The sequence below is a fragment of the Micromonospora sp. NPDC049301 genome (assembly GCF_040678715.1).
Lineage (GTDB): Bacteria > Actinomycetota > Actinomycetes > Mycobacteriales > Micromonosporaceae > Micromonospora.
Map to the genome: position 1 here is coordinate 115344 of NZ_JBFAQO010000005.1, position 113624 is coordinate 228967.

General features: G+C 74.0%; 108 protein-coding genes (2 of these 108 cut by a window edge). 37 read left to right on the plus strand and 71 right to left on the minus strand.

Annotated features, from left to right (window positions below):
- A protein-coding gene (locus AB0K07_RS16340; protein ID WP_363755793.1) for a long-chain fatty acid--CoA ligase crosses the window boundary here: on the plus strand, window positions 1-1248 show its 3' portion. 579 nt of this gene lie to the left of the window's left edge; 1248 of the gene's 1827 nt are visible here — the last part of the coding sequence; the start codon falls outside the window, past its left edge; it ends in the stop codon at window positions 1246-1248.
- Window positions 1249-1868: 620 nt separating this feature from the next.
- Here AB0K07_RS16340 and AB0K07_RS16345 read toward each other — a convergent pair.
- Window positions 1869-3326, minus strand: coding sequence for a PLP-dependent aminotransferase family protein (locus AB0K07_RS16345; RefSeq protein WP_363755795.1), 1458 nt, complete (start codon window positions 3324-3326; stop codon window positions 1869-1871).
- Window positions 3327-3385: 59 nt separating this feature from the next.
- Between AB0K07_RS16345 and AB0K07_RS16350 the strand changes: the two genes are divergently transcribed.
- Together AB0K07_RS16350 and AB0K07_RS16355 are read left to right on the plus strand one after the other, a co-directional pair.
- On the plus strand, window positions 3386-4069 hold the full coding sequence (locus tag AB0K07_RS16350; RefSeq protein ID WP_363755797.1) for a hypothetical protein: 684 nt from the start codon (window positions 3386-3388) through the stop codon (window positions 4067-4069).
- Window positions 4070-4171: 102 nt separating this feature from the next.
- Window positions 4172-4633: a hypothetical protein gene (locus AB0K07_RS16355; RefSeq protein ID WP_363755799.1), complete on the plus strand. Its 462-nt coding sequence runs from the start codon at window positions 4172-4174 to the stop codon at window positions 4631-4633.
- Between the two features lie 6 nt (window positions 4634-4639).
- On the opposite strand, the gene hisF is transcribed toward AB0K07_RS16355, so the two are convergent.
- The 12 genes from hisF to hisD form a co-directional block, all read right to left on the minus strand.
- A complete protein-coding gene (gene hisF, locus AB0K07_RS16360; protein ID WP_363755801.1) occupies window positions 4640-5407 on the minus strand; it encodes an imidazole glycerol phosphate synthase subunit HisF in 768 nt (255 codons plus the stop codon).
- A gap of 77 nt (window positions 5408-5484) precedes the next feature.
- Complete coding sequence (locus AB0K07_RS16365; RefSeq protein ID WP_363755803.1) at window positions 5485-6483, minus strand: NADP-dependent oxidoreductase; 999 nt, start codon at window positions 6481-6483, stop codon at window positions 5485-5487.
- A gap of 48 nt (window positions 6484-6531) precedes the next feature.
- A complete protein-coding gene (locus AB0K07_RS16370; RefSeq protein WP_363756614.1) occupies window positions 6532-6963 on the minus strand; it encodes an organic hydroperoxide resistance protein in 432 nt (143 codons plus the stop codon).
- Between the two features lie 5 nt (window positions 6964-6968).
- The gene (locus AB0K07_RS16375) at window positions 6969-7415 is read right to left on the minus strand and encodes a MarR family transcriptional regulator (protein WP_363755805.1); all 447 of its coding nucleotides are present in this window, start codon (window positions 7413-7415) and stop codon (window positions 6969-6971) included.
- 93 nt (window positions 7416-7508) lie between these two features.
- The gene (locus AB0K07_RS16380) at window positions 7509-7898 is read right to left on the minus strand and encodes a RidA family protein (protein ID WP_363755807.1); all 390 of its coding nucleotides are present in this window, start codon (window positions 7896-7898) and stop codon (window positions 7509-7511) included.
- Complete coding sequence (gene priA, locus AB0K07_RS16385; RefSeq protein ID WP_363755809.1) at window positions 7895-8620, minus strand: bifunctional 1-(5-phosphoribosyl)-5-((5-phosphoribosylamino)methylideneamino)imidazole-4-carboxamide isomerase/phosphoribosylanthranilate isomerase PriA; 726 nt, start codon at window positions 8618-8620, stop codon at window positions 7895-7897. Before priA ends, AB0K07_RS16380 begins: the two co-directional genes overlap by 4 nt.
- 13 nt (window positions 8621-8633) lie before the next feature.
- On the minus strand, window positions 8634-8957 hold the full coding sequence (locus tag AB0K07_RS16390; RefSeq protein ID WP_363755811.1) for a hypothetical protein: 324 nt from the start codon (window positions 8955-8957) through the stop codon (window positions 8634-8636).
- A 39-nt stretch (window positions 8958-8996) separates the two neighbouring features.
- Window positions 8997-9629, minus strand: a complete 633-nt coding sequence (hisH, locus tag AB0K07_RS16395) for an imidazole glycerol phosphate synthase subunit HisH (protein WP_363755813.1) — start codon at window positions 9627-9629, stop codon at window positions 8997-8999.
- Window positions 9626-9796, minus strand: coding sequence for a hypothetical protein (locus AB0K07_RS16400; RefSeq protein WP_363755815.1), 171 nt, complete (start codon window positions 9794-9796; stop codon window positions 9626-9628). The genes hisH and AB0K07_RS16400 overlap by 4 nt, the downstream gene beginning before the upstream one ends.
- Window positions 9797-9913: 117 nt before the next feature.
- Entirely contained in the window at window positions 9914-10525 is a 612-nt protein-coding gene (hisB, locus tag AB0K07_RS16405) for an imidazoleglycerol-phosphate dehydratase HisB (protein ID WP_363755817.1), read from the minus strand.
- Window positions 10525-11595: a histidinol-phosphate transaminase gene (locus AB0K07_RS16410; RefSeq protein ID WP_363755819.1), complete on the minus strand. Its 1071-nt coding sequence runs from the start codon at window positions 11593-11595 to the stop codon at window positions 10525-10527. The genes hisB and AB0K07_RS16410 overlap by 1 nt, the downstream gene beginning before the upstream one ends.
- Before the next feature lie 22 nt (window positions 11596-11617).
- The gene (hisD, locus tag AB0K07_RS16415) at window positions 11618-12940 is read right to left on the minus strand and encodes a histidinol dehydrogenase (RefSeq protein ID WP_363755821.1); all 1323 of its coding nucleotides are present in this window, start codon (window positions 12938-12940) and stop codon (window positions 11618-11620) included.
- Between the two features lie 105 nt (window positions 12941-13045).
- Between hisD and AB0K07_RS16420 the strand changes: the two genes are divergently transcribed.
- A complete protein-coding gene (locus tag AB0K07_RS16420) occupies window positions 13046-13756 on the plus strand; it encodes an LON peptidase substrate-binding domain-containing protein (RefSeq protein WP_363755823.1) in 711 nt (236 codons plus the stop codon).
- Here AB0K07_RS16420 and AB0K07_RS16425 read toward each other — a convergent pair.
- The 25 genes from AB0K07_RS16425 to mraZ form a co-directional block, all read right to left on the minus strand.
- A complete protein-coding gene (locus AB0K07_RS16425) occupies window positions 13671-14471 on the minus strand; it encodes a DUF2567 domain-containing protein (protein ID WP_363755825.1) in 801 nt (266 codons plus the stop codon). The two genes, AB0K07_RS16420 and AB0K07_RS16425, sit on opposite strands and share 86 nt — an antisense overlap.
- 82 nt (window positions 14472-14553) lie before the next feature.
- Window positions 14554-16143 carry an AAA family ATPase gene (locus tag AB0K07_RS16430; protein ID WP_363755827.1) on the minus strand — a complete coding sequence of 530 codons (1590 nt, stop codon included), beginning with the start codon at window positions 16141-16143 and terminating at the stop codon, window positions 14554-14556.
- A 74-nt stretch (window positions 16144-16217) separates the two neighbouring features.
- Complete coding sequence (locus AB0K07_RS16435) at window positions 16218-17246, minus strand: hypothetical protein (protein ID WP_363755829.1); 1029 nt, start codon at window positions 17244-17246, stop codon at window positions 16218-16220.
- 42 nt (window positions 17247-17288) lie between these two features.
- Window positions 17289-18233, minus strand: coding sequence for an RluA family pseudouridine synthase (locus AB0K07_RS16440; RefSeq protein WP_124770805.1), 945 nt, complete (start codon window positions 18231-18233; stop codon window positions 17289-17291).
- Window positions 18230-18844: a signal peptidase II gene (gene lspA, locus AB0K07_RS16445; RefSeq protein ID WP_363755832.1), complete on the minus strand. Its 615-nt coding sequence runs from the start codon at window positions 18842-18844 to the stop codon at window positions 18230-18232. The genes AB0K07_RS16440 and lspA overlap by 4 nt, the downstream gene beginning before the upstream one ends.
- Before the next feature lie 64 nt (window positions 18845-18908).
- On the minus strand, window positions 18909-19328 hold the full coding sequence (locus AB0K07_RS16450) for a TraR/DksA C4-type zinc finger protein (protein WP_007463005.1): 420 nt from the start codon (window positions 19326-19328) through the stop codon (window positions 18909-18911).
- Window positions 19329-19552: 224 nt separating this feature from the next.
- Entirely contained in the window at window positions 19553-21052 is a 1500-nt protein-coding gene (locus AB0K07_RS16455) for a potassium/proton antiporter (RefSeq protein WP_363755834.1), read from the minus strand.
- A gap of 187 nt (window positions 21053-21239) precedes the next feature.
- Window positions 21240-21545, minus strand: coding sequence for a DUF167 domain-containing protein (locus tag AB0K07_RS16460; protein ID WP_363755836.1), 306 nt, complete (start codon window positions 21543-21545; stop codon window positions 21240-21242).
- Between the two features lie 11 nt (window positions 21546-21556).
- Complete coding sequence (locus tag AB0K07_RS16465) at window positions 21557-22264, minus strand: hypothetical protein (RefSeq protein ID WP_363755838.1); 708 nt, start codon at window positions 22262-22264, stop codon at window positions 21557-21559.
- 116 nt (window positions 22265-22380) lie between these two features.
- Entirely contained in the window at window positions 22381-23184 is an 804-nt protein-coding gene (locus AB0K07_RS16470; protein ID WP_363755840.1) for a DivIVA domain-containing protein, read from the minus strand.
- 44 nt (window positions 23185-23228) lie between these two features.
- On the minus strand, window positions 23229-23534 hold the full coding sequence (locus tag AB0K07_RS16475; protein ID WP_030334503.1) for a YggT family protein: 306 nt from the start codon (window positions 23532-23534) through the stop codon (window positions 23229-23231).
- 30 nt (window positions 23535-23564) lie between these two features.
- Entirely contained in the window at window positions 23565-24257 is a 693-nt protein-coding gene (gene sepF / locus AB0K07_RS16480) for a cell division protein SepF (protein WP_363755842.1), read from the minus strand.
- Between the two features lie 191 nt (window positions 24258-24448).
- On the minus strand, window positions 24449-25192 hold the full coding sequence (locus AB0K07_RS16485) for a YggS family pyridoxal phosphate-dependent enzyme (protein ID WP_363755844.1): 744 nt from the start codon (window positions 25190-25192) through the stop codon (window positions 24449-24451).
- Between the two features lie 9 nt (window positions 25193-25201).
- Window positions 25202-26317 carry a cell division protein FtsZ gene (ftsZ, locus tag AB0K07_RS16490; RefSeq protein ID WP_089019751.1) on the minus strand — a complete coding sequence of 372 codons (1116 nt, stop codon included), beginning with the start codon at window positions 26315-26317 and terminating at the stop codon, window positions 25202-25204.
- 254 nt (window positions 26318-26571) lie between these two features.
- On the minus strand, window positions 26572-27390 hold the full coding sequence (locus AB0K07_RS16495) for an FtsQ-type POTRA domain-containing protein (RefSeq protein WP_363755847.1): 819 nt from the start codon (window positions 27388-27390) through the stop codon (window positions 26572-26574).
- Window positions 27387-28949, minus strand: coding sequence for a UDP-N-acetylmuramate--L-alanine ligase (gene murC / locus AB0K07_RS16500; protein ID WP_363755849.1), 1563 nt, complete (start codon window positions 28947-28949; stop codon window positions 27387-27389). The genes AB0K07_RS16495 and murC overlap by 4 nt, the downstream gene beginning before the upstream one ends.
- Window positions 28946-30052, minus strand: a complete 1107-nt coding sequence (murG, locus tag AB0K07_RS16505; RefSeq protein WP_363755851.1) for an undecaprenyldiphospho-muramoylpentapeptide beta-N-acetylglucosaminyltransferase — start codon at window positions 30050-30052, stop codon at window positions 28946-28948. The genes murC and murG overlap by 4 nt, the downstream gene beginning before the upstream one ends.
- On the minus strand, window positions 30052-31530 hold the full coding sequence (locus AB0K07_RS16510) for a putative peptidoglycan glycosyltransferase FtsW (RefSeq protein ID WP_363755853.1): 1479 nt from the start codon (window positions 31528-31530) through the stop codon (window positions 30052-30054). The genes murG and AB0K07_RS16510 overlap by 1 nt, the downstream gene beginning before the upstream one ends.
- A 447-nt stretch (window positions 31531-31977) precedes the next feature.
- Entirely contained in the window at window positions 31978-33102 is a 1125-nt protein-coding gene (mraY, locus tag AB0K07_RS16515) for a phospho-N-acetylmuramoyl-pentapeptide-transferase (RefSeq protein WP_363755855.1), read from the minus strand.
- Complete coding sequence (gene murF, locus AB0K07_RS16520; protein WP_363755857.1) at window positions 33099-34493, minus strand: UDP-N-acetylmuramoyl-tripeptide--D-alanyl-D-alanine ligase; 1395 nt, start codon at window positions 34491-34493, stop codon at window positions 33099-33101. The genes mraY and murF overlap by 4 nt, the downstream gene beginning before the upstream one ends.
- Complete coding sequence (locus AB0K07_RS16525) at window positions 34490-36052, minus strand: UDP-N-acetylmuramoyl-L-alanyl-D-glutamate--2,6-diaminopimelate ligase (protein ID WP_363755859.1); 1563 nt, start codon at window positions 36050-36052, stop codon at window positions 34490-34492. Before AB0K07_RS16525 ends, murF begins: the two co-directional genes overlap by 4 nt.
- Before the next feature lie 52 nt (window positions 36053-36104).
- Window positions 36105-38315, minus strand: a complete 2211-nt coding sequence (locus AB0K07_RS16530; protein WP_363755861.1) for a penicillin-binding protein 2 — start codon at window positions 38313-38315, stop codon at window positions 36105-36107.
- 3 nt (window positions 38316-38318) lie between these two features.
- Window positions 38319-38927: a hypothetical protein gene (locus AB0K07_RS16535; RefSeq protein ID WP_363755863.1), complete on the minus strand. Its 609-nt coding sequence runs from the start codon at window positions 38925-38927 to the stop codon at window positions 38319-38321.
- Window positions 38917-40029: a 16S rRNA (cytosine(1402)-N(4))-methyltransferase RsmH gene (rsmH, locus tag AB0K07_RS16540; protein WP_363756616.1), complete on the minus strand. Its 1113-nt coding sequence runs from the start codon at window positions 40027-40029 to the stop codon at window positions 38917-38919. Before rsmH ends, AB0K07_RS16535 begins: the two co-directional genes overlap by 11 nt.
- Before the next feature lie 203 nt (window positions 40030-40232).
- The gene (mraZ, locus tag AB0K07_RS16545; protein WP_252418470.1) at window positions 40233-40664 is read right to left on the minus strand and encodes a division/cell wall cluster transcriptional repressor MraZ; all 432 of its coding nucleotides are present in this window, start codon (window positions 40662-40664) and stop codon (window positions 40233-40235) included.
- 355 nt (window positions 40665-41019) lie between these two features.
- Between mraZ and AB0K07_RS16550 the strand changes: the two genes are divergently transcribed.
- From AB0K07_RS16550 to AB0K07_RS16565, 4 genes are read left to right on the plus strand one after another with little or no spacing between them, the layout of a single operon-like run.
- A complete protein-coding gene (locus tag AB0K07_RS16550) occupies window positions 41020-42267 on the plus strand; it encodes a MurT ligase domain-containing protein (protein ID WP_363756618.1) in 1248 nt (415 codons plus the stop codon).
- Window positions 42257-42976, plus strand: coding sequence for a glutamine amidotransferase (locus AB0K07_RS16555; protein WP_363755866.1), 720 nt, complete (start codon window positions 42257-42259; stop codon window positions 42974-42976). Before AB0K07_RS16550 ends, AB0K07_RS16555 begins: the two co-directional genes overlap by 11 nt.
- Complete coding sequence (locus AB0K07_RS16560) at window positions 42973-43662, plus strand: VTT domain-containing protein (RefSeq protein ID WP_363755868.1); 690 nt, start codon at window positions 42973-42975, stop codon at window positions 43660-43662. The genes AB0K07_RS16555 and AB0K07_RS16560 overlap by 4 nt, the downstream gene beginning before the upstream one ends.
- Window positions 43659-44441 (plus strand): phosphotransferase, encoded by a 783-nt coding sequence (locus tag AB0K07_RS16565; RefSeq protein ID WP_363755870.1) that lies wholly within the window; start codon window positions 43659-43661, stop codon window positions 44439-44441. The genes AB0K07_RS16560 and AB0K07_RS16565 overlap by 4 nt, the downstream gene beginning before the upstream one ends.
- A 207-nt stretch (window positions 44442-44648) precedes the next feature.
- Here the strand turns inward: AB0K07_RS16565 and leuS are convergent, their stop codons facing one another.
- Window positions 44649-47489 carry a leucine--tRNA ligase gene (gene leuS / locus AB0K07_RS16570; protein ID WP_363755872.1) on the minus strand — a complete coding sequence of 947 codons (2841 nt, stop codon included), beginning with the start codon at window positions 47487-47489 and terminating at the stop codon, window positions 44649-44651.
- A 402-nt stretch (window positions 47490-47891) separates the two neighbouring features.
- Here leuS and AB0K07_RS16575 point away from each other — a divergent pair, with 402 nt between their 5' ends.
- The 3 genes from AB0K07_RS16575 to AB0K07_RS16585 are packed head-to-tail and all read left to right on the plus strand — an operon-like array spanning window position 47892 to window position 52738.
- Complete coding sequence (locus AB0K07_RS16575; RefSeq protein WP_363755874.1) at window positions 47892-48944, plus strand: MoxR family ATPase; 1053 nt, start codon at window positions 47892-47894, stop codon at window positions 48942-48944.
- A gap of 1 nt (window position 48945) precedes the next feature.
- Window positions 48946-50244 carry a DUF58 domain-containing protein gene (locus tag AB0K07_RS16580; RefSeq protein ID WP_363755876.1) on the plus strand — a complete coding sequence of 433 codons (1299 nt, stop codon included), beginning with the start codon at window positions 48946-48948 and terminating at the stop codon, window positions 50242-50244.
- 16 nt (window positions 50245-50260) lie between these two features.
- Complete coding sequence (locus AB0K07_RS16585) at window positions 50261-52738, plus strand: DUF3488 and transglutaminase-like domain-containing protein (protein ID WP_363755878.1); 2478 nt, start codon at window positions 50261-50263, stop codon at window positions 52736-52738.
- Between the two features lie 232 nt (window positions 52739-52970).
- Here the strand turns inward: AB0K07_RS16585 and AB0K07_RS16590 are convergent, their stop codons facing one another.
- The 9 genes from AB0K07_RS16590 to AB0K07_RS16630 form a co-directional block, all read right to left on the minus strand.
- The gene (locus AB0K07_RS16590; RefSeq protein WP_109819242.1) at window positions 52971-53372 is read right to left on the minus strand and encodes a DUF3040 domain-containing protein; all 402 of its coding nucleotides are present in this window, start codon (window positions 53370-53372) and stop codon (window positions 52971-52973) included.
- A 116-nt stretch (window positions 53373-53488) separates the two neighbouring features.
- Entirely contained in the window at window positions 53489-54748 is a 1260-nt protein-coding gene (locus tag AB0K07_RS16595) for a DNA polymerase IV (protein ID WP_363755881.1), read from the minus strand.
- A 62-nt stretch (window positions 54749-54810) separates the two neighbouring features.
- A complete protein-coding gene (locus AB0K07_RS16600; protein ID WP_363755883.1) occupies window positions 54811-56025 on the minus strand; it encodes a nucleotide pyrophosphatase/phosphodiesterase family protein in 1215 nt (404 codons plus the stop codon).
- The gene (locus AB0K07_RS16605; protein ID WP_363755885.1) at window positions 56022-56798 is read right to left on the minus strand and encodes a methyltransferase domain-containing protein; all 777 of its coding nucleotides are present in this window, start codon (window positions 56796-56798) and stop codon (window positions 56022-56024) included. The genes AB0K07_RS16600 and AB0K07_RS16605 overlap by 4 nt, the downstream gene beginning before the upstream one ends.
- Before the next feature lie 29 nt (window positions 56799-56827).
- Window positions 56828-57001 carry a hypothetical protein gene (locus tag AB0K07_RS16610; protein WP_363756661.1) on the minus strand — a complete coding sequence of 58 codons (174 nt, stop codon included), beginning with the start codon at window positions 56999-57001 and terminating at the stop codon, window positions 56828-56830.
- 97 nt (window positions 57002-57098) lie between these two features.
- Window positions 57099-60467, minus strand: coding sequence for an error-prone DNA polymerase (locus AB0K07_RS16615; protein ID WP_363755887.1), 3369 nt, complete (start codon window positions 60465-60467; stop codon window positions 57099-57101).
- 132 nt (window positions 60468-60599) lie between these two features.
- Entirely contained in the window at window positions 60600-62162 is a 1563-nt protein-coding gene (locus AB0K07_RS16620; RefSeq protein ID WP_363755889.1) for a DNA polymerase Y family protein, read from the minus strand.
- On the minus strand, window positions 62159-62878 hold the full coding sequence (locus tag AB0K07_RS16625) for a hypothetical protein (protein ID WP_363755891.1): 720 nt from the start codon (window positions 62876-62878) through the stop codon (window positions 62159-62161). The genes AB0K07_RS16620 and AB0K07_RS16625 overlap by 4 nt, the downstream gene beginning before the upstream one ends.
- Window positions 62879-62979: 101 nt before the next feature.
- A complete protein-coding gene (locus AB0K07_RS16630; RefSeq protein WP_363755893.1) occupies window positions 62980-63429 on the minus strand; it encodes an SAV_6107 family HEPN domain-containing protein in 450 nt (149 codons plus the stop codon).
- A gap of 578 nt (window positions 63430-64007) precedes the next feature.
- Here AB0K07_RS16630 and AB0K07_RS16635 point away from each other — a divergent pair.
- From AB0K07_RS16635 to crtI, 6 genes are read left to right on the plus strand one after another with little or no spacing between them, the layout of a single operon-like run.
- The gene (locus tag AB0K07_RS16635; RefSeq protein ID WP_363755895.1) at window positions 64008-64496 is read left to right on the plus strand and encodes a YbaK/EbsC family protein; all 489 of its coding nucleotides are present in this window, start codon (window positions 64008-64010) and stop codon (window positions 64494-64496) included.
- The gene (locus AB0K07_RS16640) at window positions 64493-65278 is read left to right on the plus strand and encodes a monooxygenase (protein ID WP_363755897.1); all 786 of its coding nucleotides are present in this window, start codon (window positions 64493-64495) and stop codon (window positions 65276-65278) included. Before AB0K07_RS16635 ends, AB0K07_RS16640 begins: the two co-directional genes overlap by 4 nt.
- Window positions 65275-65826: a GNAT family N-acetyltransferase gene (locus tag AB0K07_RS16645; RefSeq protein WP_363755899.1), complete on the plus strand. Its 552-nt coding sequence runs from the start codon at window positions 65275-65277 to the stop codon at window positions 65824-65826. Before AB0K07_RS16640 ends, AB0K07_RS16645 begins: the two co-directional genes overlap by 4 nt.
- On the plus strand, window positions 65823-66665 hold the full coding sequence (locus tag AB0K07_RS16650; RefSeq protein ID WP_363755901.1) for a carotenoid biosynthesis protein: 843 nt from the start codon (window positions 65823-65825) through the stop codon (window positions 66663-66665). Before AB0K07_RS16645 ends, AB0K07_RS16650 begins: the two co-directional genes overlap by 4 nt.
- Window positions 66662-67789 carry a glycosyltransferase family 2 protein gene (locus tag AB0K07_RS16655; RefSeq protein ID WP_363755903.1) on the plus strand — a complete coding sequence of 376 codons (1128 nt, stop codon included), beginning with the start codon at window positions 66662-66664 and terminating at the stop codon, window positions 67787-67789. Before AB0K07_RS16650 ends, AB0K07_RS16655 begins: the two co-directional genes overlap by 4 nt.
- Before the next feature lie 11 nt (window positions 67790-67800).
- The gene (gene crtI / locus AB0K07_RS16660) at window positions 67801-69288 is read left to right on the plus strand and encodes a phytoene desaturase family protein (protein WP_363755905.1); all 1488 of its coding nucleotides are present in this window, start codon (window positions 67801-67803) and stop codon (window positions 69286-69288) included.
- Between the two features lie 9 nt (window positions 69289-69297).
- On the opposite strand, the gene AB0K07_RS16665 is transcribed toward crtI, so the two are convergent.
- On the minus strand, window positions 69298-69987 hold the full coding sequence (locus AB0K07_RS16665) for a CDP-alcohol phosphatidyltransferase family protein (protein ID WP_363755907.1): 690 nt from the start codon (window positions 69985-69987) through the stop codon (window positions 69298-69300).
- Window positions 69988-70030: 43 nt separating this feature from the next.
- Window positions 70031-70948 carry a methylenetetrahydrofolate reductase [NAD(P)H] gene (gene metF, locus AB0K07_RS16670; RefSeq protein ID WP_363755909.1) on the minus strand — a complete coding sequence of 306 codons (918 nt, stop codon included), beginning with the start codon at window positions 70946-70948 and terminating at the stop codon, window positions 70031-70033.
- 282 nt (window positions 70949-71230) lie between these two features.
- Here metF and AB0K07_RS16675 point away from each other — a divergent pair, with 282 nt between their 5' ends.
- Both AB0K07_RS16675 and AB0K07_RS16680 read left to right on the plus strand, forming a co-directional pair.
- Window positions 71231-71629 (plus strand): helix-turn-helix domain-containing protein, encoded by a 399-nt coding sequence (locus AB0K07_RS16675; protein WP_363755911.1) that lies wholly within the window; start codon window positions 71231-71233, stop codon window positions 71627-71629.
- A 9-nt stretch (window positions 71630-71638) separates the two neighbouring features.
- Window positions 71639-72721, plus strand: a complete 1083-nt coding sequence (locus AB0K07_RS16680; protein ID WP_363755913.1) for a polyprenyl synthetase family protein — start codon at window positions 71639-71641, stop codon at window positions 72719-72721.
- Between the two features lie 140 nt (window positions 72722-72861).
- Here the strand turns inward: AB0K07_RS16680 and AB0K07_RS16685 are convergent, their stop codons facing one another.
- Window positions 72862-73251: an Rv2175c family DNA-binding protein gene (locus AB0K07_RS16685; protein ID WP_074318803.1), complete on the minus strand. Its 390-nt coding sequence runs from the start codon at window positions 73249-73251 to the stop codon at window positions 72862-72864.
- A gap of 199 nt (window positions 73252-73450) precedes the next feature.
- On the opposite strand from AB0K07_RS16685, the gene pknB reads away from it, so the two are divergent.
- Window positions 73451-75436, plus strand: a complete 1986-nt coding sequence (gene pknB, locus AB0K07_RS16690) for a Stk1 family PASTA domain-containing Ser/Thr kinase (protein ID WP_363755915.1) — start codon at window positions 73451-73453, stop codon at window positions 75434-75436.
- A gap of 1 nt (window position 75437) precedes the next feature.
- Window positions 75438-76304: a deoxyribonuclease IV gene (locus AB0K07_RS16695; protein WP_363755917.1), complete on the plus strand. Its 867-nt coding sequence runs from the start codon at window positions 75438-75440 to the stop codon at window positions 76302-76304.
- 107 nt (window positions 76305-76411) lie between these two features.
- Here AB0K07_RS16695 and AB0K07_RS16700 read toward each other — a convergent pair whose 3' ends face one another.
- The 4 genes from AB0K07_RS16700 to AB0K07_RS16715 form a co-directional block, all read right to left on the minus strand.
- The gene (locus AB0K07_RS16700) at window positions 76412-77443 is read right to left on the minus strand and encodes a GntG family PLP-dependent aldolase (RefSeq protein ID WP_363755919.1); all 1032 of its coding nucleotides are present in this window, start codon (window positions 77441-77443) and stop codon (window positions 76412-76414) included.
- A 49-nt stretch (window positions 77444-77492) separates the two neighbouring features.
- Window positions 77493-78899 carry a class II 3-deoxy-7-phosphoheptulonate synthase gene (locus AB0K07_RS16705; protein WP_363755921.1) on the minus strand — a complete coding sequence of 469 codons (1407 nt, stop codon included), beginning with the start codon at window positions 78897-78899 and terminating at the stop codon, window positions 77493-77495.
- A gap of 88 nt (window positions 78900-78987) precedes the next feature.
- On the minus strand, window positions 78988-79497 hold the full coding sequence (locus tag AB0K07_RS16710) for a hypothetical protein (RefSeq protein ID WP_363755923.1): 510 nt from the start codon (window positions 79495-79497) through the stop codon (window positions 78988-78990).
- Between the two features lie 180 nt (window positions 79498-79677).
- A complete protein-coding gene (locus AB0K07_RS16715) occupies window positions 79678-81285 on the minus strand; it encodes a glycosyl hydrolase family 18 protein (protein WP_363755925.1) in 1608 nt (535 codons plus the stop codon).
- Window positions 81286-81451: 166 nt separating this feature from the next.
- Between AB0K07_RS16715 and AB0K07_RS16720 the strand changes: the two genes are divergently transcribed.
- Complete coding sequence (locus tag AB0K07_RS16720) at window positions 81452-81946, plus strand: glutathione peroxidase (RefSeq protein WP_363755927.1); 495 nt, start codon at window positions 81452-81454, stop codon at window positions 81944-81946.
- 22 nt (window positions 81947-81968) lie between these two features.
- Here the strand turns inward: AB0K07_RS16720 and AB0K07_RS16725 are convergent, their stop codons facing one another.
- Complete coding sequence (locus AB0K07_RS16725) at window positions 81969-82814, minus strand: GNAT family N-acetyltransferase (protein WP_363755929.1); 846 nt, start codon at window positions 82812-82814, stop codon at window positions 81969-81971.
- 97 nt (window positions 82815-82911) lie between these two features.
- On the opposite strand from AB0K07_RS16725, the gene AB0K07_RS16730 reads away from it, so the two are divergent.
- Entirely contained in the window at window positions 82912-83586 is a 675-nt protein-coding gene (locus tag AB0K07_RS16730) for an NADPH-dependent F420 reductase (protein WP_363755931.1), read from the plus strand.
- A 27-nt stretch (window positions 83587-83613) separates the two neighbouring features.
- On the opposite strand, the gene AB0K07_RS16735 is transcribed toward AB0K07_RS16730, so the two are convergent.
- A complete protein-coding gene (locus AB0K07_RS16735) occupies window positions 83614-84144 on the minus strand; it encodes a hypothetical protein (RefSeq protein ID WP_363755933.1) in 531 nt (176 codons plus the stop codon).
- 130 nt (window positions 84145-84274) lie between these two features.
- On the opposite strand from AB0K07_RS16735, the gene AB0K07_RS16740 reads away from it, so the two are divergent.
- From AB0K07_RS16740 to AB0K07_RS16750, 3 genes are all read left to right on the plus strand, one after another.
- The gene (locus AB0K07_RS16740; RefSeq protein WP_363755935.1) at window positions 84275-84943 is read left to right on the plus strand and encodes a methyltransferase domain-containing protein; all 669 of its coding nucleotides are present in this window, start codon (window positions 84275-84277) and stop codon (window positions 84941-84943) included.
- Window positions 84944-85075: 132 nt separating this feature from the next.
- Window positions 85076-85936: a DUF4397 domain-containing protein gene (locus AB0K07_RS16745; protein WP_363755937.1), complete on the plus strand. Its 861-nt coding sequence runs from the start codon at window positions 85076-85078 to the stop codon at window positions 85934-85936.
- Window positions 85906-86613 carry a class F sortase gene (locus AB0K07_RS16750; protein ID WP_363755939.1) on the plus strand — a complete coding sequence of 236 codons (708 nt, stop codon included), beginning with the start codon at window positions 85906-85908 and terminating at the stop codon, window positions 86611-86613. The genes AB0K07_RS16745 and AB0K07_RS16750 overlap by 31 nt, the downstream gene beginning before the upstream one ends.
- A 49-nt stretch (window positions 86614-86662) precedes the next feature.
- Here AB0K07_RS16750 and AB0K07_RS16755 read toward each other — a convergent pair whose 3' ends face one another.
- The 5 genes from AB0K07_RS16755 to AB0K07_RS16775 form a co-directional block, all read right to left on the minus strand.
- Window positions 86663-87013, minus strand: a complete 351-nt coding sequence (locus AB0K07_RS16755) for a DUF2203 domain-containing protein (RefSeq protein WP_363755941.1) — start codon at window positions 87011-87013, stop codon at window positions 86663-86665.
- A gap of 54 nt (window positions 87014-87067) precedes the next feature.
- On the minus strand, window positions 87068-87886 hold the full coding sequence (gene proC / locus AB0K07_RS16760; protein WP_363755943.1) for a pyrroline-5-carboxylate reductase: 819 nt from the start codon (window positions 87884-87886) through the stop codon (window positions 87068-87070).
- 71 nt (window positions 87887-87957) lie between these two features.
- Window positions 87958-88986 carry a 6-phosphofructokinase gene (locus AB0K07_RS16765; protein ID WP_363756620.1) on the minus strand — a complete coding sequence of 343 codons (1029 nt, stop codon included), beginning with the start codon at window positions 88984-88986 and terminating at the stop codon, window positions 87958-87960.
- A gap of 174 nt (window positions 88987-89160) precedes the next feature.
- Window positions 89161-89664 (minus strand): pyridoxamine 5'-phosphate oxidase family protein, encoded by a 504-nt coding sequence (locus tag AB0K07_RS16770; RefSeq protein ID WP_363755945.1) that lies wholly within the window; start codon window positions 89662-89664, stop codon window positions 89161-89163.
- Window positions 89665-89754: 90 nt separating this feature from the next.
- Entirely contained in the window at window positions 89755-90252 is a 498-nt protein-coding gene (locus AB0K07_RS16775; RefSeq protein ID WP_363756622.1) for a polyadenylate-specific 3'-exoribonuclease AS, read from the minus strand.
- A gap of 295 nt (window positions 90253-90547) precedes the next feature.
- Between AB0K07_RS16775 and AB0K07_RS16780 the strand changes: the two genes are divergently transcribed.
- A complete protein-coding gene (locus AB0K07_RS16780) occupies window positions 90548-91240 on the plus strand; it encodes a Crp/Fnr family transcriptional regulator (protein ID WP_030337710.1) in 693 nt (230 codons plus the stop codon).
- Between the two features lie 93 nt (window positions 91241-91333).
- Here AB0K07_RS16780 and AB0K07_RS16785 read toward each other — a convergent pair whose 3' ends face one another.
- The gene (locus AB0K07_RS16785; protein ID WP_363755947.1) at window positions 91334-91531 is read right to left on the minus strand and encodes a hypothetical protein; all 198 of its coding nucleotides are present in this window, start codon (window positions 91529-91531) and stop codon (window positions 91334-91336) included.
- A gap of 161 nt (window positions 91532-91692) precedes the next feature.
- On the opposite strand from AB0K07_RS16785, the gene AB0K07_RS16790 reads away from it, so the two are divergent.
- Window positions 91693-95217: an adenylate/guanylate cyclase domain-containing protein gene (locus AB0K07_RS16790; RefSeq protein WP_363755949.1), complete on the plus strand. Its 3525-nt coding sequence runs from the start codon at window positions 91693-91695 to the stop codon at window positions 95215-95217.
- A 34-nt stretch (window positions 95218-95251) separates the two neighbouring features.
- Here the strand turns inward: AB0K07_RS16790 and AB0K07_RS16795 are convergent, their stop codons facing one another.
- Window positions 95252-95950, minus strand: a complete 699-nt coding sequence (locus tag AB0K07_RS16795) for a lysophospholipid acyltransferase family protein (RefSeq protein WP_363755951.1) — start codon at window positions 95948-95950, stop codon at window positions 95252-95254.
- A gap of 360 nt (window positions 95951-96310) precedes the next feature.
- Between AB0K07_RS16795 and AB0K07_RS16800 the strand changes: the two genes are divergently transcribed.
- Window positions 96311-97153 (plus strand): DUF308 domain-containing protein, encoded by an 843-nt coding sequence (locus AB0K07_RS16800; protein WP_363755953.1) that lies wholly within the window; start codon window positions 96311-96313, stop codon window positions 97151-97153.
- 172 nt (window positions 97154-97325) lie between these two features.
- Window positions 97326-98831: a trehalose-6-phosphate synthase gene (locus AB0K07_RS16805; protein ID WP_363755955.1), complete on the plus strand. Its 1506-nt coding sequence runs from the start codon at window positions 97326-97328 to the stop codon at window positions 98829-98831.
- A gap of 17 nt (window positions 98832-98848) precedes the next feature.
- On the opposite strand, the gene AB0K07_RS16810 is transcribed toward AB0K07_RS16805, so the two are convergent.
- The 6 genes from AB0K07_RS16810 to AB0K07_RS16835 form a co-directional block, all read right to left on the minus strand.
- Window positions 98849-99643, minus strand: a complete 795-nt coding sequence (locus AB0K07_RS16810; protein ID WP_363756624.1) for an alpha/beta fold hydrolase — start codon at window positions 99641-99643, stop codon at window positions 98849-98851.
- Between the two features lie 14 nt (window positions 99644-99657).
- Window positions 99658-101064, minus strand: coding sequence for an NAD(P)-binding domain-containing protein (locus AB0K07_RS16815; protein WP_363755957.1), 1407 nt, complete (start codon window positions 101062-101064; stop codon window positions 99658-99660).
- Window positions 101065-101177: 113 nt separating this feature from the next.
- Entirely contained in the window at window positions 101178-101882 is a 705-nt protein-coding gene (locus AB0K07_RS16820; RefSeq protein WP_363755959.1) for an endonuclease/exonuclease/phosphatase family protein, read from the minus strand.
- 11 nt (window positions 101883-101893) lie between these two features.
- Window positions 101894-102841, minus strand: a complete 948-nt coding sequence (locus tag AB0K07_RS16825) for an ROK family glucokinase (RefSeq protein ID WP_363755961.1) — start codon at window positions 102839-102841, stop codon at window positions 101894-101896.
- Window positions 102842-102917: 76 nt separating this feature from the next.
- Window positions 102918-103610, minus strand: a complete 693-nt coding sequence (locus AB0K07_RS16830; protein ID WP_363755963.1) for a hypothetical protein — start codon at window positions 103608-103610, stop codon at window positions 102918-102920.
- 31 nt (window positions 103611-103641) lie between these two features.
- Window positions 103642-104097, minus strand: a complete 456-nt coding sequence (locus tag AB0K07_RS16835; RefSeq protein ID WP_363755965.1) for an SRPBCC family protein — start codon at window positions 104095-104097, stop codon at window positions 103642-103644.
- A 210-nt stretch (window positions 104098-104307) separates the two neighbouring features.
- Between AB0K07_RS16835 and AB0K07_RS16840 the strand changes: the two genes are divergently transcribed.
- The 7 genes from AB0K07_RS16840 (at window position 104308) to AB0K07_RS16870 (ending at window position 112648) form a co-directional block, all read left to right on the plus strand.
- Window positions 104308-106122, plus strand: coding sequence for a long-chain fatty acid--CoA ligase (locus AB0K07_RS16840; protein ID WP_363755967.1), 1815 nt, complete (start codon window positions 104308-104310; stop codon window positions 106120-106122).
- Between the two features lie 14 nt (window positions 106123-106136).
- On the plus strand, window positions 106137-107828 hold the full coding sequence (locus AB0K07_RS16845) for a GAF domain-containing sensor histidine kinase (protein WP_363755969.1): 1692 nt from the start codon (window positions 106137-106139) through the stop codon (window positions 107826-107828).
- Window positions 107829-107835: 7 nt separating this feature from the next.
- The gene (locus AB0K07_RS16850) at window positions 107836-108504 is read left to right on the plus strand and encodes a response regulator transcription factor (protein WP_007072219.1); all 669 of its coding nucleotides are present in this window, start codon (window positions 107836-107838) and stop codon (window positions 108502-108504) included.
- Window positions 108505-108693: 189 nt separating this feature from the next.
- On the plus strand, window positions 108694-109503 hold the full coding sequence (locus AB0K07_RS16855) for an SAM-dependent methyltransferase (protein ID WP_363755971.1): 810 nt from the start codon (window positions 108694-108696) through the stop codon (window positions 109501-109503).
- Between the two features lie 79 nt (window positions 109504-109582).
- Window positions 109583-111241, plus strand: coding sequence for a bifunctional diguanylate cyclase/phosphodiesterase (locus AB0K07_RS16860; protein WP_363756626.1), 1659 nt, complete (start codon window positions 109583-109585; stop codon window positions 111239-111241).
- 133 nt (window positions 111242-111374) lie between these two features.
- The gene (locus tag AB0K07_RS16865; RefSeq protein WP_363755973.1) at window positions 111375-111959 is read left to right on the plus strand and encodes a TetR/AcrR family transcriptional regulator; all 585 of its coding nucleotides are present in this window, start codon (window positions 111375-111377) and stop codon (window positions 111957-111959) included.
- A gap of 20 nt (window positions 111960-111979) precedes the next feature.
- A complete protein-coding gene (locus AB0K07_RS16870) occupies window positions 111980-112648 on the plus strand; it encodes a lysophospholipid acyltransferase family protein (RefSeq protein WP_363755975.1) in 669 nt (222 codons plus the stop codon).
- Window positions 112649-112661: 13 nt separating this feature from the next.
- Here the strand turns inward: AB0K07_RS16870 and AB0K07_RS16875 are convergent, their stop codons facing one another.
- Window positions 112662-113624, minus strand: the 3' portion of a protein-coding gene (locus AB0K07_RS16875; RefSeq protein ID WP_363755977.1) for a glycosyltransferase family 4 protein. The gene runs 162 nt beyond the window's last position; only the last 963 of its 1125 coding nucleotides appear in the window; its start codon lies beyond the right edge, outside the window; it ends in the stop codon at window positions 112662-112664.

Consider the following 113624-nt stretch of genomic DNA (forward strand, 5'->3'; position numbering starts at 1 on the left):
ACCACCGGCCGGCCGAAGGGCGTCGAGTTGCTGCACGGCGGCTGGTGCTGGGAGGCGGTGGCGCAGGCCGAGGTCGGGCTGCTCCGCGACGACGACCTGCAGTACCTGTGGCTGCCGCTGTCCCACTCGTTCGGCAAGACGCTGCTCTGCGGCGCCATCCACGTGGGCCTGCCCACGTACGTCGACGGGCGGGTGGACAAGCTGGTCGACCTGCTCGCGGTGATCCGTCCGACGCTGATGTGCGGCGCTCCCCGCGTGTTCGAGAAGGTCTACAACAAGGCGGTCACCACCGCGCAGGGCGCTGGCGGCGCGAAGGCGAAGATCTTCGCCTGGGGCGTCCGGGTCGGCAAGGAGAAGGTGGCCCTGGAGCAGGCCGGCAAGCCGGTGCCGGCCGGTCTGAAGCTGCGCTACGGGGTGGCCGAGAAGCTGGTGTTCAGCAAGCTCCAGGCCCGCCTGGGCGGCCGGATGCGCGTGCTGGTCTCCGGCGCCGCCCCGCTCAGCCCGGAGATCGCCACCTTCTTCGCCGCCGCCAACCTGCCGATCTCCGAGGGCTACGGCCTGACCGAGACGAGCGCCGGCAACTTCGTCAACCCGCCCTCCGGGCTGCGGATCGGCACGGTGGGCCGGGCGATGGGCGACCTGGAGTGCCGGATCGACACCGACGGGGAGATCCTGCTCCGCGGCCGACCGGTGATGCGCGGGTACCACAACCTGCCGGAGGAGACCGCCGCCGCGTTCACCGAGGACGGCTTCTTCCGCACCGGTGACATCGGCAGCCTCGACGAGCAGGGCTACCTGCAAATCACCGACCGGAAGAAGGACCTGGTCAAGACCTCGGGCGGCAAGTACATCGCGCCCTCGCACATCGAGGGGATGTTCAAGGCGATCTGCCCGTACACCTCGCAGGCGGTCGTCGTCGGGCAGGCCCGCAACTTCTGCACGATGCTGGTCACGTTGGACCCGGACGCGATCCGCGGCTGGGTGGCCGGCGGCCCGCTGGAGGGCCGCGACTACTCGGCCATCGTCGTCTCACCGGAGGCCCAGGCGATGGTCGAGGAGTACGTCGCCCAGCTCAACGCCAAGCTCAACCGCTGGGAGACGATCAAGAAGGTGACGATCCTGCCGCGCGACCTGACCATCGAGGACGGTGAGATCACCCCGTCCATGAAGATCAAGCGGCGCGGTGTGGAGAGCAACTTCGCCGCCGAGATCGACAAGATGTACGCCGGCACGCTCGCCGAGCTCTGAGTCCGCCGCCGGTGGTCCCGCTCCCCGTGGGGTGCGGGACCGCCGGCGTCACAGGTGCTCCCCCGCCAGTGCGTCTGGTCGGTCTCGGCGGCGAACTGCTCGGTCAGCGCCACCTCGCGCACCTGCCGGCGCAGCGGCGCGTCGACCAACGTCTGCACCACCGTCAACGCCAACACGACCAGGCCGAGCAGGGCGAGCGCGATCAGTTCCGGCAGCCGGGCCGTCACCGGCACCAGCACCACGAGCAGCCCCACCGCCACAGCCGACGGCAGCCGCCACATGCCGAGCCCGCCACCAGCACCACCAGGCAACGGGTCAGCCCCGCCGCGTTCGATGTTGCCGCAGGTCAGCGTGGTGACATTGAGGAAGGCGAAGGCGAAGACGAGGTCGTAGAAGAGTTCCAGCCGGGTGGTACGGGAGCCGGGGGCGCTCGGCCGGATGCTCCGCGACCATCGGACACCGCCGGCACTGCCCACCTCGGCAGTCTGTCAGCCGGGCACGGACCGGCAGGCCCGATCGGCGGACGAACAGCCGCACCTCGGCGACCACCAGTCCGACGCAGACGGCTCCAGCGGGGTCACCGTGGAGCCCTCGGTCATCACCCGCATCCGCGGTGGGTTTCAGGCGATGACGGCGGGCTCCCGCCACCGCTGCCGGCCGCTGCGGTCCAGGTCGTAGCGGACCGCGGCGATCCGCCCGACGGCCTCGACCAGATCGGCGGCGGGCAGGGTGAACGGCAGCCGCAGGAAGCGCTCCAGGGTGCCGTCCAGGCCGAACCGGGGGCCGGGCGCCAGCCGGACGCCGACGTCCTCGGCCGCCCGGGCCAGCGCGCTGGAGACCGGGCCGTCCAGCTCGGCCCAGAGCGTCACGCCGCCGCGCGGCACGGTGACCCGCCAGTCCGGCAGCCGCTGCGCCAGCGCGCCGAGCAGCGCGTCGCGCTGGGCGGCGAGCTGGGCACGGCGGTCCGCGACGATGGCGGGCGCGTCGGCGAGCAGGTGCACGGCGACGAGTTGGTCCAGCACCGGGCTGGCCATGTCCACGCCGACCCGGACGGCGGCCAGCCGCTGCACCTGCGGCGCGGAGGCACGCACCCAGCCGATCCGCAGACCACCCCAGTACGGCTTGCTCATCCCGCCGATGCTGACCACCCGGCTGTGCCGGTCGAAGGTGGCCGTCGGCGGGGGCAGTTCGGTCCCGTCCAGCGGCAGGTCCACGAAGGACTCGTCGACGACCAGGTCGGTGCCGACGGCGTGGGCGGCGGCCACCACCCGCTCGCGCAGTGCCGCCGGCATCAGGTGCCCGGTCGGGTTCTGGAACTCCGGGATCAGGTAGGCCAGCTTGGGCCGGGTCTGCCGCAGGCTGCCCAGGAGCAGGTCCGATTCCCAGCCGCCGGCGTCGGCGGCCAGGCCGTGGGTGGTGATGCGGGCGCGCCGGCCGGCCAGCGCGGCGAGCGCGTTGGGGTAGGTCGGTGACTCGACCAGCACGCTGCCGCCGGGCGCCAGGGCGAGTCGCAGCACCAGGTCCAGCGCGTGCTGGGTGCCGCTGGTGACCATGATCTGGTCGGCCGAGGTGGGCAGACCCCGGGCGGTGTACCCGTCGGCCACCGCCTCGCGCAGCTCGATGATGCCGGTCGGGTGGTACCCGGCCCCGCCCAGGTAGCGGGGCAGGTCCTCGGCGGCGGCCCGGGCCGCCGCCAGCAGCTGCGGCGGGGCGGCCGGCGCGGCCGCACCGAGGTCGATCATCTCCCGGTCGTCCAGCGGGGTCCACAGCCCGGTGCTGGCCACCCGGTGGTTGCCGGGCAGCATGGTCCAGCTCCCGGCGCCCCGGCGGCTGGCCAGGTGCCCGGTCTCGCGCAGCTGCCGGTACGCGGCGGTGACCGTGGTGCGGCTGATCCGCAGCGCCTCGGCCAGCTCCCGTTCCGCCGGCAGGCGGACGCCCAGCGGCAGCCGGCCGTCGGCGAGCAGCCCGCGCACCGCGCCGGCCAGGGCGGCGTAGTCGGGACTGCGGCGACGGCCCGGCAGGGCGTGCCACTGCCCGAGCAGACGCGCCAATTGGACGCCGCGCACCTGACCCGTCATAGCCACTCCTCGGATATTGGCTTCTTCCTCCGGGAGGATTGGCACCTAGGGTGGCATGCATGGCACTGATTGGCAATCTGCGGCACCGGCCGGTGCGACGGCTGACCCAGCTTTACGCCGGGCTGGCCCTCTACGGGATCAGCATGGCTCTGCTGGTCCGCTCCGACCTGGGCCTCGACCCGTGGGACGTGTTCCACCAGGGGCTGTCCGAGCTGACCGGGCTCTCCTTCGGCACGGTCACCATCGGGGTCGGCGCGCTGGTGCTGCTGCTCTGGATCCCGCTGCGGCAACGCCCGGGCCTCGGCACGGTCAGCAACGTCGTGGTCATCGGCCTGGTGGTGGACGCCACGCTGGCCCTGCTGCCGGCCGGCGGCCCGCTCGGCGTCCGGATCGCGCTGCTGATCACCGGGATCATCGCGAACGGCGCCGCCACCGGTCTCTACCTCGGCGCCCGGCTAGGTCCCGGCCCGCGCGACGGGCTGATGACCGGCCTGGTGGCCCGCCGACCCCGCTGGTCGATCCGGCTGGTGCGCACGGTCATCGAGGTCACCGTGCTGGCGCTGGGCTGGCTGCTCGGCGGCACGGTCGGCCTGGGCACCGTCGCGTACGCGCTGGCCATCGGCCCGCTGGCGCAGCTCTTCATCCCGCTGTTCGCGGTGCCCGACGCGGACACCGCCACACCCGCCCCGCCAGCCACCGCGCCCACGGCGGGTGCCCCCGCCCCGGTGCCCCCGGCCGGCTGATCGTTCACCCACGGTTCGCACGCCGGCACGCGGCGGTGGTGGACACGGGCCGGATGGTGGGTGGGTGTTCCCTTCCGCGACGCTCGCCGTCATCATCTCTGCATGGGGGAGAACGGTTGGCGCTGGACCGACGCCTGGATCTTCGTGTCGCTGGTGATCGCGAGCGGGGCCGGGCGGCACCGTCGGTCCGCGACCAGCCGCCGCCCGGAGGGCGTCCGTCTGACCGACGTGCTCTCCACCGCCGACCACCTCAACCACGCGATCCCGCAGCGGCAGGAGGTGGAGGCCGCGGTCCGGCGGCTGGTCGGCGCCGGGTTGGTCAGCGTCTCCGACGGCTGGTTCCGCATCACCGCCGAGGGCGAGCAGCTCTGGCGCACCCGGCCGCGCGCCGGGGTGGCGACCATGGTGGACACCGTGCAGGGCGTGCTGAGCCGCCGGCACGCGCCGGGCAGCGCCGAGTGGAGCCTGGACGAGGCCGACCACGCGGCGGCCGTCCAGGAGTACGTGGTCCGCTCGATCCCCACGCCCCGGCGTTCACCGGAGGGTCACTCCGGCGGGCACTGATCGGGCTCAGCGCACCGGGTGACCGCTGCGGCGCAGCGCGTCCTTGACCTCGGCCACGGTCAGCTCACCGAAGTGGAAGACGCTGGCGGCGAGCACCGCGTCCGCGCCCGCCCCGATCGCGGGCGCGAAGTGGGCCACCTCGCCGGCGCCACCGCTGGCCACCACCGGCACGTCCACCACCGCCCGCACCGCACCGATCAGCTCCAGGTCGAAGCCCGCCTTGGTGCCGTCGGCGTCCATCGAGTTGAGCAGAATCTCCCCCGCGCCCAGCTCGGCGCCCCGCCGTGCCCAGTGCACCGCGTCGATCCCGGTGCCGCGCCGGCCGCCGTGGGTGGTGACCTCGAAGCCGCTGGGGGTGCCGCCGGCCGGTGCGCGGCGCACGTCCAGGGAGAGCACCAGCACCTGCCGGCCGAAGCGGTCGGCGATCTCGGCGATCAGCTCCGGACGGGCGATGGCGGCGGTGTTCACGCCGACCTTGTCCGCGCCGGCGCGCAGCAGCGTGTCCACGTCGGCGACCTGCCGCACCCCGCCGCCCACGGTCAGTGGGATGAACACCGACTCGGCGGTGCGGCGCACCACGTCGAGCATGGTGCCGCGGTCGCTGGAGGACGCGGTGACGTCGAGGAAGGTCAGCTCGTCCGCGCCGGCCCGGTCGTAGGCGGCGGCCAGCTCCACCGGATCGCCGGCGTCACGCAGGTCGAGGAAGTTGACCCCCTTGACCACCCGCCCGGCGTCCACGTCCAGACAGGGGATCACCCGCACCGCCACCGTCATGCCGCGAGCCTATCCTCCGCACGCGCGGCGGCGACCGACCTGTGAGACCGGCCACCGCCCCGCGTCGGGATCGGGAGTCACACCCGGACGAGCATCTTGCCGAGGTTGTCGCCGCGCAGCAGGCCGAGGAACGCCGCCGGGGCGTTCTCGATGCCGTCCACGACCGTCTCGTCGTAGGAGAGCCGACCCTCGCGCAGCCAGCCGGCGACGTCGCGGACGAACGCCTCGCGCACGTTGCCGTGGTCGCCGACCAGGAAGCCGCGCAGGGTGAGCCGCTTGCCGATGACCAGCGCGAGGTTGCGCGGCGCGGCCGGGGGCTCGGTGTCGTTGTACTGCGCGATCATGCCGCAGATGGCGGCCCGGCCGTGCAGGTTCATGGCCGAGATCGCCGCCTCCAGGTGGTCGCCGCCGACGTTGTCGAAGTAGACGTCGACACCGTCCGGGGCCGCCGCCTTCAGCGAGTCGCGGACCGGCCCGTCGTGGTAGTCGAAGGCGGCGTCGAAGCCCAGCGCCCGCAACCGCTGCACCTTCGCCGGCGAGCCGGCGCTGCCGATGACCCGGCCGGCGCCCTTGAGCTTGGCGATCTGGCCGACCAGGCTGCCGACCGCGCCGGCCGCGGCCGAGACGAAGACCGTCTCGCCGGGCTTCATCGCGGCGACCTCGAGCAGCCCGGCGTACGCGGTCAGACCGACCATCCCCAGCACGCCGAGGTACGCGCTGACCGGGGCGAGGCTCGGGTCGACCGGGCGGGCGGCGGTGGCGTCGAGCAGCGCGTACTCGCGCCAGCCCAGCCCGTGCAGCACGGTGTCGCCGACGGCGATGCCGGACGCCTCACTGGCGATCACCTCGCCGACCGCGCCACCGTCGAGCGGCGCGCCGAGCGCGAACGGCGGCACGTACGACTTGACGTCGTTCATCCGGCCCCGCATGTACGGGTCGACCGACAGGTACTGGTTGCGGACCACGATCTGGCCCGGGCCGGGCGTCGGGACGTCGGTCTCGACGAGCCGGAAGTTCTCCTCCGTGGGCCAGCCCTGGGGGCGGCTGGCCAGGTGGATCTCACGGTTGCTGGTCATGGGGAGTTTGTCCTCTCGTCCGCGGTCGGGGGGCGTGGGTCCGCGAGGTCACGCGGCCAGGGACTCGCGGACGGTCAGCGCGACGTCGATGTTGCCGCGGGTGGCGTTCGAGTACGGGCACACCTGGTGGGCCTGCTCGACGAGCTGTTCGGCGGCCTCGCGGGGCACGGAGGGCAGGTCGACGACGAGGCGTACGGTGAGCCCGAACCCGCCGCTGCCGTTCGGGCCGATGCCCACCTCGGCGGCGACGACCGAGCCGGTGACGTCGGCCTTGGCCCGGCGGGCGACCAGCCGCAGCGCGCCGTGGAAGCAGGCCGCGTAGCCGGCGGCGAAGAGCTGCTCCGGGTTTGCGGCACCACCGGCGCCACCCATCTCCTTCGGCACGGCCAGGTCGAGCGTGAACGTGCCGTCGGAGGTCTCGACGTGGCCGTCCCGGCCGTCGCCGCTGGCGGTGGCGGATGCGGTGTAGAGCACCTGCATGATGGTCACTGCTCCTTCTGTCGGTGGATGGTGTCGGTGACCCGGCTGAGGGTGTCGCGCAGCGCGACGAGCTCGCTGACGTCGAGCCCGGTGGCCCTGGCGATCCGCAGTGGGATCTCGTCCACCTGCTGCCGCAGCGCCCGGCCCTGCTCGGTCAGGCCCACCTCGACCCGTCGCTCGTCGCGCGCCGACCGCCGCCGCACCACCAGGCCCGCCCCCTCCAGCCGCTTGAGCAGCGGGGAGAGCGTGCCGGAGTCCAGTCGCAGCTCGGCGCCGAGCTCGGAGACCGTGGGGGCGTCGTCGGGGCGCTCCCAGAGCACCAGCAGCACCAGGTACTGCGGGTAGGTCAGCCCGAACCGGTCGAGGATCGGCCGGTAGACGTCGGTCAGGGCGCGCGACGCGGCGTAGAGCGCGAAGCACACCTGCCGGCGCAGCACCAGGTCATCGGTCACCGGTGAACCGTAGCCCACAATTCAGTTGTGCACAACCGATCGGGTCGCAGTGCGGTCATGACCGCGATCACCACCGGGACCGCCGGCACCGCCTCAGCGGTCCGGGAGGTACGCCTCCAGCTCCACCTCGACCAGGTGCTCCGGGTCCAGCAGGCCGGCCACCACCACCAGCGTCGCCGCCGGCCGGACCGCGCCGAAGACCGCGTTGTGCGCCCGGCCGACCTCGTCGGCGTGCAGCCGATCGATCACGTACATCCGGGTGCGGACCACGTCACCCGGCTGCGCGCCCACCTCGGCGAGCGCGGCCAGCCCGATCCGCAGCGCCTGCGCGGTCTGCGCGGCGGCGTCCCCGACGTGCACCACCCGGCCGTCCACGGTGGCCGTGCAGCCGGCCGTCCAGGCCCGGTCGCCGGCCCGGACCACCCGGGAGTAGCCGTACCGCTGCTCCCACGGACCGCCCGAGCCGAGCCGCGTGGCCGTCACGCCTCGGCCAGCGTCCGCAGCGCCTCGGCCACCGTGAAGGCGCCCGCGTAGAGCGCCTTGCCGGCGATCACACCCTCCACCCCGAGCGGCTCCAGCGTTGCCAGAGCCCGCAGGTCGTCCAGCGTGGACACCCCACCCGAGGCGATCACCGGGCGGTCGGTCCGCGCGCACACCTCGCGCAGCAGGTCCAGGTTCGGCCCGCGCATGGTGCCGTCCTTCGTGATGTCGGTGACCACATACCGGCTGGCGCCCGCCTTGTCCAGCCGCTCCAGCACCTCGTACAGGTCACCGCCGTCCCGCGTCCAGCCACGCGCCGAGAGGGTACGGCCGCGCACGTCCAGCCCGATGGCGACCCGGTCGCCGTACTCCCCGACCACCCGGTCGCACCAGACCGGGTCCTCCAGGGCCGCGGTGCCGATGTTCACCCGGGCCGCCCCGGTGCCCAGCGCCGCCCGCAGCGACTCGTCGTCGCGGATGCCGCCGGAGAGCTCCACCTGCACGTCGAGCTGGCGCACCACCTCGGCGAGCAGGTGCGCGTTGCTGCCCCGGCCGAACGCCGCGTCCAGGTCGACCAGGTGGATCCACTCCGCGCCGTCGCGCTGCCAGGCCAGTGCGGCGTCCAGCGGGTCGCCGTAGATGCTCTCGCTACCGACGGCGCCCTGCACGAGCCGAACGGCCCGGCCGTCGGCGACATCCACGGCGGGTAACAGGGTGAGGCTCACGTCTTCTCCTCGATCACGTGCGACGGTCCAGGGCGATCACCACGATCGCCGGCAGTACGAGCAGCAACAGCACGATCAGCGCGATACGCAGCGCCAGATCGTCGACGAACGTCCAGATCAGGATCAGCGCCGCCACGGTGAGCAGCACGATCGCGGCGCGTTCGCCCCGACTGTGCCGGGCCAGCCGACCCGAGCGGCCCCGCCGCAGCTGCGGCGTCAACCGGCGGACCACCGCCCGGCGACGCTGCCGGCGGGCCACCCGACGCTGCCGGACCGCCCGCTCCCGGGCCTGCTCCGCCTCGCGCACCGCCCGGCGGCGCGCCCGCTCCCGGCTCACCGCGACCCCCGCCGGTCGGGCGCCGGGCGGCGACGACGCTCAGCCACCGCTGGACAGCGTGGCAAGCCAGTTGCGCAGCAGCGCGGCACCGGTGTCGGCGGACTTCTCCGGATGGAACTGGGCCGCCGAGAGCGGACCACGCTCCACCGCGGCGACGAAGTCCGTGTCGTGGTGGGCCGTGGTCACCGTGGCCCCGGTGGCGGCCAGCGCCGTCGGATCGCCCATCGCGTACGAGTGGACGAAGTAGAACCTGCTCTGCGCCGGCATGCCGGCGAAGAGCACCGAGCCCCGGGGCGCCCGGACGGTGTTCCAGCCCATGTGCGGCAGCCGGGTGGCGGCCAGCCGGGTCACCCCGCCGGGCAGCAGACCCAGCCCCTTCGTCACCACACCGTGCTCGTCACCGTGCTCGAACAGCACCTGCATGCCCACACAGATGCCGAGCACCGGTCGGCCGGCGGCCACCCGCTCGGCGATCACCGGGCCGGCGCCGAGCGCCTCGATCCCGGCCATGCACGCCGCGAAGGCACCCACCCCCGGCACCACCAGGCCGTCGGCGGCGGCCGCCGCGTCCAGGTCGTCGGTCACCCGTACGTCCGCGCCGGCGGCGGCCAGCGCCCGCTCCGCGGAGCGCAGGTTGCCCGAGCCGTAGTCGAGCACCACGACGCCGCTCACGCGCCCGACTCCGGAAGCAACCAGAGCACCCCGCCGGCGGTGGCCAGCAGCGCCAACAGCGCGGTGACCACCACGGCGCTCCTCGGCGCGCCCTGCCGGTACAGCGACCAGACCCCGCCGACCAGCACCCCGGCCAGGATCAGCAACAGCGTCGGCAACACCCTCATCAGAGCCACCTTCCATTCACGACTGCGGGGCTCCGCTGCGCTGCACTCCTCGCGCTCATCAGAGCCACCTTCCATTCACGACTGCGGGGCTCCGCTGCGCTGCACTCCTCGCGCTCATCAGAGCGCCCCCTTCGTGCTCGGGATCGCGCCCGCCGCCCGCGGGTCGATCGCGGTGGCATCGCGCAACGCCCGGGAGACCGCCTTGAACTGCGCCTCCACCACGTGGTGCGCGTCCGGGTTACCGCCCGGCCGGGCCGCCCGCAGCACGTCGACGTGCAGGGTGATCCGGGCCGCCTGGCCGAAGGACTCCCAGATGTGCCGGGTCATGCTGGTCGGGTACACCGGGCCGATGTACGGCGCCAGCGCCGGCTCGTCGTGCACCACGTACGGTCGGCCGGACAGGTCCACGGCGGCGCGGACCAGCACCTCGTCCATCGGGACGGTCGCCGAGCCGTACCGCCGGATGCCGGCCTTGTCGCCCAGCGCCTGGTCGAACGCGGCGCCCAGGGCGAGCGCGGTGTCCTCCATGGTGTGGTGCGCGTCGATCTCCAGGTCGCCGACGGTGCGCACGGTCAGGTCGTAGCCGCCGTGCCGGGCGATCTGGTGCAGCATGTGGTCGTAGAAGCCGACCCCGGTGCTGATCTCGGCGGTGCCGGTGCCGTCGAGGTCGATCTCGACGAGGACCTTGGTCTCCTTGGTGATCCGCTCCACCCGGGCGGTCCGGCTCATCACAGTGTCTCCATCGCAGAAAGGAAGGCGTCGGTCTCGGCGGGGGTGCCGGCGGTGACCCGCAGCCAGCCGGGAAGGCCGACGTCGCGGACCAGCACCCCGCGCTCCAGCAGGGCGCGCCAGGCGGTGGCCTGGTCCCCGCCCACCTCGAAGAGCACGAAGTTGGCGTCGCTGTCGGCAACGCGCAACCCGCGGCCCCGCAGCGTCGCCACGATCCGGTCCCGCTGCGCCATGATCGCGCTCACCGTACCGAGCAGGGCGTCGCGGTGGGCCAGCGCCGCGCGGGCGGCGGCCTGGGTCAGCGCCGAGAGGTGGTACGGCAGCCGGACCAGTTGCACCGCCTGCACCACCGCCGCGTCGGCGGCCAGGTAGCCCAGCCGCCCGCCGGCGAAGCCGAACGCCTTGCTCATCGTCCGGGTGACCACCAGGCGCGGGTGCCCGGGCAGCACCGCGAGGGCGCTGACCGTGCCGGGCCGGGCGAACTCGGCGTACGCCTCGTCGACCACCACCATGCCGGGCGCGACGTCGAGGACCGCGGCGACCACCGCCGGGTCCAGGGCGGTGCCGGTGGGGTTGTTCGGCGAGCAGAGGAAGACCACGTCGGGCCGGTGCTCGCGGACCTGGGCGACCGCCTCGTCGGCGGTCAACCCGAAGTCGACACCGCGCCGCGCCGGCACCCACCGGGTGCCGGTGCCGAGCGCCAGCAGCGGGTGCATCGAGTACGCCGGCACGAAACCGAGCGCGCTGCGGCCCGGACCACCGAACGCCTGGAGCAGCTGCTGCTGGATCTCGTTGGAACCGTTCGCCGCCCACACCTGGTCGACGGTGAGCCCGTGACCGAGGTACCCGGCCAGGTCGGCGCGGAGCGCCACCGCGTCCCGGTCCGGATAGCGGTTGAGGTCGCGCAGCTCGGCCGCGAGCGCCTTGCCGATCGCCTCCACCACCGGCTCGGGCACCGGGTAGGAGTTCTCGTTCGTGTTCAGCCGCACCGCCACGTCCAGCTGCGGCGCCCCGTACGGCGACAGCCCGCGCAGGTCGTCGCGGATCGGCAGGTCGCCCAGCGCGCTCATGCCGCCTCCCCGCTGCGCTCGCTCACGCCGCCCCTCCGGGGAAGCGGGCCCGGACCGCCTGGCCGTGCGCGGGCAGATCCTCCACGGTGGCCAGGGTGACCACGTGCGGGGCCACCTCGCGCAGCGCGGCCTCGGTGTACTCGATCAGGTGCACGCCACGCAGGAAGGACTGCACGGAGAGCCCCGAGGAGTGCCGGGCGCAGCCGCCGGTGGGCAGCACGTGGTTGGAGCCGGCGCAGTAGTCGCCGAGCGACACCGGCGACCAGGCGCCCACGAAGATCGCCCCGGCGTTGCGCACCCGCAGCGCCCACTCCCGGGCGTCGACCGTCTGGATCTCCAGGTGCTCGGCCGCGTACGCGTCGACCACCCGCAGCCCGGCCTCGAGGTCGTCGACCAGGACCACGCCGCTCTGCTCCCCGGTAAGCGCGGTGGTCACCCGCTCCGCGTGCTTGGTCGCCGGCACCTGCCGGGCCAGCTCCCGCTCGACCGCCTCGACCAGCGCCACCGACGGGGTGACCAGCACGCTCGCGGCGAGCGGGTCGTGCTCAGCCTGGCTGATCAGGTCGGCGGCCACGTGCGCCGGGTCGGCGGTGTCGTCGGCCAGGATGGCTATCTCGGTCGGCCCCGCCTCGGCGTCGATGCCCACGACGCCCCGCAGCAGCCGCTTGGCGGCCGTCACCCAGATGTTGCCGGGGCCGGTAACCAGGTCCACAGGCTCGCAGCGCGCGTCGCCCGCCGGGTCCACCGCAGCCCCGTACGCCAGCATCGCCACCGCCTGGGCGCCGCCCACGGCGTAGACCTCGTCGACGCCGAGCAGCGCGCACGCGGCGAGCACCCGCGGGTCGGGCAGGCCGCCGTTGTCCTTCTGCGGCGGGCTCACCACCACCAGCGAGCGCACCCCGGCCGCCTGGGCGGGCACCACGTTCATCACCACGGTCGACGGGTACATGGCCAGCCCACCGGGGACGTAGAGGCCGACCCGGTCGACCGGCAGCCACCGTTCGGTGACCGTGCCGCCCGGCACCACCTGGGTGGTGTGCTCGGTACGCCGCTGGTCGTCGTGCACCCGGCGGGCGCGGGCGATCGACTCCAGCAGCGCGGCGCGCACCTCCGGGTCGAGCACCCCCTCGGCCTCGGCGATCGCCTCGACCGGCACCCGCAGCACCTCCGGGGAGACGCCGTCGAACCGCTCGCTGGCCTCCCGGATCGCCGGGTAACCATGCTCCCGGACCGCCTCCACGAGCGGCCGGATCCGCTCGACGGCCACCGACACGTCGAGCTGGGCACGGGGCAGCAGGCGGCGCGGGTCACCGAGACCGTCGCGCAGGTCGATCCGATTCAGCACCCTTGCGAGTCTAGGCGGCCGGGCCGGGGCGCACCCGGGCCGCCCGACCGCCGGGACGGTGAGCCGGGCCACGCCGACCTGGGCGAGATTGGCTAGGCTCCACCTGTGACCGCACGGCTGCCGGTGTTCCCGCTCGCAACGGTGCTCTTTCCAGGGTTGGTGCTGCCGCTGCACATCTTCGAGGAGCGCTACCGGGCCCTGGTCCGGCACCTGGTCGACCTGCCCGAGGGTGCCTCGCGCGAGTTCGGGGTGGTCGCGATCCAGGCCGGCTGGGAGGTCGCGCCGGCCGGTCCCGCCAACCGACCCACGCCCGCCGCCAGCGTCGGCGACGTCACCCTGCACGAGGTGGGCTGCACCGCCGAGCTGCGACAGGTGACCGAGCTGGCCGACGGGGGCTTCGACATCGTCACGGTCGGTCGCCGCCGGTTCCGGATCGACGAGGTCGACGACAGCTCCACGCCGTACCTGACCGCCGAGGTCGAGTGGCTGCCCGAGCCGGCCGGGCCGGACGAGGTGGCCGACCTGCTGGCCGCCCGGGTGATCGCGGTGTTCCGGCAGTACCTCGGCCTGATCCGGTCCGACCCGGAGGAGATCTCCGAGCAGCTGCCGGAGGACCCGACCGTGCTCTCCCACCTGGTGGCGGCGACCGCGGCGCTGACCATCGACGATCGGCAGCGGCTGCTGGCGATCGACGACACCGCCGCCCGGCTCCGCGCCGAGCTGCGGCTACTCAACCGCGAGGCGGCTCTGCTGCGCCAGGTGCGGGCGGTTCCGGTGCCGCTGGCGGAGCTGGCGTCCCCGCCGACGCCCAACTGAACGCGGCCGGGTCGGGCATCGGCTCCGGGCGCAGCGACGGCCAGCGCGACCACCCGGCGAGCAGGGTGTACGTGACCGCGGCGCCGAACGCCGGCAGAAGCAGGTTGCCGTGCGGCACCGGCAGCACGCCGAGCACCCAGTCGACGCCACCGGCCCGCAGGTCGGCGGGTTTGGTGAAGGCCTGGCCGGCCGGGGCGGTGTCCAGCAGCCGGTCGAAGGTGCCGAGGCCGACCCGCCGCCCCACCTGCCAGGCCACCGGCGCGGCGGCCAGCGCGCCCAACACCCCGGCGAGGAGCCCGACGGGGCCGCGCCGCCGGCGCAGCACGAACCACAGGGTCAGCGCCGCGAGCACACCGAAGGCGAGCCCCAGCAGGCTGAACCAGCCGTCCGCGGCGATCGGCTGCTCCGGCTGCGGGTCGGCGTAGATGGCGCCCTGGTCGGTCTTGAGCACCGGGGTGTCGGGCGCGAGCGCGGCCCAGAGCAGCCCGAGCGGCGCACCCAGCACGGCCAGCGCGAGCGCCACGCCGACCACCGTCGCCGCGGTCCGCGCCGGCCTACGCGGCTCGTCGGCCGGGAGCGGGCCGGGGTCGGCCACAGCATCCGGCGGCGCCCCGCCCGGACGCTGCTCGCTGACCGGGTCCGCCGGCGCCGGTGGTGCGGACGGCTCGTCGCCGCGCGGCGCGGGCCGGTCGGATTCGGGGCTGTCGGGGTTCACCCGATGATCCTCTCAGCTCGCCGCCCGGGCCGTGCACGGTCATCCGCGCTCCCGCCCGATGACGTGATCGCGCCGGGCCGGGTCACCGGGCGAACGGCTCCACCATGACCGCGGCGGCGCGCAGCCACGCCTGACGGGTCTCCGGCTGGAGCTGGTGATACTCGATCGACGCCCCGGTCTCCAACGCCGGGTCGTAGGGCACCACGGCCACCGCGCGGGTACGGGTGGCGAAGTGCCGCTCCAGGTCGTCCTGCAACGCGGAGCGGCCCGGCGTGGGGCAGGAGATGAGGGTGATCGCGTTGTCGGCAAGCTCCCCCATGCCCTCCTCGTGCAGCAGGTCGAGCATCCAGTCCGCGCTGAACGCCGCGTCCTCGCGCGGCACGGTGGTCACCACCAGCTGGTCGGCGGCCTGCATCACGGTGCGCCAGTTGGGGCTCTCCACGTTGTTGCCGGTGTCCACGCAGACCACGTCGTGGGTACGCCGCAGCAGCTCCAGCACCCGCCGGACGGTGAACTGGTCCAGCCGCTGCGCGAAGCGGGGGCTCTCCTCACCGGCCAGCACGTCGTACGAGCCGTCGGAGGCGTGCCGCAGGTAGTCGTCGAGCCGCTCCAGCAGGGTCGCGCCCTCCAGGATCTCGATCTGGGCCAGCTCGGTGATCAGGTGGCGGATGGTCCGGGCGTGCCGGGCACTGCCGGCGCGCAGCCCGAGGGTGCCGCGCAGCTCGTTGTCGTCCCAGGCCAGCACGCCCCGCCCGCGCACGCTGCCGACGGTGGCCGCGGCGAGCACGGTGGCGGTGGTCTTGTGCACCCCGCCCTTGGGGTTGGCGAACGCGAACACCCGCGGGGTGCCGAGGTCGCGGCGGAGCACAGCGGTGGCCCGCTCCACCTCCGGGTCGACGCCCTGCGGACGCCACTCGATGCGCGGCGGGTAGCCGCGCTCGGCGATCGCCGAGCTGACCGGCGCGGCGGGCGGCGGGGCGACCGGTGCGACCGGCGGCGGGGCGACCGGTGGGGTGGGCGGCGGCGCGACCGGCGGGGCCGGCGGCGGGGGCGGGGGCGCCGGGTAGCCGGTCTCCGGCTGGTAGCCGGTCTCCAGCAGCGCGTACCGGGACTCCACCGGCGGGCTGCCGTGCCGGTAGCCGTTGTCCAGCAGCGCGTAGCGCGACTCGACCGGCTCGGCCCGGCGGGAGGGCGGCTCCGGCTCGGGCTCGGCCCGGTACGCCGGGTCCGCCCGGTAGTCCGGCGCGGCCCGGTACGCCGGCTCGGCGCGGTAGTCCGGCTCCGCTCGATACGCGGGCTCGGCCCGGTACGCGGGCTCCGCCCGGTAACCCGGCTCGCCCCGGTAGTCCGGCTCCGGCCGGTACGCCGGCTCGGCCCGGTAGGCGGGATCGACCCGGTAGGTCGCCTCGGCCCGGTAACCCGGGTCCGCGCCGTACGACAGCTCCGCCGGATGCCCGATGGCCGGCGCCCGCCCGGAGTAGCCGCTGGGGGCCGCGCGTCGGGGCAGCGGATCCGGTGGTGGTTCGTCGGCTCGCCGGTCGGGCTCGGCCTGCTCGGGGGCGCGTGCGCCGTGCCGGGCGCGGTCCAGCAGCGCCCGCCACCTCGGCGCTGGTTCGGCCGGCCGGCCCCAGCCGGTCTCACTGCCCTCCACGGCCCGCCCTCCCAGCGCCATCGATCTCCGTCTGACAGGCTACGAAGGAAACACTATTCGGACCACACCACCGCACGCACACCACCCGGCGCAGATCACGACGGGGACGGCGTCAGCGGCCCGGCGCCGGTGGCGTCCGGCGAGGTGGTGACACTCGGCGCCACCGACTCGGCGGGCCCGGCCGCCGACGGCTCAGGTGACGGAGTCGTCACGATGGGTGCGGGTTCCGACGATTCGACCATCGACGCCGACGGCGCCGGCGCGACGGGCGTCGACCCGACCGGCGCCTCCGGGGTCGGCACCGCGCTCGGTCCGGTGTCGGCCGGCGGGCGGACCACGTCGCGCTGCTCGGGCAGTGGCGGCGTGAAGACCGCGCGGTCCAGCCGGTACACCTCGGGCGCGGGGTCGACCGCCCGCACGTCCGGCCGGGCCGCCACGCCGCGCAGCACCCCCGGCGTCGCCCGCACCACCGCCGCGTACACGCAGGCGCAGCCGGTGCGGTAGGCGGAGGCCTCGGCCGCCGCGACGTCCGCTCCGCTGGCGTACTGCTCGCGCAACTCCCGCTCCTCGGGGCCGTCGCCGCTCACCGTGGCCGCTCTCGCCCGGTAGTCCGCGGCCTCGGCGTCCTTGCGGACGGCCACCTGCGCCATCCCGGCGACCACGTCGTCGGGGACCCGCAGCGCGGGAATCCGGACGATCTCGGTCTGCCGGCCGGGCAGCGGCACCCGCCCGAACACCGTCGAGACCGGCACGTCGCCGAGCACCGACGCCAGTCGCTGCGGCGGCAGGTACGCGTCCAGCGTGACCAGCGCGTAGGTGCCGTCCCCGGTGGCCGGCGCCGCGGTGGGCAGCGCGGCCAGGTCAGCCGCGGCGGATCGCAGGTAGCCGGGGACGGAGTCGCCGTCGACCACCCCGACCCGGGTCACCTCCCCCACCGTCCGGTCGCCGACCGGAGCGTCGTCGGCGGCCCAGACCGCGGTGCCCAGCACCGCCGCCGAGGACAGCACCGCGGCCCAGGTGAGCACCCCGGACCGCGCCGACCGGTCGCCCAGCCGGGTCACGGCCCGGGTCAGCGGCGGCAGCAGCCGTTGGTCCAGCTGCCGCAGCAGGTCGCCGGCGCGCACGGGCGGGATCCCCTCGTCGGATCGGTGTCGGGCGGTCGCCGCTCAGTCACGCAGGATCTGGAGCGCGCGGTCCAGGTCGTCAGGGTAGTCGCTGACGAACCGGACCTCGTCCCCCGTTCGGGGGTGCAGGAAGCTCAACTCGCGGGCGTGCAGCCACTGTCGGGCCAGGCCGAGCCGGGCCGAGAGGGTGGGGTCGGCACCGTACGTGAGGTCGCCCACACAGGGATGCCGCAGGGTCGAGAAGTGCACCCGGATCTGGTGGGTCCGGCCCGTCTCCAGTCGCACGTCGACCAGGCTGGCCGCCGGGAACGCCTCGAGGGTGTCGTAGTGCGTGATGCTCGGCTTGCCGCCGGACACCACGGCCCAGCGGTAGTCGTGGGTGGGGTGCCGGTCGATCGGCGCGTCGACGGTGCCCCGCAGCGGGTCCAGGTGCCCCTGCACCACCGCGTGGTAGCCCTTGTCCACCTCGCGGTACTTGAAGGCCCGCTTCAACGCCGTGTACGCCTGCTCGCTCTTGGCCACCACCATGATCCCGGTGGTGCCCACGTCGAGCCGGTGCACGACGCCCTGCCGCTCGGCGGCGCCGCTGGTGGAGATGCGGTGCCCGATCGCGGCGAGGGCACCGATCACCGTCGGGCCGGTCCAGCCCGGGCTGGGGTGCGCGGCCACGCCGACCGGCTTGTCCACCACCACGATGTCGTCGTCGGCGTACACGACTCGCAGGCCGGGCACCGCCTGCGGCACCACGGTCGGCGGGGCGACCGGGGCGGGAAGCGTGACCTCCAGCCAGGAGCCGGCCTTGACCTTGTGCGAGTTGGGCCGGGCGGCGCCGTCGACCAGCGCGTCCCCGGCGTCGACCAGGGCCGCGGCGGCGGTGCGGGAGAGCCCGAACAGCCGGGAGACCGCCTGGTCCAGTCGCATCCCGTCGAGCCCGTCCGGCACGGGCAGTGAGCGGTGGTCGCCGCCGGCGGCGAAGGCGGAGGTCACGCCCGCTCCCGCTGGTCGGCGCCCTGGGCGGGGGTAACGTCGGCCGGGTCGCCGTCGCGGCCGACCCGCCGGCCGTCACGCTGGCGGCCGGTCAACTCCAGCAGCACGGCCAGCAGCACGCCGCAGACCAGCGAGCTGTCGGCCAGGTTGAACACCGGCCAGACCTGGCCGTACGGGTCGAAGAGGCTGATCATGTCGACCACGTGCCCGTGGAAGGGGGCGGGTGCCCGGAAGATCCGGTCGACGAGGTTGCCCAGCGCACCACCGAGCACCAGACCGAGCGAGACCGCCCACGGCAGTGAGCGCAGCCGCAGCGCCATCCAGACGATCCAGCCGACCACACCGATGGTGATCAGCGGGAAGACCCAGGTGTGGTCCGCGCCGATGCTCCACGCCGCGCCGCTGTTGCGGGTGAGGCTGAAGTAGACCAGCCCGCCGAGCAGCTGGACCGGCTCCCGATCGGTCAGTGTGGCCAGCGCGAGGTGCTTGGTGGCCAGGTCGGCCAGCAGGGCCACCAGGGCGACTCCGGTGAGGATCGCGACGGCCCTCGGCCGGGGTTTGTCGCCACCCGGATCGGTGCGGCCGGGTTCGGCGGACGGTACTGCGGTCATGCGCTCCCCATCGACAGTCTCGGCGGTGATCGCTCACCGTCTCATCGCCGCCGGGGAGCGGACCTCAGCGCCGCTCCTCCAGCTGCTTGCACGTCACGCACAGGGTGGCCGACGGGAAGGCGGCGAGGCGCTCGACCGGGATCGGGTTGCCGCACCGCTCGCACCAGCCGTAACCACCCTCGTCGAGGCGCTCCAGGGCGCGCTCGACCTGCGTGATCCGTTCCAGAATGCTGTTGGCGAGAGAGATCTCCTGCTCCCGCTCGAACGTCTTGGTGCCGGTATCGGCCTGGTCGTCCCCGGCCGAGTCGGTCAGCCGATCGCGCTGCAGCTCGGTGATCTCGCTCAGCGTCTGATCGTACTCGGCGCGAAGCTCGTCCCGCCGCGCCGCCAGCGCCGCCCGGATCTTCTCGGTCTCCGCCGCGCTGCGGGTGGCCTTGGCCACCGGCTTGCGGCCGGCGGTCCTGGTGTCGGCTGGCTTCGCCATGGGTCGCTCCCTCGGCCGCGGAACCGCGTGGTCGCGGCACCTGGTCAGGGGGCGCCGACCAAGGCGTCCCCTATGTACGAAAAGGGGCGCACGGCGACGGTGGCCGCGCACTCCGGAGGTTGGCAAGAATACGGAACGTACAGGCGTCCGACAACGTGCCGCACCGTCGCACCGCTTAACAGCCCCGAGCCCTGCCTAACTGGGGCAAAAGGAACGCTAGCAGATCAACCGTCGGCCTCATCCCCGTACTCACCAAACCACCGGGCCAGCCGACCCCGCCGGCTGACCGCCCGCAGCCGGCGCTCGGCGGCGTCGCGCACCCCGCCGGTGGCCACGATCAACAGGCTGTCGCCGGTCTTCAGCCGGGTGTCCGGCCCGGGTACGAACCCGACACCGTCCCGCAGCACCAGGGTGACCGAGGCGCCCAGCGGCAGCCGCAGCTCGTCGACGTGCACGCCGGCCAACCGTGAGCCGGGCGGCACCTCCAGTTGGAGCAGGTCGGCCCGCATCCGCTCCAGCGGGGCGGTCTCCACGTGGATCTCGGTGGCCTCGGCCGGCGCGGTGATCCCCAACCGGCGGGAGAGCGGCCCGAGCGTCCCGGTCTGCACCAGCGTGAAGATCACCACCAGTACGAAGACCGCGTCGAAGAGGCGCTCCGCGCCGGGCACGTGCTCGGAGAGCGGAATGGTGGCCAGCACGATCGGCACGGCTCCGCGCAGCCCGGCCCAGGACAGGAACGCCTGCTCGCGCAGACCGACCCGGAACGGCAGCGCCGACACGACCACCGACAGAGGCCGGGCCAGCAGCACCAACGCCAGCCCGGCGACCACCGCCGGCAGCACCGCCGCGTCCAGCCGGCCCGGCGAGGCCAGCAGCCCGAGCAGCACGAACAGGCCGATCTGGGCCAGCCAGGCCAGCCCGTCGGCGAAGCCGAGGATCGCCTGCCGGTGCGGCAGCCGGGCGTTGCCGAGCAGCACCCCGGCGACGTAGACGGCGAGGAACCCCGAGGCGTGGAGCACCGCCCCGGCGGCGTACGCCAGCACGGTGATGCCCACCGCGGCGATCGGGTACAGCCCGGCCGAGGGCAGCGCCGCCCGGCGCAGCGCCCAGGTGCCGGCGACGCCGGCACCCACCCCCACCGCGGCCCCGACACCCAGCTCGTAGACGACCAGAGCGGTCTCGTACCACCACGGGTGCGACCAGCCGTGGTGGGACAGGAGCACCACCAGCAGCACCACCGGGGCGTCGTTCATGCCCGACTCGGCCTCGAGCGTGGCCACCAGCCGAGGCGGCAGGCGCAGCCGGCGCAGGGTCGCGAAGACCGCGGCCGCGTCGGTGGAGGAGAGCACCGCCCCGTAGAGCAGCGCCAGCCGCCAGTCCAGCCCGAGCAGCAGGTGCAGGGCGACGCCGACCAGCACGATGCTGACCACCACGCCCACCGTGGACAGCGCGGCGGCCAGCCCGAGCACCGGCCGCAACGTGCTCCACCGGGCGGTCAGACCGCCCTCCGCGATGATCACGATCAGCGCGCAGAAGCCGAGGGTCCGGGTCAGCTCGACGTCGTCGAAGCGGATGCCCAGCCCGGACTCGCCGATCGCCACGCCCAGCGCCAGGTAGACGAGCAGGCTGGGCACCCCGAGCCGGGTGGAGAGCCGTACCGCACCGACCGCCACCAGCAGCACCGCCGCGCCGAGCAGCAGCGCGATATCCAGCCCGGGCGTCACGGTTGCCGAGGGCCTGTGTCGAAGTCCTCGGTCGAGCCGAGGCGGAGTCCCGGCGGCGTCCGGCAAGGCGGAGATCGGTCCGGATACCGGTGTTGTATCCGGACCGATCTCCAACGCAGCCGGTCGTTGCCGGGGCCCGCCGCAGGCCGGCCAGGGACTTCGACACAGGCCCTGACCCGGGCGTTCCTCACCCGGCGGATCCGTCGCGCAGCTGGCGCAGCACCTCGGACAGCTCCGGGCCGGGCCGGTCGACGAGGAAGAGCTTGTCCCGGCTGGCCGCGCCGGTACGCAGCGACACCGCGGCCGGCCGGACGCCCAACGCGCCGGCCAACGCCCGGCGGGCGGCCTCGGTGGCCCGACCGTCCACGGCCGGGGCGTGCACCGCGATCACCAGGGCCGGGCCGTGCGGGCCGTCGAACCGACCACCGACCCGATCGCGGGAGGCGCCGGGCTTGACCCGTACCGCCACGGTGAGCGTGTCCTGTGCGGGCACCGGATGCCGCTTCAGATCGGACGGACGTCGGCGAGCAGGGCGGTGGCCGGCGCACAGTGCGCGCACGGGCTGAAGCCGAGCTCGACGGCCTCGGCGACCGGCAGCGTCTCGGACGCCCGGCCGACGAGATGGGGGCAACTGGCGAGGTGGTAGCGGGGGTGACCGTCCACCACCTCGACCGGGTCGGGCAGCCGGGCCACCCGGGCCGCCTCGGCGGGGGTGACCGGCTGCGCGGCCGGCTCACCGGCCGCCGGCTCCGCGGCCGCTGGCGCACCCACCCGGGACGCCTCGTCGGCCGACGCCGCAAAGGGCGACGCCGGACTGGCGGACGAGGCGGAGGGGGACGAGTGATCGGCCGGGCTCGCGAACGGCGGCCCCTGGTCGACCGGCGCGTCGAACGGCGACGCCTGGTCGGCCGGCGGCTCGGGTGGTTGCCGCCACCCGGTGCCACCGGTACCGACCGTCGTGGGCATGTGCTGGACCGGTACGTCCGGCTCGGCCAGCGGCGGCCCGTACGCGGCACCCGGTCCGGCCTGGCTGGCCGTGCGGGGCGGTCCCGGACTCCGCCGGCCGGTCCAGCCGGGCTCCGCCGTGGCGCGGTTGGCGGCTGCCTGGCGGGCGCCCACCACCAACGCCACGGCGGCCAGCAGACTGGCCGCGATGGAGATGATCAACATGATGCTGGAGCCACCGGCCAGGCCGAGCACCAGTAGCACCACAGCGACGAGGATGAGCAGGAGACTCGCGACTATCACGGCTCACCCCCGCCGCGTCGTACCGTCCGTGCGGGGCCGGCGACCGTCACCATCTGCGGACAGCGATCGCCGGCCGGTGCTCAGCGTCCGGCTTCGAGGGCGCCGGAGCGCCCGCCGCCGTACGAACCGGCGAGACCCGCGGCGGCCAGCCCGTTGCCACCGGCGGCCCGGCCTGCCTCGGAGCGGGTCATCTCGGCTTCGAGGCCCTGGCCGCGACCGTCGAGGTCACGCAGCTGGCTCTCCAGGTAGGCCTTGAGCCGGGTGCGGTACTCGCGCTCGAACTGCTTGAGCTCCTCGATGTGCTTCTGCAGCGCGGTGCGCTTGGCGTCCAGGCCGCCCATGGCCTCCTGGTGCCGCTGGCGGGCGTCCCGCTCCAGGGCGTCGGCCTTCGCGCGAGCCTCGCGGGTCACCTCCTCGGCCTTGCTGCGGGCCTCGGACAGGAGCTGGTCGGCCTCGCGGCGCGCGTCGGACACGTGGTCGTCGGCGGTGCGCTGGGCCATCATCAGCACCCGGAGGGCCTGCTGCTCGCCGTCGCCGGTGACCGCTCCCGGGCCGCCGGTCGCGCGGACCTGCTCCAGCTCGGACTGCATGGCGCGGGCGGCCTGCTCGGCCGCCGCCTTGTCGCGCTGCACCCGGTCCAGCTGGGCCTTGACGTCGTTGAGCTCCGCCGCGAGTCGGGCGTCGCCGCCGGGGCCGGCGGGGGCACCGCCACGGCCGCCGCGCTCCACCTGGGCGCGCAGCTCGTTGTTCTCCTCGATGAGACGGGCGAGCTCGCGCTCAACCTCGTCCAGGAAGGCGTCGACCTCCTCCTCGTCATACCCCCGCTTGCCGATCGGCGGCTTTTTGAAGGCGACGTTGTGTACGTCGGCCGGGGTCAGCGGCATCGAAACTCCTCGGGTCAGTTGCGGCCGCGAAAGCGCGTCGGTCATCAGGCAGATGCCCTGATCGACGGCCCTAACACGAACTCCATCAGCACGAACAGGATAACCAGGAGCACAAGGGAGGCCAGGTCGATGCTCACGGTACCAATTCGCAGCGGAGGGATCACACGCCTCAACGCGTTGAGAGGGGGATCAGTGACGCTCCACACGGATTCCAGTCCCGCCGATGCTCCACGCCCCGGCTGCCACCGGCGGCCGTACTGCAGAACGGCGCTCAGCACAAACCGGGACAGAAGAAGGAGCAGGAAGACATAAAGGATCAGGTACAACACTTGCAGCAAGATCGACAGCACGGTCAGCGACGTCCCTCGGGTCGGGCAGGATCAACTCAGACTGAAAAAGCCGCCCTCAGCGATCTTGGCCTTGTCCTCCGCGGTGACCTGGACATTGGCCGGTGAGAGCAGGAACACCCGATTGGTCACGCGCTCGATCGTACCGCGCAGCCCGAACGCCAGACCGGCGGCGAAGTCAACCAGACGGCGGGCGTCGGCCTCATCCATCTCGGTGAGGTTGATGATCACCGGGACCCCGTCGCGGAAGTGCTCACCAATGGTGCGCGCCTCCCGGTAGGTGGTGGGGTGCAGCGTGGTGATCTGGTAGCGCTGCTCCTCCTCGGGCACGGCCCGCTCGCGGGCCGTGACCTGCGGCGCGAGGGCCAGGTTGTCCCGGGTGTGGTAGGTCAGCGCGCCGGAGGTCTCGCCGGCGGAGGACCGGGTGATCGACCGGACGCTGGACCGCTCGGCCCGCTCCGGACGCTCGACGTCACCCCGGTCGGACTCGCCGACCCGCCCGTTCGACCGCTCGGAGAGCCGACTCCGCTCACCGGCCCGCGGCCGGGGAGCCGGCGGCTCCTCGGCGTCCTCGTCGTCCTCGTCGGCGAACTCCTCGGCGTACCGGCTCTGCCGGTAACGCGAGTCGCGGTAGCCACCCTTGTCGTAGCCACCGTCGTCGTAGGCCCGCTCATCGTCCTCTTCGACCAGACCGAGCCAGACCCCCGCCTTGCGCAGTGCACCCATCCCGCGCCCTTCCGTCCGCCGTGCGGCACGCGCCCCCGTGCCATGTCGCCCGTCGCGAGTGGACAACCCATGCCCATCGGACCGGAACGGCAATCCCCTGGCGCGCGATTCGCGTCGCGCGCCACGACCCCCGACTAGGAGACGCCGTTCCTGAAACAACACTGATGTAATTTGCTTGTCTCGCGGTCAGGCTACCGCAGCGTGGGGCGCATTCCGAGCAACGCGCTACCGACGCGGACATGTGTCGCGCCGTATTGGATCGCGATTTCCAGGTCGCCGCTCATTCCGGCGGACAACGCGGTCGCTCCCGGATGGACCAAGCGAAACGCCTCGGCCACCTCGGCCAGCCGGGCGAAGGCACGCTCGGGCGCCCAACCCAGCGGCGCCACCGCCATCAGACCGGCCAGCCGCAGCGTCGGCGAGCCGGCCAGCTCCTCGGCCACCGCCTCCAACCCGACACCCGGGTCGGCCGAGTCGGGCAGGGCACCACCGCGGGCCGGGTCACCGTCGATGCTCACCTGCACCAGGGCGGCCAGTGGTCGCTCGCGGTCGGCCGAGGCGGTGGCCAGCGCCCGGGCCAGCCGGACGCTGTCGACGGAGTGCACCACGTCGGCGTACCGGACCACCGAGCGGGCCTTGTTGCGCTGCAACTGGCCGATGAAGTGCCAGCGCGGGCTCACCCCGGCCGCGGCGACCTCGGCGGCCTTGCCGGCCGCCTCCTGGTCGCGGTTCTCCCCCACGTCGGTCACCCCGAGCCCGGCCAGCGCCAGCACGTCACTGGCCGGGTAGGTCTTGGTCACCGCGATCATCGTGACGTCGGCACGGTCCCGGCCGGCGTCCGCGCAGGCGTCGGCAATCCGGGCCCGTACCTGGGCCAGGCCGGCCGCGAGTTCGGCGCGCCGGTCCGGTCGTGCCGTGGCTGAGCTGTCGGTCATCGGCGGTGTTCAGGACCCGTTCTTGAGGAAGTCGGGCACGTCCACGTCGTCGAAGAGCACCCGGCGCGGCGACTGGGTCGGCGCCGGCATGGTGGCCGGCGCCGGGACCGGCGCGCTCTGCGCCGCCGGCTGGTTGGTGTTGGTCTTGCGGGCCGGCTCGGCCGCCTTGTACGCCGGCGCTCCCCCGTCGAAGCCCGCCGCGATGACCGTCACCCGCACCTCGTCGCCGAGCGCGTCGTCGATCACCGCGCCGAAGATGATGTTGGCGTCCGGGTGGGCCGCGTCGGTGACCAGCTGGGCCGCGTCGTTGATCTCGAACAGGCCCAGGTCGGAGCCGCCGGCGATGGAGAGCAGCACGCCGCGCGCGCCGTCCATGCTCTGCTCCAGCAGCGGGCTGGAGATGGCCGCCTCGGCCGCCTCGACCGCGCGGTTCTCGCCGCGGGCGCTGCCGATGCCCATCAACGCGCTGCCGGCGCCGCTCATCACGCTCTTGACGTCGGCGAAGTCCAGGTTGATCAGACCCGGGGTGGTGATCAGGTCGGTGATGCCCTGCACACCGGAGAGCAGCACCTGGTCGGCGGTGCGGAACGCGTCCATCATGCTGATGCCGCGGTCGCCCAGCGCGAGCAGCCGGTCGTTCGGGATGACGATCAGGGTGTCGCACTGGTTGCGCAGTTCGTCTATTCCGGACTCGGCCTGCACCTGGCGGCGCTTGCCCTCGAAGGAGAACGGCCGGGTCACCACGCCGATGGTCAGCGCGCCGAGCTTGCGGGCGATGTTCGCCACCACGGGCGCGCCACCGGTGCCGGTGCCGCCACCCTCACCGCAGGTCACGAAGACCATGTCGGCGCCCTTGAGCACCTCCTCGATCTCGTCGCGGTGGTCCTCGGCGGCGTTCTTGCCGACGTCCGGGTTGGCGCCGGCGCCCAGCCCACGGGTCAGCTCCCGGCCGACGTCGAGCTTGACGTCGGCGTCACTCATCAGCAGCGCCTGGGCATCCGTGTTGATCGCGATGAACTCGACGCCCTTGAGCCCAACCTCGATCATCCGGTTGACGGCGTTGACGCCGCCGCCCCCGATGCCGACGACCTTGATGACCGCCAGGTAGTTGTGCGGAGGTGTCATCTCCGGTCCTTCCCTTCGAGATTGGCTTCGGCCGACCGGGTACGGCGTGGCCAGACCAACGGCCGACGACAGCTGTCACCAGCGAGGATCAGAGCTGAACCCTCACCCTCTACTAGAGGCTTACAGTTATGTCAACCACTGATCCTCTTCGGGGCAACGTAAGCGCCGCCGCGCGATGAGCCAAGGACCCGACCGGCGTGTCGCCGCCCGGAGCGCGACGAGTCACCTCCGCGCACCTCGCGGCACGCCCCCGATCAGCGGAAGGTCACCACGTCCGGCGCGCTCACGTCGATCCGGTCGGTGTCCTCGCCGAGCAGCGCGGTGGCGACCCGGGCCTTGTCCGTGCCCCTGGTCGCGTCGCCCCAGACCACCGTCCGGTCCCCGCGCAACCGCAGGCTGATCCGCGCCAGTCCCTCCACGTTCACGTCCACCAGTTCGTCGCGCAGTTGCGGGGTCAACGCGACGAGCACCTCGAGCCCGGCGCGGGTACCCGGGTCATCGGCGGCCGGCCGGACGACCTTCACCACCGGCAGCCCGGCGGGGCGCTCGGCGACCGTCCGGAACGCCACCCCGGTCCGGTCGATCAGGGCGAACGCCTCCCCCTGCGGCACCGCCGCCACCGGAGTCCGCTCGGTCACCCGGATCACCAGCGCGTCGGGCCAGTCCCGGGACACCGTGGCCCGCTCCACCGGCGGCAACGCGCCGACCCGCCGGGCGGCGGCGTCCAGATCCACCCGGGCCAGCGGCACGCCGTCGGCCACCCCCGCCGCGTCGTGCACCTGCACCGGGGTGACCAGGTCGGCGCCGTCCACCCGCACCTCACGGACCCCGAACAGCCCGGTGCCGAGCACCGTCCAGGCGACCAGCCCGACCACCGCGAGCACCCCGGCGGCCACCGCCCACGGCAGCGCCGCGCGCATCCGGCGCTGCCGGGCCCGGGCCATGAACCGGCGGGTCGACGGCGGCACCGCGTCGCGGCCGGCCCGGACCAGCTGCCAGCGCCGGACCGGACCGCGTCGCGGTGCGCCGCCGTCGGCGGCGCTGGTCCGCCCGCGGGCCGGGCCGGGGCTCATCCGGCGGTGGGCGCCGCGCCGTCCGGTGCGGCGGTGCCACCCAGGGCGGCCCCGTCGCCACCGGCGGTGGCCCCGCCGGGCACCGGATCACCGACCGCCGGGGCGGTGGCCACCGGGTCGACCGTCGCGGTCGGCGCGGAGCCGGCGCGCGCGAGCAGGCCGGCCAGCAGCTCGTCACCCATCAGCGAGATCGGCGGGGCGCCCATGGTCACCACCACGTCTCCCGGGCGGGCCCGCCGGACCACCTCGACCGGCGCCTCCTCCCAGGAGTCGACGAAGACCTTCCGGTCGGCGGGCAGCGCCACCGCCTCGATCAGCGCCGCCGAGCCCTCACCGGGCTGGCGCAGCTCACCCGGCCCGAAGACCTCCAGCAGCACCAGTTCGTCGGCGATGGCCAGCGCCTCGGCGATCTCCGCCTGCGAGTCGCGGGTGCGGTACAGCCGGTACGGCTGGAAGACCACGATCAGCCGCCCCTCCCCGGCCACCTCGCGTAGCGTCTGCAACGCCAGCGTCATCGAGGTCGGGTGGTAGGCGTACTCGTCGTAGACCAGCACGCCGTCCGCGACGCCCTTGCGCTCGAAGCGCCGCCGCACACCGGGGAAGACCGCCAGCGCGGCCTCCGCCGCCGGCAGCGGCAGGTCCAGCAGGTACGCGGCCAGCACCGCCGAGGCGCTGTTGAGCCCCATGTGCCGCCCCGGCACCGGCAGCCGGAACTCGCCCAGCGACCGGCCGTCGATCGCGGCCAGGTAGCGCACCCCGCGTGCCGACGAGACGATCTCGGTCAGCCGCAGGTCGGCGTCGGCCGCCTCGCCATAGGTGAACACCCGCCGTCCCTCGGCCCGCAGGCTCTCGGCAAGCCGCCGCCCACCCGGGTCGTCGGCGCAGGTGATGATGAACCCGTCCGGGTCGGTGAGCCGGGCGAACTCGACGAACGCCCTCTCCAGCGTCGCGTAGTCGCCGTAGGTGTTCAGGTGGTCCGCCTCGACGTTCGTAATGATCGAGACGTACGGGCGGTAGATGAGGAACGAGCGGTCGCTCTCGTCCGCCTCCACCACGAAGTACTCGCCGGTGCCGTGGTGGGCGCCCGAGCCGACCTCGGAGATCTCCCCACCGATCACGAAGGACGGGTCCACCCCGGCCTGCTGGAGCACCATGGTCACCATCGACGTGGTGGTGGTCTTGCCGTGGGTGCCCGCGACCGCCACCGCCCGGCGACCGGTCATCGCCGCGGCGAGCGCCTCGGAGCGGTGCAGCACCCGCAGGCCGCGCCGGCGCGCCTCGACCATCTCCAGGTGGTCCTGCGGAATGGCCGACGAGTAGACGACGGTGTCCACGCCGTCGAGGTTGGTCGCCTCGTGGCTCATGTGGATCGTCCCGCCCAGCGCCCGCAGCCCGGCCAGCGACGGCCACTCGCGCAGCTCGCTGCCGGAGACCGGGATGCCCCGGGTGAGGAAGAGCCGGGCCAGGCCGCTCATGCCGACCCCACCCACCCCGATCAGGTGGATGGTGCCCAGGTCCTCTGCGGTGAGCGTGCCGGCCGGGGTGAACTGCGCGGTCATCGGGCCACCGCCTCGATGACGAACGAGCGCAGCGCCTCGTCGCCGTCGCGCCGCCCGTACGCGGCCGCCGCGGCGCCCATCGCGTACAGCCGCTGCGGGTCACGGATCAGCGGGATCACGGTGCGCTCCAGCCAGGCCGGGGTCAGCTCCGCGTCGTCGACCAGCACCCCACCGCCGGCCTCCACCACGGGCAGCGCATTGCGCTTCTGCTCCTGGTTGCTGTGCGGGTACGGCACGTAGATCGTGGGCAGCCCGATCGCGGCCACCTCGGCGCAGGTCATCGCCCCGCCCCGGCCCAGCAGCAGGTCGGCGGCGGCGTAACCCAGCTCCATCTCCGACAGGTAGGGCAGCGTCACGTACGGCACCGGCAGGTCGGTGGGGATCGGCACCGGCTCGTTGCGCGCGCCCATCACGTGCAGCACCTGCACGCCGTTGCGGGCCAGCTCCTTGGCCGCCCCGGAGACCGCCAGGTTGATCGAGCGGGCGCCCGACGAGCCGCCGGCGACGAAGAGCACCGGCAGGTCCGGGCGGAGCCCGAAGTGGGCGCGGGCGGCGTTGCGCAGCGCGTACCGGTCCAGCGTGGCGATGCTGCGGCGCAGCGGCACCCCGACCACGGTGGCGTCGCGCAGCGACTCGGCCTGGCTCGGCTGGTGCGGGAAGCCGACCGCGATGTTCTTGGTGAACTTCATGCCCAGCCGGTTGGCCACGCCCGGCGGCACGTTCACCTCGTGGATCACCATGGGCAGCTCGCGGCGCCAGGCGGCGAGGTAGGCCGGCACCGAGACGTACCCACCGAAGCCGACCACCGCGTCGGCCTGCACCTCGTCGATGACCTTGCCCGCCGCGCGGGCCGCGGTCCACATCCGGCCCGGGGTGCGGACCAGGTTCATGTTGACCGACCGGGGCAGCTGGTACGCCGGGATCTGCCGCAGGTCGTAACCCTGCGGCGGGATCAGCTCGTTCTCCATGCCCTTGGGTGTGCCGAGGCAGGTGATCCGGACGCCGGGGTCGTGTCGGCGCAGGCAGTCGGCGAAGGCGAGCAACGGGTAGATGTGCCCCCCGGTGCCACCTCCCGCGAGCACCACCGAACGCAGCGGACCCATCAGCGTCTCCTCTCGCTCGCCGAACCCGCGCGACTCCGGCCCTGCCGGACGCCGCGGGGTGCGGCCTGGTCGTCCTGCCGCCGCTCGCGGGACCGGGGCACGGACCCTCGGCCAGCCGGCGGCGTCGCCGGCCGGCGACGCCGGCCGGGAAGCGGCGGCAACGGGGCCCAGAGTAGTCGGACCCACCGGGCCGGTGGACGGGCATGCAGTGCTCTGGCCGCATCGGGTTCGGCGCGCGCGAAGGACGCCAGCATCCCGATCGCGGCCAACGTCACGACCAGGGCACTTCCGCCGTCGGAGATGAACGGCAGCGGCAGGCCGGTGATCGGCAGCAGCCCGACCACCCCGCCGATGTTGATCACGGCCTGGCTGACCAGCCAGGTGGTCACCGCGGCGGCGGCGAGCCGGCGGAACGGATCGTCGACCCGCCGGGCGATCCGAAACCCGGTGTACGCGAGGACCGCGAACAGGCTGAGCACCACGGCACACCCGATCACGCCCAACTCCTCGGCGACGATCGCGAAAATGAAGTCGTTGTGCGCCTCGGGCAGCCAGTCCCACTTCAGGCTGCTCTTGCCCAGCCCGACACCGAACCAGCCGCCGTGCTCGATGGCCAGTCGCCCCTGGTAGAACTGAAGGCAGCCGTCGAGTTTGCAGGTCTCCGGGTCCGGCGGGTTGAAGAACATGGTCAGCCGGGCGAAGCGGTAGTTGTCCTCGCCGCTCTCGCCGGAGCCGGCGCCGAGCGAGGCCACCGCGACGAGCAGGCCGATCCCGACCAGACCGGCCGCCGCCAGGGCGCCGAAGACCCGCATCCGCACCCCGGCGGCCCAGAGCAGGCCGACCACCAGGGCCAGCAGGCAGAGCATCGTGCCGGTGTCGTTGTAGCCGACCAGGACGAAGAGCAGGCCCATCACCGGAAAGAGCGGGGTGGCCAGCTCGCGCCACCAGCCCAGCGCGGCGCCCTTGCGGGCGATCAGGTGGGCGCCCCACAACACCAGCGCGAACTTGGCCAGCTCGGAGGGCTGCACCTGGATCCCGCCGATGAACAGCCAGTTCAGCCGGGCCTCGATCGGGCCGATCTGCCCTGATTTCTGGTTGGTCAGCCGGGCGTAGGCGAGCAGCAGGTTGAGCACCAGCAGCAGCACCACCGACACGCCCAGCGCCGGCCGGCCGACCGCGCGGTAGGTCCGCGCCGGCAGCCGCTGGCAGGCCCAGAACGCCACGATGCCGATCACCGCGAAGATGGCCTGCTTGGTGACCGAGGCCGAGGCGTTGCCGTCCTCGGCGTAGTCGCGGACGCTGGTCGCCGAGAAGACCATGGTCAGCCCGATCAGCAGCAGCAGGCCGGCGCTGGACAGCAGCAGGTAGTACGAGGCCAGCGGCCGGTCCAGCAGGCCGCGCAGCGCCCCCAGGCCGCCCGCCGCGTCCAGCCCCCGCAGCGGTGCGGGGGCGACGCCCTCCGGTCCGCGTGGTGCCACGCCCGGCTCCGGGCCACGCGCGTCGTCCGGCGGCCCTGCGGCCTCCGCGGTACGCGTCGCACTTGGTGACCGTCGCGGCCGACCGGCTGTCCTGTCCTCGGTGCCTGGTTCCTCCCCCACCCGCACATCATCACCGCTCGGCGCGCCCGACAGGACCACAAGGCCGCACCGGGCGTGTCGCGCGTCGCCCCGGTGCCCATTGATCACATCATGGAGCCGATCAACACCGTTGCGTCAGGGCGGGGTCGTTGGCGGCACGCCCGGCCCGAACGCCCACAGGGGCGGCACCTACACATCGCCGCCTTTGCTCTGCTTCAACCCACGCAACACGTAGGGGCTACGAGCGTTGCCTGGGTTGAAGCAGAGCAAAGGGAGACCCGAACATCCCGGCATCGGAGGGGGCGCGCAGTGATCGGGTGGACGGCGGCCCGCTCGCACGGCGTACGGTCAGGTCATGTTGGCGAGGAACTCGCTGTAGAACAGGCCCAGCGCGATGGCCACCCCGATGCCGGCGATGATCCAGAACCGGACCACGATGTTGACCTCGCTCCAACCGGCGAGCTCGAAGTGGTGCTGCAACGGCGACATCCGGAACACACGCTTGCCGGTGGTCCGGAAGGAGATGATCTGGATCACCACGGACATCGTGATGATCACGAAGAGCCCGCCGATGATCGGCAGCAGCAGGATGGTCCGGGTGGACATGGCCATGCCGGCGATCAGGCCGCCCAGGCCCAGCGCGCCGGTGTCACCCATGAAGATCCGCGCGGGGGACGTGTTCCACCACAGGAAGCCCACACAGGCCCCGGCCGCCGCACCGGCGATCAGCGCGATCTCCAGCGGGTCGCGGACGGAGTAGCAGTACGCCTGGGTGTAGCTCGGGTCGGCGCACCAGTGCCGGTACTGCCAGAACGCGATCAGCGCGTACGCGGCGAGCACCATCACCGAGGCGCCGGTGGCCAGACCGTCCAGGCCGTCGGTGAGGTTCACCCCGTTCGTCGCGGCCATCACCACGAAGATGAAGATGATCACCGCGCCGATCTTGCTGACCTCCAGGGCGTCGATGTCCCGGATGAAGCTCAGCGTGGTGCTGCCCACGGTCTCGGTGTTGGTCACCGCGCCCGTCGCGTCCGTCATCGTGCTCGGGAAGTACAGAGCGACCACGCCGAAGACCGCGCCGACCAGGATCTGGCCGAGCAGCTTGCCGCGCTTGTTCAGCCCGGCGCTGTTGCGCTTGCGCACCTTGAGGAAGTCGTCGATGAAGCCGACCGCGCCGGAGAACACCATCAGCCCCAGCAGCACCAGGGCGGTGATGGTCGGCTCCACCTGGGCGATCTGCAGGTCCGGAAGGGTGGTCAGGGCCAGGTGTCCGGCCACGTACGCGATCACCGTGGCCAGGATGAAGACCACGCCGCCCATCGTGGGCGTGCCCTTCTTGCCCTGGTGCATGGCCGGGCCCTCGGCCCGGATCGGCTGGCCGGCCTTCAGCCGGGTGAACACCTTGATCGCGATCGGGGTGCAGAAGAGCGAGACGATGAAGGCCACCCCGACGGCGACGATGACCGCCCTCACGCCGTGCCACCCTCGGCGGCGGCGCGCAGGGCGTCCACCACCTCCCAGGTGCGGTACCGGGAACCCTTGACCAGGACCACGTCCCCTGGCCGTAGTTCGTCCCGCAGCACCTCGATGGCCGCCGCCTGATCGGTGAGCAGCACCGACTCTCCTCCCCAGTCACCTACCGATGTCGCGCCCTCATGGATCGGCGCCGCCGGCTCGCCCACCACGAGCAGCCGGTCCACGCCCAGCTCGGCCGTGAGTTGGCCGACCTCCGCGTGGCCGTCCCGCTCGTACGGGCCCAGCTCGGCCATGTAACCCAGCACCGCGACGGTACGCCGCCCCCGGCCGAGGCCGGCCAGCGCCCGCAGCGCGACCGCCATCGAGGCCGGGTTGGCGTTGTACGAGTCGTCGATCACGGTCACCCCGTCGGGGCGGTCGAAGACGTCCATCCGGCGGCTGGAGACCGTCCGCAGCTCGCTCAGGGCCGTGGCCAGCTCGGCCAGCGGCATGCCCAGCTCCCGGGCCACCGCCGCCGCGGCGAGGGTGTTCGAGACCTGGTGCCGCCCGGTCAGCCCGAGCCGCACCGGCGCGGTCCCCTCCGGGGTGACCAGGGTGTACGCGGCCCGGTCCCGCTCGTCGAGGCGCACGTCGGCCGCCCGCACGTCGGCGTGCGCCGACTCGCCGTAGCGGACCACCCGGGCGACGGTCCGCGTGGCCATCGCGTCGACCAGCGGGTCGTCGGCGTTGAGCACCGCGAGCCCGTCCAGCGGCAGCGCCTCGACCAGCTCGCCCTTGGCCAGCGCGATCGTCTCCGCCGAGCCGAACTCGCCGATGTGCGCCGTGCCCACGTTCAGCACCACGGAGATCCGCGGCGGCACCACGTCGCACAGGTAGCGCACGTGCCCCACCCCCCGCGCGCCCTTCTCCATCACCAGGTAGCGGGTGTCCGGCCCGGCCTGCAACGCGGTGTACGGGTGCCCCAGCTCGTTGTTGAACGAGCCGGGCGGAGCCACCGTGGGCCCGAGCCGGGCGGTGAGCTGGCCGATCAGGTCCTTGGTGGTGGTCTTGCCGGAGGAGCCGGTCAGGCCGATCACGGTCAGCCCCGGCAGCCGGTCCACCACCGCGCGGGCCAGCCGACCCATCGCGGCCAGCGCGTCGGTGACCAGCACCATCGGCACCCCGGGCACCTCGCGGGTGCCGAGCACCGCCACCGCGCCGGCCGACACCGCCGCCGCCGCGTAGTCGTGCCCGTCGACCTTCTCCCCCGGGAAGGCCACGAACAGGGCTCCCGGTCCCACCTTGCGCGAGTCGAACTCGACCGACCCGGTGACGGTGGCGGCCGGGTCGGCGGCGACCAGCCGCCCGTCGACCGCCGTGGCCACCTCGGCCAGGCTGAGCGCGATCACCGCTGACCCTCCAGGTCCCCGAAGCGGGCCCGCAGCGCGTCGGCCAGCTCGGTGCTGTCGTCGAACGGGAACACCTCGCCCGCCACCTCCTGGCCCCGCTCGTGCCCCTTGCCGAGCACCGCGACCACGTCGCCGGGCGCCGACAGCCGGACCGCCTCGTCGATCGCGGCCCGCCGGCCGGCCACCTCGATGATCCGGGCGGCCGTGCCGGCCCGGTACGCCCCGGCGAGCACCTCGGCGCGGATCTCCGCCGGGTCCTCGGTGCGCGGGTTGTCGTCGGTCACCACCACCACGTCGGCCCCCTCGGCCGCGGCGGCGCCCATCACCGGCCGCTTGCCCCGGTCCCGGTCCCCGCCCGCACCGATCACGCAGATCAACCGGCCGGCGCTCAGCTCCCGCAACGCGGCCAGCGCGGCCACGATCGCGTCCGCCTTGTGCGCGTAGTCGACGACCCCGCGCACCGGCCCGGCGACGTCCACCAGCTCCAGCCGGCCGGGCACCCCGCCGCAGGCGGCCACGCCGGCCGCCGCGGTCGCCGGGTCCACCCCGGCGCCCACCAGCGCGGCGATGGCCAGTAGCGCGTTGGCGACGTTGTGCCGCCCGGGCAGCGCCACCCCCGCGGGCAGGACCACACCGTCGGGGCCGTGCGCGGTGAACCGCTGCGCGTACCCCTCGCCGCCCACGCCGTCTGCCCACCAGGTCGCGGCCGGGTCGCCGGCCGCGGAGTAGCTGACCGTCGCCGGCTTGTAGAGCGGCTTGAGCGCCGGGTCGTCGTGGTTGAGCACCTCGACCGCGCACCGGCCGTCGAAGAGCTGCGCCTTGGCGGCGAAGTAGTCGGCGCTGTCGGCGTGGAAGTCCAGGTGGTCGGAGCCGAAGTTGGTGTAACCGCCGACGGCGAACCGGACGCCGCCCACCCGGCCCATGGCCAGCGCGTGGCTGGAGACCTCCATGACGACCGCGGTGACCCCGCGCTCACGGGCGGTGGCCAGCATGGCGTGCAGGTCGGTCGCCTCGGGGGTGGTGCGCACACTGTCGATCACCAGGTCACCCAGGCGGGTCTCCACGGTGCCGATCAGACCGGTGGTGTGCCCGGCGGCGCGCAGCCCCGACTCGATCAGGTAGGCCGTGGACGTCTTGCCGGCGGTGCCGGTCACGCCGATCACGGTCAGCTCGGCGGTCGGATCGCCGTAGACGGCCGAGGCCAGCTCGCCGAGCACCGCGCGGGGGTCGGGCACCACCAGGGCGGGCAGGCCGGTCTCCGCGGCCAGCTCGGCGCCGGCCGGGTCGGTCAGCAGGGCCACCGCGCCCGCGGCGGCAGCGCCGGCGGCGAACTCCGCGCCGTGCCGGCGGGCGCCGGGCAGCGCCGCGTACAGGTCGCCGGGGCGGACCTCCTGGCTGGCGTGGGTCGCCCCGGTGACGACCACTCCGGTGGCGTCCGCCGGGAGATCGACGGCGAGCCGGACGGCGAGGTCACCGAGCCGGACTCCGGTCACGGTACGTGGACGTGGATTGCCGGGCACGGCGTCAGACCCTACCCGGTCGTCCGGTTCCGGCCGCACAGCCGCCCCGGTGGTTCTTCGGCACTCACCGATGATGTCTCGCCGTCGCTGCTCAGCGCGGATAGACCACGAACTTGGGCGCCGAACCGCCGGTGGACGGCGGTACGCGGTAGTGACGCAGCGTGAACTGCATCATGTCCCGGAACGCCGGCACGGCGACCGCCGCACCCCCGCCGCCCGGCGCGTAGACGAAGACCGCGATCACGTACCGGGGCTTCTCCGCGGGGGCCATGCCGATGAAGGAGGACACCTCGCCCGGCTGCTTCTTGCCATCCACCAGCCGCCAGCCGGTGCCGGTCTTGCCGGCGACCCGATAGCCGGGGACCGCGGCGGCCAGGCCGGTCGCGTTGTCGACCGTGGTGACCGCCTCCAGCATGGTGCGCAGCGCCGCCGCGTTCTGCGGGCTGAGCACCGACCGGGTCACCGGCGGCGGCGCGGGAGTGCGTTTGCCGTCCGGGCCGATGGTCTCCTTGACCAGGTGCGGCTGGACGTACGTGCCGTCGTTGGCGATGGCGGCGTACGCGGCGGCCATCTGCAGCGGCGTGGCGTCGACGCTGTGCCCGATCGGCACCGACCCGGCCGACGATCCGCTCCACTCGTCGGCCGGCAGCAGCCGGCCGCTGGCCTCCCCCGGTAGCCCCTCACCGGTGGGCTGCCCGAGCCCGAACCGCTTCTGGTAGTCGATCAACCGGTCCCGGCCGAGCCGGTCGGCGATGGTGATCGTGCCGACGTTCGACGAGTAGGCGAGCATCCCGGGCACGCTCATCCGCCGGCCGTTGGCGTAGTGGGTGTCGGAGAACCAGGTGTCGCCCATCTTGATGCTGTTCGCGATGGGCAGCGTGGTGTCCGGGGTGATCACCCCCTCCTGCAACGCCGCGCCGAACGTGATGGCCTTGTGCACCGACCCGGGGTCGACCACGAAACTCGTCGCGGCGTCCTCCCGGGCGACCGGGTCGCTGTCCGCCGGCTTCGCCGCGTTGTAGGTGGGGTCGCTGGCCTGGGCCAGCACCTCACCGGTGGGGATGTCGATGATGACCGCCGCGCCGGTGCCGCCCCGCTGCCGGGCCATCGCCGCGCTGAGGATCTGCTGGGTGCGGAACTGCAGGTCACCCTCGATGGTGAGGGTCATCGAGCTGCCCGGCTTGGCCGGGGTCGTCTTGCTGTAGCCGCCCGGGATGGGCGCGGCGAGGTCACCGAGGCCGGCCTCGTACACCCGCTTGCCGTCCTGCCCGGCGAGCTGCTCGTCGAAGCGGGCCTCCAGCCCCTCCAGCCCGACCATGTCCTGGCTGGTGAACCCGATCAGGTTGGCCGCGAGATCGCCGCCGGGCACCTCGCGGCGCTCGTCGCGGTGCACCCCGATGCCGGGCAGCTCGAGCGCCAGCACCTGCTTGGCGGTCGGGATCTCCACACCCCGGGCCAGGTACTCGAACCGGGACGGGTTGCCGTTCTCCAGCTTGCGGGGCTTCATCAGCTCGGTCAGCTTCGACACCGGGATGCCGAGCAGCGGGGAGAGCGCCTTCGCGGTGGCGGCCTGGTCCTCGACCTCGGTGGGGTCGGCGAACACGTACCGCGCCTCGACGCTGTGCGCGAGTGGTTCGCCGGTACGGTCGTAGATCGCGCCGCGCGGGGCGGGCAGCTCGACCGTGCGGGTCCGGTCGGCGACGCCGCCGCCGGCGTACGCCGGGGTGTCCACCGCCTGGAGGAAGATCAGCCGGATCCCGATGGCGGCGAAGAGCGCCAGGGTGAGGGCGGTGCCCAGCCGCAGCCGCAGCCGCGGGTCGGCCAGCTTCGGCGGTCGCGGTGGCTTGCGGGACGGCCGGCGGGCCGCCGGGCGGTCGGCGCGACGGGGCGCGCGGGGCGTGGTCCGCCGGCGCGGCGGCGGCTCGTCGCCGGCCGGGCCGCGCGGGGAACGCGGCGCGACGGTGCGCACCACACCGCCACGGCCGGCCGCCGGGGCGTCCCGCCGGCCGGACCGGGCAGCGGCGGCCCGGCCACCGTCGAGCACCTGCAACGCCGGCCGGAACGGGTCGCCGGACCGGGTGCTGCGCGGCGTACGCCGCTGCTCGGCGCCCCCGCTGCGCGGTGGTGTGCCGCGCTCCTCGCGGATCGTCCGGCCCCGAGGGGTGTACGCACGGGCGCCGGAGATGCCGCCCATGCCCGGCTCACCGGAGCGCGGCTCCCCGTCCATGGCGCCGGTGTCACGTGAAGAGCCGCGCCGGGACCCCTTCGGATCCCGGCGCGGCTCGTCCGACCTCGATGGCACCGGTCAGCCTCCAGTACCCTGCTGGCTGGTCACCGACGGCTCGCCGGTCGCCGGCTTGGGCACGCCGATGGTCCGGCCGTCCGGCAGCCGGATGTACGCCGGCTCGCCGGCGTCCACCAGGCCCAGCCGCCGCGCCTCGGCGGTCAGGTTGCCCGGCGCCTTGTGCTCGGCGATCTCCTTGTCCAGCTGCTGCTTCTCCAGGTCCAGCCGAGCCTGCTGCTGCTGCAGCTTCTCCAGCCGGAACGCGTTCTCGTTGATCTTGGTGTTGACCGCCAGGATGCCCAGCACCCCGCCGACCACCAGCACCACGATCAGCGCCGCGAACGGCGCGCGCGGCACCGACACCGGCGGCGGCGGCGCCACCCGCAGCCGAGGCGGGCGGGCGGTGGCGGCGACGCCGGCCCGCTCGGCCGGCCGAAGCGCGGCGCTGCCCTGGGTCGGGAACTCGCGCGCCCCCCGGGCGCGAGCCTCCCCCTGCCGGTTCACTCGATCGATACGTGGCGTACTGTTTCCCCCGCGCGGAGCCCGCTCCGCCGCGGTCCGGCCCCCCGACCGCGGTGTGCGCTGCCCGCCGCCGGTGACGCCCCGGCGATCGCGCTCGTCAATGTTCATGTCCCTCCCCCTCTACATCCGTCCCTCTGTCGTCCCCCGGCGTCCCCGGATCCCCCACGGATCCCGCGGACCCCGTCCCCGGTTGGTGCATCGCCTTCACCCGTCGGCGGGACCGTTCGCGGTCGGTCCGCCCCTGCTGCGTCGCGTTCGGGTCGAGTCGCTCCGCGGCCCGCAGCCGCACGGAGGCGGCTCGCGGGTTCGCGGCGACCTCCACCTCCCCGGGCAGTTCGGCGCCCCGGCTGAGCAGCCGGAACGTCGGACCGGACCCGGGCAGCTCGACCGGGAGGTCGACCGGGCCCTTACTGCGGACCCGGTCCGCGAGCGCCGCCTTGGTGAGCCGGTCCTCCAGCGAGTGGTAGGACAGGACCACCATGCGACCGCCCACGGTCAGTGCGTCTAGCGCGGATGGCAGCGCTGACTCCAGCGCTGCCAGCTCCTTGTTTACCTCGATCCGTAAAGCCTGAAACGTTCTCTTTGCCGGGTGTCCACCCGTTCGTCGGGCTGGCGCCGGAATCGAGTCCCGGACCAGCTCCGCCAGCCGCGCCGACGAGGTGATCCGGGCGCGTTCCCGCTCCCGGATGATCGCCGAGGCGATCCGCCCGGCGAACTTCTCCTCGCCGTAGACCCGCAGCACCCGGGCCAGGTCCGGATGCGCATAGGTGTTGACCACCTCCTCGGCGGTCACCCCCCGGGTCTGGTCCATCCGCATGTCCAGCGGCGCGTCCTGGGCGTACGCGAACCCGCGGTCGGGCGCGTCCAGTTGCAACGACGAGACACCCAGATCGAACAGGATCCCGTCGATGGCCGGATAACCCAGCCGGTCCAGCACCTCGGGCAGCTCGTCGTAGACGGCGTGCTCCAGGTGCACCCGATCGGCGAAACGGGCCAGCCGGACCCGTGCGTGGGCGAGGGCCTCGGTGTCCCGGTCGAGCCCGATCAGGACCGTCTCCGGGTGCGCCTCCAGCACCGCCTCCGCATGCCCGGCCAGGCCCAGCGTCGCGTCGACGTGCACCGTCCGGCCGCCTCGACCCAGCGCGGGGGCCAGCAGCTCGAGACACCGCTCGAGCAGCACCGGCACATGCGTGCCGCGCAGCTCCCCCATGTTGACCCCCACTGGTTGAAACGTCCGTTCGTTCCTGCGCCTGTCGTCGGACGGCGCCGCCGTCGTACCGCCAGATCCCCATCCGCTCCCGCCCGGCACCGGACTCCGCCCGATGACTGGATCGTGCGCCTGGCACCGGGGAAGGGATGCCAGGAACTCGAAAGCGGCTGGAGATCTCGCAGTACGTCGGGCGCCGTTCCGCCCTACAGACCGCCGGGCAGCACCCCCTCCTCGATGTCGGCGAAGTCGTCTTCGCTCTCGGCGAGGTAGGTCTCCCAGGCGACCTTGTCCCAGATTTCCACCCGCGTGCTCGCGCCGATCACGACGAGGTCGCGGTCCAGCGCGGCATACTCCCGCAGGTGGGCCGGGATGGTCACCCGGCCCTGCTTGTCCGGCACCTCGTCGTGCGCGCTGGCGAAAAAGACCCGGCTGTAGGCCCGGGCCGCCTTGTGCGTCATCGGCTGCGCGCGCAACTGCTCCGCGATCCGCTGGAACTCGGGTGTCGGGAAGACGTAGAGACAGCGATCCTGCCCTTTGGTGACCACGACACCCCCCGCCAGCTCGTCCCGGAACTTGGCCGGAAGGATCAGCCGGCCCTTGTCGTCCAGGCGCGGAGTGTGGGTGCCGAGAAACACCGGCCCTACCCCCTCGCCCTCGAGCGGCGTTCGCGGCGCCGCTGACCCCCCGGGCCGGTGAGCCCTCCCGGCCTCACCATTGGGCCCCACTCTACTCCACTTCCCTCCACCTGCAACCAGAAACGACCGCGTGGCGCGCCCCAGCCGTCGACAAAAGCGCACGTCACAAGGGGTGGGGCGGAGTGGAGGGCCTCTGCGCCCGCCCGGCGTGGTCCGCTTTCCGACATAGATCCACTCCGTCCGGTGGAAGCCGACCCCGCCACCCGCGGCGGCGCCACAACCGAACGGTTCGCCGTCGGCGGCGATCTGGTGGGGTGGGCGGTCCGGTAACCTCGCTCGCGTGACGGACGCGAAAATGCCCCTACGGGCCAAGGTGGCCAGCTCCGTGTCACGGACCGCCGCGGCGCTCTCCCGGGCCGCCGGCCGTGGCGACGGTTCGGTGATCGGCGGATGGATCGGGCTGAAGATCGACCCTGAGCTGCTGGCCCACCTGTCGGCCGGGCGTGCCATCGCGCTCGTCTCCGGCACCAACGGCAAGACCACCACCACCCGGCTGACCGCCGCCGCGGTCGGCGTGCTCGGCCGGGTCGCCACCAACTCCTTCGGCGCCAACATGCCCACCGGGCACACCTCGGCGCTGGCCAAGGCCGGCAGCACCCCGTACGCGGTGCTGGAGGTCGACGAGCACTACCTCGCCCAGGTGCTGGAGGCGACCGAGCCGCACGTGGTCGCGCTGCTGAACCTCTCCCGCGACCAGCTCGACCGGGCCAAGGAGGTCGCCATGATGGCGCAGCTCTGGCGCGCGGCGCTGGTCCGGCACACCGACGTGCGGGTGGTGGCCAACGCCGACGACCCGATGGTGGTCTGGGCCGCCACCCCGCCGGCCGACCCCGCCAGCGGCATCAACCCGCCGCACGTGACCTGGTTCAGCGCCGGCCAGCGCTGGCACGACGACTCCTGGGTCTGCCCCGAGTGCGGCTCCACGATCCAGCGCTCCGGCGAGCAGTGGTGGTGCACCGGCTGCGCACTGCGCCGGCCCGAGCCGCAGTGGGTCGTCGAGGACGAGGGCGTGCTCGACCCCACCGGCGCCTGGCACAAGGTCTCCCTCCAGCTGCCCGGCAAGGTCAACCTCGGCAACGCGGCGACCGCGCTGGCCGTGGCGGCCGAGTTCGGCGTCCGCCCGGTCGACGCGGTGTCCCGCCTCGGCATCGTCACCTCGGTCGCCGGCCGCTACGCGCAGGTGGACAAGGACGGGCGCAACATCCGGCTGCTGCTGGCCAAGAACCCGGCCAGCTGGCTGGAGGCCTTCGACATGGCCGACGAGGCGCCCACCCTGCTCTCCATCAACGCGCGCGACCCCGACGGCCTGGACACCTCCTGGCTCTTCGACGTCGACTTCGCCCCGCTGCGCGGCCGGCAGGTGCTGATCACCGGCGACCGGGCGTACGACCTGGCGGTCCGGCTGGACGTCAACGACGTGCCGTTCCAGCACGTGCGCACGTTCCACGACGCGATCCGGTCGGTCCCTCCGGGGCGGCTGGAGGTCATCGCGAACTACACCGCGTTCCAGGACATCCGAGCGGAGTTGGACCGTGTCATCTGAGAGCCTGCGCATCGTCTGGATCTACCCCGACCTGCTCTCCACCTACGGCGACCGGGGCAACGCCCTGATCCTCGCCCGACGGGCGCGCCAGCGCGGCATGCCGGTCGAGGTGCTGGAGGTCCGCTCCGACCAGCGGCTGCCCGCGACCGCCGACATCTACCTGGTGGGCGGCGGCGAGGACGGCCCGCAGGCGCTGGGCGCGCAGCGGCTGATCGCCGACGGCGGCCTGCACCGGGCGGTCGCCCAGGGCTCGGTCGTGTTCGGCGTGTGCGCCGGCTACCAGCTGCTCGGCACCTCCTTCTTCGCCAAGGGTGTGCAGTGCCGTGGCCTGGAGCTGCTCGACCTGCAGTCCGACCGGGGCCCGAGCCGGGCCGTCGGTGAGCTGGCCGGCGAGATCGATCCCCGGCTGGGCCTGCCCGCGCTGACCGGGTTCGAGAACCACGGCGGCCGCACCCACCTCGGCCCGGAGGTCGCTCCGCTGGCCCGGGTCACCGCCGGCGTGGGCAACGACGGCAGCACCGAGGGCGCGTGGCGCGGCAAGCTGCTCGGCACCTACTCGCACGGTCCCGCACTGGCCCGCAACCCCGCCCTGGCCGACCTGCTCCTGCGCTGGGCCACCGGCGCGCACCAGCTCCCGCCGCTGGACGACACCTGGTCGGACCGGCTCCGCAGCGAGCGCCGCGCCGCAGTGGCCGCCGCCCGGGCATGATCCAGGCCGTCCGGCGGCTGCTCCGGCAGCCGTCGGCCGCCCGGTTCGCCCTGCTCCTGCTGCTGATCGGCGTCTGCGCGCTGCTGTTGCTCCTGGTGCCCCGGCCCGATCCGGCGCAGCTGCCGCAACTGGCCGACCGGCTCGGCGGCCTCGCCCCGGTCGCGGCGATCCTCGGCGGCGCGCTGCTGCTGGTCGCGCTGGTTCCCCGGACCTTCATCACCCTCGCCGCGGGCGCGATCTTCGGTCCGCTGGAGGGTGCCGCGTACGCGCTGGGCGCCGCGCTGGTGGCGGCGGCGCTCGGGTTCACGGTCGGCCGGCTGCTCGGCCGGGAGTTCGTCGCCGAGCGGGTCCGCGGCCGGCTGGCCCGCCTCGACGGCTGGTTCGCCCGGCAGAGCGTCCTCGGTGTGGTCACCGTGCGACTGGTGCCGATCGCCGGCTTCGGGCTGGTCAGCTACGGCTACGGCACCACCGGAGCCCGGGTGCTGCCGTTCCTGGCCGGCAGCGTGATCGCCTCCGCCCCGACCGCCTTCGGCTACGCCGCGATCGGCGCGGCGGTCAGCTCCCCCGGCCACATCAACTGGTACGCCGCCGCACCGGCCAGCCTCGGCCTGATCGCCAGCGTGGTGCTGATCCACCGGTGGTGGCGCGCCGAGCGGCGGCGCCGCTCGGTGGTGAGCCAGCCGTGAAGCGGACCGAGGGGCCTGGCGAGCAGCGGCTCGCGGGCGGCTTCGTCGCCGAGGTGGTCCGGGTCGGCGACACGGTACGGCGTACCCCGCCGGCCAACCTGGACTTCGTCGGCGCGCTGCTGCACCACCTGGCCGAGGTCGACGCGGATCTCGCGCCCCGGCACCTGGGTGTCGACGCCCACGGGCGGCAGATGCTCAGCTACGTCGCGGGTCGGGTGCCGTGGCGCGACCGGGAGGACCCCGCGTTCTTCGCCGACCCGGCGCTGGTGCGGCTGGCCGAGCTGATCCGGCGGCTGCACGATGCCTGTGCGGGCACGGCGTTGGCCGGCGACGCCGAGACCGTGTGCCACCGCGACCTGTCCCCGAAGAACACCGTGTACCGGGACTCCCCGGCCGGGCCGCTGCCCGTCACCTTCCTCGACTGGGACCTGGCCAGGCCGGGCCGGCGGATCGAGGACGTGGCGTTCGCCGGCTGGCACTGGGCGGCGTTGGGTGACGGTGCCGATCCCACCGAGCTGGGCCGGCGCTGCCGGGTGCTCTGCGACGCCTACGACGCCGCGTCCACCGAGCCCGTCCCTCCGGCACTGCCCAGGGACGAGCTCGTGACGCTGATGCTCGACCAGATCGGGAGCACCTGGCGGAGCATCGACGCCGGCGCCGACCGCGACGAGCCGGGCATGCGCCGGCTACGTGACGTGGGCGCGGTCGTGGGGGTACGCCGCTGGCAGGACTGGCTGCTCACCCACCGCCACGCCGTCGCCGCAGTGCTGACCGCCTGAGCCACCACCCCCGCCCCTCAAGAGCCGCCGCACGGCGCCGGAGCCGGCGTGTCGCGGGGGCGGGCGGACACGTCGATGAGGCCTGATGACTCAGAGGCATATTTATGCCTCTAAGTCATCAGGCCTCTCACCGCGTCCGCCTCCGCAGACGCCACGCCCCGCATCGGCCGGGGCCGTGGCGCCCAGCGACCGGCGGGGTGAGCGGGGTCAGGCGACGACCGAGACCATTCGGCCCGGGACGACGATGACCTTGCGAGGCTCCTTGCCAGCCAGTGCGGCGGCGACCGCGTCCAGGGCCGCCGCGCGGACGCTCTCCTCGGCGGCGTCGGCGGGGACCTCGATGCGGCCACGGACCTTGCCGTTGACCTGTACCGGGTAGGTCACCGTGTCCGCCACCAGCAGCGCCGGGTCAGCCGTCGGGAAGTCCGCGTACGTCAGCGACGTGTCGTGGCCCAGCCGGCGCCACAGCTCCTCCGCCAGGTGCGGGGCGAACGGCGCCACCATCAGCACCAGCGGCTCGGCCACCTCGCGCGGCGTCGCCGACAGCCGGGTCAGCCCGTTGGTCAGCTCGATCAGCTTGGCGATCGCGGTGTTGAACCGGATGCCGTCCATGTCGGCGCGGACCCCGTGGATCACCTTGTGCAGCAGCCGGCGGGTCGCCTCCTCGGCCGGGGTCTCGCTGACCCGCAGCGCGCCGGTCTCCTCGTCGACCACCGCCCGCCAGACCCGCTGCAGGAACCGGTACGCGCCGACCACCGCCCGGGTCTCCCACGGGCGGGACACCTCCAGCGGGCCCATCGACATCTCGTACACCCGGAAGGTGTCCGCGCCGTACGCGGCGCACATGTCGTCGGGGGTCACCACGTTCTTCAGCGACTTGCCCATCTTGCCGTACTCGCGGTTGACCACCAGGTCGCCCAGGTAGTAACCGCCGTCGCGCTCGACGACCTCCTCGGCCTGCACGTAGCTGCCGCGCGCGTCGGTGTACGCGTACGCCTGGATCATGCCCTGGTTGAACAGCTTGCGGAACGGCTCGAACGACGACACGTGCCCCAGGTCGAACAGCACCTTGTGCCAGAACCGCGCGTACAGCAGGTGCAGCACGGCGTGCTCGGCGCCGCCGACGTACAGGTCGGTGCCGCCACAGTCGCCCTCGCCGCGCGGGCCCATCCAGTACCGCTCGTTCTCGGCGTCGACGAACCGCTCGCTGTTGGTCGGGTCCAGGTAGCGCAGCTCGTACCAGCAGGAGCCGGCCCACTGCGGCATCACGTTGGTCTCCCGGGTGTAGCGCTTCGGCCCGTCACCCAGGTCCAGCTCCACCTCGACCCAGTCGCGGCGACGCGACAGCGGGGTCTCCGGGTTCGAGTTCGCGTCGTCCGGGGCGAACGTCTTCGGCGAGAAGTCGTCCACCTCCGGCAGCTCGACCGGCAGCATCTCCTCCGGCAGGGCGATGGCCGCGCCGGTCTCGTCGTAGACGATCGGGAACGGCTCGCCCCAGTAGCGCTGCCGGGAGAACAGCCAGTCACGCAGCCGGTAGGTCACCGCGCCGGCGCCGTGCCCGTTCGCCTCCAGCCAGGCGATGATCGCCGACTTGGCGTCGGCGACACCCAGGCCGTCCAGGTCCAGCCCGCGCTCGGGCGCCGAGCTGTTGATCGCCGGGCCGTCCCCGGTGTACGCCTTGCCGCCGAAGCCCTCCGACGGCTGCACGGTGCGCACGATGGGCAGCTCGAAGACCTCGGCGAACGCCCAGTCGCGCTCGTCCTGCGCGGGCACCGCCATGATCGCGCCGGTGCCGTAGCCGGCCAGCACGTAGTCGGCGATGAAGATCGGGATCTGCCCGCCGGTGACCGGGTTGGTGGCGTACGCCCCGATGAAGACGCCGGTCTTCTCCTTGGTGTCGGCCTGCCGTTCGATGTCGGTCTTGGCCGCCGCGGCCTTGCGGTACGCCTCGACCGCGGCCCGCGGGCTCGCCTGCCCGCCGGTCCAGGCGTCCCGCGTCCCCTCCGGCCAGGCGGCCGGCGCCAGCGTGTCGACCAGCTCGTGCTCGGGCGCCAGCACCATGTAGGTGGCCCCGAAGATGGTGTCCGGACGGGTCGTGAACACCCGCACGGGCGCGGCGGCGGTCGGGAAGTCGATGTGCGCACCGGTGGAGCGACCGATCCAGTTGCGCTGCATGTTCTTGATCGGCTCCGGCCAGTCCAGGCTGTCCAGGTCGTCCAGCAGCCGGTCGCCGTACGCGGTGATCCGCATCATCCACTGCTTCAGGTTGCGCTTGAAGACCGGGAAGTTGCCCCGCTCCGAGCGGCCGTCGGCGGTGACCTCCTCGTTCGCCAGCACCGTGCCCAGCCCCGGGCACCAGTTCACCGGGGCGTGCGAGACGTACGCCAGCCGGTGGTCGTCGACGACCTGGCGGCGCTCGGCGACGCTCAGCTCGGCCCAGGCCCGGCCGTCCGGGGTCGGCCGGTTACCGCCCTCGAACTCGGCGATCAGCTCCGCGATCGGCCGGGCACGCCCGGCGTCCCGGTCGTACCAGGAGTTGAAGACCTGCAGGAAGATCCACTGGGTCCAGCGGTAGAAGTCGGTGTCGATGGTGGCCACCGAGCGGCGCTCGTCGTGCGCCAGCCCCAGCCGGCGCAGCTGCGCCTTGTACCGCTCGATGTTCGCCACGGTGGTGGTCCGCGGGTGGGTGCCGGTCTGCACCGCGTACTGCTCGGCGGGCAGGCCGAACGCGTCGAAGCCCATCGCGTGCAGCACGTTGCGCCCGGCCATCCGCTGGTAGCGGGCGTAGCAGTCGGTGCCGATGTAGCCCAGCGGGTGGCCGACGTGCAGGCCGGCGCCGGAGGGGTACGGGAACATGTCCAGCACGTACAGCTTCTCCGCGCCGGCCCGGGGGTGGTCCGGGTCGGCCAGCGGGCCGGTCGGGTTCGGGGCGTGGAAGGTGCCCTCGCGCGCCCAGATGTCCTGCCAACGGTTTTCGATCTCGTCGGCCAGGGCCGCGGTGTACCGGAACGGGGGGATGTCGCCCGCCGGTGCGGCTGCCTCACTCATCGTCTCTCCTCGCTTCGCTTCGCTTCGTCTCGGCGCCACCGGGCCGGGCCGGCGACGGGCACAAAAAAGCCCCTCGCGCAGGAGGGGCCGCCGTGCTGTCGCGCGTTCAGCGCATCAGCACGGCCCGGTAAGAAGCAGGAAGACTCCGGCCATGTCCGGCAGTGTACCTCGCCGTCGGGCGGGCCCGGCGACGCCCGGGACGAGCCGGGCCTGATCCCTCAACCCGGCGAATATCGGTGCGTAACCGACGGACTACCTGCGGGGGTCGGCGATAACGACAAACATGGTTAGCCTGAGAGGCCAGTGAGATTTCTGCGGCAAACGAGGCTCGACGTCGCGAACCCAACGGCGGGTCCAGGTGCTCTATACAGAGCTGCCGTGACGGCGACGAGGAGGAGGCCCGTGACACAACAGACCTGGGACGAGGTGGGCGGCCTACTGCCGCACGACGAGTTCCGCGCCGCCAGCGAGGCCATCGTGGCCAACATCGAGCAGGTCATCGAGGGCAAGACCGCCACGGTGCGGCTGGCCCTGGCCGTCCTGCTCGCCGAGGGTCACCTCCTGATCGAAGACGTCCCCGGCGTCGGCAAGACCAAGCTGGCCAAGGCCCTCGCGCGGTCCATCGACTGCACGGTGCGGCGGATCCAGTTCACCCCGGACCTGCTGCCGAGCGATGTCACCGGCGTCAGCGTCTACAACCAGGAGACACACGACTTCGAGTTCCGCCCCGGCGCCGTCTTCGCCAACCTGGTCGTCGGCGACGAGATCAACCGGGCCTCGCCGAAGACCCAGTCGGCGTTGCTGGAGTGCATGGAGGAACGGCAGGTCACGGTCGACGGCGTGACGTACCAGCTGCAGACCCCGTTCATGGTCATCGCCACGCAGAACCCGATCGAGATGGAGGGCACGTACCCGCTGCCCGAGGCGCAGCGCGACCGGTTCACCGCCCGGATCGCGATGGGCTACCCGGACGCCGGCGCCGAGCTGGCGATGCTGGACGGGCACGGCGCCACGGACCCGCTGCACGAGCTGCGCCCGGTCTCCGACGCGGACATCGTCCGGCAGCTCATCGCCACGGTCCGGCAGGTGCACGTCGCGGACGCGGTCAAGCAGTACGCCATCGACCTGGTCACCGCCACCCGCGAGGCCCCCGACCTGCGCCTGGGCGCTTCCCCCCGGGCGACCCTTCAGCTGCTGCGCACCGCCCGGGCGGTCGCCGCCCTGGAGGGGCGCGACTACGTGCTCCCCGATGACCTGCAGGCCCTCGCGGTGCCGGTGCTCGCGCACCGGATCATCCCGACCGCCGACGCGCAGCTCGCCCGGCGCACCACCGACGCGATCGTCTCCGAGCTGGTGCACCGGCTGCCGCTGCCACACGACCGGCAGCGTTCCCCCTACGACACCCGGCCCGCCACCGGCAACGGTCGCGCGCCCTACGAGCCGCGGAGGCCGTGACGTGCGTGCCGGGCTGCGCGGGTTGACCACCCGCGGGCGCTCGTTCCTGGCCGCCGCGGTCGCGGCGGCCATCTCGGCCGGCATCCTGGGCGAGAAGGACCTGCTCCGGGTGGCCGTGCTGCTGGGCATCCTGCCGCTGCTGGCCGCCGCCTACGTCGGGCGCAGCCGCTACAAGCTGGCCTGCAACCGGTCGCTGGACCCGCACCGGGTCCCGGTCGGGGCCAACTCCCGGGTGGTGCTGCGCCTGCAGAACCTCTCCCGGCTGCCGACCGGCACCCTGCTCCTGGAGGACCGGCTGCCCTACGCGCTGGGCAGCCGGCCCCGGGTCGTGCTGGAGCGGCTCGGCGCGCACCAGGCCAGCTCGGTGGCGTACACCGTGCGGGCCGACGTGCGGGGCCGCTACGACGTGGGCCCGCTGGTGGTCCGGATGACCGACCCGTTCGGTCTCTGCGAGCTGAGCCGGGCCTTCCCCAGCACCGACCACCTGACGGTGATCCCGCAGGTCACCGCACTGCCGTCGGTCCGGCTCCCCGGGGAGTACGCGGGCAGCGGCGACAGCCGGGCCCGCTCGGTGGCGGTGCACGGTGAGGACGACGCGGCGACCCGGGAGTACCGGCGCGGCGACGACCTGCGCCGGGTGCACTGGAAGTCCACGGCGCGCACCGGCGAGTTGATGGTGCGCCGCGAGGAGCAGCCGTGGGAGAGCCGCGCCACGGTCGTTCTGGACACCCGCGCCTACGGCCACCGCGGCGACGGGCCGACGGCGAGCTTCGAGTGGGCGGTCTCCGCCGCCGCGAGCATCGCCGTGCACCTGCGGCAGGCCGGCTACAAGTTGCGCCTGGTCACCGGCTCGGGGGTCGACGTGGACGCCTCGGAGGGCGGCGGCGACGGGGCCCTGCTCGACCACCTCGCCGAGGTCCGGCTCGACCAGCGGGCCGAGGTCACCGGCCTGGTGCAGCGGGTGCGGCAGCGCGCCGACGGGGGTCTGATCATCGGCTTGTTCGGCGCGGTGACCGTCGCGGAGGCCGAGCTGCTGGCCGGGCTGCGGGGCAACGGCGCCACCTGCGTCGGCTTCCTGCTGGACAGCTCCACCTGGCTCAGCCTGCCCGAGAAGGCCCGGGCCGAGGCGGAGCACGCGCACGGCGCCGCCGCGCTCGCCATGCTGCACAGCGGCTGGCGGGTGGTCGGCGTCGACCACGGCAGCCGACTGCCGGCGCTCTGGCCGCAGGCCGGCCGGGGCTCCCAGGGGTTCGCCCTACGCGCCGCGCTGGCCGAGACGGTCGCCGGCGGCGTGCGATGAACGGAAGGTTCCCCTCATGATCGCCAGTCGGAACACCGGCGCGGTGGCGGCCGCCGCCACCCTTCTCGCCGCCGCGCCGCTGTCGGCCATCTTCGAGACCTGGACGTGGCTGGTCCAGTCCGCGATCGCGGTCGCCGTGGTGGCCGGGGTGGCCGCGCTGACCCGGCTCGTCCGGGCGCCGCTGTGGGGTCAGGTCCTCGGCATGCTGGCCGCCCTGGTGCTCGCCCTGACCTGGCTGTTCCCCAGCGGTGGGGAGCTGCTCACCTTCCTGCCCACGCCGGGCACGTTCGGGCACTTCGCGGACCTGTTCACCGGCTCCATGCAGGACATGCGCTCGTACGGCGTGGAGGTCCCGGACACCGACCCCCTGCTGTTCATCACCGTGCTCGGCGTCGGCGGGGTCGCCGTACTGGTGGATGTGCTGGCGGTGGGTCTGCGCCGGCCCGCGCTGGCCGGGCTGCCGATGCTCGCCGTCTACTCGGTGCCGGTCGCCGTCTACGTCAACAGCGTCCCCCCGGTGCCGTTCGTGGTGGGCGCCGCCGGGTACCTCTGGCTGCTGGTCACCGACAACGTCGACCGGGTCCGCCGGTTCGGCCGGCGGTTCACCGGCGACGGCCGCGACGTCGACGTGTGGGAGGCCTCCCCGCTGGCCGCCGCCGGCCGCCGGCTCGCGGTGGTCGGGGTGGCCCTCGCGGTGGCGCTGCCACTGGCGGTGCCGGGCATGACCAGCGGGCTGCTCGACACGCTGGGTGGCGGCACGGGCAACGGCAACGGCAGCGGCCGGGCGGGTGCGGGCGGCTCATCGGGTCGGATCGACCTGTTCGCCTCGCTCGCCGGCCAGCTCAACCAGTCCGAGGTGGCCGACCTGGTCAAGGTGACCACGTCCGAGCCGACTCCGTTCTACCTGCGCTACGCCGTCGCCGACGAGCTGCGCCCGAACGGGTTCCAGGCGCGCAACCCGAGCGGCCGGCCGGTCAACCGGGATCTGCCGGACCCGACCGAGCGGGCCGGCCGGGGTGTCCAGCAGATCCCCTACCGGGCGACCGTCGAGGTCACCAAGAACCTGAGCATGTCCCTGATGCCGGTGTACGCCGAGCCGGTGCGTACCGAGGACCTCAACGGCAACTGGCTGTACGACCCCAACCAGCAGGTCGTCTTCTCCAACCGGGACAACTCCCGGGGCAAGAAGTACTCCTTCGACTACATCCGCTCGACGTACACCCCGGCCGCGCTGCGGGCCGCGCAGCCGCTGCCGGCCGACCACCCGGTACGCCGGCAGCTGACCGCGACTCCCGGGCCGGTGCCCGAGGTGGAGGAGCTGGTCCAGAGCCTGGTCCAGGGCAAGCGCACCGACTACGACCGGGTGTTGGCGATCTACGAGCACTTCTCGGCGGACAACGGGTTCAGCTACCGGCTCAGCACCGAGAGCGGCAGCAGCGGCCAGGACATCGTCAACTTCCTGACCAACAAGGTCGGCTACTGCCAGCAGTACGCGGCGGCGATGGCCTGGCTGGTGCGCAGCGCCGGCATCCCGGCCCGGGTGGCGTTCGGGTTCACCAACGGCAGCAAGCGCGACGGCGACACGTACACGTTGACCAACCTCAACCTGCACGCCTGGACCGAGGTCTACTTCGACGGGGTCGGCTGGGTGCCGTTCGACGCCACCCCGTCGTACGGCGTGCCGGGCTTCACCCGGTCGGCCTGGGCACCGGACACCGACGCGGCGGAGCCGACCAGCCCGGGCACCGGCACCACGGACACCCCGGCGGGCCCCGGCGCGTCGGCCGACCCGACCAGCCCGGACAACGCCGACCGGGACACCGACTCGGGGCTCTCCCTCGCCGGGGAGACGCCGGCCGAGCAGCGGCCGGTGTGGCCCTGGTGGACGGCGGGCCTGCTGGCCCTGCTGGCACTGCTGTCGGTTCCGGCACTGCGTCGGCTGGCGCTGCGACGGCGGCGGCGTGCCCGGGCGGCGGGCGCCGCGGTGGCCGCCACCCCGAACGACGTCGCCTCGGTCGACGGGGCACGGGTGGTGGTGGTCGGACCGGACGCCAACCGGGCTCGCGCGGACGCGCACGCCGCCTGGGCGGAGCTGCTCGACACGCTGGTGGACTACCAAGTCCGGGTCGATCGGACCGAGACACCCCGGGCGACCGCGGAGCGGCTGGTCCGGGAGGCGTTCAGCGACGACACCGCGGCGGTCGGCGCGGCACGGCTGCTCGGCCGGGCCGAGGAGCGGGCCCGCTACGCCCGGGATCCGCTGACCGGTGAACCGCTGGTGCCGGCGCTGCGCGCGGTCCGTGGCGCGCTCGCCGTCCGCGCGGACCGGCGGACCCGACTGCTCGCCGCCGTGCTGCCGCCGTCGGTGCTGCTGCGGTGGCGGACCGCCCTGGCCGACACGTCCGGCCGGATGGTGGCACTGACCGGGCGTGCCCGGTACCGGTTGCTCCGCTGGAATCCGCGTCGGCTGCTGGCCCACCGAACGGCCCGCTGAACGAGGTCCCTCCGGCTCGGGGCGACGGTCCACCGACCGTCGCCCCGTGCCGTGCACCCGTCGACCCGCTGGTGGGCTGACCCACGCGGGGACGCGGTGCGGCTCGGGTACGCGGTGCGGCTCGGGGCATGGCGGGGCGGTTGCAGGGCGCACGGATACGCCAGTGGTCGCCGGGCTGGACCCGGCGACCCGCTCGTCGCGGTGTACGGCCCGCCTCAGCGGCGGGACGGGCTCAGCGGTGCCCCTCCGGGCGCTGCCGCCACCTGTCCTCCATGCGGTCCAGGATCGACGGCCGGCGACCGGATCGGCCGCCGCCGCGCGGACGGCGACGACTGGTCGTGCCGCCCACCACGTGCAGGTCAGGTGACTGCGCCCGCCGGTGCGACTGCACCGCGAAGGCGGCCGAGGCCAGCATGACGACGAAGCCCGCCACCGCCAGCGGTGGAGTCTTGATCACCGCGCCATAGACCAGTAGAGCCAAGCCAGCGATGATCACGCCGGCAGCGACGAGCAGGCGACGCCGCGCGTGGAAGCGCGGATCGCTGGCGCGCACGGCCGAGGCGAATTTGGGGTCCTCGGCAAGCGACCGCTCGATCTGCTCGAACAGCCGCTGCTCGTGCTCCGAGAGCGGCACGGCACTCCTCCCCGGTCACGTTGGTCGGGCCCACTCGGGCCGACAGACCGTGGCAGCCATCCGGCTGCTTACCCGCAAGTCTACGAGGGGGGTCGCGCGTCGGAAAGCGGGACGACCTACGGGTGGGGTGGATTTTCGTTTCGACGGGGGTCACGGTCGCCCAGCAGACTGGCCGGACCTATGACGGACCGCCCGAATCGGGCAGCAGCGGCGTCCGCGGCAGCTTCCGCCTCCCGCCAACCACGCTCGGGCGCGCCGAGGGTGAGCTGCCGGGGCGCACCCTGTGCCGGGGCGAGCCCCTCCACCCGGACACCGACGAGCCGGATCCGCTCGCCCGGGTCCAGCGCGGTGTAGAGCGCCCAGACCGTGTCGAACATCTCGCGGGCCGTGTCGGTGGGCACCCCGAGGGTGCGGGAGCGGTTGACGGTGCGGAAGTCGGCCAGTCGCACCTTGAGCGTCACGGTGCGCCCCACCTGCCCGGAGCCACGCAACCGGACGCCGACCTTCGCGCTGAGCGCGAGCAGGGCGCGGCGGATCTCCACCGGGTCGGCCACGTCGGCGTCGAAGGTCACCTCGGCGCCGATCGACTTGTCGACGTGCTCGGGGCTGACCCGGCGCGGGTCCCGTCCCCAGGCCAGCTCGTGCAGGTGCGCCGCCGACGCCGCGCCCACCGCCCGGCGGAGCATGCCCAGCGGGGCCTCGGCGAGGTCACCGACGGTGGCCAGACCGAGCCGGCGCAGCGACTCGGCAGCGCGCTCCCCCACCCCCCAGAGCGCGTCCACCGGCAGGGGGTGCAGGAAGTCGAGCACCTGCCCCGGGGGCACGACCAGCAGGCCGTCCGGCTTGGCCCGGGTGGAGCCCAGCTTGGCCACGAACTTGCTCGGTGCCACACCGACCGAGCAGGTCAGCCCCTGCTCGTCGGCGACCCGGCGGCGGATCAGCCGGGCGATGGCGGCCGGGGAGCCGAACAGCCGGCGGGCTCCGGTGACGTCGAGGAACGCCTCGTCGAGGGAGAGCGGCTCGACCAGCGGGGTGACGTCCCGGAAGATCTGCATGACGGCGCGGGAGGCGGGGGTGTAGGCGGTGAAGTCCGGTGGCAGGTAGACCGCGTGCGGGCAGCGGGCCCGGGCCTGGCTGGTCGGCATCGCGCTGCGGACGCCGTAGCGGCGGGCCTCGTAGCTGGCCGAGCTGACCACGCCGCGCGGCCCGACGCCGCCGACGACCACCGGTCGGCCCCGCAGCTCGGGCCGGCGGCGCACCTCGACGGCGGCGAAGAAGGCGTCCATGTCGACGTGCAGGATCGGGCTGCCGGAGTCGTCGGCGTCCGGCCCGAAGCGCGGATCGCCACCCCGGGGCAACGACTGGCTGCGGCCCATCCCGGCAGGTTAACCCGGGGGTACGACATCACCAGCGGCCGGCGGGGCGTACCGCCCACGGGTCAGCCGCGGACGACCAGCAGCGGCACGGTCAGCTCGGCGGCGCTGTCCGACCCGTGGTACGCCACCAGCCGGGACGCCATCGGCCGCTCGGTGCGGGTGGCCAGGACCGCGTACGTGTCGTTGCAGCTCACCACCACGTCGCCGATGCGCCCCAGGTGCTCCTCAGGCACCGGCCCGAACCAGCCGTCGGCCACCATCTCGTCGCGGGTGCGTACCCGCGCCGCGGCACCGAGCACCTCCGACCAGGCGGCCACCACGTCGTCGACCGCACCCGGCACGACATGCAGGTAGCGCACCCGGGCCTCGCCGGCCACCAGCCGCACACTGGCACGCAGCCGCGGATCGGTGTCCAGGTCGAAGCGGTGCGTGGCGGGCACGTTGAGCTGGCCGTGGTCGGCGGTCACCAGCAGCGCCGCGTCCGGCGGCAGCCCGTCGACCAACCGGGCGAGCAGCGCGTCCACCTCGCTGGCGGCGACCCGCCAGGGCGTCGAGTCGACCCCGCCGAGGTGGCCGTGCCGATCGAGGTCCGGGTGGTAGCCGGAGACCAGGGTGGGCCCCGGGCCGGCGGCCAGCGCGGCCAGCATGGTGGCGGCCACGGCGTCCACGCCGGCGGCGCCCCGGAAGTCGCCGCCCCTGTTGGCGGCCAGGGTCAACCCGCTGCCGCCGAACTCCGGTCGGCTGACCACGGTCACCGCCACCCCCGCGGCGCGGGCCCGCTCCAGCTGCGTGGGCACCGGCTGCCAGCGCAGCGGCGACGGGTCGGCGGCCCAGTCGGTGTGGGTGAGCACCCGGTCGGTGCCGGGCACCCGCACGGTGAAGCCGAGCACCCCGTGCGCGCCCGGCGCGACGCCGGTGCCGAGCGTCACCAGGCTGGTCGGGGTGGTGGACGGGAAACCGGCGATGAGCGGCCGGCCCACCGTCGCGGCGAGCCCGGCGAGGGTCGGCGCGTACGGCGCGGCGGTCGGCAGCTGGTACCAGCCGAGCCCGTCGACCAGCAGCACGGCGATCCGACGTACCCCGGCCAGCGCCGGGGCCAGCCCGAGCGGGTCGGCCGCCCCGGGCACGCCCAGCACGGCCAGCGCGCTGGGCAGCACATCGGCGAGGCGCCCACCGGCGTGGTCGGGCCCGAGGATCGCCAGCGGCCCGTCGATCGCGGCAGCCGGACCGGTGCCGACCGGAGAGGCGGCACCGGTGGGCGGGACCGGCCCGGTCATGCCGGCCGGCGGGCGAACAGGTGCAGCTGGGCGGCCAGATCCCGGTACGGAGGCTGGGCGGCGAGCGCCCGCTCCAGCTCGACCAGCGCGGCCGACTGCCCGTCGGCGACCGCCGCCGGCAGCAGGTCGGCCAGCACGCGTACCCCGTGGATCTCCTCGACCACCAGCCCGGCGGTGCCGAGCAGCGCGGCGGCGCCGTCGGCGTCGTAGCGCCGGCGCAGGGTGTCGCGCGGCCCGGCGGTGCCGGCGGGATCGGCGGCCAGCGCGGCCGCGACGTCGAGGTGGCCGTTCATCGCCCGGCCCAGCACGGCGGCGGCCCGGCCGGCCACCAGCACGCTGGCCGCGCCGCCCGGGCGCAGCGCGGTGGCCAGCGCGGCGACCACCGGCGTCGGGTCGTCGACCACCTCCAGCACGGCGTGGCAGAGCACCAGGTCGACGCCGGCCGGCTCGACGAGCCCCGCGAGGGCGTCCCCGTCGCCCTGCACGGCGGCGATCCGGTCGGCCACCCCGGCCTCGGCGGCGCGGCGGGTGAGCGCGGCCAGCGCGTCGGGACTGGCGTCGACCACGGTGACGCGGTGCCCGGCGCGGGCCAGCGGGACGGCGAAACCGCCCGTGCCGCCACCCACGTCCAGCACGGTGAGCTCGGCGTCGCCGCGCCGGTCCAGCTCGGCGCGGAGCACCGACCAGATCACGGCGGTACGGGGGGTCAGCGGCGGCCCGGTGAACCGGCCTCGGGTCTGCTCCACTCGGTCGAGCCTAGTCACCCGGTCCATCCCCGGCCGTTGCGCGGTGACGCGGTCGGTCAGGACTCGGCGCCCTCGACCTCGTCCTCGGCGCGGGACCGCCGCTCGTTGGCGACCGGACCGTTGGTCACCTCGTACTCGTGGGGGTCGGCGAGATGAGACGGCATCCAACCCGCGCCGAGCCGGGTCCGTCGGGAGTTGGCGATGCCACCGGTGTACGTGTGATTCCCCATCACTGTTCATTCCCCTCATGGATCACGGGCCGCTCTGCCCGCTCGGCACGAGTCTCCCGCTCGGCGGCACCGGAAACCGTAATGTGGATCACTGGATTCAGCGAAAGTCACGGGAGGCGGGGCTGACCGGCGGCTCGATGGCGTCCAGCCGGTCGGCCACGAGGTTGGTCACGCCCTCGTGCCGCTCCAACCGCCCCCGGACCACCAGCGCGGCGCTGGTCCGGGCCACCCGCCGGTAGCGCTGCCACAGCCCCGGCGAGCAGGTGACGTTGAGCATCCCGGTCTCGTCCTCCAGGTTGAGGAAGGTGACCCCACCCGCGGTCGCCGGGCGCTGCCGGTGGGTGACGATGCCGCCGACCCGGATCCGCTGCCCGGGCTCCACCCGGCCGAGCCGGGCGATCGGCACCGCGCCGAGCACGTCGAGCTGCCCTCGGATGAACCGGGCCGGATGGCTCTCCGGCGACAGCCCGGTGGCCCACACGTCGGCGACCAGCCGGTCCACCGCCTCCATCCCGGGCAGCGTGGGTGCCGCCGCGCCGGTCACCGTGCCGGGCAGCCGACCCGGCCGGTCCTGGGCCGCCGCGCCGGCGGCCCAGAGCGCCTCCCGCCGGGTCAGCCCGAAACAGGCGAAGGCGTCCGCGGTGGCCAGCGCCTCCAACTGCGCGGCGGTGAGACCGACCCGCCGGGCCAGGTCCGGCATGTCCCGGTACGGCCCGTGCGTGCCGCGCTCGGCCTCGATCCGCTCGGCCAGCTCGTCGCCGAGGGTCCGTACGCCGGACAGCCCGAGCCGGACAGCCGGACCGCCCAGCCCCCAGGCGTGCGGCGGCTCCCCCGGCCCGCTGCCCCACCGGGTGTCCGGGGTGGACTCCAGCACCGCCTTCGCCCCGCTGGCGTTGATGTCCGGACGGCGTACCTCGACCCCGTGCCGGCGGGCGTCGTCGACCAGGGTCTGCGGGGAGTAGAAGCCCATCGGCTGGGCGTTCAGCAGCGCGGCCAGGAACGGCCCCGGGTGGTAGCGCTTGAGCCAGGAACTCGCGTAGACCAGGTAGGCGAAGCTCATCGCGTGGCTCTCCGGAAAGCCGTAGCTGGCGAACGCGGTGAGCTTGCGGTAGACGTCGTCGGCCAGCTCGCCGGTGATGCCCCGCTCGGCCATCCCGGCGTAGAGCCGGTCGGCGATGCGGGTCATCCGCTCGACCGAGCGTTTGGCGCCCATCGCCCGGCGCAGCTGGTCGGCCTCGGACGCGTCGAAGCCGGCCAGGTCGATGGCGAGCTGCATCAGCTGCTCCTGGAACAGCGGCACGCCCAGGGTCTTCTCCAGCGCGTTGCGCATCAGCGGGTGCGGGAACGTCACCGGCTCCAGGCCGTTCTTGCGCCGGATGAACGGGTGCACCGAGCCGCCCTGGATCGGGCCGGGCCGGATCAGCGCCACCTCGACCACCAGGTCGTAGAACTCGCGGGGCTTGAGCCGGGGCAGGGTGGCCATCTGGGCGCGGCTCTCCACCTGGAACACCCCGACCGAGTCCGCCCGGCAGAGCATGTCGTAGACCTCCGGGTCGTCCAGCGTCATGTCGCCGAGGTCCAGGCTCATGCCGATCATGTCGTAGCCGTAGTGCAGCGCGGAGAGCATGCCGAGGCCGAGCAGGTCGAACTTGACCAGACCGACCGCGGCGCAGTCGTCCTTGTCCCACTGGAGCACGCTGCGCCCGGGCATCCGCCCCCACTCCACCGGGCAGACCTCGATCACCGGCCGGTCGCAGATCACCATGCCGCCGGAGTGGATGCCCAGGTGCCGGGGGAACGTCTGCAACTCGTTGGCGTACTCGACCACCTGCTCGGGGATGTCCTCGACGTCGACCGTCGCGACCGAGCCCCACCGGTCGATCTGCTTGCTCCAGGCGTCCTGCTGGCCGGGTGAGAAGCCGAACGCCTTGGCCACGTCCCGCACCGCCGACCGGGGCCGGTAGGAGATGACGTTGGCGACCTGGGCGGCGTGCTCCCGGCCGTAGCGGGTGTAGACGTGCTGGATCACCTCCTCCCGGCGGTCGGACTCGATGTCCACGTCGATGTCGGGCGGGCCGTCCCGCTCCGGGGCGAGGAAACGCTCGAAGAGCAGCCGGTGCCGGACGGCGTCCACGTTGGTGATCCGCAGCGCGTAGCAGACCGCCGAGTTGGCCGCCGAGCCCCGACCCTGGCAGTAGATGTCCTGCTCACGGCAGAACGCGACGATGTCGTAGACCACCAGGAAGTAGCCGGGGAAGCCCAGCTCCTCGATCATGTTCAGCTCGTGGTCGAGCTGCGCGTACGCCGTCGGGTGCGCCTGCGGCGGGCCGTAGCGCTCGCGTGCCCCGTCGGCGGTCAGCTTCCGCAGCCAGCTCATCTCGGTGTGCCCCGGCGGCACCGGGTACGCCGGCAGCTGCGGCGCGACCAGTTGGAGGTCGAAGGCCAGCTCGGCGCCGAACTCGGCGGCCCGGGCCACCGCGCCCGGGTACGCGGCGAACCGGGCCGCCATCTCCGCGCCGCTGCGCAGGTGGGCGGTGGCCGCCGCGGGCAACCAGCCGTCGATCTCGTCCAGGCTGCGCCGGGCCCGCACGGCGGCGACCGTGGTGGCCAGCCGACGCCGGCCGGGGCTGGCGTAGTGCACGTTGTTGCTGGCCACCGTCGGCAGCCCGGCCGCGGCGGCCAGGTCGGCGAGCGCGTCGTTGCGGTCGGCGTCGACGGGATGGCCGTGGTCGGTCAGCTCCACCGCCACCGTCTCCGCGCCGAAGAGCGCGGTCAGCCGGTCCAGCTCGCGGGCCGCCGCGTCCACCCCCTCGGTGAGCAGCGCCGCCGGCACGTGCCCCTTGCGGCAGCCGGTCAGCACCAGCACGTGGTCGCGCAGCTCGGCGGCGACCTCCTCCAGCTCCCCGTAGACCGGGCGGCCCTTCTCCCCGCCGCGCAGCTGGGCGCGGGCGATGGTGGTGGCCAGCCGGGCGTACCCCTCGTGGCCGTGCGCGAGCACCAGCAGGTGCGCGCCGTGCGGGTCGGGCTCGCCGTTCTGCGGGCCGGGCAGCCCGAGGGAGAGTTCCGCGCCGAAGATGGTCGGCAGGCCCAGCGTGCGGGCCGCCTCGGCGAAGCGGACCACACCGTAGAAGCCGTCGTGGTCGGTGACGGCGAGCGCGGTGAGCCCCAGCCGGGCCGCCTCCTCGGCCAACTCCTCCGGATGGCTGGCGCCGTCGAGGAAGCTGAAGTTGGTGTGCGCGTGCAGCTCGGCGTAGGGCACCACACCGTCGGGGCGGGCCAGCTCGGGCGGCTGGTACTGCTCACGTCGGCGGCTCCAGGCCGGGGAGTCCCCACCGTCGGCGTCCACGGCGAGCGGGTCCACCACGTGCAGGTGCCGCTCGCCCCGGCTCCCCCGCTTGTCGTCGGCCCGGCCGGAGAGCACCCGCTCCAGCTCCGACCAGGGCATCTTCGGGTTGTGGAAGCTCATCCGGCCGGCTCCGTCGGCGAGAGGATCGGTGAGCGGTATACCTGAGAGTCATAAATATGCCTGACAGTCATATCGCTCACCGGGGCATCCGCCCCCGGCGTGCAGCGGACCGACCGGTCGGACAGGATCAGCTCAGTCATAGATCGCCTCCACCAACCACTGCCCGGCCTCGACGGCGAGCAGCAGGGCGGTACCGTCGGCGAGGCCGATCTGGAACCGGGCCCGGCGGTGGGCCTCCGCCGGCACCCACCAGCGCTCGTCCACCGGCCACGGCCCGGCCCAGCCGACGATCTCCGCCGGCCGGCCGGTGCCGACCTGCAGCCGTGCGGGTGGGGCGCTCACCGCCAACCGAGCGCTGACCACCACCGGCTCGCCGGCAGCGTCCTGCACGGTCGCCGCGAGCGGGCTGGCCAGCACCACCGCCGGCGCGGGCGCGGGGAGCTGGCCGGGCCAGGGCGGGGCACCGGCGCGGGCGGGGAGCCGTTCGTCGCCCCACGGCACCAGTCGCACCTGGTCGGCCGGAGATCGCCCGCCGCCGAGCACCGCGGTGACCACCGCTTCCGGGCCGAGGATGCCCTGCACCCGGTTCAACGCCCGGTGCGCCCGCTCCCGCTCCTCGCCGGCCTCCCCCCAGAGGCCGGCCTGCAGGCCGGCCTGGGCGATCACCCCGTCCGGGACCAGCCGCAGCCGGATGATGCCGGCCGTCGGCCGGGCCGGTCGGGCACCGGCCCGGCCGTTGCTGCCGGAGAGCCAACCGTCGAGCTGCCAGCGCACCCGGTCGGCGATGGCCGCGGCGGTGAGCAGGCCGTCGTGCCGCCACACCCGGTGCAGCTCCTGCCCGTGCGCGGTGACCGCCTCGATGCCGAGCCGGGTGCAGGCCAGGCCGTGCCCGGCCAGCCGGTCGTGCAGCTGCTCGGCCAGCGCGCGGGCGGCGAACGCCGCCGCGTCGACCCGGTCGATCGGCTCGTCGTGCTCGGCGGTCACCGTCAGGTCGGCCGGCGGCTGCCGGACGGCGAGCGGACGATGGTCCCGCCCGGCGGCCAGCCGGTGGGCCAGCGCGCCGTCGAACCCGAACCGGGCCAGCACGTCGCCGGCCGGCAACGCGGCGAAGTCGCCGAGGGTCCGTACCCCCAGCCGGCGCAGCAGGTCGGCCAGCGCCGACCGGCCGAGCGCCTCGACCGGCAGCCCGGCCAGGAACTCAGGCGTCCCGCCCGGCGCCACCACCCGGCCGGCGCGGGCGGCCAGCCCCGCGGCGAAGACCCCGTCGGCGATGCCGACCTGACTCTCCACCAGACACGACTGGGCGATGTGCTCGATGATCCGCTCGGCGGCGGCCTCCTCGCCGCCGAGGTAACGGCTCGGACCCCGGGCGGCCACCGCGCAGGCGCCCGGGCGGACCACCTCGACGCCGGCGACCAGCTCCTCCACCGCGGCGACCACCGGCTCGAACGCCCGGGCGTCCCGGCCGGGGTCGTACTCCACGACGGTGAGCTGCGGGCACCGACCCTGCGCCTCCCGCTTGCGCAGCCCTCGGCGCACCCCTTCGGCGCGGGCCCGCTCGGAGCAGGCGACCACCCGGTTGCCGTGCAGCACGGCGACCGGGCCGGTGGCCGGCACCCCGTCGACGATCTCGGCGGCGAGCACCGGCCAGTCCGGGCACCACAGCAGCAAGGTCCGTGTCGGCGAGCCGGTCACCCCGCGCCGACCAGGGTGAGCGCCGGACGGGTCGCGGTCGGCACCGTACGGGGGATCACCCGGGTGAGCTCGTCACCGGGGAGCCAGACCTTGATCTCCTTGGGTCGGGCGGCCGCCCCACGCCCGCGCGCCGAGACGGTGACCTCCCGGCGGCGCAGCCGGCCCCGGCCCGACCCGAGCCCCTCCCAGACCCCGCGGACCACCTGCAACGTCACGTCCGCGCCGTCCCAGCGGCCGTACGGGACGAGCACGCTGCCGCGCTGCCGGGCCCGGGCGGCCAGCCGGGTGGCGACCGAGGCGGAGACCGTGGCCGGCACGGCGGTGACCACGACGTCCACCCCGTCGATCAGCGCGGCGACCACGGTGGCCCACTCGGGGCCGGGATTCGGCACCAGGGCCAGCCGGTCCAGGGCGATGCCCAACTCGGCGGCCGCGCCCGCGCCGAACGTCGGCACGCCGACCACGGCGCACCACGAGCCGGCCCGGGACGCCTCGGCGAGCAGGGCCAGCACCAGCGAGGTGCCCCCGCTGCGCCGGGGTTGGCCGACGGCGACCGCGATGGTGCTGCCCCGACGCAGGCCCCGGTTGGGCAGCAGGCCGGTCAGCTCGGGTGCCACCGGCAGCACCCGGTGGCCGCCGCCGACCGGGTCGGGTGCGCTCGCCGGGCGTACCAGATCGGCCAGTGCGGCGGAACCGACCACCATGCGGCCCGCCATCGGACCAACCCCCCGTCGTTGCTGTGGATCAGATCAGGACCGGCACGCTGTGACGCCGGCCGCCCGGCTCCCCCCGCCGGGCGGTCGGCGTCACGGCGGGATCATGCGGCGAGGCCGTCCAGGGCCGGTTGGTGAGCCACGCCGAGCGCGGTCTCCACCACCGAGACGAACTGTTCGGCCGCGCGCAGCAGGTCGTCGGCCTCCCGGGCGCTGACCACCCGGGGGATGCCGGCCTCGGCGGCGGCCCGCTTGCCGGCGCCGGCGGCGAAGAACCGGGCCCACTCGTCGAGCTCGGGGGCGACGGCGCAGAGCAGGACCCAGACGCTGGTGATCCGGTTGCGCCGGCTCGGCGCGGGTCGGGCACGGGCGGCGAGCAGTGCGGCGGCCGCACGCAGCGCCGCCAGGTGGGCGGCCGCGTAGCGCAGGCCGTCGGGTCGGGTCTGGCCGGCTTCGACCAGCCCGCGCCGAGCCAACGTGAGGAGCTGGGTGGGGGTGCGGTGCGGCAGCACGTGCGCCGGCACCGTCGGTGCCTGAGCCGGGTTGGTCGGCATGGACTGTCTCCTCCACTGGCCGGGGCGTCGCCTCGGCGTGTGCCGCCGACGGGATGCCGAGGTCGGGTGGTGCGGAGGAAGACGCACCGGGTGTGGCCGGCCGGGTGTGGATGCTTCCCCACACCACACCCGGCCGGCGTACCGGCGGGTTCGTCGCCCGCCGCCCGGGGGTCGTGGGCGGCGGGCGACGATCCTGCCTGTCGGGACCGGGCTCGCGACTGCCCGGAAACCCAGGTGCGGCCCGCGGAGCCGCACCGGCCGGAGCTGGCGCCGCGAAACACCGCGCTCCGGCTGGTTGGAACGGGCGTTCGAGGCAATCGAACACTCGTTCTAACTGCTGCTGACAGTACACCTCCCCTCCGACGAAAATGCAACGTGTGACGCGCAGCAGCCGGTCGCGCAGCCAGAGCCCGCCCGCGGTGGCCGGGGCGAGGAAGGGGCCGGGGCTGGCCCCGCGCTGCCAGCGCATCGCGTAGTCACGCAGCCGCGCCCACCGGCCGACCCGGGGCCGTGACACCGGACGGGGACACGCCGTGGCCGGCCGACCCGGCCGCCGACGGACCGGGAAGAATGGCGACATGCAGCCACACCCGAACGTACGGGCGGTGCAGGACGCGCTGGCCGGCGCCGCCGCGCTCGACGGCGCCGGCCAGCCCAGCACGGTCCGCCTGCTGCCCGACGCGGTGCACACCGCCGCCGCAGCCGCCGAGGCGCTCGGCGTCCAGGTCGGCCAGATCGCCAACTCGCTCATCTTCGACGCGGACGACGCGCCGCTGCTCGTGCTCACCTCCGGCGCGCACCGGGTGGACACCGCCGGCCTGGCCGCGTCGATCGGGGTCACCCGGCTGCGCAGGGCCACCCCGGAGTTCGTCCGGACGCACACCGGGCAGCCGATCGGTGGGGTCGCCCCGCTCGGGCACCCGCGACCGCTGCGCACCCTGGTGGACACCGCGCTGGAGGCGTACCCGGAGATCTGGGCCGCGGGCGGCGTACCGCAGGCGGTCTTCCCGACCACCTACGCCGAGCTGCTGCGGGTCACCGCCGGCACCCCGGCCGAGGTGGCGTGAGCGAGCGAACCAGCGGGCACAGCAACGAGCGAACCAGCGGGCACAGCAGCGCCGTTCCGGATCTGGTCACCCTGCACGTGTGGCGGACCTCCCGCGGCGCGTTGCCCCGGGCGCTGGCCCGGATGGCGGTGGACCCGGGCCGGCTGCGTGGCCTCCCGGGCGTCCGGTTCGGCAAGCTGCTGGGCACCGGGACCGGCACCGGCTTCGGGCCGGGTGACGCCGACCTGACCCGGTGGGCGGCGCTGACCGTCTGGGACTCCCCCGCCGCGGCGGACGGCTTCGACGAGTCGCCGGTCGGCCGCGCCTGGGCGCGGATCGCCCGCGCCCACGCACGGGTCGACCTGCGGCCGCTGAGCAGCCGGGGCGAGTGGTCCGGTCAGCGGCCGTTCGGCGAGCCACCGGGCGGCCGGGTCACCGGCCCGGTGCTGGCACTGACCCGGGCCCGGCTGCGGGCCCGCCGGGCGGCCACCTTCTGGCGGGCGATCCCCCCGGTGGCCGCCGCCCTGCGCGACGCGCCGGGACTGCTGGCCCGGTTCGGCGTCGGCGAGGCGCCGCTGGGTTGGCAGGGCACGGTGAGCGTGTGGCGCGATCAGACAGACCTCGTGGCGTTCGCGTACCGTCACCCGGAGCACCGGGCGGCGATCATGCGAACCCCCACCGCGGGCTGGTACGCCGAGGAACTGTTCGCACGGTTCGAGGTGCGCGACGTGGCCGGCGACCGGACGGTGCTCGGGTGGGTCGCCGACGGCGACCCGGGAACGGTGAAGGGTGGACGGGCATGAGGTTGGTGCGCTGGACACCGGACGATCTCGTCCGGCGGCTGGACGACGTGGTGGCCGTCTACGGCGAGGCGATGGGATACCGCACCGACCTGCTGGAGGCCCGGCGCGGCTACATCGCCACCCACGTCCGCCGGCCGGGGTTCCGTGCCGTCGCCAGCCTGACCAGCGAGGGTCACCTCGCCGGTTTCGGTTACGGCTACCTGGGCGGCCCCGGGCAGTGGTGGCACGACCAGGTGCACCGGGCGCTGGACGCCCCGACCCGGCAGCGCTGGCTGACCCACTGCTTCGAGGTGGTCGAGCTGCACGTCCGGCCGCCGGCGCAGGGGCACGGCCTGGGCGCCGGCCAGCTGCGCGCCCTGCTCACCATGGCCGAGGGTGACACCACGCTGCTGTCCACCCCGGAGGCCGACGAGCAGACCTCGCGGGCGTGGCGGCTGTACCGGCGGTTCGGCTTCGTCGACGTCCTGCGCGACTTCCACTTCCCCGGTGACGAGCGGCCGTTCGGCGTGCTCGGCCGGGATCTGCCTCTCGAGCGCCCGGCGTCATGACCCGGCGGGGGATCTCCTGGACGCTGCTCGCCGTCCTGGTGCTCGCCCAGATCTGCTACCCGCTGACCACCGGCGTCACCAGGGCCGGGCTCACGGTGGCGACCGTCGTGCTCGGCTGGCTTCTGTCGGTCGGTCACGCGCTGCTCAGCCGGGGGCCCCGGGCCGCGGCGGCGCTGGTCGCCGTGGCCACCGGTGGCGGGTTCGCGATCGAGGCGGTCGGGGTGGCCACCGGCGTGCCGTTCGGCAGCTACGACTACTCCGGCGAGCTCGGCCCCAAGCTGGCCGGGGTACCCCTGATCATCCCGCTGGCCTGGACCTGGATGGCGTGGCCGGCATGGCTGGCGGCGGTCCGGCTGACCGGCGGCACCGGCTCGCCGGCCCTGCGGCGGGTACGCCGCATCGCCCTGGCCGCGCTGGGGCTGGCCGCCTGGGATCTCTTCCTCGACCCGCAGATGGTGGCCGAGGGGTACTGGGTCTGGCGGGACGGCACCCCGGCGCTGCCCGGCCTGCCCGGCATCCCGGTCAGCAACTACCTCGGCTGGCTGCTCTTCGCGGTGCTGCTGATGAGCGCGCTGCGCCCGCTGGCCGGCCCGGCCGCCGAACGCACCGACCAGCGGGACCATCCGATGATCGCGCTCTACCTGTGGACGTACGCCTCCAGCATCCTGGCCCACGCGGTCTTCCTCGACCTGCCCGCCTCGGCGCTCTGGGGCGCGGCCGGCATGTCGGTCACCGCCGTGCCGCTGGCGGTGACCCTGCTGCGCGCCCGCCGGGCGGCCCCCGACGCCCTCCGGGAGGGCCACCAGCCGCACCGCCCCGGCGTCGACGCGACCCGATGACCGTCCTGCTCGCCCTGCTGCTCGCCGTCGCCGCGCTGACCGGGCACACCTGGGTCAACGCCTCGCGCTGGCTGCGCCGGCCCACCGACCGACCGGACGAGGTCGCCGAGCCGGTCGCCGTGCTGCTGCCCCTGCGCGACGAGGCCACCCGGGTCAACGGATGCCTGCGCGCCCTGCTCGCCCAGCGCGGTGTGCCCGGGCTCCGCATCGTGGTCCTCGACGACGGCTCCACCGACGGCACCGCCGACGTGGTCCGCGCGGTGGCCGGCGACGACCCCCGGGTCACCCTGCTCACCGGGGTCGCCCCACCGCCGGGCTGGCTGGGCAAGCCGCACGCCTGCTGGCAGCTGGCCACCCGGGCCGACCCGGCGGCCACCGCACTGGTCTTCGTCGACGCCGACGTGGTCCTCGCCCCGCACGCCGTGGCGGCGGCCGTCACCGAGCTGCGCGCCGCCCGCGCGACGCTGCTGTCGCCGTACCCCCGGATCGTGGTGGCGACGGCGGCCGACCGGCTGGTGCAACCGCTGTTGCAGTGGCTCTGGTTGACCTTCCTGCCGCTGCGCGCGATGGAACGCTCGCCGCGGCCGTCGCTGGCCGCGGCGGGCGGGCAGTTCCTGGTGCTGGACCGCGCCGGCTACACCGCCGCCGGCGGGCACGCCGCCGTCGCCGACCGGATCCTGGAGGACGTCGAGCTGGCCCGGGCGGTCAAGCGGGCCGGTGGGCGGATCGCCCTGGCCGACGGCTCCCGGCTGGCCGCGTGTCGGATGTACGACGACTGGCCGCAGCTGCGCGACGGGTACACGAAGTCGCTCTGGGCATCGTTCGGTCACCCGGGCGCGGCAGCCGCCGTGGTCGCGTCGCTGCTGCTGCTCTACACCGCCCCGCCGCTGGTCACGGTGGTGGCCCTGGCGGCCGGCGCGCCCGTGGTGGCGGCCGTGGGCCTGGCCGGTTACCTGCTCGGAGTGGCCGGGCGGGTGCTCACCGCGCGGGCGACCGGCGGCCGGTGGTGGCCCGACGCGCTCGCACACCCCGTGTCGGTCGTGGTCCTCGGTTGGCTGACCCTGCGGTCGTACCATCTGCGAAAGCAGCGCCGCCTGACCTGGCGGGGCCGCCCGGTCAGCTAGGAGGGCGCGGCATGGCGCGGATCGTGGTCGTCGGCGCCGGGGTGGGTGGCCTCGCCACCGCCGCCCGGCTGGCCGCCACCGGGCACCAGGTGACCGTCCTCGAGCGGGCCGACACGGTCGGCGGCAAGCTCGGCCGGTACGCGCACGACACCCCGGCCGGGTCGTTCCACTTCGACACCGGGCCGAGCCTGCTCACCCTGCCCGAGGTCTTCCACGACCTGTTCGAGGCCACCGGGGCGAAGCTCGACGAATACCTGGACCTGGTGCCGCTGGACCCGATCGTCCGGCACGTCTTCGGAGACGGTGGCCCTGCGCTGGACTCCTGCGCCGACCCGGTGGAGTTCGCCGCCCGGGTCGGGGCCGCCTTCGGTGACCGGGCGGCGGCCGACTGGCAGCGGCTGTGGCGCCGGGCGGCGCGGGTGTGGCACGCCTCCTCGCGGGACGTCCTGCGCCGTACCGTCGACTCCCCCCGCGACCTCGCGTCGCTGGCCTGGCGCGTCGGCGACCTGGCCGCCATCGCCCCGGGCCGTACCCTGCGCGGGCTGGGCCGCCGGCACCTGTCCGACCCACGGCTGCGGATGCTGCTGGACCGGTACGCGACCTACACCGGCGCCGACCCGCGTCGGGCGCCGGCGGCCCTGGTGGCGGTCCCCTACGCCGAGCTGACCTTCGGCGGCTGGTACCTGCGCGGCGGGTTGGGCACGCTCGCCGACGCGCTGCTGACGCGCTGCCTGGATCTCGGCGTGGTCGTGCAGACCGGCGCCACGGTGACCCGGATCGACGCCGCCGGCGGCCGGGTGCACGGGGTACGCCTCGCCGGCGTCACCGCGCCGGTGCCCGCCGACGTGGTGGTGGCCAACGTGGACGCGCTGACCGTCTACCGCGACCTGCTGCCGCACGCGCGCCGGCTGGCCGGGCTGGCCGACCGCAGCCTGGCCGGCTTCGTGCTGCTGCTCGGCGTCTCCGGCAGCACCGGGCTGGCGCACCACAATGTCTTCTTCCCGCGCGACTACGACGCGGAGTTCGACGCGGTCTTCGGTGACCCGGGACGCGGCGTACGGGCCCGGCTGGCGGTCGACCCGACGGTGTTCGTCACCGTGGCCGACGACCCGATGGCCCGCCCGGCCGGGCACGAGGCGTGGTTCGTGCTGGTCAACGCCGCCCGGCAGGGCACCGCCGCGGGCGCGGTCGACTGGCGGCGTCCGGGGTTGGCCGACGCGTACGCCGACCGGATCCTGGCGGTGCTGGCGGAGCGTGGCGTGGACGTCCGCGACCGGCTGCTGTTCCGCGAGGTCCGTACGCCGGCCGACCTGGACGCGGCGACCGGCGCGCCGGGTGGCTCGATCTACGGCACGGCCGGTGGGCTGCTCCGCCCGGCCAACCGGGGCCCGGCGCACGGGCTGTGGCTGGTGGGCGGCTCCAGTCACCCCGGCGGCGGGCTGCCGATGGTGACCCTCTCCGCGCAGATCGTCGCCGAGGAGATCGGCCCCGCCTGGTAGGTGCGGGGGTCAGCCGGCGTCGAGCAGCGCGCGGCGGACGGTGGAGAGCAACTGACCCAGACCGAAACCGGCCAGCAGCACCCACACCGCGGTCGCCATGGTGATGGTGCCGGCGGCGAGGTCCGGCTCGATCAGCCCGGTCAGCCCGGCGACCAGCAACCCGACCAGCGCCACCGAGACGCGGGTGGGGCGTTCGCCCACGGTCACCGCGCCGATGTCCCGCATGCCGGCGGAGACCGCTCGGGCCCGGACGTACTCGTGCAGCCAGGACAGCGCGCCGCCCGCGACCACCAGCGCGCCCGGCGCGCCGACCAGCCAGAACGCCAGCAGCCACGCCACCTCACCGAGCCGGTCGGCGACCGAGTCGTAGACGTAGCCGAGCCGGGTGGTGCGGCCGGTGGCGACCGCCACGGCACCGTCCACGCTGTCCGCCACCGCGGCGAGGAGCACGAACAGCGCGCCGAGGAACGGCCCGTCCGCCGGCCGGGTCACCAGCAGCGGTACGCAGAAGCAGAGCAGCACCCCGGCCACGGTGACCGCCGTGGGGCCGACCCGCAGCCGGCCCAGCACGTACCCGACGTGGTACGCGAACCGCAGCCAGGCGCGCACCACCGGCGCGGCCGTCCGGGGGTCGAACCCACCGTGCAACCGCGCCCACGCCGTGGCGTACTGGTCCCAGTTCAGCTGTGTGTCCACCACTGATCAACCGTCGCGCCGGGCATCAGGTGTCGCGGCTGCCCGCTCACACCGGCGCGCCGGCCCTGAGATTCTGCCAGACCTCACGGGTCGCGGTGGACCGGTTGAGGGTGATGAAGTGGATCCCCGGTACGCCCTCGTCGAGCAGCCGGCGGGACATCTCGCTGGCCTGCTCGATGCCGAGCCGGCGGACCGCCTCCGGGTCGTCGGCGACCCGCTCGAAGCGCGCCGCCAGCGCCGGCGGGAAGGGCGCCCCGGACAGCTGCACGGACCGCTCGATGGTGCCGATCTGGGTCACCGGCATCACCCCGGCGAGGATCGGGGTGTCGCAGCCGGCGGCGGCCACCCGGTCACGCAGCCGCAGGTAGTCGTCGGCCTCGAAGAACATCTGCGTGATCGCGAACTCGGCGCCGGCCCGGCACTTGCGGACGAAGTGCGCGGTGTCGCTGGTCACGTCCGGCGAGCGGGGGTGCTTGTACGGGAAGGCCGCCACGCCCACGCTGAAGTCGCCGGCGTCCCGCACGAGGCGCACCAGGTCCTCGGCGTAGTCCACGCCCTCGGGGTGGCGGACCCACTCGCCGCCCGGGTTGCCCGGCGGGTCGCCGCGCACCGCCAGCACGTTGCGCACCCCCACCCCGGCGAGCCGACCGATCACGTGCCGCAGCTCGGCGACGGAGTGGTTGACCGCGGTCAGGTGGGCCATCGGCAGCAGGGTGGTGTCGGTGGCGATCCGCTCGGTGACCGCCACGGTGGTGTCCCGGGTCGAGCCGCCCGCGCCGTAGGTGATCGACACGAACGACGGGCGCAATGACTCCAGCTCACGGATCGCCTGCCAGAGCAGCCGCTCCCCCGCCTCCGTCTTGGGCGGGAAGAACTCGAACGAGAAGGTGGGCTGACGGTCACGGATGAGCTCCCCGATCGCCGGCTGCGGATTGGGGAGTACCGAGGGAAGACCGAGCGCCACGCCCCGACTCTAGCGGTCAGCGTCCGTACCACCCAGGCGCTTCCCATCCCCGCGCACGGATCGACGGAGCCGAACGGCGCGTGCGGTGGCCGGCGTCGCCCCGCGCGCCCCGGCCCGGCGGGCGGAAAGCCGTCGTACCCACGGGGTAGTAATGGGTGGCGCGGGAGGGTCGGCGGGGGCGGTCCGGGGGCACGCGCGGGGGTCAGCAGCCGAGCGGTGACGCCGGTCCCGTCCGGTCGGGCGGGCGGGTCGTCAGCGCACCGACGCCCGCCGGGAGGACGCATGACCCCGCCCCCACCGCCGCGCCCAGCACAGCTCGGGCCGCTGCTCGCCCGGTGCCGGCTGGCCCGGGGCTGGAGCCAGGAGCGCACCGCCGCCGAGTTGTGTGCCGCCGCGGGGGTGCCGACGTTGAGCCGGCACGAGGTGTCCCGGTGGGAACGGCAACGACGCGTCCCGGGAGGGTTCTGGCTCGGTTGGCTCGCCGTCGTGCTGGACGTGCCGCTGGTGGTGCTCGCCGAGGCCGCCGCGGCCACCCGGCGGGCCGGTCCCGCTCGGGCCGTCGGGCCGGGCCGGGCCACCGTGGCCGGCGCGCGGCCCGCGGGGCGCGCGGGCCGGGGTCGCACGGGCGGGGCCGGCGGGAGTACGCGTGGCGGTGGAGCGCGGTACGCGGCGACCGGCTAGCGTCGTGGCGTGACCCACGCTGCTCCCGTGTCTCCTGTCGACCGTGCTGGCCTGCGGCAGCGGGTCGACAAGGCTCTCACCGAGTTCCTGGCCGGCCAGCGGATACGGTTGACCGCCGTGGACGACGCCCTGGTCCCGGTGGCCGAGGCGATCGAGGCGTTCGTGCTCGGCGGCGGCAAGCGGCTGCGCCCGGCCTTCGCGTACTGGGGGTTCCGGGGCGCCGGCGGGGTGGACGGCGACCAGGTGCTCACCGCCCTGGCCGCGCTGGAGTTCGTGCAGGCCAGCGCCTTGATCCATGACGACCTGATGGACCGCTCCGACACCCGGCGCGGCGAGCCGGCCGTGCACCGGCGGTTCGCCGCCCGGCACCGGGCGGCCGGCTGGGGCGGTGACCCGGACGGGTTCGGCGACGCCGCGGCGATCCTGCTCGGCGATCTGTGCCTGGTCTGGTCCGACGAGTTGCTGCACTCAGCGGGACTGGACCTGCGGGCGGTGGCCCGGGCCCGGCCGGTCTTCGACGAGATGCGCACCGAGGTCACCGTCGGGCAGTACCTCGACGTGCTGACCCAGGTCACCGGGGACACGTCGGTGGAACGGGCCAGCAAGGTCGCCCGGTACAAGTCGGCGAAGTACACGGTCGAGCGTCCGCTGCTGCTCGGGGCCGCGCTGGCCGACGCGACGGCGGACGTACGGACGGCCTACTCGGCGTACGGGCTGCCGCTGGGCGAGGCGTTCCAGCTCCGCGACGACGTGCTGGGCGTCTTCGGCGACCCGGCGCTGACCGGCAAGCCCGCCGGGGACGACCTGCGGGAGGGCAAGCGCACGTACCTGGTGGCGGCGGCCGTGGAGGCCACCGACGACGCCGGCCGGGAGCTTCTGCTCAGCCGGCTCGGCGACCCGGAGCTCGACGAGCAGGGGGTGGCCCGGCTGCGCGAGCTGATCTCGGCGAGCGGGGCGCTGGCCCGCACCGAGCAGCGGATCGTCACGCTCACCGACACGGCGCTGGCGGCGCTGGCCGCCGTCGACCTCGACACCGAGGCCCGCCAGGCCCTCGTCGACCTGGCCATAGCCGCCACCCGCCGCGCCGACTGACCCCACCCGGCCTCCCGGCCCCGCCCCCCGCCCTCCCGCCCCGGCCCTCCCTCGTTGATCATGAGGTTGGCGGGGCGACAGGCCGGTGCGGGTGCCGCCAACCTCATGATCGACGCGGGGAAAGGGGCCGGGGGCGGAGGCTAGAAGCCGAGGGCCTGGGCTCGGCGTTTGACTTCGCGGGCCTGGTCGCCGGAGAGGGCGGCGGCCGGGGTGGCGCCGGGGAGGGTGTCGTCCGGCTCGTAGAGCCAGCGCAGCGCGGCCTCGTCGTCGTAGCCGTTGTCGGAGAGCAGGTTGAGCACGCCGGGTAGGTGCTTGAGCACGGTCTGGTTGGCCACCAGGTCCGCCGGCACCCGGCGGATGCCGTCGCGGCGGACCGCCAGCAGCTCCCGGTCGCGGATCATCTGGTGCACCTTGCTGATCGACACGTCGAGGCGCTCGGCGACGTCGGGCAGGGTGAGCCAGCCGGCCGGGTCGGCGGGTCCGGCGAGCTCGGGGCCGGGCACGGCCTGGTCGGGTACGGGTTCGGTCACCCGATCACCCTGCCACGCCGTCGCCCGGCCGAGCCACCGGCACCCCGGGACGCGTCCTCCGGACCGCTCGTGGACCGCCGGTGACCAGCGGATGAAGGGTCGGGACGGGGGCGGCGAGCGCGAAGGGACGGACCAGGTTCGCCGCCGGCTGTAGCATCCTGTTCAACCTTTGCCCCCTGGACACATAGACTCCCTGCCGATGGACACACAGGTCGCCGACACGTTGCTGGGCTCGCTGATCGACGGGCGCTACCGCATTCGCGGTCGCGTGGCCCGTGGCGGCATGGCGACCGTGTACACCGCAACCGACGAACGCCTCGAGCGCACCGTCGCTGTCAAGATCATTCACCCGACCCAGGCGCCGGAGGCCCGCGCCCGGATCGCCAACTTCGTGGCCCGGTTCACCGACGAGGCGAAGACCATCGCCCGGCTGACCCACCCGAACGTGGTGGCGGTCTACGACCAGGGCACCCACGGCGGGCTGCCGTACCTGGTGATGGAGTACGTTCGCGGCCGCACGCTGCGCGACGTGCTGGCCGAGCGACGCCGGCTCAACCCGGACGAGGCGCTGGCCATCGCCGAGCAGATGCTCGCGGCGATCGCCGCCGCGCACCGCGCCGGCCTGGTGCACCGCGACGTCAAGCCGGAGAACGTGCTGGTCGCCGAGGCGCCCACCGGCGGGGTCGCCAACCTGGTCGACAGCGTGGTCAAGGTGGCCGACTTCGGGTTGGCCCGGGCGGTCGAGGCGAGCGCCGACGAGGAGCAGGGCAACCAGCTGATGGCCACCGTGGCGTACGTCGCCCCGGAGCTGGTCACCGAGGGTCGGGCCGACCCGCGTACCGACGTGTACTCGGCGGGCATCGTGCTGTTCGAGATGCTCACGGGTCGGGTGCCCTACGACGGCGACCGACCGGTGGACGTCGCCTGGCAGCACGTCGACCGCGACGTGCCGGCACCGTCGACGCTGGTGCCCGGCCTGCCGCCGATCCTCGACGATCTGGTTCAGCGGGCCACCCGGCGCGATCCCGGCGCCCGGCCCGCCGACGCCGGGGCCCTGCTGGCCGATGTGCAGGCCGCCCGGGACGACCTGGGCGACTCCAACAGTCGTACCGCCGTGCTGCGCCGGGTGACCGACGAACCGCCGGTGTCCCAGCCGACGATGATGGTCGCCACCGTCCGCCCGGCCGAGCGCCCGGCCTGGGCCCGGCTGCCCGAGGGCGGCGGGCAGGGGCCGGGCCGGCGGCGGGCCGCCCCGGAGCCGGCGGACGGCCTGGGGTCCCGGCTCGCCGCGCTGCGCAGCACGGTGCTGGGCAACCCGCAGGGCCGGCTGGCCGTCGGCGCCGTGGTGGTGGTGCTGGGCCTGGTGGCCGCGCTCGGCGGCTGGTGGTTCGGCGTCGGCCGCTACACGTCGGCCCCGCAGCTGGTCAGCCTGAGCAAGGCCGACGCGCAGGCGCAGGCCGAGCGCGCCGGGCTCACCCTGGTCTACGGCGAGCCGCGCTACGACGAGAAGGCCCCGAAGGACAGCGTGCTGGGGCAGAGCCCGGCGTCGTCCACCAAGATCGTCAAGGGTGGCACGATCACCCTGACCCTCTCCCTCGGTCCCGAGCGCTTCCCGGTACCGGACGTGATCGGCAAGGAGTTCGAACTGGCCGAGGCGGACCTGGTCAACGCGAAGCTGGTGGTGGCCAAGGGCACCGCCCGCTACGACGACAACCTGCCGGCCGGGGTCGTGGTGGACAGCTCTCCCAAGGTGGGCGCCGAGGTCAAACCGGGCGCGAAGATCACCCTTATCCTGAGCCGCGGCAGGGCGCCGGTGTCGGTGCCGAACCTGGTCGGCAAGAGCCTGACCGAGGCCCGGACCACCCTGGCCCAGCTCAACCTGGTGCTGGTCGAGACCTACAAGGACTCCGACAAGCCCAAGGACGAGATCCTGAGCCAGAGCCCGGCCGATGGCACCGGCGTGGAGAAGGGCACCCAGGTCAAGCTGGACGTCAGCAAGGGCCCGCCGCTGGTGGTCGTACCCCGGGTGGTCGACCTGCCCTGCCCACAGGCCAAGCAACTGCTGGAGAGCCAGGGCTTCCCGGTCGCCATCCAGCTCAACCCGAACGCCGTGGTCCGTTTCCAGAACCCGGGCGAGAACTCGCAGGTGCCGCCGGGCACCCAGGTCACCATCGGGTGCTTCTGAGATGCCGGTGATCCGCTCCCGACCGGTCGGCGCGCACACCCCCACCTCCGGCGGGCTGGCCAGGGCCGCCCTGCCGTACCTCGACGCGACCGGCGCCGAGGTGGTGCAGGTCTACGTCTCCAACTCGCGGGGCTGGGCGCTGCCGCCTGGTGACCCGGCGCAGGACGTGCTGTTCCGCGACGGCTGCGCCGAGCGGGGCATCCCCGCCTTCATCCATGCCTCGCTGCTGGTCAACCTGGGCTCGCCCACCCCGGCCACGGTCGAACGGTCGGCGCAGACGCTGGCGCACGCGCTGCGTCGGGGCGTGGCGATCGGCGCGCGGGCGGTGGTGTTCCACGCGGGCAGTTCGGTGGACGAGGGGTACGCCGAGGAGGCGATGCGACAGGTCCGCCGGGAGCTGCTGCCGCTGCTCGACTGGACCGCCGAGGCCGGCGGCCCGATGCTGCTGGTCGAGCCGAGCGCGGGCGGCGGCCGGTCGCTCGCCTCGCGGGTCGAGCAGCTCGGGCCCTACCTGGACGCGGTGGACCGCCATCCCATGCTCGGGGTCTGCTTCGACACCTGCCACGCCTGGGCGGCCGGGCACGACCTCGCGGCCGAGGGCGGCATGACGGCGACCCTGGACACGCTGGTGGCCACGGTGGGTGCCGACCGGCTGCGGCTGGTGCACGCCAACGACTCGAAGGACCTGTGCGGCTCCACCCGGGACCGGCACGAGAACATCGGCAAGGGCACCATCGGTGAGCCCGCCTTCGCCGAGCTGATGGCCCACCCGGCCACCGCCGGCGTCCCGATCGTCGTGGAGACGCCCAGCGAGAAGCAGCTGGGCCACGCCGCCGACATCGCCACCCTCACCCGCCTCCACCCCTGAGCCCACCCCGCACCCGGACACGGCGGTTGATCAAGAGATTTCCGTCATCCGCAGCCCGGAATCTGACGCAGATCTCTTGATCAACCGCAGCGAAGGCCGGGGTGGGGTCAGGCGGCCAGGAGGCGGGTCAGGACGGCGGCGGCGCGGGCGACGCCGGCGTCGTCGAGGTCCAGGTGGGTGACCAGGCGGGCGGTACGCGGACCGAGCACCGAGATCAGCACGCCCTCCTCCCGCGCGGCGGCGGCGAGGGCACGCGCGTCCAGCGCGTGCTTGGTCAGGTCCAGCGGGACCAGGTTGGTGCGGACCGCGGCGGCGAGCACACCGAACGGCGCGACCGCCTCGGCGAGCCGGGCCGCCCGGGCGTGGTCCTCGGCCAGCCGGTCGACGTGGTGCGCCAGGGCGTACCGGCCGGCGGCCGCGAGGATGCCGGCCTGACGCATGCCGCCACCCATCCGCTTGCGGATCAGCCGGGCCCGTTCGATCTTTTCCGCGCTGCCCACCACCAGCGAGCCGACCGGCGCGCCGAGGCCCTTGGAGAGGCAGACCGAGAGCGTGTCGAAGAGCTGGCCGTACTCGACCAGCGGCACCCCGTCGGCGACGTGCGCGTGCCAGATCCGGGCGCCGTCGCAGTGCAGCGCGACCTCCGCGTCGTCGGCGACCCGGCGCAGCTCCCGCAGGGTGGCCAGCGGGATCACTCCCCCGCCGCCCCGGTTGTGGGTCTGCTCGACCGCGATCGCCCGGGTCGGAACGGCGAAGTAGCCGTCCGGCCGGATCATCCCGGCGACCGTCTCCGGGTCGATGTCCGCGCCGACCGCCGGCCAGGTCCGCGAGGAGATCCCGCCGTACGCCGCCGCGGCGCCGATCTCGTACGTGACGACGTGCGCGTCGGCGTCGCAGAGCAGCTCGTTGCCCGGCGACACCAGCAGTTGCAGGGCGATCTGGTTGGCCATCGACCCGCTCGGGGCGAACAGCGCCGCCTCGTGCCCGAACAGCGCGGCGACCTCGGCCTCCAGCGCGTTGACGGTCGGGTCCTCACCGTAGACGTCGTCACCGACCTCGGCGGTGGCCATCGCCTCCCGCATGCCGGGGGTCGGCCGGGTCACCGTGTCGGACCGCAGGTCCACGAATGCGTCAGCCACTGTCATCCTTTCGCTGCCGACTGCGGGGCTCGCAAGCTCACTCCTCGCGTCAGCCACGCAGCATCTCCGCTACCAGGAAGGCCAGCTCCAACGACTGCTGGGTGTTCAGTCGCGGGTCGCAGGCCGTTTCGTACCGGTCGGGCAGGTCGAGGTCCTCGATGCCCTGGGCGCCACCGAGGCACTCGGTGACGTCCTCGCCGGTCAGCTCGACGTGCAGGCCACCGGGGTGGGTGTCCAGCCCGCGGTGCACCTCGAAGTAGCCGAGCACCTCGTCGACGATGCGGTCGAAGTGCCGGGTCTTGTAGCCGTTGGACGACTCGTGCGTGTTGCCGTGCATCGGGTCGCACTGCCAGACCACCTTGGCGCCCGCCGCGGTGACCTTGGCCACGATCGGCGGCAGGGCGTCGCGGACCCGGTGGTTGCCCATCCGGCTGATCAGGGTGAGCCGGCCGGGCACATTGTCCGGGTTGAGCTTCTCGCACAGCTCGATCGCCTCGTCCGGAGTGGTGGACGGGCCGAGCTTGACGCCGATCGGGTTGGCGATCCGGGAGATGAAGTCGATGTGCGCGCCGTCGATCTGCCGGGTGCGCTCGCCGATCCAGAGGAAGTGCCCGGAGAGCCCGTACGCCCGGCGGTCGGAGACCCGGGTGAGCGCCCGGTCGTACTCCAGGGCGAGGGCCTCGTGGGAGCAGTAGAGGGTGACGGTCCGCAGCGCCTCGTCGTCGGTCATCCCGCAGGCCCGGATGAACGCCAGCGCCCGGTCGATCTCCCGGGCGATCGCCTCGTAGCGCTCCCCGGCCGGGGAGTTCTTCACGAAGCCCTTGTTCCAGTCGTGCACCGCGTGCAGGTCGGCGAGCCCACCGGCGAGGTACGCCCGGAGCATGTTCATCGCCGCCGCCGAGTTGGCGTACGCCCGGATCATGCGCTGCGGGTCGGCGACCCGGGCGGCCGGATCGGCCTCCAGCGAGTTGATCATGTCGCCGCGGTAGGCGGGCAGACCGCGTGCGTCGGTGGGCAGTGAGCGGGGCTTGGTGTACTGCCCGGCGACCCGGGCGACCTTGACCACCGGCAGGGACGCGCCGTAGGTGAGCACGATCGCCATCTGGAGCAGGGTGCGGGCGTTGGCCAGCAGGTGGCTCTCGGTGTTGTCGGCGAAGGTCTCGGCGCAGTCACCGCCCTGGAGCAGGAACGCCTTGCCCTCGCAGACCAGGGCGAGCTTCTGCCGCAGCTGGTCCACCTCGTAGGGGGCGACGACCGACGGCACGGTGTCGAGCACCTTGCACACCTCGGCGACCGTGGCCGGGTCGGACCACGGCGGAACCTGCTCGCGGGGCAGGTCCCGCCAACGGTCGAGGCCGAGGGCGGCGTCCTCGGCGGAGTCGACGGTCGGTCGGCTGGTCTGCAGGCCCGGGCTGCCCACCGCGGGATGGCTCAACTGATGCCACTCATGGCGCATGACAGAAAGCGTACGGCGACCACCGGGCTGCCTGGGCGGCGAGGGGGACGGTTCCGGCAGATGGGAGACCCGTCCCACCGGGCGCAGGTCAGGACGCGGGCGACGGGACGACGCCGTCCGGCGACGGGCCGGTGGGCGTGGCACCGCCCGGCGCCTCCCCGGCGATGCACCAGTCGCCGCCGTCGCGGGTGACGGTGAACACCAGCGGCCGGGTGATCTTGCGCTTGCCGGTGGTGATCGAGACCGAGACGCTGACCTCCTGGCCGCGCGGGCCGGACCGGACGTCGGTGATCGCCGCCTGCGGCACCTCGAAATGATCGGCGAAGTCGCCGTTGGGGCCGGTGGCGGCGACGTCGAAACCGTCCTGCAGCAGCGCGCAGAGCTGGCTGCGACCGGCGGCGACGTCCTTGGCGGTCATCGCGTCGAGGTACGCCTGCACGCGCTCGCGGGACCGGGTGGCGGCCTCCTCGGCGGGCGCCCGCTCGGGCTTGGCGGCCGGCTCCTCGTCGCCGCCGGTGAGCCCGCAGCCGACCAGGGCGAGCGGCAGCAGCACCAGCCCGGCGGCGGTCGCCGCCAGCCTGCGGTGCATCGGGCGCATGACCACCTCCGTCGACGGGGACACCGAAACTGCCGAGCCGCGAGTCTGCCACACCGGGCGGGCCCCGCCCAACGCCGCCGGCCCGGCCGACGCTGGGCGTCGACCGGGCCGGTAGGTCACGGGCGGGGAGGGACGGTGCGGGCCCCTCCCCGCCGTGTGGGTGGTGCGTCGGCCCTCGGCTCAGCCGAGACCGCCCTTGATGGCGCCGATGAGCTCACCGTTGCCGGTGTCGCCGGAGAGCTCCCAGAAGAACGCGCCACCGAGGCCCTGGTTCTTCGCGTACGTCATCTTGCCGTTGATGGTGGACGGGGTGTCGTAGCTCCACCAGTTGCTGCCGCACTTGGCGTACGCGGTGCCGGCGACCGTGCCGGTGGCCGGGCAGGTGTTCTTGAGGACCTTGTAGTCCTCGATGCCCGCCTCGTACGTGCCGGGCGCCGCACCGGTGGCGCTGCCGCCCGGGGCGGCCTGGGTGACGCCGGTCCAGCCCCGACCGTAGAAGCCGATGCCGAGCAGCAGCTTGTTCGCCGGGATGCCCTTGCTCTTGAGCTTCTGGATCGCCGCGTCCGAGTTGAAGCCCTGCTGGGGAATGCCGGTGTACGACGTGAGCGGCGAGTGCGGGGCGGTCGGGCCCTGCGCGTTGAAGGCGCCGAAGTAGTCGTAGGTCATCGGCATCAGCCAGTTGAGGTTGCCGATCGCGCCGGCGTAGTCGGTGGCGTCGATCTTGCCGCCGTTGCTGCCGTCCGCGGTGATCGCGGCGGTGACCAGGGCGTTGGAGCCGAACCTCGACCGCAGCGCGCTGATCACGTTCTTGAACGCGTTCGGGCCGCTGGTGTCGCAGGTCAGACCACAGGCGTTCGGGTATTCCCAGTCGACGTCGATGCCGTCGAAGACGTCCGCCCAGCGCGGGTCCTCGACCAGGTTGTAGCAGCTCTCGGCGAAGGCGGCCGGGTTCTGCGCGGCCTGGGTGAAGCCACCGGACCAGGTCCAGCCACCGAAGGACCAGATGACCTTGAGATGCGGGTTCATCCGCTTGAGCTTGCGCAGCTGGTTGAAGCTGCCACGCAGCGGCTGGTCCCAGGTGTCGGCGACGCCGTCGACGCTGTCCGCCGCGGTGTACGCCTTCTCGTAGTCGGCGTAGCTGTCCCCGATGGCGCAGCGGCCGCCGGTGGTGTTGCCGAAGGCGTACAGGATGTGGGTCAGCTTGGCGGCCGAGCCGCTGGTCTGGATGTTCTTGACGTGGTAGTTGCGCCCGTAGACGCCCCACTCGGCGAAGTATCCGACGACCTTCTTGTCACCCGTGTTCGGCGGCGGGGTGGTCGGCGGTGGCGTGGTGGGCGGTGGGGTGGGCGGGGTCGTGGTCGGCGGCGGCGTGGTCGGCGGAGGGGTGCCGCCTCCGCATGACGCGCCGTTGACGGTGCAGTTCAGTGGCGCCTTGTAGGCGCCGGTGCCGTTGTAGCCCCAGCTGAACGAGGCGCCGGGGGCGAGCGGGCCACCCCAGCTCTTCTTGACCGCGACGTAGTGGTTGCCGCTGCTGGTCACGTCGGCGTCCCAGGAGCTGCTGATGGTGGTGCCCGACGGCAGGTCGAACTCGATGCGCCAGGTGCTGACCGTGGCACTCGACCCGTTGGTGACGGTCACCCTCGTCTCGTGACCGGTCCCCCAGTCCTGTGCCTTGGTGAACGTGGTGGTGACCGTGCCGGCGCCAAACGCGGTGGTCATCGGCACCGCCGCGACGGTCAGGGCGACCACGGCACCGGCCCAGAGGGCCCGGCGGAGCGATCTTTTCATGAGGCGTCTCCCGAACTGTTAGGAAACTTTCCAAAAGAGATGGTGAGACGGTACTCACGGCGTCATCACTTCGTCAAGATGTGCATGTTTCGATTTCTGCTGGTGCGTGGAGTGCGCCCGCTCGGCCCGTCACCACCGCCCGCCGTCCGGCGCGTAACCTCGGGCCATGACCGTCTTCGACATCCCGATCGACGCCCTGAACGGCGGCCCCGCCGACCTCGCCCGCTACCGCGGCCAGGCCCTGCTGGTCGTCAACGTGGCCTCCCGGTGCGGCCTCACCCCCCAGTACGCCGGCCTCCAGACCCTCGCGGACTCCTACGCCGACCGGGGTCTGGTGGTGCTCGGCGTGCCCTGCAACCAGTTCGCCGGGCAGGAGCCGGGCACCGCCGCCGAGATCAGCGACTTCTGCCAGGTCAACTACGGGGTCACCTTCCCGCTGACCGAGAAGGTCGACGTCAACGGGCCCGACCGGCACCCGCTCTACGCCGCGCTGGTGGACACCCCGGACGCCGACGGGCACACCGGGGACGTCCGGTGGAACTTCGAGAAGTTCCTGGTGGCCCCGGACGGTACGGTCGCCGCCCGCTTCGCCCCCACCGTCGAGCCCGGCGCCGACGAGCTGCGCGCCGCGATCGAGAAGGTGCTCCCCGCCACGGCCTGAGCCGGGGGCGACGGGCCCGGCGTCAGCGTGCCACGAAGCGCCACTGCGCCGCGTCGGCGAGCGGGCGGTAGCCGACGGTCTGGTAGATCCTGTTGCTCGTCGGGTTGGCCAGGTCGGTGTAGAGCGCGCAGGCTGTCGCGCCGACGGTCAGCGCGTACCGGCTGGCCTGCGCGACACAGGCGCTGGCATGGCCGTGCCCCCGCCACTGCGGCGGCGTGTACACGCCGCTGACCCGGACCACGCCGGCGACCGGCCGGCTCAACCAGGCTGTCGAGACCGGCGTCCCGGCCCGCTCCCACAGCCAGAGCCGGTCGCCGTGCGGCAGCCGGGCGTCGATCTGCCCGGCCGCGTCGACCGGCGGGGCGGCGGGCATCGTCTCCGCGGCGTACGCGGCGGCCCAGGCGACCAGCAGGTCCCGGTCCGCGGCGGTGGCCGGGCGGGCGCGTCCGGCCACACCCACCGGCGGCCGGACCTCGTCCAGTCGGAAGATCCGCTGCGCGACGCCGGGTACGGCGACGCGGTCGGTGCGGTCGGCGTACCGCTCGGCGAACTCCGCCACGGCCGGGACCGGGCCGTGCACCTCGGCCAGCGGCGGCGCCGCCCGGACGACGTGCTCGGCGAGCGCCCGCGCGGCCGCCGACGACAACGCGCCGAGCAGCGGCCCGCGCGGCGGCGTGTGCACGGCCGCACCCACCGTCGCGCCGCCGTCGACCACCCGGACGAAACGCTCGTCGCCGGAGAGTGGCACGTCACCGGAGAGCCGGTCGGCGACCAGTGTGAGCAGTACGTTGTGCAGGACGGGCTCGCGGCGCAACCAGGCGTCCGCTCGGGCGGCGAAGGTCGCGAGATCCTCGGTCAGACACTGCACGGACGGCATTCTGCGCACCCGTCGGCGCCTCGACAACCGGAATAACCCACCACAGCGGTCGGGAATCTGTCGCGGGTGGACGGAGTTGGGAACCAACATGACAACTGTGGGACTGATCGGCAGTGGCAAAATCGGCGGCACCGTGGCCCGCCTGGCGGTGGCCGCCGGCTACGACGTGGTGCTGAGCAACTCGCGGGGGCCGGAGACGCTCACCGACCTGGTCGACGAGCTGGGCGAGCACGCCAGCGCCGGCACGGCGCAGGACGCGGCGCGGGTCGGCGACCTGGTGGTGGTCAGCGTTCCGCTGAAGGCCTACCGGGCGGTGCCGGTGGAGCCGCTGGCCGGCAAGGTCGTCATGGACACCAACAACTACTACCCCCAGCGCGACGGCAACTTCCCGGAGCTGGACTCCGGCGAGGTCACCAGCAGCGAGCTGCTCCAGCGGCACCTGCCGGACGCCCGGGTGGTCAAGGTCTTCAACAACATCTTCTTCAAGCACCTGGACTCGCTGGCCCGCCCGGCGGGCGCGGCCGACCGCAGCGCCCTCGCGATCGCCGGCGACGACGCCGACGCGAAGGCCGAGGTGACGGCCTTCCTGGACCGGATCGGCTACGACGCGGTGGACGTCGGCCCGCTGGCCGAGGGGTGGCGCTACCAGCCGGACACCCCGGCCTACGGCACGCTCTACTCCGCCGATCCGACCGACTGGGAGCACCCGGCGCAGGGCGACGCCGAGAAGCTGCGCACCCTTCTGGCCGCCGCCACCCGCTGACCGGCTGCGCCCGCGACCGTGCGCCGGTCAGCCGTCCGAGTCGGCAGGCACGTCACCGGCCGAGCGCCCCAACCGGTGCGCCAACTCCGCGCGCAGCCGGCGAACGTCCGGCGTGACGGCGATCAGCGACACGTGGATCTCGTGTGGCCGTCGGACCCGGGTCATGTCCCACATCCCCAGCCGACCCCACTCCCAACGGCTCAGGACCGGTCGGGTCCGCTCCGGGTCGGCAACATCGACGACCAGGATCGGGCCGAGTCGCCCCCGAACCTCGGCCAGGGCGACGTCGGGCCAGTCGATGCGTACCGGCGCGCCGCCGGGCAGAGTCAGCTCGAGGAAGTCGCGGGTCAACCGCAGCGGCAGCCCGCCCTGACGGCGCAGTTGCGCGGTAAAGCCGACCGCCCCCAGCAGCAGCATCGGCCCGTGCGGGAAGAAGTCGTACCAGGAATTGTCGAACGCGATGACGCCGACCAACGCGAACGCCGACATGATCACCAGCCCGACGCAGGCGATGCGGCCGAGTAGACGCCGGCTGGACCGCCGGAACCGGACCTCCACCGCATCGACCCCCGTCTCCACTCCGCTTCAGTAACCCCGGGTCGACGAGCGCAAACGCGGGTGCCGGCACGACGTCTGCCCGTGGGAGAACGGGCCCCGAACGTGGGCCACCCCTCCCTAGCATCGGCGGATGGGAGCGACGAGCACACCGGCGTACGACGCCCACGCGGACTGGTACGAGAACTACATCTCCGCCGGGGGTGACTATCTCCGGCGGGTGCACGGCACCCTCGCGGACCTACTCGGCCCGGGCGAGGGCACCTGCCTGGACATCTGCTGCGGCACCGGCGCGCACGCGGCCGTAGCGTCGAGTCTGGGTTGGACGCCGCTGGGGATGGACCTGTCCGGCGGGCAACTGCGGTACGCCTCCGCGCGGTTGCCGGTGGCCCGGGTCGACGCGACGGCGCTGGCCATCGCCGACGCGTCGCTGCCCGCCGCGATGTGCGTGCTCTCCAGCACCGACATGCCCGACTACCCCGCCGCGCTGCGCGAGGTCGCCCGCGTGCTGCGCCCCGGCGGACGCTTCGTCCACGTGGGCGTGCACCCGTGCTTCGTGGGCGCGTTCGCGGACTGGAGCCAGCGGCGAAGCGTCGTCGTCGACGAGCGGTACGGCGACCGGTCCCGCAGTTTCGAGAGCTGGAACACCAGCGGTGTCCGGGTCCGGGTCGGCGCCTGGCACGTGCCGCTCGCCGACCTGCTCAACGCGACCGTGGCCGCCGGTCTCCGGCTGGTCCGGGTCGCCGAGGCGGGGCCGGGCGGTGTGCCGGACCTGCTCGGGTTCGTCGCCGTGAAGGGCTGACCGGCCCGGACGATCATCGATACCTAACAAAAATCCAGCGACATGCCGCTGACAACTTGCGCCGTGGTCCCGTACACGGGACTCTGTTCGGTGGGTTGCCGCCCGCTCACCGACCGTGCTCTCGGAGGCGACATGCGCATGCTCCCTACCGTGCCCCGCCGGCTGCTGGCCGGCGCCGGCGCACTCCTGCTCGGCACCACCCTCGCCGCCGCCGGCACGCCGACGCCGGCCAGCGCCGCGGACACCGTCGGATACGTCCGGCTCGCCCATCTCTCCCCCGACACCCCGGCGGTGGACGTCTACCTGGCCGCCCCCGACGCCGCGAAGCCGCAGGTCTTCCCCGGGGTCGGCTACGGCGTCGTCTCCGACTACCTGAAGCTGAAGCCCGGCCGCTACGCGGTCGCGATGCGCGAGGCCGGCGCCCCCGCCAGCGGTCCCCCGGTCCTCACCACCGAGGTCGCGGTGACCAGTGGCGAGGCATACACGGTGGCCGGCGTCGGCCGGCACGCCGACCTGGGGTTGCGGGTGCTCAACGACGACCTGAGCGCACCCACCGGGGGCCGCGCCAAGGTACGCGTCGTGCAGGCGTCGGTGCGGACGCCGGTGCTGGACGTGGCCGCCGCCGACGGCCCGATGATCGCCAACGGCGTGCAGTTCGCCACCACCACGGACTACCAGCTGGTGGAGCCGGGTAGCTGGCGGCTGCGGCTGACCGGGGCCGGCGGGCCGAGCACCGACACCGAGGTGCGGCTCACCGGCGGCGCCGTCTACTCCCTGCTGGTGCTCGACGCGGAGCAGGGCGGTCTCACCGCCGAGCTTCGCCGCGACGCCGAGGGTGGCACCGTGGTACCCGCCGGTGGGGTGGACACCGGCGCCGGCGGCACCGCCGGGACCGGGCGCGGCGGGTACCCCCTGGTGGCCGGCGGGCTGGCCGCGGCGGCCGTCGCGGTGAGCCTGCTGCTGTGGCGCCGGTGGCGGCGCACCACCTGGTGAGCACCGGGTCCGGCCCCGCGATCCGGCGGCACCGCGACCGCCGGGTGCCGCTGGCCGCGCTGGTCGCGGCCGGCGCGGCGGTCTGCCTGGCCGCCGGCACCGGGGTCGGGCTGGCCACCACCGGCCCGGCGCCGCCGCCGGCGGCGAGCTGGCACCCCGGCTGCGCCGACGACTGCCCGTCCGCCGCCGCCGCGCCCGCGCCACATGGCCCACCCACCCGGGTACGCGTACCGCGGATCGGCGTCGACTCGGCGCTCACCGTGCTGGGCCTGGACCGCGCCGGCACGCTGGTTCCGCCGAGCGACTTCGACACGGCCGGCTGGTACGGCGGCGGCCCGGCCCCCGGCGACACCGGTCCCGCCGTACTCGCCGGGCACCTGGACTCGCGGCGCGGCCCGGCGGTCTTCGCCCGGCTCGGCGAGCTGCGTGCCGGCGACCGGGTGGAGGTGTGGCGTGGCGGGCAGCGCCTGTCGTTCCGGGTGACCGGGTCGCTGCGTACCCGCAAGGACCGGTTCCCCACGGCCGTGGTCTACGGGCCCACGCCCGGCGCGGAGTTACGCCTGGTCACCTGCGGCGGCGACTTCGACCGGCGGCGTGGGCACTACCGGGACAACGTGGTGGTGTTCGCGGTGGCCGAGGCCGCCGGCCCGGTGCTGCCGGACTCCGCCGCCGGCTGAGCCGTCCGGTCGGGGGCGCGATCAGTCCGGCGAGCCCGTGGCAGCGACGTCAGATCGGGCGGCGGCCGGCGAAGCCGCACTCGGCCCGGTGGTACCAGCGCACGTCGGAGTCGCCCTCCAGCCAGCACCAGAGCACGGCGCGGCCGGCCCGCTCGCCGGGGAAGTCGAGCAGCACCGGCGCGATGCCCTTGACCTGGATGTCGTGCTGGTGCAGCTCGTCGATGACGGCGTGCAGCCGGGCCTCCAGCCCCTTCACCTCGGCCAACCCGCCCAGCGCGCTGACGCCGTGGTCGGCCAGGTCGACGCGCAGCTCGGCCAGGTCGGCCCGGAGCCGGATCAACTCGTCGACGCGCGGCTGCAGGGTGGCCACCAGGTGCCGGGCCTGGGCGAGTGTGAACACCGGGCCAGTATGCGGCACGCGCCGGAGTAGCCAGGCCCCACGCCACCCGCGGCCTCAGTCCGCCTGGGCGGCCAGCTCGCGGGCGCGGTCCCGGGCAGCCTCCAGCGCGGCGAGCAGCGCCGCCCGGACGCCGTGCTTCTCCAGCTCGCGGATCGCGGAGATGGTGGTGCCGGCCGGCGAGGTGACGGCCTCGCGCAGCTTGACCGGGTGCTCGCCGGAGTCGCGCAGCATCACCGCGGAGCCGATCGCGGTCTGCACGATCAGCTCGTGGGCCACCTGCCGGGGCAGCCCGAGCAGGATCCCGGCGTCGATCATGGCCTCGACCAGCAGGTAGAAGTAGGCCGGGCCGGAGCCGGAGAGCGCGGTGACCGCGTCCTGCTGCGACTCGGGCACCCGGATCGTCTGGCCGAGGGGCTTGAACATCTCCTCGGCCAGCGCCAGATGGGCGCCGGTGGCGTGCGCGCCCGCCGAGATCGCCGTCATCGCCTCGTCGACCAGGGCCGGGGTGTTGGTCATGACCCGGACCACCGGGGTGCCCTCGGGCAAACGGCGGTTGAAGAAGCTGGTGGGCAGCCCGGCGCAGAGCGAGATGACCAGCTTGTCGGCGGGCACCTTGGGGCCGATCTCGTCCAGCAGGGTGGCGGCGTCCTGCGGCTTCACCGAGACGGCGAGCACCGCCGCCTCGTCCACCGCCGTCAGGTTGTCGACCACCCGGACGCCGTAGCGGGCGGTCAGCTCCTCGGCGCGGGCCGGCCGCCGGGCGGTGGCCAGCAACCGATCGACCGGCCATCCCGAGCGCAGCAACCCGGAGAGCATCAGCTCACCGATCTTGCCCGCGCCGATCACCGCAACGGTGTGCACCCCGGCTGACATTTCGGCCGTACCCCCTCGCGTCGGGTCGCGGCGCGGCGGACCCGCAGGCCCACCGCGCCGCCGACCGTCGATCAGCTGCCGAAGAAGACCTCGGCCTCGGCGTACCGCTCCAGCGGCACGGTCTTGAGCTCGCGGGTGGCCTCGGCCAGCGGCACGCGGACGATGTCGGTGCTCTGCATCGCGACCATCTTGCCCCAGTCGCCCTCGTGCACCGCGTCGATCGCCTGCAGGCCCAACCGGGTGGCGAGCACCCGGTCGAAGGCGGTCGGGGTGCCGCCGCGCTGGATGTGACCCAGCACCACGGTGCGGGCCTCCTTGCCGGTCTTGGCCTCCAGCTGCTCGGCGAGCCACTGGCCGATGCCGCCGAGGCGGACGTGGCCGAACGAGTCCAGCTCCTGGTTGGCCAGCACCATCTGGCCGTCCAGCGGCTGGGCGCCCTCGGCGACCACCACGATCGGGGCGTACTGGTGCTGGAAGCGCTTCTCGACGTAGCCGGCCACCTGGTCGACGTCGAACTGCCGCTCGGGCAGCAGGATCACGTTGGCGCCACCGGCCAGGCCGGCGTGCAGGGCGATCCAGCCGGCGTGCCGGCCCATCACCTCGACGACCAGGGTGCGGTGGTGGCTCTCCGCGGTGGTGTGCAGCCGGTCGATGGCCTCCATCGCGATGTTGACCGCGGTGTCGAAGCCGAACGTGTAGTCGGTGGCGCCGAGGTCGTTGTCGATCGTCTTCGGGACGCCGACCACGTGCACGCCCAGCTCGTAGAGCTTGGTGGCCACGCCGAGGGTGTCCTCGCCGCCGATCGCGATCAACGCGTCCACGCCCTGGGAGGCGAGGTTGTCCTTGATCCGCTCCACGCCGTTCTCGATCTTGAACGGGTTGGTCCGGGACGAACCGAGGATGGTGCCGCCGCGGGGCAGGATGCCGCGGACGTCAGCGATGTCCAGGGGCCGGGAGAGACCCTCCAGCGGGCCCTTCCAGCCGTCCCGGAAGCCCACGAACTCGTGACCGTAGGTGGCGACGCCCTTGCGGACCACCGCCCGGATGACCGCGTTGAGACCTGGGCAGTCGCCGCCGCCGGTGAGCACGCCGATACGCATGATCCGCTCATCCTCCTGGAGCATCAGGTAAAGCCCGATTAAGCCCCAGGATATGTGTCAGATCAGACCATCGGCGCCGTTGCCGGCCCGGGGCGGGCCGTCACTGCGCACTGTAGTCGGCCTGCCGGAACACCGACAGCGCGCCCCGGGCGGCGGCCCGCCACCGGCGACCGGTCAGTAGCTCACCTCGTGGTTCTCGCCGGCCTCCGGCGGCCGGCCGGTCACCGCGGCCCTCGCGAAGCCGAGCAGGTTGACCATGGCGCTGCTGGGCGAGTCCCAGTACTCGGCGGAGCTGGCGTGCAGCTTGATCAGCGTCAGGCCCGGGGTGTCCAGACCGTCCGGGAACCAGGTCGTGAGCAGCGGGTTCCACAGCCGCTCGGCACGGGCCCGGTCGAACCCCTCGGTGGCGGTGCCGGAGACCGACACCCAGGCGTTGCGCTTCTGGTCGGAGAAGGCGACGTTGACCTCCGGATTCACCCGGATCTGGCGGATCTTGGCCGAGTCGGCGTGGGCGAAGAACCAGAGATCGCCGTCGAACTCGATCTCCTGGAGCCCCATCGGCCGACTCACCTGGCGCCCGTCCACGGCGATCGTGGTGAGCATGCAGATCCGCGCGGCCCGAACCAGCTCGGTGACCCGGGCACGGGCCTCGGCTGCGCTGGTCGGCTCGTTGCTCATGGCACTCTCCCTCGGCTCGACTCGTCGAACCGGTGCCCCGGACAGAACCGGTCAAACCTCCGGCGTCCCGACCGCACCGCCGGCCGCCGCTCAGCGGGCCGTCATCGCCCGCCAGCGGGCCAGGTTGTGCCGCGCGTCGACCAGAGCGTCATGCCGTGCCGCGTCCGCGTCCGGCAGGGTCGGCCGGCCCCGGTCGTCCCAGAGCTGTCGCAACTCCTTGGTGAACCGCGGGATCTCCCGGGGCAGCGCCGGCATCGCACCCCAGAGCTGCGCGAGCACCACGTGGTCGTACGCGGCGTACCAGGCCCACAGCTCCATCTGCTCCCCCGGCCGGCCCCGGATCGGCTCGACGAGGAAGTCGTACAGGTCGTCGCGGATGCGCTCCCGCGAGCGCCAGGCCCGGTCCGCCGGCGAGGGCAGCTTGTCCAGCACGTTGCGCCGGACCCAGGGCACGGCACGGGAGTCGTCGTACTCGGTGGAGACCGCGTAGAACTCGCGGCCGTTCTCGTCGACGACACCGATCGAGACGAGGTCGACGATCCGGCCGTCCTCGATGAACTCGCAGTCGTAGAAGTAGCGGTAGACCATTCCGGCCATCCTCGCCCACCGCCGCCCGGCCGCGGGCGGCGGGGGCCCACAAACGGCCGGGCCCGGGTCGGCCGGCGACCCGCGCCACCGGCCCGGACCGGCACCTCAGCACACGGTACGCCGCAGCTCGCGACGGTCACGGAAGTGCTTCGAGGGGTGTACAGCAAGCGACCGGACCGTCATGATCTGATGTGTACCGCTACCGGACGCCGAACCGGTGTCAGTTCACCTTGTCGGGGCCAACAGGTTCGCCCGGTGAGCGAGTTGTGGTCCTTGACCGGGGAGGGGTTGGGCCGTGGAGGTTCGCCTGCCGGAGCCGGGTGATGCGCTCACGGGTGTCGAGATGTTCGCTGGGCTGGAGCCCGAGGTACGGCAGCGCGTCATCGCCGCCGCCGTCCCGCGCACCTACCGCAAGGGTCAGCTGCTCTTCGTGGAGAACGACCCCGGCGAGTCGCTGATCGTGCTGCGCCGGGGCGCGGTGGCCGTCTTCCGCACGGCACCCACCGGCGAGCGGGCCGTGCTGTCGGTGATCCGTCCACCGGACGTGCTCGGCGAGGTCTCCCTGCTCGACGCCTCCACCCGGTCGGCCTCGGCCGAGGCCATCGAGGACTGCGCGGCGCTCGCGCTCTCCCGCGGGGCGTTCATGGAGCTGGTGCACTCCAACCCCCGCATCCTGGACGCGGTGATGCGATCGCTGGGCGGTCTGATCCGCCGGCTCACCGAGCAGAACGCCGACCACGTCTTCCTCGACCTGCCCGGCCGGGTGGCCAAGACGCTGGTCCGGCTCGCCGGCGAGAGCCAGGCCCCGATGATCACGATCGAGCTCAACCAGAGCCAGCTGGCCGAGATGGCCGGCGGTTCCCGGCAGAGCGTCAACCAGGCGATCGGCTCGTTCGCCAGTCGTGGCTGGCTGCGTACCGAGGGGCGCCGGATCGTGGTGACCGACGTGGCCGCGCTGCGCCGGCGCGCCGGCATGAACGACCGCTGACCCGCCGACGCGGGCAACGCACCAAAGTGGACACGACGCGGCCGGGTCACCCCGTGGGCGACCCGGCCGCGTCGTCGCGTCACCGGCGCTGAGTCAGACCCCGGAGCTGCCCGGCCCGGCCCACTTGTCCGGGCCCTTGCCGTCACCGTCCCGGCCGTGGGACTGCTCGATGACGATGCCCTCGGCCTCGAGGGTGGCGAGGGTGGCGGCGTCGACGTCCACCGAATCACCCGCGGAGTGGCTGACCCCGTTGCCGTCGGTCCAGTCGCTCTCCAGCTTGACGTACACCATTGACCTGTCCCCCTGTGGTCGCTGATCGACATGTGGCCGCCTGAATCTAGTCCGTCAAACCGCTCGTGGACTGTCCACAAGCCAACAGGCCGGTACCTGACAGCGGCGCCGGCGGCGATACTTCGTGTGACGCGACGCCGTGGGGGGCGTCCGGACCGCCAGTGGAGGATGTCATCGCCGCGCAGTGTGGGCGCTGTGGACGCACGGCCGCCGACGGCGACCGCTTCTGCGGTGGCTGCGGCGCCGAGCTGGGCGCGGTCTGCCCGCACTGCCTGCGCCCGCTCGCCTCGGACGTCACGTTCTGCACCTCGTGCGGGTCGCCCCGGCCGGGTGCGGACCGGCCGGCCGCAGTCACCCCACAGGAGGACCGCCGCCGGGTGAGCGTGCTCTTCGTCGACCTGATCGACTTCACCCCGTACGTCGAGCGGGCCGACCCGGAGCAGGTCCGGGGCATGCAGACGGGGTTCTTCTCCGCCGCCCGCCGGGTGGTGGGCCAGTACGGCGGCGTGGTGGAGAAGTACATCGGCGACGCGGTGATGGCGCTCTTCGGCGCCCCGATCGCCACCGAGACCGACGCGTTGCGCTGCGTGCGAGCCGGGCTGGAGCTGCAACGGGTGCTCACCCGGTTCGCCCCGACCGGCAGCACCGAGCTGCGGTTCCGGGTCGGGGTGGCCACCGGCGAAGCGCTCGTCGACGTGGCCGCGGCCCGCGACGGCGGGCAGGCGATCGTGGCCGGCGACGTGGTGAACACCGCGTCCCGGATGCAGTCGGTCGCGCCGCCGGGCGGGGTGCTGGTCTGCGGCACCACACACGCCCTGACCAAGGACGCGATCCGCTACGAGGAGCAGCCGCCGGTCACCCTGCGCGGCCGGTCGTCGCCGACCGAGGTGTGGCTCGCCCTGTCCCCGCTGCGCCGCCAGCCCACCGACCGGGAGCCGGACACCACGCCGCTGGTCGACCGGGAACACGAGCTGGGCATGCTGGTCAACGCGCTGCACCGGTCGCTGCGCGACCGGCTGCCGCAGGTGGTGACCATCTTCGGCCGGGCCGGCATCGGCAAGAGCCGGCTGCTGCGGGAGCTGTACCGGCACACCGGTCGGCTCGTGGACGAGCCGCTGACCTGGCGTACCGGGCGCTGCCCGCCGTTCGGGGAGAACGTAACGTTCGCCGCGCTCGCCGACATCGTCAAGTCCGAGGCGGGCATCCTGGACACCGACCCGGCCGGCAGTGCGGCGCAGCGGTTGGCCGCCGCGGTCGGCGAGCTGATCGGCCCGGGCGAACGCGACCGGGTGGTGGACGCTTTGCGCCCGCTGGTCGGGTTGCCCGGCACGCCGCTGCCCGCCGAGGAGGCCGAGTCGGCGTGGCGGCGTTTCCTGCTGGCGCTGGCCGCCCGCCGCCCCACCGTGCTGGTCTTCGAGGACCTGCACTGGGCCGACGACGCGATGCTGCGTTTCGTGGAGCTGCTCGGCGCGGCGGCCCGGGAGGTGCCGCTGCTGCTGCTCTGCACCGCCCGCCCGGAGCTGGTCGACCGGGATCCGAGCTGGGCCGGCACCATCACCGGCTCGGTGACGATCACCCTGCCGCCGCTGCGCGACACGGGGATCGCCGCGCTGTACGCGCACCTGTTCGGCCAGGCGGCGTTCTCCGCCGACATGTTGAGCCCGCTGATCGAGGTGGCCGGCGGCAACCCGCTCTACGCCCACGAGTACGTCCGGATGCTGATCGAGCAGGGCGCGCTGCGCCAGTCCGGGCGGGGCTGGTCGCTGGACAAGCAGCTCGAACTGACCATGCCGGAGAGCGTGCACGCGGTGATCGCCAACCGGGTGGACCTGCTGGACGCCAAGGACCGGGCGGTGCTGCTGGCCGCCTCGGTGGTTGGGGTGCAGTTCTGGCCCGGCGCGGTGGCCGCCGCGCTGGGGCAGCAGGTCGAGTCGGTCGAACGTTCCCTGCGCCGGCTGGAGCAGCGCGACTTCGTGCACGAGCAGGCGGCGTCGACGATGGCCGGGCAGGCGGAGTTCCGGTTCCGGCACGTGCTGGTACGCGACGTCTGCTACCAGCGGCTGCCGCGCACCGAACGGGTGGCCCGGCACGAGCGGGCCGCGGACTGGCTCGACGCGCTGTCCCACAGCCGCGACACGGATCTGGCCGAGGTGCTCGCCCACCACCGCTGGGCGGCCCACGAGATCGCCCGCTCGCTCGGCATGGAGGTCCGGCGGTACGCCGGGCCGGCGCGCCAGGCGCTGCACCGCGCGGCCCGCCGGGCGTACGCCCTGCATGGGCTGGACGCGGCGGCCAGTCACGCGGGCCGGGCGCTCGGCCTGGCCGACGACAGCGACCCGGTGGGCCGGCTCCAGCTGGAGCTGCTGAGCACCGAGATCTCGTTCTACCGGGACGGCAACGCGTTCCTCTCCGGAGGTGGGCCCGAACAGGTGCACGCCCTCGCCGACCGGCTGCTGGCGCACGGCGACGACGCCTGCGCGGCCCGGGCGTGGACGCTGCTCGGGCAGGCCGCCTGGCTGCGCGCCGACCGCAGCGACGCGCTGGCCTGCCTGGACCGCGCGGTGCAGCTGTTCGAGCCGCTGCCGGACACGGCGCAGAAGGCGGACGCGTTCGCCGAGCTGGGGCGGCTGCACATGCTCAACTACGAGCGGGACCCGGCCGTATCGGCGGCGGACACCGCCGCGGAGATCGCCGAGCGGCTGGGCCTGACCGAGACCCGCACCAACGCCCGGATCACCGCGGCCACCGCCCGCTACCAGTCCGGCGACCGGGCCGGCCTGGACGAGCTGCACGCGATCGTCGAGTTCAGCCGGGCCGGTCAGCTGCTCGCGCTGCCCCGGGCCACGCAGAACCTCGCGTGGGCGATCCGGGAGGAGGGCGACTGGCTGCGCTCCGACGCCCTGCTCTCGGCCGCGCCGGCCCGCACCGCCAGCGGCCAGACGCTGACCACCAGCTACTCGGCGGAGGCGATGCGCGCCTGGTTCGACGGCGACTTCCGCCGGCTGCTCGCCGCCGCGGAGGCGTTCGTGGACACTCCGACGGGCAGCTGGGACATGCAGGTGCGGGGGCTGCGCTGCTGCCTGCTGGTGCTGCGCGACGACGAGGACCCGGACGACGTGGCCGACGCGTTGGACACCGCGCGGCGCAGCGGGTTCCACCGTCTGCACTGGACGATGCTGAGCATGGCCGCGCTGTGTCGGGCGTTGCAGGACCGCGACGCCGAGGCCGCCGCGCTGATCGACGAGCTGGGCAGGTCCTGGTCGGCGGTGCCGGCGCTGGCCAGCGGGGAGTGGATCGCCGCCGCCGCGTACGCCGCAGCGCTGGCCGGTCGGGACGCCGCCGTGCGGGTCCGGGCGATGCTGGACCGGGTCGGCCATCGGACGCCCTGGTCGGAGGCGGCGTTGCGGACCGTGACGGCGGCCCTGGCGGCGGCCGACGGCGACCACCGGCGCTCGGCCGAGCTGCACCTGGCCGCCGCCGAGACCTACGGCCGGATCCCGGACGTCAGCGACCGGGTGCTGGCGCTGGCGTTCGCGGCGGCGGAGCTGACCCGCGCCGGCGACCCGGCGGCCGCCCGGGTGCCGCGCGCCGAGGTACGCACCTTCGCGCTGCGCAACGACGCCCCCGGGCTGCTCGCGCTGGCCGGCCGGCCGATCACCCCGACCGGGCCGGCGGTCGCCTGCTGAGCCGGGCTCAGGTGGCTCAGGTGGCTCAGGCCGCTCAGGCGGCGACGGGCGTGGGCACGGGTTTGGGCTCCTTGAGCTTCTGCGCGTAGATGTCGACGTACTCCCGACCGGAGAGCTCCATCAACTCGTACATGATCTCGTCGGTGACCGCGCGCTCCACGAACCGGTCACCGGCCAGCCCGGCGTAGCGGGCGAAGTCCAGCGGAGCACCGAAGCGGATCTTCACCCGGGCGATCTTCGGGATGAGCTTGCCGGGCGGCTGGATCTCGTCGGCGTTGAGCATCACCACCGGCACCACCGGCGCCCCGCTCTCCAGCGCGAGCCGGGCCACCCCGGTCTTGCCCCGGTAGAGCCGCCCGTCCGGGGAGCGGGTGCCCTCCGGGTAGATGCCGGCCACTCCCCCGGCACGCAGCACCTGCAACTGGGTGTCCAGCGCGGCGCGCGCCGCCCGGCCGCCGGAGCGGTCCACCGGGATGGTGCCGGTGCCGACGAAGAACATCCTGGTCAGCCAGCCCTTGATCCCCTTGCCGGTGAAGTACTCCGCCTTGGCCACGAAGGTGACCTTCCGGGAGGTGATCAGCGGCGTGAAGATCGAGTCGGAGAAGGAGAGGTGGTTGCTGGCGAGGATCACCGGGCCGGTCTCCGGAACGTTGTGCAGGCCCTCCACCTGCGGGCGGAAGATCAGCTTGAGCAGCGGACCGAGGATGACGTACTTCAACAGCCAGTAGAGCACCGGCGTCCCTTCCCAAGATGTGCCCGCGACAGCGCCATGCCCGGTTCGCCGTCGTCGCCGACGAGCCTACGAACCGCGCGCTCTCACCACAACGGACCCGATCGTCGGCAGTTCGGCGGGGCGGTGCTCGGCGTGTCGCGTCGCCCAGCTGCCAACGATCACCGGGATCGCGCTTGTCACGCAAGAACGGACAAAGGGGCACGGCCGCCACCAGCAGCAGGGACGCTGACTTTGGAAGACGCGACACAACGCACTCCCGGAACCATGCCCTGACGTGTCACGATTCAGAGCACGGCGTGCGGACGGGCGTCGAGGGGGCTGGGCGGCCGCGCCGGAAGGCGCGTTGAGGAGGATGTCCGGGTGTCAGCGGGTGGGGCCCGCCGGGGACGGCGGGACAACGGGCTCGACGCGAACGAGTACGCCGTCGTCGGCGACGTCGATCCGCGCGTCGGCGAGCACCTGCTCGACGTGCTGGCCGCCGGCGGGATCGCCGCCTACCTGCAACCCTCCGCCGACCTCAACCCGGTCACCCGCACCACCACCGTCCCGGCCCGCCCGGTCGACCGGCTCTACGTCGACCGCTCGCACCTGACCACCGCGCGGGACTACCTCACCCAGCTCGCCGACGAGACCGCCCCCGAGCCGCCACCGGCCCGCGACGAGCCGGACATCGACGCCGAGTGGGCCCGGATCGTCGCCGGCTTCCACACCACCTCCACGGCCGACGAGCACCCGTGGCCGGCCGCGGAGGACGTGGACGACCGGGACGGCCCGGCCGCCGGTCCGCTGGCCCGCTCCGGCACCGACGAGGCCGGGCCGACCGCCACCGACGTCCGCCGGCTACCGTCCGCCACCGACATCTCCGGGATCTCGATCGGTCGCGGCACCCGGCCGGACGAGCCCTCGCTGCTGGACGGGCTGGACACCTTCGGCGCCGACCTGCCCGACGACGAGGACGAGGAGGGCTACACCCCGCCTCCGCCGCCGCCGCTGCCCCGGCTCTCCAAGTACGCGGTGGTCGGGGCGCTCGCCGTGATCGTCGGGTTCGTGCTCTTCCTCTTCCCGGCGCTGCTCCCGGTGGACCGCTCGGCGGTCACCCTGTTCGGGTTCACCGGCATCCTGGCCGGTTTCGTGACGCTTATCTGGCGGCTGCGCCCCGGCGACGAGGACGATCGCGACCCGGACGACGGCGCCGTCGTCTGACCCTGTCGCGCCGCCTGTCGACCGCATCCCGGGACGGCACCGCCCCCGCGCGGGACGTAACAGTGGTGTAACTTACTGTCAGTAGGAATACCGCTGTATGTCACTTACCCCGCTGACTGACCGGTTTTCCCTTGCTCGTGGCGGTCAGTCTCTGCTGATCGGAATGCCCGAGATGCGACAGAGCTCCCTCGTGGTGGTGGCCAACCGCCTCCCCATCGACGACAGTGCGGCGCCCGACGGGGCCTGCGAATGGCGGCGCAGCCCGGGTGGGCTGGTCAGCGCGCTGCACCCCCTGCTCCGGCACACCCCGGCGACGTGGGTCGGCTGGGCCGGCGGCACCGGGCCCGCTCCCGCACTGCCGGACGTGGACGGCGTCCGGATGCACAGCGTCCCACTCAACCGCGAGGACCTGCGGGACCACTACGAGGGGTTCGCCAACGCCACCCTCTGGCCGCTCTACCACGACGCCGTCGAGCAGCCGCAGCACCACCGCCGGTGGTGGGAGGCGTACCAGCGGGTCAACCAGCGCTTCGCCGAGGCGACCGCCAAGGTGGCCGAGCCCGGCGCGGTGGTCTGGGTGCAGGATTACCACCTGCACCTGGTCCCCGGTCTGCTGCGCGCGCTCCGTCCGGACCTGCGCATCGGGTTCTTCCTGCACGTGCCGTTCCCGCCGCCGGAGCTGTTCATGCAGTTGCCCCGTCGGGCGGAACTGCTCCGCGGCATGCTCGGCGCCGACCTGGTCGGCTTCCAGCGAGCCCAGGCGGCGCACAACTTCGCCCAGCTGGTGACCAAGGTGCTGGGGCTGCCGGCCACCGACCGGCGGATCGGGATCGACGACCGGGTGGTGCGCATCGGCGCGTTCCCGGTCTCCATCGACACCGCCGAGATGGCCGCGCTCGCCGCCCGCCCCGAGGTGGCCGCCCGGGCCCGCCGGCTGCGCCAGGACCTGGGAGATCCCCGGCAGGTGATCCTCAGCGTCGATCGGATGGATTACACCAAGGGCATCGAGCAGCGGCTCAAGGCGTACAGCGAGCTGCTCGCCAGCGGCGACGTCAAGGTCCGCGACACGGTGCTGGTGCAGGTCGCCATGCCGAGCCGGGAGCGCGTCGGCCAGTACCAGATCCTCCGCGAGCGGATCGAGCGCGAGGTCGGTCGGATCAACGGCGAGTTCGGCCGGGTCGGCGAGCCGGCCATCCACTACCTCACCCAGCCCTTCGACCGGGCCGAGCTGGCCGCGCTCTACCGGGTCGCCGACGTGATGGCGGTGACCCCGCTGCGGGACGGGATGAACCTGGTCGCCAAGGAGTACGTCGCCGCCCGGGTGGACGACGCGGGGGCGCTGCTGCTCAGCGAGTTCGCCGGCACCGCCGCCGAGCTGTCCCAGGCGTACCTGGTCAACCCGCACGACCTGGAGGGGCTCAAGCAGGGGCTGTGCGCCGCGCTGCGGGCCACTCCCGCCGACGTCGCGGAACGGATGCGGGCGATGCGCGCCTACCTGCACCAGCACGACATCCGCGCCTGGGCCCGCTCCTACCTGAGCGCGCTGGACGAAAGGGGCGACCTGGTCAGCCGCCTGACCAGCACCGACGGCACCCCGGACGGCACCGCCCGGGTGCCGTCCCCGTTGACCCGGGCCGCACCGGCCGGCAGCCCCGCCACGCGCCACGCCGGCGGCTGACCGACGGCCACCGGCGCTCAGTGCGTCGCCGGCTCCTTCTCCAACCAGTCCAGCATCGCGTCGATCGGCTCCGCCCAACGCGCGTCCAGCATCAGGTCGTGGCCCATCCCGGGGAAGAGCAGCGGGGCCGACCCGTACCGGCGGGCCACCCGGTTCAACGTCGACGTCGGCACCACCCGGTCGTCGGGGCTGCCCAGCACCAGCACCGGCGGCGCACCCACGGCCGGCTCGGCCTCCGGCTCACCCAGCAGCGCCCACTGCGCCCGCCGGCCGGCCCGACCCAGCCGGGCGACGTGCCGCCGGGCCTCCGCCTCGGGCAGTTCGCGGCTGAACAACTGGCCACGGCTGAGCCGCAGCGGCCCGCCGAACACCGCCGGCAACGTGCCGGACGGATTGCGGCGCAGCGCCGCGCCGAGCACTCCCCAACCGCCGAAGACCGGCGCCACCAGCACGGCACTGCGCGCCGGGTACCGGGCCAACGCGTGCGCCACCACCAGCGCCCCGGCGCCGTGCCCCACCAGCACCGCCTGGCGCGGCAGGCCCGCGGCCACCTGGACCACATCGTGGGCGTACGCGCGCAGCGTCGCCTCCGGCGCCGGCTCGCTGCCGCCGTGCCCACGCAGGCTCAGCGCGTACGCCGGGAAGCCCCGCGCCGCCGCGTGCCCCAACCAGTGCTCGGCGAACGCCCACGCGCCGTGCCCGAACCCGGGGACGAAGAGCAGCGGGGGACGTCCCTCCTCCAGCTCCGGAGTGGCGCTGAGCACCTCACGCCGGGCCGGCCGGACCGGGCGGGACCACTCCCGGCCCCGCATGATCCGCAGCTCAGTCACTTTCCCTCCAGGTCGGTCAGGGCGCGCTGGACGGCGCGCAGGTAGTCGGCGTGACCGACCTCGAACCAGTGGCGGCTGCTCTCCTTGACCTGCGCCGAGTAGCGCTCCCCGGCCCGGTCGCGTACCCGCTGCGCGAACGCCGCCGCACGCTCCGGCCGGTCCCGGCGCGCCTGCAACAGCCGGGCGAAGAGCACCGTCTGCCAGTGCGACAGGGTGAACATGCCGGAGTCCGGCTGCACCAGGCCGGCCACCGCCAGCGTCGGATGCCCCGGGGTGAAGGCGTTGAGCCACAGCGTGGGCCGGCCGACGCCGGCGCTGTCGCCGAACACCGACGCGTCGAGGAACTCGAAGCGCGGCAGGTAACCGGTGGCGAAGATGACCAGCTCGGGATCGATCTCGCGGCCGTCGGACAGCTCCACCGCGTACGGGTGGAAGCGGGCGACGTCGGGCACCGGGCCGATCGCCCCGTGGCCCACGTAGTAGACGAGCTGACTGTTCGCGATCGGGTGCGTCTCGTACACCCGGTGGTCGGGCTTGGGCAGGCCGAAGCGGGTCAGGTCGCCGACGGTCAGCCGCAGCGTCCAGTGGTAGAGCCACTGGCGCACCCGCAGCGGCACGCGCAGCGCCAGCAGAGCGTCGTTGACCTGGTCGGCCGGGCGGCCGAGCACGTACTTCGGCGCGTACCAGTAGCCGCGCCGGGTGGAGTGCCAGCACCGTGACGCCTGCTGGGCGGCCTCGACGGCGATGTCGCAGCCGGTGTTGCCGGCGCCGACGACCAGGACCCGCTTGCCCCGCAGCTGCGCCGGGTCCTTGTAGGACGAGGCGTGCATGATCTCGCCGCGGAACTCCTCCAGGCCCTCGTAGCGGGGCAGCTTCGGCGACCAGTTGTGGCCGTTGGCGACCACCACGGCGGCGTACTGGGAGGTGCGCTCCGGCCCGTACCCGCCGGTGGAGCGGGTGGTCACGTCCCAGCGCTCCCCCGCGGCCGGCTCGACCCGGATCACCTCGGTGCCGAACCAGATGTGCGAGCGCAGGTCGAAGTGGTCGGCGTAGCGCTCGAAGTACGAGAGCAGCTGGCTGTGGTGCGGGTAGTCCGGCCAGGAATCCGGCATCGGGAAGTCGGGGAACTGGGTGAACGGCTTCGACGAGAGCAGGTGGGTGCTGGCGTACACGGGGCTGCGGTCGTGCCGCCAGTTCCAGGCGCCGCCGACGCCGGTCTCCCGCTCGTAGCAGTCCACGCCGAATCCGTGCTCGCGCAGGTTCTTGATGGCCGTCAGGCCGCTGGCCCCGGCCCCGATGACGCAGACCGTGTCGCCCCGGTCGGAGACCGGGCGGCCGTCGCGGCTCAGCGCGGACGGGGTCGCCTCCGGGTCGGGCCGGCCGTGGTCGGTGGAGGTGGACACCGGGACATCTCCTTTTGTGCGGCACGCGTGCCGGTCGCCGCGAAATCCTCTCCACATCGGAGCCGGATGTCCAGCCCCGGCGCGGACAGATCGACGGCCGGCCGGTCGGGGGTTCAGCCGGTGGTGGGCAGCAGCAGGTCGACCAGGACCGGGAAGTGGTCGCTGGCCCGGCGGGTCTGCGGGGTGTCCACCACGTCGTAGTCGACCACGGTGATCCGCGGGTCGACGAAGAGGGCGTCGATCCGCCGGCGCGGATCGACGCAGGAGTAGGTGAGCCGGTCCGCCCGGTCGGCCGCCACCGCCGCGTCGGTCAGCCCACGGGCCACGGTGGCCCAGGCCGGCCCGTCCGGGCCCTCGTTGAGGTCCGCGCCGGCCACCACCGGGCTGCTCGCGGCGTCCAGGCCGCGCTTGAACTCGGCGGCCTGCGCGGGGCGCTCGGCCGGATCGGTGGACAGGTGCGAGCCGGCGAGGGTGAACCGGGCGGTGCCGACCCGGCAGTCGGCGTACGCGGCGCCGCGCAGGTGCCGGCCGGGGGTGAGCGGGAAGCGCTGGCAGCGGGTGCTCCGCACCTGGACCCGCAGGCTGGTCACCAGCAGGTTGCCCAGCGCGGGCAGCCCACCGGCGGCGACCACCAGGCCGAACGACTCGGCCAGCGTGGCCGACTTCTGCCGCCACCGGAACCGGCGCGGCCCCTCCTGCACGATCACCACGTCCGGCGCCGCGGCCCGGACCACCGCCGCCAGTGCGGCGGCGTCGTCGCGCTGGCTGTGGATGTTGTACGACACCACGCGCAGTGGCACACCGTCAGCCTCGCCCATTCCGGCTCGCCTCAGATCCGTCGGGCCAGGTCGGCGGCGCCGATCACCCCGGCGCTGTTGCCCAGCTCGGCGGGCAGCACCTCGGCCACCGGCAGGCGCCCGCGCTGGGCGAGCGCGTCGAGGTACGAGCGGCGCGTCGGGCCGAGCAGCAGGTCACCCGCGTCGATCACGCCGCCCCCGACCACCAGGGTCTGCGGGTCGAGGATCTGCGCCATGTCGGCAAGGCTGGTGCCCAGCCACCGGCCGATCTGCGCGAACGCCTCCGTGGAGACCGGATCGCCGCCCTGCGCGGCGGAGGTCACCATGTGGCCGGTGATCGCTTCGGTCTCCCCACCGGCCAGCTCCAGCAGCATGGTGGCGCGGTGCGGCTCCTGCCGCGCGCCGGCCCGGGCGAAGCGGACCAGGGCACTGCCGCTGGCGTACTGCTCGATGCAGCCCAGCCGCCCGCAGCCGCACTGGTGCCCGTCCGGCACCGCCAGCATGTGGCCCAGCTCCGCGGCCACGCCGTGCGCGCCACGCAGCAGCTCGCCGCCGAGCACGATGCCACCGCCGACGCCCGTGCCGATGGTGAACATGACCATGGAGTCGTCGGCGTCCCGGGCGGCGCCGTAGCGGAACTCCGCCCAGGCGGCCACGTTGGCGTCGTTCTCCACGATGACCGGCAGGCCGACCGCCGTGCTGACGTACTCGCGCAGCGGCTCGTCCCGCCAGGCCAGGTTGGGGGCGAACAGCACGGTCGAGCGGCTGGCGTCGATCCAGCCGGCCGCGCCGATGCCGACGCCCTCGATCGTCCGTCCGGCAGCCAGCTCGCCGACCAGCTCGATGATGACGTCGCGGGTCTTGCCGACGTCATCGGCGGGAGTGTCCCGTCGGGTCTGCACGAGGACCGTGCCGGTGTCGTCCACGACACCACCGGCCACCTTCGTGCCACCGACGTCGACTCCGATGGTCAGCGTCACCGCTGCCGCTCCCCTCTGCTGTGCTGTCCGGCCCGCGCGCCGGCGGCACGCCGGTCCGGGTCGGGATGTCCCGCGCTCAGGCGACGTCGCCCGCTGCGGCCGCGCCGGTGTCCTCGGGCACCCGCGACGCGGGCACCACGGGTCGGTCGGTCGGCGCCGGTGCGGCCCCCGCCCCGGCCTCGTCGACGGGTGGTGCGGTGGCCGGGGCGGGTGGGTCCGCCGTCCGGGTGGCGACCGACCAGACGTCCTGCTCCGGCGCCGGCTGAGAATCATGCCCGGTACGGGTGGCATCGCGCCACACCTGGTCGTCACCGGCTCCGGTGGACGGGTCGGCCGAGGCGGCCTCCGGGACGTCGGCGTCGGCGGCGGTGGCGGTCGCGGCCCGGGGCGGGGTGGGCGGCGCCGACGGGCCGGTGTCGGACGGCTCCGCCGGGGCGAACGCGCGCAGCAGGCTGGCCACGCCGGCCGCGAGGTCACCGGCGCCGGTGGCCAGCCGTTCGGCGAATTCCGGACTCGGGTCGCGCAACGCGGCAATGCCACGACAGACCGGGCAGACGCAGCATTCGGCCGAACCGGTGGCGAAACCGCCACCGGTGCCGGAGTGCCCGCCGGGGGCGGCACTGTGACCGAGGACACCGGCCAGCATCCCGCCCAGCGGGCCCCACGCGCCGCCCGCCGAGCCGGCGGAGGCCAGCCGCGCCCCCGCGAGCAGGGTGGCGACCAGCCGTTCCGCCTCTTCCCGGGCCGAACCCGGATCCGTTCCGCCCATGGTCGGCTCCTCTACCGTGCCGCCGTACGCGTCACTGCGCCGCACCGGATGCTTCTACCCGATGCTTGAGCTGCTTCAACGCGGTATCCATGATCATTTTTTCGGCCTTGCGCCGGAACATGCCGAGCATTCCCACGGACAGTTCGACCTCCAGGGTGTAGGTCACCGTGGTGCCGCCGTCCGGGTTGCCCACCAGGTCGTACGAACCGCGCTGGCTCTTCTGCATCTTCGAGGGCGCGACCAGGTGCCACTCGATCCGGGACAGGTCCTCGGCGTACTCGTAGGCGAGCACGTACTCGTCGGCCATCACCCCGGCGTCGATGGTGAAGCGCACCTGGCTGGCGTAGCCGTCCTCGTACTCCTCGATGACCTCGGCCCGGCGCACCGCCTCGGTCCACTCGGGGTAGCTCGCGAAGTCGCAGATGACCGCCGCCACCCGATCCGGTGACGCGCCGATGGTGATCGACTGGGTGGAGGAGTCCGCCATGGGGGGAGGCTACCCGGCGCGCACCGCCCCCGCGCCGCGCCGCCCCCACCGCGTACGGCGGCGGGGGTCAGCACCCACCGTAGGCCAACCACCACGAAACCCGACCGACCATCCTGCCTGTCCCACCCGACCCGGCCGCCGGGTAGGTTTCGACAGAGCCGACGCCACGGCGGCGGCCGGTCCGGTCAGTGTGAGCACGAGGGAGTGCAGGTGCGCGAGTTCTCCGTTCCGCCGATCGTCACCGTTGGCGACGCGGCCAACCTCACCGATCCGGTCTGGGACAACGCCGAGGTCGCGCCGGATGCCGTGCAGTTCGCCCGCCGCACCCCGGCCGCCGACGGTAACGGCACCGCCTGGGCGGAGGTGACCTGCCGACAGTTCCGCGACGAGGTGGTGGCCGTAGCCCGTGGGCTCGTCGCCGCCGGCGTGCAGCCGGGCGCCCGGGTCGCGCTGATGAGCCGCACCCGCTACGAGTGGACGCTGCTGGACTACGCGATCTGGACGGCCGGCGCGGTCACCGTGCCGATCTACGAGACCTCCAGCACCGAGCAGGCCGCCTGGATCCTCGCCGACTCCGGCGCGGTCGCCGTGGTGGTCGAGACCGACGCGCACGCCAGCCTGGTCGCCGGCGTCCGGGACCGGCTGCCCGAGCTGGAGCACGTCTGGCAGATCGACCTCGGCGGGGTCGACGAGCTGGTGACGACCGGCGCCACGGTCGAGCCGGCCGAGGTGGAACGGCGCCGCAAGGCGGTCCGCGCCGACGACCTGGCCACGATCATCTACACCAGCGGCACCACCGGCCGCCCCAAGGGCTGTGTGCTCACCCACCGCAACATGTACGCCGACATCGCCAACGCCGTACCGGTGCTGCCGAACCTGTTCAACGCCGGCGCGGCCACCCTGCTCTTCCTGCCGCTGGCGCACGCCTTCGCCCGCCTGATCCAGATCGGCGTGGTGCACGCCCGGGCCACCATGGCCCACTGCGCCGACACCAAGAACCTGGTCGCCGAGCTACAGGACTTCCGGCCGACCTTCGTGCTCTCCGTCCCCCGGGTGTTCGAGAAGGTCTACAACGCGGCCAAGCAGAAGGCCGAGGCCGACGGCAAGGGCGCCATCTTCGCCCGCGCCGAGCAGGTCGCCATCGCGTACAGCGAGGCGCTCGAGACCTCACGCGGGCCCGGCGTGGCGCTGCGCGCCCAGCACGCGGTCTTCGACCGGCTGGTATACCGCAAGCTGCGTGCCGCCCTCGGCGGCCGGTGCCGCGACGCCATCTCCGGCGGGGCGCCGCTCGGCGCCCGACTCGGTCACTTCTTCCGGGGCATCGGCGTGACGGTCCTGGAGGGCTACGGGCTGACCGAGACCTCCCCCGCCGCAGCGGCGAACCTGCCCACCGGCACCCGGATCGGCACCGTCGGCCGCCCGCTGCCCGGCGTGACCGTGCGGATCGACGACGACGGCGAGATCCTGATCTCCGGGGACCTGATCTTCCAGGGCTACTGGCACAACGAGACGGCGACGGCCGAGGCGCTCAGCGCCGACGGCTGGTTCCGCACCGGCGACCTCGGCCAGCTCGACAGCGACGGCTACCTCAGCATCACCGGCCGGAAGAAGGAGCTGATCGTGACCGCCGGCGGCAAGAACGTCGCCCCGGCGGTGCTGGAGGACCATGTCCGGTCCCACCCGTTGATCAGCCAGTGCGTCGTGGTCGGCGACCGGCAGCCGTTCATCGCGGCGCTGGTCACCGTCGACGAGGAGGCGTTGCCCGCCTGGCTGGAGTCGGCCGGGCTGGCCGCCGGCACCCGCGTCGAGGAGCTGCGCGAGCACGAGGGCCTGCGGGCGGAGATCCAGTCCGCGATCGACACCGCGAACCGGGTCGTCTCCAAGGCCGAGGCGATCAAGGTGTTCCGGGTCCTGCCCCGCGACTTCACCGAGGCCACCGGCGAGCTGACCCCGTCGCTCAAGGTCAAGCGCCAGGTTGTCCACAAGACGTACGCGGCGGAGATCGCCGATATCTACCGGGGCTGACTACCATCCGTCACGTGCCCGCATCGACATCCGCAGCACCACACCCGCATCCCCTCGCCGCGGCAGCCCGCCTGGTGATGCTGGCGCTGGTCGCCGTCCTCACCCTGTTCGCCACCCGCGACGTCACCCAGCTGTGGTGGATCGCGCTGCTGGCGGTCGCCGGGCTGCCCTCGCTGCTGGCCCCTCAGCACCGGCTGATCGGCCCGCTGAGCCGGGTGGCCGAGGTGGTGGTGCTGGGGCTGGCCGCGAGCCAGGTGGCCGCGGTCGCGTCGATCGGCGGCACGGTCGACGGGCTCGGCGCCTCGGCGGTATTGCCGTACCTGGCGGTGCCGGTGACCGTCACCGCGCTGCGCCGCCGCTTCCGCGAGGGCGCCGCGCTGCTCGCGGTCACCGCCGCCACCCTGCTGGTCAGCGGCGCGCTCACCGAGGTCGGTGGGGAGCGCCAGCTCGCCCAGCTCGGCTACCTCGCGGTCTGCGCGCAGTGGCTGATCCTGGCCGCGCTGGGGCTCTACGCCGCCGGCACCCTGCACCGGGTGATGGCGGTCCGCGGTGAGGGCAAGCCCCAGCCGTACGCCGAGGCGACCCGCCTGCTGACCCAGCTGCGCACGGTGGCCCGGCAGCTGCCCGGGGCGACCCTGGACCCGGGCGGCATCTCCGAGCACCTGCTGGAGGAGCTGCGGACGGTCGCCCGGGCCGACCGGGGCGCGGTGCTGTCGGCCAGCGGCGGGGGCCGGCTCGTGGTGCTCGCCCAGGCCGGGGTGGACCGGGTGGACTGGGAGACGACGCTGGACGCGGACTCTGCGATCGCCGACGCCTGGGCCAGCCAGCAGCCGCAGACCGCCGCGCGGTCGCAGTCCCGCTCACACCGGGGCGGCGACGTCTCGGCGCTGATCGTTCCGCTGGTCGCCGGGGTGCGCACGGTGGGGCTGGTGGTGCTGGAGGCGGACGCCGCACACGCGTACCCGCCACCGGTGGTGTCCCGGGTGACCGCGCTGACCCGGCCGGCCGCGCTGCGGCTGGAGGCGGCGCTGCTCTTCGACGAGGTCCGTTCGCTGGCCACCAACGAGGAGCGGCAGCGGCTGGCGCGGGAGATCCACGACGGGGTCGCGCAGGAGCTGGTGATGGTCGGCTACGGCATCGACAACGCCCTGGCCACCGTCTTCGACGACGCCGACGAGACCGCCGAGGCGCTGCGTACGCTGCGCGGCGAGGTGACCCGGGTGATCACCGAGCTGCGGCTGAGCCTGTTCGAGCTGCGCAGCGAGGTGGACCGGCAGGGCGGTCTGGCCGCCGCGATCGCCGAGTACGCGCGCACCGTGGGCGCCTCCGGCGGGCTGCGGGTGCACCTGTCGCTGGACGAGTCCACCGCGCGGCTGCCGGCCGCCACCGAGGCCGAGTTGCTGCGCATCGCGCAGGAGGCGGTGACCAACGCGCGCAAGCACGCCGGAGCCTCCAATCTCTGGGTCACGTGCGAGGTGGACCCCCCGTACGCGCAAATTGAAGTGTCGGATGACGGTCAGGGGATGGCTGACCAGCGCCCCGACGGGCGGTACGGTCTTGCGATCATGGCCGAGAGGGCGGAACGTATCCGGGGCCGGTTGGAGATCAGGCCGCGGCAACCGAGCGGCACGACCGTGGCGGTGGTTCTTGGCACCTCGTCCCGGCGCGATAACGTGCGCGGTAGCGCAGCACCAGAAGGGGAGTAACCCGAGGATGACCACAAGTCCGACACCGGCCACCCGCACCAAGGTCCTCCTTGTCGACGACCACGACCTGATTCGCAAGGGCCTGCGGCACGCCTTCGAGCGCGACCGCCAGTTCGAGGTCGTCGGTGAGGCCGCCACCGCGGCGGAGGGGGTCCGCCAGGCCGGCGCTCTGCAGCCGGACGTGGTGATCATGGATCTGCGTCTGCCCGACGGCAGCGGCCTGGAGGCCACCCGCGCTCTGCGCAAGTCCAGCGCGTCGATGGGCATCGTGGTGCTGACCATGTACGCCGGCGACGACCAGCTCTTCGGGGCCCTGGAGGCCGGCGCGAGCGCCTTCGTGCCGAAGACCGCCCCGGCCGACGAGGTGGTGGCCGCCGCGCGGCACGCCGCCTCCTCCCCCAGCGCGTTCACCGCGGCCGACCTGGCCGAGGCGATGAAGCGCCGGCTCGCCCCGTCCGGTCCGCAGCTCTCCCCCCGCGAGGGTCAGGTGCTGCGGCTGCTCGCCGACGGGATGAGCGTGGCCGGCATCGCCAAGCAGTTGTTCGTCAGCGAGTCCACGGCCAAGACGCACATCTCCAAGCTGTACGAGAAGCTCGGAGCGGCCAACCGGGCGCAGGCGCTGATGACCGCGCTCCGGCTCGGCCTGCTCGAGGCGCCGGACGCCCCGAAGTTCTGACCTGCACCCGCTCGTCGAGCGGGACGCCGCGACCGAAGGTCCGCGCCAGCTCACGCCGGCGTGGGCCTTCGCCGTATCGACCGACGTCGGCGGGCAACCTGGCGGCACGCTATGGTCTGGCGGGCACGTCGGGGGCACAATACCCGCGCGGGCGATGATGCCCGCGTCGCGGACTCGAGGGGTGAGCGCATGCAGCGGCCGGACTGGGCACCCGACACCATCGACATCGAGCGCCCGAGCGTCGCGCGGATGTACGACTACTACCTCGGCGGCTCGCACAACTTCGCGGCCGACCGGGCCGCGGCGCAGGCGATGGTGGCGGCGGTGCCGGAGGCGCCGCTGATGGCCCAGGCCAACCGGGCGTTCCTGCGCCGGGCGGTGCACCACCTCGCCGAGGCCGGGATCCGGCAGTTCCTCGACATCGGCTCGGGCATTCCCACCGTCGGCAACGTGCACGAGATCGCCCAGCGGCTCGACCCGCAGTCCCGGGTGGTCTATGTGGACGTCGACCCGGTGGCGGTGGCGCACAGCCGCGAGATCCTGGCCGGCAACGAGCGTGCCGTGGTGGTGCGGGAGGACCTGCGGCACCCGGACAGGATCCTGACCCACCCGGATGTCCGCAAACTGCTCGACCTGGACCAGCCGGTGGCCGTGATGGTCGTGGCCGTGCTGCACTTCGTCTCCGACGAGGACCGTCCGGCGGAGCTGCTGCGGACCCTGCGCGACGCGCTCGCCCCGGGCAGCTACCTGGTGCTGTCGCAGGCCAGCGACGACGGGCGCAGCCAGGACGAGCGGGCCGAGGCCGAGCGGGTCTACCGGCGTACCGACAACCCGCTCTGGGTCCGCAGCCGCGCGGAGCTGACCGCGCTCTTCGACGGGTTCGAGCTTCTCGACCCGGGTGTGGTGTGGGTGCCGCAGTGGCGGCCGGACACCCCCGACAGCGCGGAGGACGCGGAGCGGGCGGTCTTCATGGGCGGCGTCGGGCGCCTCGGTGGCTGAGTCGCCCGTGGCGACCTCCTGCCCGGGCACGTTCGCCAAGGCCTGGGCCAAGGCGGTCTCCGGCACCAGCTATCTGCCGATGACCCAGGCCCAGCTGGAGACGCTGCTGCACCGGCTCACCGGGCAACTGGCCGGCGCGCTGCTCGGCGAGCCGTTCGACCTCCGCGCCGGGTACCGGGTGGGTGCCGAACTGGTCGCCGCGCACATCGCCTCCGCGGAGGGTCTGGGCCGTACCGTCGAGGTCATCCAGCTCCGGCTGATCCGCGACCTGGGTCTGGTGGCCGAGGACGTCGAGGACCGGATGGCGCGGCTGCTGGCCGCGGTGGCCACCGGCTACGCCCGCGCGCTGCGGGACCGGACGCTCGACGAGCAGGAGTCGATCCGCCGGGCCGCCATGATGGCCCGGTCGCAGGCCGAACGGGCGTTGCGGGCCAGCGAGGCGCGGTTCCGGCACCAGGCCACCCACGACCCGCTCACCGGCCTGCCCAACCGGACACTGTTCACCGAGCGGCTCGCCGCCGCGCTCAACGAGCCGGGCCGGGGCGCGCAGCGGGTCGGTGTGTGCTTCCTCGACCTGGACCGGTTCAAGGTCGTCAACGACACGCTGGGGCACCAGATCGGCGACCGGCTGTTGACCACGGTGGCCGAGCGGCTGTGCGAGACCGTGGGTGAGCACCTGGTGGCCCGGCTCGGTGGGGACGAGTTCGTCATCCTGGTGGAACACACCGGCGGCACCGACGACATGGTGGCGGTGGCCGAGGCCGCGCTGGCCGCCGTCCGGACACCGGCGCTGGTCGACGGGCACGAGCTCCAGGTCTCGGCGAGCATCGGCATCGTCGAGCGTCAGGTGGCCGGCGCCGACCCCGGTGACCTCATGCGGGCCGCCGACAGCACGCTGCACTGGGCGAAGTCGGCCGGTGGGGCGCGTTGGGCGCTCTACGACGCCGAGCGCAACCGACGCGAGCTGGCCCGGTACGCGCTCTCCGCGGCCATCCCGGCCGCGTTGGAGCGGGGGGAGTTCTACCTCGACTACCAGCCGCTGACCTCGCTCCGGGACGGCCGGCTGGTGGGCGTGGAGGCGCTGGTCCGCTGGCGCCACCCGGAGCTGGGCGTGCTGCGGCCGGACAGCTTCATCGGGCTGGCCGAGGAGACCGGCCTGATCGTGCAACTGGGCGGGTGGGTGCTGGCCGAGGCGTGCCGGGAGGCGGAGGCCTGGTCGGCTGGCGGTGTCGCCGCGCCGTTCGTGAGCGTCAACCTGGCGGTCCGGCAGGTGCACCGGCCCGGGCTGGTCCAGGAGGTGCGCGCCCTGCTGCGGCAGACCGGGCTGCCGCCGGAGCGACTCCAGTTGGAGATCACCGAGAGCACGATGATGAGCACCGCCAAGGAGCCGGTGCGCGCCCTGCGGGTGCTGGCCGACCTCGGCGTGCGGATCGCCATCGACGACTTCGGCACCGGCTACAGCAACCTGGCGTACCTGCGGGACCTGCCGGTGACCGAGCTGAAGGTGGCCGGGGAGTTCGTGGCCGGGCTGCGGTCGCCGTCGGTCGGGCGCACCGACGAGCGGATCCTCGCCTCGCTGGTCTCGCTGGCGCACGCGCTGGACCTGACGGTGACCGCCGAGGGGGTCGAGACCGCCGGCCAGGCCGAGCGGCTGCGGGCGATCGGCTGCGACGCCGCGCAGGGCTGGCACTTCGGCCGGCCGGCTCCCGCCGACCGGATCCTGGCCCGCATCCGCTGACACACCGCGCCCGCCCTGCGCGTCCCGTGGTCACGCGGTCGACGCCGACCGTGATACCTCATAGGCATATTGAAGACTCCGCGCTGTTCGTCGTGGGGTAGACACCGTCTACGCCAGCTGGTAGACAACGTCTATGGGTGAGGAGGAAGCGGGCGTCCGCGCCCGACTGGTGGCCGCCGGGGTCGACCTGGTGCTGCGTGAGGGCCAGTCGGCGGTGTCACTGCGGGAGATCGCCCGCCGGGCCGGGGTCTCGCACGGCGCGCCCCGCCGCTACTTCCCCACCCACGTCGACCTGCTCTCCGCCATCGCCCGGGAGGGCTTCGCCGACCTCGCCGCCCGCGTCGAGCAGACGATCCGTGCGGCCGGCCCCGACCCGCGCGGCCGGCTGACCGCGCTGGGCCGGACGTACCTGGACTTCGCGGCGGCGCACCGCGGGATGTTCGAGCTGATGTTTCGGCACGACCTGCTGGCCAGCGGTCGGCTCCACCTGCGCGAGACGAGCCTGCCGCTCTTCGATGTCCTGGCCGACCTGGTGGCCCAGGTACGCCGGCCCACCGACGCGCCGGCGCCGGTGCTGGCCGGCGCGCTCTGGGCCAACCTGCACGGCATCGCCCAGCTCTGGGCCTGGGGCAGTCTGCCACTGGCCACCGGCGCCACCGACGACGACGCCCTGCTGCGCGCCGCGCTGGACGCCCACCTCGGCCCCGCCCCCCACTGACCATCCCCCTCGGAGGACACGTGCCCCTGCTGTACGACCTCAGCAAGCTGACCGTCGGCACGACGCTGCGGCTGGGCTGGCGGCCACGCGTGGAAGGACTGGAACACGTGCCCCGGCACGGCGGAGCGATCCTCGCCGGCAACCACCTCTCCGTCGCCGACGAGCTGTTCCTCGCCTGCGCGACACCCCGGCACGTCACCTTCTGGGCGAAGTCCGAGTACTTCACCGGCCGAGGCCCGGGCGGCTGGCTCAGCCGGCGGATCGTCTCCGGCATGGGCGCCATCCGGGTCGAGCGCGCCGGGGGCCGGGCCGCCCTCAGCGCCCTCGACGCGGCCGTGCCGGTGCTGCGCGCCGGTGGCCTGGTCGCCGTCTATCCGGAGGGCACCCGCTCCCCGGACGGACGGCTCTACCGGGGCCGCACCGGGATGACCCGGCTCGCCCGCGACGCCGAGGTGCCGATCATTCCGGTCGGCGTGCTCGGCACCGCCGAGGTGCTGCCCGTCGACGCGCGGCTGCCCCGCCGGCACCCGGTCGCCCTGCGATTCGGCCCGCCCATCCCGGTCGCGGAGCGGATCCACGGGCCACGCGACATCCGGACGGTCACCGACGAGGTGATGGCGGCCATCCAACGGCTCACCGGCCAGGAGTACGTGCCCCGCTACGCCCCGCCCCGGTCGAGCCGGACCTGAGCACGGGCGGCGGTCAGCCGGCGAGCAGGGCGGCCATCCGCTGCGCCTGCGCCTCCCAGCGCCACTCCCGCTCCACCCAGGCGCGACCGGCCGCGCCCAGTTGGCGGGCCAGGTCCCGGTCGGCGAGCAGCCGGGCCACCCGGTCGGCCAGCTGGGCGACGTCCCGGCCGCGTACCACGTAACCGGTCTCCCCCTCGCGCACCGCGTCGGGCGCGCCTCCGGAGTCACCGGCGACCACCGGCAGGCCGGTCGCGGACGCCTCCAGGTAGACGATGCCCAGCCCCTCCACGTCCAGCCCGCGGTTGCGGGTGCGGCAGGGCATCGCGTAGACGTCGCCGGCCGCGTAGTGCGCCGGCAGCTCGGACGCCGGCACCGAGCCGGTGAAGACCACGTCCCGTTCCACCCCGGCCTGCCGGGCCAGCTTCTCCAGGGTCGCCCGGTACGGCCCACCGCCGACGATCAGCAGCGCCGCGTCGGGCACCCGGCGGCGGATCTCGGGCAGCGCCCGGATCAGCATGTCCTGTCCCTTGCGCGGCACCAACCGGGACACGCAGACCACCACCGGCCGGTCGGTCAGCCCGAGCCGGGCCCGGACCGGCTCGCCGTCCACGGTCGGGTGGTAGGTGTCCACGTCCACCCCGGGCGCCAGCCGGCGCAGCTCGGTCAGCCCGTCCAGCACCCGGGCCAGCCGGCTGCGGGTGTACTCGCCGAGGTAGGTGGTGACGTCGACGCCCCGACCGATCCGGCGCAGCGCCGGCCGGGCGGCGGGCAGCGCCGCCCAACCGACCTCGTGACCGTGGGTCTGCGCCACCACTCGGCGCACCCCGGCCCGCCGCCGCAGACCGGCGGCGAGCAGCCCGAGCGGGGCCGCCGCGCCGAACCACACGGTGTCGCAGTCGTACGCGCGGGCCAGCCGGGCCGCCCGGCGGGCGATCAGCGGGGTGGGCAGCAGCACCCGGGTGCGTTCCCGGATCAC

Coding starts and splice junctions, on each gene's coding strand:
- AB0K07_RS16345 (WP_363755795.1), bottom strand. CDS start 3,326: ATGACGGGTCAGGTGCGCGGCGTCCAATTGGCGCGTCTGCTCGGGCAG.
- AB0K07_RS16350 (WP_363755797.1), top strand. CDS start 3,386: ATGGCACTGATTGGCAATCTGCGGCACCGGCCGGTGCGACGGCTGACC.
- AB0K07_RS16355 (WP_363755799.1), top strand. CDS start 4,172: ATGGGGGAGAACGGTTGGCGCTGGACCGACGCCTGGATCTTCGTGTCG.
- hisF (WP_363755801.1), bottom strand. CDS start 5,407: ATGACGGTGGCGGTGCGGGTGATCCCCTGTCTGGACGTGGACGCCGGG.
- AB0K07_RS16365 (WP_363755803.1), bottom strand. CDS start 6,483: ATGACCAGCAACCGTGAGATCCACCTGGCCAGCCGCCCCCAGGGCTGG.
- AB0K07_RS16370 (WP_363756614.1), bottom strand. CDS start 6,963: ATGCAGGTGCTCTACACCGCATCCGCCACCGCCAGCGGCGACGGCCGG.
- AB0K07_RS16400 (WP_363755815.1), bottom strand. CDS start 9,796: ATGAGGGTGTTGCCGACGCTGTTGCTGATCCTGGCCGGGGTGCTGGTC.
- hisB (WP_363755817.1), bottom strand. CDS start 10,525: ATGAGCCGGACCGCCCGGGTGGAGCGGATCACCAAGGAGACCAAGGTC.
- AB0K07_RS16410 (WP_363755819.1), bottom strand. CDS start 11,595: ATGAGCGCGCTGGGCGACCTGCCGATCCGCGACGACCTGCGCGGGCTG.
- AB0K07_RS16430 (WP_363755827.1), bottom strand. CDS start 16,143: ATGGCGCTGGGAGGGCGGGCCGTGGAGGGCAGTGAGACCGGCTGGGGC.
- lspA (WP_363755832.1), bottom strand. CDS start 18,844: ATGACCGCAGTACCGTCCGCCGAACCCGGCCGCACCGATCCGGGTGGC.
- AB0K07_RS16450 (WP_007463005.1), bottom strand. CDS start 19,328: ATGGCGAAGCCAGCCGACACCAGGACCGCCGGCCGCAAGCCGGTGGCC.
- AB0K07_RS16470 (WP_363755840.1), bottom strand. CDS start 23,184: ATGCCGCTGACCCCGGCCGACGTACACAACGTCGCCTTCAAAAAGCCG.
- sepF (WP_363755842.1), bottom strand. CDS start 24,257: ATGGGTGCACTGCGCAAGGCGGGGGTCTGGCTCGGTCTGGTCGAAGAG.
- AB0K07_RS16485 (WP_363755844.1), bottom strand. CDS start 25,192: ATGACCGACAGCTCAGCCACGGCACGACCGGACCGGCGCGCCGAACTC.
- ftsZ (WP_089019751.1), bottom strand. CDS start 26,317: ATGACACCTCCGCACAACTACCTGGCGGTCATCAAGGTCGTCGGCATC.
- AB0K07_RS16495 (WP_363755847.1), bottom strand. CDS start 27,390: ATGAGCCCCGGCCCGGCCCGCGGGCGGACCAGCGCCGCCGACGGCGGC.
- murC (WP_363755849.1), bottom strand. CDS start 28,949: ATGACCGCGCAGTTCACCCCGGCCGGCACGCTCACCGCAGAGGACCTG.
- murG (WP_363755851.1), bottom strand. CDS start 30,052: ATGGGTCCGCTGCGTTCGGTGGTGCTCGCGGGAGGTGGCACCGGGGGG.
- AB0K07_RS16535 (WP_363755863.1), bottom strand. CDS start 38,927: ATGAACATTGACGAGCGCGATCGCCGGGGCGTCACCGGCGGCGGGCAG.
- rsmH (WP_363756616.1), bottom strand. CDS start 40,029: ATGGGGGAGCTGCGCGGCACGCATGTGCCGGTGCTGCTCGAGCGGTGT.
- AB0K07_RS16550 (WP_363756618.1), top strand. CDS start 41,020: ATGCCCCTACGGGCCAAGGTGGCCAGCTCCGTGTCACGGACCGCCGCG.
- AB0K07_RS16560 (WP_363755868.1), top strand. CDS start 42,973: ATGATCCAGGCCGTCCGGCGGCTGCTCCGGCAGCCGTCGGCCGCCCGG.
- leuS (WP_363755872.1), bottom strand. CDS start 47,489: ATGAGTGAGGCAGCCGCACCGGCGGGCGACATCCCCCCGTTCCGGTAC.
- AB0K07_RS16585 (WP_363755878.1), top strand. CDS start 50,261: ATGATCGCCAGTCGGAACACCGGCGCGGTGGCGGCCGCCGCCACCCTT.
- AB0K07_RS16595 (WP_363755881.1), bottom strand. CDS start 54,748: ATGGGCCGCAGCCAGTCGTTGCCCCGGGGTGGCGATCCGCGCTTCGGG.
- AB0K07_RS16600 (WP_363755883.1), bottom strand. CDS start 56,025: ATGACCGGGCCGGTCCCGCCCACCGGTGCCGCCTCTCCGGTCGGCACC.
- AB0K07_RS16605 (WP_363755885.1), bottom strand. CDS start 56,798: ATGGACCGGGTGACTAGGCTCGACCGAGTGGAGCAGACCCGAGGCCGG.
- AB0K07_RS16610 (WP_363756661.1), bottom strand. CDS start 57,001: ATGGGGAATCACACGTACACCGGTGGCATCGCCAACTCCCGACGGACC.
- AB0K07_RS16615 (WP_363755887.1), bottom strand. CDS start 60,467: ATGAGCTTCCACAACCCGAAGATGCCCTGGTCGGAGCTGGAGCGGGTG.
- AB0K07_RS16625 (WP_363755891.1), bottom strand. CDS start 62,878: ATGGCGGGCCGCATGGTGGTCGGTTCCGCCGCACTGGCCGATCTGGTA.
- AB0K07_RS16630 (WP_363755893.1), bottom strand. CDS start 63,429: ATGCCGACCAACCCGGCTCAGGCACCGACGGTGCCGGCGCACGTGCTG.
- AB0K07_RS16635 (WP_363755895.1), top strand. CDS start 64,008: ATGCAGCCACACCCGAACGTACGGGCGGTGCAGGACGCGCTGGCCGGC.
- AB0K07_RS16645 (WP_363755899.1), top strand. CDS start 65,275: ATGAGGTTGGTGCGCTGGACACCGGACGATCTCGTCCGGCGGCTGGAC.
- AB0K07_RS16650 (WP_363755901.1), top strand. CDS start 65,823: ATGACCCGGCGGGGGATCTCCTGGACGCTGCTCGCCGTCCTGGTGCTC.
- AB0K07_RS16655 (WP_363755903.1), top strand. CDS start 66,662: ATGACCGTCCTGCTCGCCCTGCTGCTCGCCGTCGCCGCGCTGACCGGG.
- crtI (WP_363755905.1), top strand. CDS start 67,801: ATGGCGCGGATCGTGGTCGTCGGCGCCGGGGTGGGTGGCCTCGCCACC.
- AB0K07_RS16675 (WP_363755911.1), top strand. CDS start 71,231: ATGACCCCGCCCCCACCGCCGCGCCCAGCACAGCTCGGGCCGCTGCTC.
- pknB (WP_363755915.1), top strand. CDS start 73,451: ATGGACACACAGGTCGCCGACACGTTGCTGGGCTCGCTGATCGACGGG.
- AB0K07_RS16695 (WP_363755917.1), top strand. CDS start 75,438: ATGCCGGTGATCCGCTCCCGACCGGTCGGCGCGCACACCCCCACCTCC.
- AB0K07_RS16705 (WP_363755921.1), bottom strand. CDS start 78,899: ATGCGCCATGAGTGGCATCAGTTGAGCCATCCCGCGGTGGGCAGCCCG.
- AB0K07_RS16710 (WP_363755923.1), bottom strand. CDS start 79,497: ATGCGCCCGATGCACCGCAGGCTGGCGGCGACCGCCGCCGGGCTGGTG.
- AB0K07_RS16715 (WP_363755925.1), bottom strand. CDS start 81,285: ATGAAAAGATCGCTCCGCCGGGCCCTCTGGGCCGGTGCCGTGGTCGCC.
- AB0K07_RS16720 (WP_363755927.1), top strand. CDS start 81,452: ATGACCGTCTTCGACATCCCGATCGACGCCCTGAACGGCGGCCCCGCC.
- AB0K07_RS16730 (WP_363755931.1), top strand. CDS start 82,912: ATGACAACTGTGGGACTGATCGGCAGTGGCAAAATCGGCGGCACCGTG.
- AB0K07_RS16740 (WP_363755935.1), top strand. CDS start 84,275: ATGGGAGCGACGAGCACACCGGCGTACGACGCCCACGCGGACTGGTAC.
- AB0K07_RS16745 (WP_363755937.1), top strand. CDS start 85,076: ATGCGCATGCTCCCTACCGTGCCCCGCCGGCTGCTGGCCGGCGCCGGC.
- proC (WP_363755943.1), bottom strand. CDS start 87,886: ATGTCAGCCGGGGTGCACACCGTTGCGGTGATCGGCGCGGGCAAGATC.
- AB0K07_RS16765 (WP_363756620.1), bottom strand. CDS start 88,986: ATGCGTATCGGCGTGCTCACCGGCGGCGGCGACTGCCCAGGTCTCAAC.
- AB0K07_RS16770 (WP_363755945.1), bottom strand. CDS start 89,664: ATGAGCAACGAGCCGACCAGCGCAGCCGAGGCCCGTGCCCGGGTCACC.
- AB0K07_RS16775 (WP_363756622.1), bottom strand. CDS start 90,252: ATGGTCTACCGCTACTTCTACGACTGCGAGTTCATCGAGGACGGCCGG.
- AB0K07_RS16785 (WP_363755947.1), bottom strand. CDS start 91,531: ATGGTGTACGTCAAGCTGGAGAGCGACTGGACCGACGGCAACGGGGTC.
- AB0K07_RS16805 (WP_363755955.1), top strand. CDS start 97,326: ATGCGACAGAGCTCCCTCGTGGTGGTGGCCAACCGCCTCCCCATCGAC.
- AB0K07_RS16810 (WP_363756624.1), bottom strand. CDS start 99,643: ATGCGGGGCCGGGAGTGGTCCCGCCCGGTCCGGCCGGCCCGGCGTGAG.
- AB0K07_RS16820 (WP_363755959.1), bottom strand. CDS start 101,882: ATGGGCGAGGCTGACGGTGTGCCACTGCGCGTGGTGTCGTACAACATC.
- AB0K07_RS16830 (WP_363755963.1), bottom strand. CDS start 103,610: ATGGGCGGAACGGATCCGGGTTCGGCCCGGGAAGAGGCGGAACGGCTG.
- AB0K07_RS16835 (WP_363755965.1), bottom strand. CDS start 104,097: ATGGCGGACTCCTCCACCCAGTCGATCACCATCGGCGCGTCACCGGAT.
- AB0K07_RS16850 (WP_007072219.1), top strand. CDS start 107,836: ATGACCACAAGTCCGACACCGGCCACCCGCACCAAGGTCCTCCTTGTC.
- AB0K07_RS16855 (WP_363755971.1), top strand. CDS start 108,694: ATGCAGCGGCCGGACTGGGCACCCGACACCATCGACATCGAGCGCCCG.
- AB0K07_RS16860 (WP_363756626.1), top strand. CDS start 109,583: ATGACCCAGGCCCAGCTGGAGACGCTGCTGCACCGGCTCACCGGGCAA.
- AB0K07_RS16865 (WP_363755973.1), top strand. CDS start 111,375: ATGGGTGAGGAGGAAGCGGGCGTCCGCGCCCGACTGGTGGCCGCCGGG.